The sequence below is a fragment of the Paraburkholderia terricola genome (genome assembly GCF_003330825.1).
Classification (GTDB): domain Bacteria; phylum Pseudomonadota; class Gammaproteobacteria; order Burkholderiales; family Burkholderiaceae; genus Paraburkholderia; species Paraburkholderia terricola.
Map to the genome: position 1 here is coordinate 1545003 of NZ_CP024941.1, position 111043 is coordinate 1656045.

A 111043-nucleotide genomic window follows, 5' to 3' on the forward strand; every position below is an offset into this window, starting at 1 on the left:
TCGGTTTTTACGCCCTTCACAACGTCTTGCAGAACCATGCCGCGCAGATAGCCCCGCAGGCGAGAGGCACGGCCGTTTCGCTGTTTTCGTGCGTGCTCTTTCTGGGGCAGTCGTTCGGAATCGCGTTGGGTGCGCGGTCGCTCGCTCATGCTTCGGTACGCATCCTGTTCGCTGTCTGCGCGGTGGGGCTGCTCGTCCTTGCGCTCGTCTTCGCGCATCTGTCGACGCCCAGGCGTGCGCCGCAAACGTCGCGGGTCCCGGAATAAGCGGGCGGCTGCAATGCGATGGCGGCGCCTTGATGCAGGAAAGAAGTGAGACGCGAGCAGCACAAAAATCGGGCGATGCAGCCGCAACGCCCGACTTCATGCCGCTAGAACTTGACGTACGCGTTGAGCCACAGCGTATTGCCGTAGGCGGCATTGCGCGCGTAGATCTGATGCTGCCAGTGAAGCACGGCGCCCCATTTCTGCGTGCCATAGCCGACCTGCGGTCCCAGCGTCAACTCGTTGGTGCGATGTCCGTCGCCGAACGCGGACTGACCGTTGATCTTGTCGTCGTTGAGCTGGGTATTCACGTATCCGCCGACACCGACGAGCCAGTTTTGATTGATGTGGTAATTGAGGCCGTAGTCAGCGGTAAGCTGAACGCCCGACTGATAGTGCGTCGCCGAATTCACGCTGCTATAGCTCAGATTGATCTTGGAGCTGAGCTCGATCTGCTGGAGCGGCATCCAGGTAAACGCATAGGCGAGATAGAAACTCGTGACGTTGCTTCCCGGATTGAACAGACGGCTCTTGTCGTACGAACCCCACGGGGCGACGACGTCGAGTTCGACGGTCTGCAGATAGTGCGGCGATTGCCAGCCGACGAGCATGCCAAACAGCGGATCGGCGAATCCACGCCCGCCGCCGGAGATTCCAAACGACGGCAGGTGCAAGGTGCCGTCCACATAGGGAAGCGCAGCCTGGACGGCGATGGTGCCGCCCGGAATGGTCGGCGTTTCGAACACATGAACCGCTCGCAGCGAATGGGCCTGCAGCCCGCCATTGGCGCCTTGCGGATTGCTGTTGCCGCCGCCGTCGCGTAGCGACGTTATGTTCTCGAATTTGTTGTAGGTGTAGAGATAGGTTCCGGGGCCGCCAAGCAGTCCGCTCATCACGGTCATGATCCCAGACGGATAGCTGCTCGTGCCGTTTTCGAGCGCGAATGCGGGGCTCTGGGCGAGACCCAGCGCGGCGCACGCGACGCCGTAAAGTTTGTATCGTTTCATTGCCGTGTCTCCTGTATTTATAAGGATTTTGATTTGTGCCGCGAAGTTATTGCGCGACGAACACGCTCTCGTTTGCGTGCAGTCGGCGATACCGGACGACGTTTCGCGAGGGTCGCCGGTGCGTTTGTCAACGCGGCATCGGCAAGAGCGCGCTGACGTACCTGCCTTCTTCAATCCTCAAGGCGACGGCCTGGAGGTGCTGGCCCGCGCAGGGCCCCGATACGCACAGGCCGTCATCAAGCGTGAATTTCGCACCGTGGCCGTGGCAAACGATGTGGTTCGCACCCTGGTCGAGATAGGCGTGCTTTCGCCACGGCAGAGAAGCCCCGGGCCAATGCGGACACGAATTGATGTAGCCGCGCAGGAGCGCGTGCCGGCGCACGACGAAGAGGTCGTCGACGCCGCGTCCTTGCAAGTCGAATCCGCGTGCGCCAGTCGGCGCAAGCGCGTTCAACTCGCACAGGCGGACCCATTGGGCAGTGCCCGAATCCGGCATGGCGACCTGCGTTCAGGATTGCTTTCAGGACTCTGTTCGGGATTGTGTCGGGGGCGGACCTCCGGGCGCCCACGTCTCGCGCAACTGGAAGAGAAATTCCTGCGAGTTCTCCGCGATGGCGGGGGCGACACGCGGAACCCAGGAGTCGTCGAGCTGATCCATGTCGGCGTCGTATTCGATATGGCAACCCAGCGGGCTATTGAAGTACCAGAACCAGTTCGAGCCGAACCGGTGACGGCCCGGTCCCCAGAACGATTCGTAACCCTTGGCCGCGAACGCGTGGCCTGCTCGCAGCACCTCCGACGGACCGCCCATGTGGAACGTGAAATGTTCGCAACCCTGCATGGCCGGCGGCGTCTCGATGAAGAACAACGTGTGGTGATCGAGGGTGCCCCGCGGGCGCAGGAACGGGCCCATTCCGGTGAAGCGGTCGTTGACCCGGAAGCCGAGCCGGTTCACATAAAACGCCTCGGCCTTGTCCGTGTCGGGCACGAAGTAGACGACGTGCGAAAGCGTCCTCGGAAGCGGCGGCGGTTCGTCGCGGTTCGCCGGCGAACCGGTGACGTTCAGTGCGCGGTGCGCATCGCCAGGCGCGTTGATCTGCTCGGCCGCGAGCGTTGGCGTTCGACGCACGGAGAGTTGAAACCCGAGGAGGAATCCCGAGTCGTCGGTCGCTTCGATCGAGCCGTCCGCCAGAAATTTGACTTCGCGGTCCCTGGCCAACTCGTGCGCGATTTCGTCGAGTGCGGCTCGATCCTCCACACCGTAGATCGTTTTGCGTAGCTGATTGCTCGTCGGCAGCGTCCACTTCGGCAGCGCGGGGTCGTCCTTGTGGCGAATCACGACGCCCGTTCCGTCGAGCGCCTCGAACGCGCCATCGCCTTGCGGCGTCAGTCCGTAGTCGGCGAGAAAGCTCGCGCAGCTTGCGACGTCGTCGACGCCGAAAACGAGTGTGTCAGGTCCAAGGATTCTCACTTTAAGCGTCCTGTCGAAAGAGAAAGGTGATGTCGGTTAATACGATACGGTGCGGATCATAATATTCCGCTTGCTTCGAATAACGCAAGAGGCGTTCGGGTTTCCACATGGTTTTTCAGCATGAGGAAAAACCCTCGCTTACGATACGCGGCGTATCGTATATATAATGAAACGGTCACTAACGAGGATGCGTGGGGTTAGGCCGGGAAGGCCGGCATAGCCGCCGTATCCAGAAACTGGAGCCGAACAATGAAGCTGGGTCGCATCGCTGTGAACGGTCCAGATGGGGATGTCGCCCGTCTGGTGCTGGTATTGCCGGAAGAAGGGCGCGTCATCGATCTGAAGCGCGCGTCCGTGCTGGCGCTGGAGAAACAGGGCGCGACGGGAGAATCGGCGCGCCGGCTGTCGGAGGCGCTCTTTCCCGGCAGCATGTCGGCGGCGATCGGCCTCGGCGAGCGGTTTCTCGACGCTGCCCGCCGCGCGGACAAGGAGCGCCCGGACGAAGCGTCGATCCCGATCGCAGAGGCGAAGTGGCTGCCTGCCACCGATCCCTCCGTTGTCCGCGACGGCTTGACGTTCATCGGACACATCAAGGGCTTTCACGAGAAGATCGGGCACAAGCCGCATGAGAGCCTGCTGAAGGTGCCGGGCTATTTCAAGGGGACGCCGCATACCGTCATCGGTCATGATGCGGAGGTGCCGTGGCCGGGCTATATCGGGCATATGGATTACGAGTTGGAGCTCGGATACATCATCGGCCGGCGCGGCGGTAATCTGAGGCCGGAACAGGCGCGCCCCTATCTCTTCGGCATCACGGTGTTCAACGACTTCAGTGCCCGCGATCGCCAGTCGATCGAAATGCCCATTCAAATGGGGCCGACCAAGTGCAAGGACTTCGCCTATGGAGTGGGGCCGTGGATCACGACGATCGACGAATTCGCCGACCTCGACGCCATTCCCATGGAAGTGCGCGTCAACGGCGAGACCTGGGGCAAGGGCACGAGCGCGAACAAGCTCTGGAGCGTCGACGAACTGATCGCGTGGGCGAGCCTGGGCGAAGTGCTGGAGCCCGGCGACGTGATCGGCTCGGGCACGATGGGCGGCGGCTCCGCGCTCGAACTCGATCGCAGGCTTCAGCCCGGCGACGTGGTGGAACTCGAAGTGGGCGGCGTGGGCATTCTGCGCAACCGGATGGGCCAGCCGCAACCGGGATTGTGGTGGCCGCAGGAGCGCGCTCCGTTCATGTGAGTTGACGCGACTAAAACAAATTTCAAGGAGACACAGTCATGGCTTCGCAGCACAAGGTGCTTGTCGTCGGCGGAGGGATCAGTGGCATGACGCTCGCTCACGGACTCGCGCGCGCCGGTATGGACGCGAGGGTCGTGGAGAGCGGCCACCGGATGGATCAGCAGGGAACCGGCATTTCCCTGCTTGGCAACGCGTTGCGCGCACTGGATCGCGTGGGGCTCGCCGACAGCTGCATGGCGGCGGGCTCGGGATGGGACACGGTCAGTGTGCGCAACGACGCGGGCGAGATCGTGAACGAGCGGCGCCCGCCGCGCATTTTCAGGCCGGACGCCCCCGGCGCGATCGGCATCATGCGGCCGAAGCTGGCGGAGGTGCTCGAAGGGCAGGCGCTCGCGAGCGGTGCCCGGATCGACTATCGCACGACCGTCGAGGATATCGAGCAGGACGGCAACGGCGTCTCATATCGACTGTCGACGGGTGAAACGGGGCGCTGCGATCTGCTGGTCGCCGCGGACGGAACGTATTCAAAGACGCGTTGCAAAGTATTCGGCGGCGAGTATCAGCCGGCTTATGCGGGACAAGGCGCGTGGCGCTTCACGGTGGAGCGTCCCGCGGAGTTCGACGGGCTCGTGCTGTACAAGCACCGGGACGGCCGCGCGGTGGGTGGCCTGCCGCTCTCCGACAAGCTTTGCTACTACTTCTTCCTCGAGAACGCCAAGGTCCACGCGCATATGCCGCAAGACAGGCTGAGCGAGATGTTCAGGGAGCGTCTGGAGGGTTTTTCGGCGCCCGATCTCCTCGCGGCGATCGGGCGTTGCGATGGCACGCGCTACATCAGTTACCGTCCGTTCGACATCCTGTTCATGCCGCAGCCGTGGCATCGGGGGCGAGTCGTACTGGTGGGGGATGCCGCGCATTCGGTCACACCGCAGTTGACGTCCGGCGGCGGCATGGCGATCGAGGACGCGGTCGTGCTGATCGAGGAACTGAGCCAGCGCACAAGTATCGACGATGCACTCGTCGCCTATGGGCAGCGTCGTGGCGAGCGGGTGAAGCGGGTGTTCGACATTTCGCTGGCCATCTGTCAGGCGGAGCAGGACCCGCACGCGGACGGACGGCGTGCCGTCGAGCTTCTGTTCGAAGGTTATGGCGTGCTCGCCCAGCCGTTCTAGGCGCGGAGCCTCGATTCCGGAGCGGGCATTGGCTCGGCGCAAGGACGCATCGACGCGTGCGGCCGGCGGGCCCGGTTCTTTCAAATCACTCTTTATTGTTTGCCATGACCGCCACCTCGTTTGCTCCGGTATTCGTCTCCAGCGACACCGCCAAGGCCGTCTTCGACTGGACGGATGCGATACGCGCGCTGCAGTCGGCCTATGCGCGGCCGGTTCCGCCGAAATCCGCCCCGCCGCGCACCGTGGCGGCCGCCGGCAAGACCTGGCTGCGCACGCTGCCGGCCGTGCCGGTGGGCGGCCGCTACTACGGCGCCAAGATCATGGGCATGGCGATGGACGCGGCCGCGCCCGGCGTCGAATACGTGATCGTCCTGTTCGACCGGGAGACCAGCCGCATCGCCGCGTTTGTCGACGGCAATCTGGTTACCGGCTATCGCACGGCCGCCACCTCGGCTGCCGCACTCGACCGGCTGGCGCCTCGCGGCGCCGCGCGCCTCGCCGTGCTCGGCAGCGGCCTCGAAGCGACGATGCATACCCGTGCCATCGCCAGCGTGCGGGATCTGACCGAGGTCGTCGTGTTCAGCCCGACACCCGAGCGGCGCGCCGCGTTTGCGCAAGCCGTGACACGCGATCTCGGCGTGCCCGCGCGCGGTGTGGCGTCGGCGCAAGAAGCGGTAGACGGCGCCGGGATCGTGCTCGCCGCGGCGCGCGCGAGGGGCGAACAGCCGATTCTTTTCGGCGACTGGCTCGAGCCCGGCGCGACCGTCGCATCGATCGGCTCGACCATTCCCGAGCAGCGCGAGATCGATGTCTCGGTCGTCGCTCGCAGCGACATCATCGTGTGCGACACGCTCGAGGAAGTCCTGGAAGAAACCGGCGACATGCTTGCCGCCCACGAAGCCGGCATCGCGTTTCGCGACAAGTCGTTCAGCCTGACAGATCTGATGAGCGGAGCAATCGACGAGCGCCTGAAAGACGCCCGCACCCGGATGTACAAGTCGGTGGGCGGCGGGCTGCAGGACATCGTGGTGGCGGAACTCATCCTCGGCAAGGCAATCGCGGCCGGCCTCGCGACGCCGCTGCCGATCGAATTCGAAACCAAGCGCTAAGCGCACACCAGGACACGCGGCATTCAACAGCAACGCAAAAATGGAGCACAGCATGGCCCGCTACACCCGAAACGAAGCGCGCGAATGGGCGCGTGAGCATCTCGTTGGCGTCGCCAACGTGACCATTCCGACGATGACATCGGACTTCAGGCGCATCAACGAAAAAGCCGTCCGCCACGATGTCGAACTGGCGATCGAGCACGGCTTCGTCGGCTCGCTTTCGTGCTCGGAAGTGGCGATCACGCAGGCGCAGTACGGCGAGTTCTGCGGCATCATGGCCGACCAGGCCGCGGGCCGCCTCGTGATCGTGCATCACGCGGTCTTCAATACGCTGGAAGACAACATCGAGGCGATCAGACTGGCGGAGGCGGGCGGCGCCGACCTGGTGCTGCTCGGCTATCCCCCGTACTTCTATCCGAAGTCCTACGACGAAGTGTTCGAGTACACGAAGGCGATCTGCGCCGCGACGAATCTCGGCGTGATGGTGTTCCCGCTGCCGGCGTGGGGCTTTTCGCGTTTGCATCCCGCCGATATTCCGCTGCCGGTGCTGCGCCGCATGGTGGATGAAATTCCCAACGTGGTCGCGATCAAGGCCGAGGGCGGCCTGCCCTACATCATGTCGGCAATCGAGGTGCACCGCGAATTCCACGAGGAAGTCGTGATTTCGTCTCCGCTGGAATACGAGTACGTACCGCTCGCGCAGGTGATGGACATTCCGTTTTGCGGCACGAATTATTCGGCCTATTACGGGCCGCTGCTGCCACGGATTCACAAGCTGATCCGTGCGGGCGAATACGATCAGGCCACGCAGCTCTGGTACAAGATGGACCCGGCGCGCAAGGCGTTCGCCAGCCTGCCGATCGCGGCCAACGGTCTGCTCAACCGGATGTTGTGGAAATACCAGGCCTGGTTGCAAGGCTACAACGGCGGCCCGATGCCGCATCCGACCCAGCGCGTGTACCAGCGCGACATGACCGTCTTGCGCAAGGGCCTCGAAGCAGCGGGCCTGAATCCGACGAGCGATCCCGACGAGGCTTTCTTCGTCGGCCGCCATCCCGTGTGAGACCGACCGACATGAGTGAATTCATCGCGCCACCCCTGAAGGACCCCGGCCTGCTGAGGCAGGCCATGCTGATCGACGGCGAATGGGTGCCCGCCGACAGTGGCGAGACGCTGGAAGTGCGCAATCCGGCGACCGGCGAACGGGTCGCGCGCGTGCCGAATGGCGGCGCGAACGAGACCCGCCGGGCAATCGCCGCAGCCGAGCGCGCGATGCGGGTGTGGCGCAAGGCGTTGCCCAAGGAGCGCGCCAAGGTATTGCGCACGCTATACGACCTGATGCTGGCGCACATCGACGATCTCGCTGTCATCATGACCGCGGAGCAGGGCAAGCCGCTCGTCGAATCGCGTGGCGAAATCCTGTATGCCGCGGGTTTCATCGAGTGGTTCTCGGAGGAAGCGAAGCGCGTCTATGGCGACATCATTCCGCGCAATGTCGACGGCCGTCGCATCCTCGTGCAGAAGGAGCCGATCGGTGTATTCGCGGCGATCACGCCGTGGAATTTTCCTTCCGCGATGATTACCCGCAAGGCAGGCCCGGCGTGGGCCGTCGGTTGCGCCGGAGTGATCAAGCCGGCGAGTCAGACGCCGCTGTCCGCGCTCGCATTGGCGGTGCTTGCCGAGCGCGCCGGTCTGCCGCCGGGCGTTTGCAATGTCGTCACCGGCTCGGCTCGCGCCATTGGCGGGGAGCTCACTGCCAGCGCGGTGGTCCGCAAGGTTTCGTTCACCGGTTCGACGGAAGTCGGCGCGCAACTGCTCGCGCAGTGCGCGCCGACCATCAAGAAAACCAGCATGGAGCTAGGCGGCAACGCTCCGCTTATCGTGTTCGACGATGCGGACGTGGATGCAGCGGTAAAAGGCGCGCTCGCCGCGAAGTACCGCAACGCGGGGCAGGCTTGCGTCGCGGCCAATCGCATACTGGTGCAGTCGGGCGTCTACGACCGTTTCGCGCGGAAGCTGGCCGAAGCCACCGCGGCCCTCCACGTGGGCAACGGCATGCACGAGGGTGTGGTGCAGGGGCCGCTCATCAACGAGGACGCCGTTCGCAAGGTCGAGGAGCATATTTCGGACGCGCTGCGCAAAGGCGCTCGTGTGCTGACAGGTGGCAAGCGCCACGCGCTCGGCGGCTGCTTCTTCGAACCGACGGTGTTGGCCGACGTGTCTCGCGAGGCCGCGATTTTCAACGAGGAAACCTTCGGACCGGTCGCACCGCTGTTTCGCTTCGACACGGAAGACGAGGCAATCGCGCTAGCCAACGACACGCCGTTCGGTCTCGCCTCCTATGTGTTCGCACGCGACGTGGGGCGCATTTTCCGTGTCGTCGATCGACTCGAGTTCGGCATGGTCGGCGTCAACGAGGGCTTGATCTCGACGGAGGTTGCGCCGTTCGGCGGCGTCAAGAACTCGGGTCTGGGTCGCGAGGGCTCGAAGTATGGCGTCGATGATTACCTTGAAATCAAGTATGTGGCGCTCGGCGGGCTTTGACGGCGGTGGATCGCGTCGGTAGGCATTGCCGTCCAGGCGGGAACGCCGCGGCTGGCGTGCTTCTTCGAGTTGGACAGGCAAATAGGATACGATGTGTCTTATAATTGCGTGTTGCGCGGTCCGCGCTCGCGGCACATCGAGGCGATCTTGCCAACCGACTTTCCGTTACGCCAATGAAGACAAACGCTCAGCCTCCCGTTACCGCATCCTTCACCGCACGAGGCGTCGGCCGACCGCGCAGCGAGGAAACGCGTACGCAGATTCTTGCGGCGACGGTTCGTCTGCTCGAGACGCGCACGATTCAGTCGATCTCCATCGAGGCTATCGCCAAGGAGGCCGGTGTCGGCAAGGCGACGATCTACCGCTGGTGGAATTCGAAGGCGCTCGTCGTGATCGATGCGTTCATCGAGCACCACCTCGTCAAGACGCCGATGCCGCGGAACTTGCCGCCCGGCGAGGCCATTGCGGCGCATCTTGTTTCGCTGATTCACGAATACGCCGGGTGGTCCGGCAGGATCGTCGCGCAAATCATCGCGGAAGGTCAGGCCGATCCGGCTGTGCTGCGCGAATTCCGCGAGCGGTTTCACTATGGGCGTCGGGCGCTCGTTCGCGAAATGCTGGAGCAGTGGCGCGGTTGCGCGCGCATTCCCGTGCCGCCGAACATCGAGACGCTGAGCGAGATTCTGTATGCGCCGGTCTACATGCGCCTGCTGGTCGGAAACGGTCCGCTCGACGACCATTTCGCGCAGGAGCACATCAGTTACGTCTACACGTTGCTGGGCGTCGACGTGCCGGACGTGGCGCAACTGCGTGAGCAGATGAAGCGGAAAGCGCCCACGAAAAAGACGGCGGGTGCCGCACGCTGAGGCGTGGCGTGTGAGCGCCACGCGCTTGTGACCCGCTTCGGTTCGCCGGTCCGCCCATCAAGCAAAAAAAACGCCGCTCCCGGCAGGGAGCGGCGCTTGTCGAACGGTTTCGAACAAGCGACCGTCAGGCGCTTTTTTCCGCAACGGCCGGAAACGGCAAGCTGTGAAGCCGTTTGCCCGTGGCCGCGAAAATCGCGTTCGCGACCGCCGGCCCGACCGGCGCGACACCCGGCTCGCCGACACCCGTGGGCGCCTCGCCCGACGGCACGATATGCACCTCGACCTTGGGCATCTCGGCGATTCGCAGCACCTGGTAGCCGTCGAAATTGTTCTGCTCGACCTTGCCGTCCTTCAGCGTGATCGCGCTATGCAACACCGCGCCGAGACCGAAGCCGATCCCGCCTTCCATCTGGGCGGCGATGACATCGGGATTGATCGGCGTGCCGCAATCCACCGCGCACACGACGCGCTCCACCTTCACGTTACCGTCCTTGTCGACGGAAACTTCCGCGACCTGCGCGACGAACGTCTTGAACGCCTCGGCCACCGCGATGCCGCGCCCGCGGCCTTTCGGCAACGGTTTGGCCGGGTCCCAGCCCGCTTTCCGGGCGGCGAGTTCGAGCACGGCCCGCATGCGCGGTTCGTGCGCGAGCAGATCGCGGCGGAACGCGAACGGGTCCTTGCCCGCGGCGTGCGCGGCTTCGTCGATGAACGCCTCGACCGCGAATGCCGTGTGCGAGCTGCCGACTACCCGCCACCACAGCACCGGCACGCCGGTCTGCGTGGTCGTCAGTTCGACCGAGATGTTCGGAACCGCGTAGGCCATGTTGGCGGCGCCCTCGACGGACGTCGCGTCGATCCCGTTCTTGACCATGAAGCTCGCGAACGGCGTGCCCGCGAGAATCGACTGGCCGACGATCCGGTGCCGCCAGCCGACCAGCTTGCCGTCCGCGCTCAGGCCCGCGTCGAGCTTGTGGAAGTACATCGGGCGGTACAGGCCGCCGTGGATGTCGTCCTCGCGGGTCCACTGCAGCTTGACGGGCGTGCCGTTCGCGCCCAGCGCCTTGGCGATCGAGACGGCCTCGACGATATAGTCCGAGCGCGCGTTCGCACGCCGCCCGAAGCTGCCGCCCGCATACAGCGTGTGGATCTTCACCTGCTGCGGGTCGAGCCCGGCCGTGTGTGCGGCATTGCCCTGGTCGACGGTCTGGAACTGGTCGCCGGCCCAGATCTCGCAACTGTCGGCGGTGAGCTTGACGACGGCGTCGAGCGGTTCCATCGGCGCGTGAGCGAGATAGGGGAACGAATAGGTGGCGGAGACCTTCTTCGCCGCGCCGGCGAGCGCCTGTGCGGCGTCGCCGTCCTTGCGGGCGGATGCGCCGGGTTGCTCCGCGAGTTGCCGGTATTCGGCCATGATCGCGTCCGAGCTGCGCTTCTCGGCCTTCGAATCGTCCCATTCGATCTTCAGCGCGTCGCGGCCCTGCTTGGCCGCCCAGAAGCCCTTGGCGACCACCGCGACGCCGCCCGGCACCTGCACGACCGAGACCACGCCAGGCACCGCTTTCGCAGCCGACGCATCGAACGACTTGACCGTCGCGCCGAACAGCGGCGGACGCTGCAGCAACGCGACCAGCATGCCGGGAAACGTCACGTCGAGCGTGAACTGCGCGGTGCCGTCGGTTTTCGGCGGGACATCGACGCGCGGCACCTGGTGACCGATCAGACGAAAATCCTTCGGCGATTTCAGCGTGACCTTGTCGGGCACTGATAGCCGCGCCGCTGCCGACGCGAGCGAGCCGTAGGTCGCGCTCCGGTTCGTGGCCGCGTGATGAACGCTGCCGTCGCGGGTCGTCAATTCGGACGCGGGCACTCGCCACTGCGCAGCGGCGGCGGAGACCAGCATCGCGCGCGCTTTCGCGCCGGCCTCGCGCAGTTGCATCCACGAGTTGGACATCGCCGAACTGCCGCCCGTGCCCTGCATCGTGCCGAACGCGAGATTCGCGTAGCGCTTGGCGTCGGCGGGCGCGCTTTCGACACGCACGTCCTGCCAGTTCGCATCCAGTTCCTCGGCGACGATCGTCGCGATGCCGGTGTACGCGCCCTGGCCCATCTCGACGTGTTTCGCGATGACCGTCACGCTGTTGTCCGGCGCGACGCGCAGGAAGGCGTTGGGTGCGAACGCCGCCTCGGGCGTCGTGGCGGCGAGCGCGCGGCGGCCCGTGCCCGCCCACTCGAAGCCGATGGTGAGGCCGACCGCCGCGACCGCGCCGGCTGCTTTCAGGAAGGTTCGGCGCGACGGGCGCACGGCGTCCGTGAGATCGAGATCGGTGGTCATGGTCAGGCCTTCAGGGTGGCGGCGGCTTCGTGAATGGCCGCGCGGATGCGGGCGTAGGTCGCGCAGCGGCACAGATTGCCGTTCATCGCGGCGTCGATATCGGCGTCGGTGGGCGTGGCGTTGCGTTCGAGCAAGGCGGTCGCGGACATGATCTGCCCGGACTGACAGTATCCGCACTGCGGCACCTGCAGCTTGACCCATGCGGCCTGGATGGCTTTGGCGGGCCGGCTTTCGATGCCTTCGATGGTGGTGATGCGCTTGCCCGCGACGGCGGCGAGCGGCAGCACGCACGAACGGGTGGCTTCGCCTTCCAGATGAACCGTGCAGGCGCCGCATTGCGCCATGCCGCAGCCGAACTTCGTGCCGTGCAGGCCCGCGTTCTCGCGGATCGCCCAGAGAAGCGGGGTAGTGGGATCGGCATCGAGCGTAACGTTCTTGCCGTTCAGGACAAACGATGTGGACATGGAACCTCTCCGTGGGGAAAGCCCGAACTTGGCGCCGGGTGTACGCGGCAGTGTGACCGAGCACGCGCCGTTGCGCTTACACGATTCTGCAAAAATATTGAACAATGCTGCAAATCGAGCGGCCCAGCCGTGGCTGCGCGGCAGCGCCTGGGTATGCTCGATCCCGTCAATGGAGTTCATGCGTATGAAACAGAATTCTTCCTGGCTCGATCCCGCCGAGGCGCGCGAAACGGCTCGCCGCGAACTCGCCGCGCTCGTCAGCCGCTTCGCGCCAACGGACGGCGCGCATCAGACGGCGATTCCCTCGCTGGCCTTCTACCGATACTCGGCGCCCGTCGATCTCGGCTGCGGCGTGGCGAGCTCGGCGTTCGTGTTCGCGGCGCAAGGCGCCAAGCGGGTCGTGGTCGCGGGGCAGGCTTACGACTACGATCATCTGCATTGCCTCGTGACGTCCGTCGATCTGCCGATGACGTCGCGGGTCACGCGGGCGTCGTCGGACGCGCCTTATCTGTGCGTGAAGCTCGCGCTCGATCCGCAGTGCATCGCCGAACTGGCGACGCAACTGCGTCTGCCGGAACCGGGCGCCGTGTCGGCGGGCGAGGGCATTGCCGTGGGCTCGCTGTCGGCGCCGGTCTTCGATGCGGCGCTGCGGCTCGTGCGCTTGCTCGATACTCCGGATGACATACCGGTTCTCGCGCCGCTCATCGAAAAGGAATTGCTCTACCGGCTGATGACGAGCGAGCAGGGCAAGCGGCTGCGGCACATCGCCGTGAACGGGAGTCAGACGTACCGGATCGTGCGTGCGATCGAATGGATCCAGAATCACTACACCGAGCTTTTGCGGGTGGAGATGCTGGCGCAGGAAGTGAATATGAGCGTGTCGTCGTTCCATCATCACTTCAAGAACGTCACGACGCTGAGTCCGCTGCAGTATCAGAAGCAACTGCGGCTGCACGAGGCCCGGAGATTGTTACTGGGGCAGAACGGGGATGTCGGCTCGGTGGCGATCAAGGTCGGGTATGACAGCCCTTCCCAGTTCAGCCGCGAGTATAGCCGGCTATTCGGGGCGCCGCCGCTTCGCGATGTGGTGCAGTTAAGGCGCCGCAACGGCGTGGGGTACGGAGAGTAAAGCCTCGCTTCGATGAAGCGAGCCCGTTTCCGTCCGCGAGAAACGACAGGCAACAAAAAACCCCGTAAGACTGTGGTCTTACGGGGTTTCTCGATCTACTTCGCAAACTACATCGGCTTACGCCGGAACAACTGTTGGTGCCAGGAGAGGACTCGAATAAACGTTATAACACATTGAATTTGCTATGCATTTATACATTTTTCGGCCACATGTATACGCATATGTATACGTAAACCAAGCGAATTGAGTTGGCTCAGCCTGTTAAGAAGAGTCCGCTTCAATGTGCCAGCGCTGGGTTTCGACGAATACCGCAAGCTGCTGGAGCCGCCGGCAAGCATTGGCGATGGATCGGCTCCTTTTAAAAACGGGTTGGAACTCCGCTGCCGGCAAGTGGTGCGGTTTCCGCCGACTCCTGAAAGCGAAGCACTGTTTGCTCGATGTCGGTCGTAAACTGTCGGCGATTGGCAGGAACGCCGCTGCGACTCCGATTGCTCGCTGGCAGAAGCGGTCTGCCTATAGGGCGTCGCTGGGAAGTGTTTTCGTGCCTTGGGTGGTCGGGCGGACACCGAGCTTCCGGGCATTTCTGCGGTGAAGAGCCTTTTCTTAATGTCGTCAGCAAAGACACCTTGCGGAAGGCACAGTCGTTCCCCCTGCGTGCGCTACTCTTTGACGAGCTGACATCGGTTTCAAGGGTAGCGGCTGACATCAATGTCCGCACTCGAAACGTTGTCCATTCCGATCGCGCGACAACGCCACGCAGTTCACACAGGGAACGATGAACCGCCTGGCGTCTACAGCTCCGGCATGATTGGCCACATCACCTGTCCTGCGGCGGGGGGATGCTCTCCGGACAGCGTGATACGAACGTTGCGCTTTTGTACGGCGACCAACGTAAGACGTATCGTCATCCGGAGCGGATCGCATGTCCGACGGGAGAACGGCATGGGCTCTGGCTAGCGCGTTGTTCACGGCAACGGCGACGATACCGTTGGTTTGGCGACTGACCCACTGCGCGCCAATCCCCGGTTTTCCGTCGATATCAGCGCGCATGAGCGGGAGTGCCGGTCATGACGAGACGTCTGCGTCGTCTGAGCGGACCTTGACAGGCGCCCGATAGCGCGCAGGATTCTTCAGAAACTGATCGATGTCCGCGACGCGCCAACCGACCATCCGTCCACCGAGCGGGATCGCAGACGGAAAGGTGCCATCCCGCATGCGCTTGTAGATCGTCGAGCGCGACAAGCCTGTCTTCGCCTCCACCTGCGAACGGCGCAGAATGGCGAGTGATTCTTTCTCTTCCGCAAACATGATGCACGCTCCAACAAGTCATCCGGCACGAACGTGACCGGTACAGGAGGGCATTCAAGCAGTCATTTGGACCATCTGCCAAACCCGTCTTATCGACGGGAGATCCCGTCGATAGAAGCGCTACGTCCGGCCGGACGGTGCCAGGCAGCCAGTGACCGCGCCGCGTGCAGAGGTGTCGATCACAATGACGCTCATATTGGGCGGACGCAAGACATGCGCTCTCTTCCCAAGTCACGACTTTCCTCTTGCCGCGCTGTAGGCGTCGCTGGTCAGAGGTTCTTGCAGCGAACCGTGCGATGCGTCCGAAGTCAGTTGTTCGTCGGGCAACACTGCCTGGCACTCCACTGTCAGGACGTTATCAGCGACGATTGTCCAGCGGTTAAAACAAACAGCATCGAGCCGTATGGATACCTCGTCGCGCTGTTCAAGGCACTGCCGTGTGTACAGAACGTGGACGATTACGTCGCGCTGTTACCTTCGCGTCCCATCACTTCCACAGACTGACGAACAGCGGGTCGCACAACGCAAGTCAGGTCGGCTATGGCGCGCTTACCATTGTTCGATAAGCCACGGTGCGAGCCGGCATCGGAATGGCCGTTCTAGGCAGCCATGCATGTTGTTTTGGGGGACGAGATCTGACTCCTTCCTGGGAAATCCGCGAAGAACCTTTTTTGACCTGATAGGCGCTCGCACACGGCAGGCTTGTCAGCCAATACGGAGATACAGCCAGACCAGCTCGACTGGGGCGACAAAATCGCGAAGCAACAGCAGAAGAGCACGGAGAAGACCCCGAAAATCGCAAACTCGGGCAAGGGAAAGATGATAACGGTGTCGCGGATGATGTACCCGGTAACGCTGTCACAGACAAAGCGCGCGTAGGGATACAACAGCGTATTGAGGACAAGGACGACCTGCAGGTGGACTGGCAAGGCGAGCAGCATCGCGCGGTGTTTCATGTCGAAAAACAGCGGAAAGAAAAGACTGAAGAGCAACAGGCCGGCATAGTAGCGCGACCAAAGGACCGTACAAGAACGCGATGCATTAGGTACTGCCTGTTGCATCTTGCATCGATCCCGACGCGCGACGTTCACGGAACCGGCCGCAGGGACCTGTGGGCGGATGGGCCGCTATCGCGCTACGTTTCCTTTCGTCATCTCGGATGACTCGTGGTCGAACGTATGGCGTCCCCATGCCCTGATGGCGAGTCTGGCAAGTGCAGTTCAATCCGCGTACTCCGAACATTAGGAGGGCAGGTGTAACAGACGGAACGGTGATGTCCGCATGGATCGCGAACCAATAAGGTTGAACGCACACCCATAAAACTTCGATGGTTTGGGGACTTTCCCAGGCGAAACCGCGATTGTGGCCTACTCGTGGGCATCGATGGCCTCGCATCGGATAACAGGTCTGGGTTGCGGCGGGTTTCCCTCCGGCTGTTCGAGCCGCACCAGGAACTCAAAGTTCGGGTCCGTGAGCTTTTCGAGTGCTTCTTTCGTGGCACCGAGCGTGATGAGACATTGCACGTCCCAGTTGTGGCCGACGAGAAGTCGTCCGGTGATGTCATTGCACTCGGTCAACAGGATCGCGCCCACCGGGCTGTAGCGCTCGGCAAATCGTTCGATACGGCGCTCGATGAAGCCGATGTCTTCGTAGGCGAGGACTCCGCCGATCCGCAGTGAGACAGTCTGCGCGATACTGTCGTGGGCAAGATAGACTTCGGCAATTCCCTTGAGGTGCCGACGCACGGTTTCAATGTCGTCGGGTTCGAACTCATCCGACACGAGCATGGCGCCGGTCAGGGCATAGCGGAACTTTTCAGGCATGGTCAACTCCCGTCTGTGTTGAAGAAAGTAGTGGCTTGTCGTGGGCCGCTTCGTGCAGTTGGTCCTGTATCCGGGAGCGAACGAACCGTGTGCGCTCGTCTTCGGCAGCGTGCCGGATGCGCTCGCTATCCAGTTCGGCGAGCAGCTTGACGTGGGCTGGCAGGCCGAGCGGGAAGAAGGACATTTCGCCCATGCACTGGCGATAGAAGATGGCGCCGGCGGCGGCCCACCTCTGGGCGAAGCGCACAAGTGCGTCTTCGACTTCGGTACTATCGGGATAGGGGCAGCGCACGCTTATGAGGCAGGTCTGGGTGACAGTGTCCGTTGCAAAATACGCGGTGGAGGGATCGGGGAGGTTGCCCACCAACTCATCGCCGTGGGTTCGGCGGAAATCCGCGCGTACTGGGAGGGCTCCGCGGATTTCGTAGCCGAATGCGCTACGTTTGTCGTAATGCAATGACATCATCGCCTCCTGGGAATCGGTCATGGGAACGCAGGCCGGATTTGCCTGCACTGCGATACCATAGGCGCCTGACACAGGCGACGGTCGGGGAGCAAGATGCGCGAAGGCCTGATATCGCAACGATCGCGCATATCCCTGCAATTCACCTTCAGCGCGACGGTCCAGTATTCGTCGTGCCGAGTGCCATGCAAATGGTCGTTTGCCGCGCGGACAGGCACCGCGTTGCGGAACACAGTGAACACGTCGGTCGCATCGCCGGTCTGACCGCCATCGCCAGCCGGTTTTGCCGCAGTCGCAGTGATCCGTCACATGGAAGCGTATTGCTCGCTGTGCACGTCGAGCACCTGCAGCAGGGGAGGTGTCGTCCGCGAGGCGGAAACCAGATGGCCAGTCGTTCATTTCTATCAATTGAACGATAACGACGGTAATTGTAGGTTCAAATGACACATTGTCAAGAGGAAAATCTGTCAAATGGATGTTTTCGGGGAGCGGCTCAAGGAAGAGCGATCGAGACTAGGCCTGAACCAGTCGGAGTTCGCGGCCTTGGGCGGCGTTAAACAACATGCCCAGTTCCAGTATGAAAAAGGCATGCGGCGGCCGAACTCCGATTATTTGAGTGCGCTCGCTGGGGCAGGGGTGGACGTCTGGTACCTGCTCACAGGGGAGAGGGGCGCCCGGCTTGAGAGCAGCGACGAGCAACGGATCGTTGCGGGGTTCCGCGAGTTGGACGGTCGCAAGCGCGATGCGTTGGTTGTGCTCGTCGAGGCGTTTGCCGGACCGATGGAAAAATGATTCTGTGACACGAATTTCGGCGCATGCGACCAGCGGACACGCGAACGTCGGCTAAGAGGCGTTAACAAAATGACGTTCGCAGTTGTCGCCAGCATATGATGCAGCAAGCGATTTTCATGAAGGCTTCGTGGATAAACGCGAGCCGTTCGAAGCGGATGCGCAGTCGGCGGAAGTTGTGAAGCCACGAAATGGTCCGCTCCACGACCCAGCGTGTTTTACCCAATCCGCTGCCATGAGGCTGGCCGCGCCGAGCAATTTCCGTGGCAATGCCCGCTGCGTGCAACGGACGTCGATGTTTGTCGTGGTCGTAGCCTCTGTCGCCTTGAACGACCCGAGGCTTCGATAGTGGTCTGCCAGGCTTGCCGCTGATGGGCGGGATAGCCTCGACCAGTGCTTGAAGTTGAGTGACGTCGTTGCGGTTGGCGCCGGTCAGTATCACCGCGAGCGGAATGCCCTGCGCTTCGGTGATGAGGTGGTGCTTTGAACCGGGTCGCGCGCGGTCTGTGGGATTCGGTCCCGTTTTTGACCCGCGCCCACAGCACGGATTGAAGAGGAGTCGACGATGACTCGAGACCAGTCGATTTGGTCGGCGGCCCGAAGCCGCGCAAGGAGCAACTCGTGCAACTCGTCCCAGACGCCTGCCTCCTGCCAGTCACGCAGGCGACGCCAGCAACTCATGCCACTGCCGCAGCCCATCTCGCGAGGAAGAAGGTCCCAGCGCAGGCCAGTCTGCAAGACGAAGAGGATGCCTGTGAGCACCGCACGATTGTCGAGCGGTTTGCGCCCTGGGTAACGGTGGCGTCGTAGTTTTGGAGGGGGCAGTAACGGTTCGATGAGTGCCCAGAGTTCGTCGTCGAGTATAGGTTTAGCCATGTTCCTTTCATCGCCGAAACAATGAACAGGTTAACAGCATTCATCGAGGGTTAACAGCCCCTTTTCTTCATTTTGTTAAGGGTTCTAAGGCCTGAGAGCCGTCCTATATATCGCGATGGGTCGACAGGCCCCACCCGGTCCGTCTACCGCAGATCGCCACCGAGCGAATTCTAGGAAGTGGAGTCACCGCGATCGTGGATACATCACATTGCGGCGCATGCCTGCGACAAAGCAGCGTTGATGTGCGGCAGATATGCAAGAACTCGACTTGTAGTGGTCCAATGACTCTGGACACCTCTAAAGGGGATAATCTCCAACCGAGGTGAGAAATGAGCAGACGGAACATAACCGACGAATTCAGGGCCGAAGCGGTGCAGCTGGTTGTCGCGCAGGGCTATTCATTTGCCAGGGCCTGCGAGGCGCTGGGCGTTGGCGATACCGCGTTGCGGCGGTGGGTGGCGCAATGGCGGGCCGAGCAGGCTGAGCCTCCGCGCACCGAGGTGCAGTTCAAGGCCGACCAGCGACGTATCCGGGAGCTGGAGGCACGCGTGACCGAGCTCGAAAGGGAGCGCGAGATACTAAAAAAGTCCACGGCCTTCTTCGTCAAGGAACTGGATCGCTCCTCGAGGTGATCCGTTCGCTGAAGAAGGCCTGGCCAGTCAGCGTGATGTGCCGGTTGCTGAAGGTGCCGCGAAGCAGCTACTACACCTTTGCCGCGCGGCGGCCCGCCAGGGCTGCGGCTTCGCCGGCCCTGCTCAGGGCCGTGCGTGAAATTCACAACGAAAGCCGCGGCAGCTATGGCAGCCGCAGGATGGCTCAGGCGTTACAGCACCAGGGCCATGCGATCGGACGCTACCGCGCGCGGTCGTTGATGCGTGAGGCGCAACTGGCCGTGACGCGACGACGAACGCACCGTTACCGCAGGGCTGACGGTGAAGCGCTGGTGGCGCCCAACCTGCTTGAGCGCCGGTTCCAGCCGCCGGCGATCAATCAGGTGTGGGCGGGCGACATTACGTACGTGAGAACGCTTCAGGGCTGGTCCTATCTGGCGATCGTGATGGACCTGTATTCGCGCCGTATCGTCGGCTGGGCGTTCGCGCTGTTGCCGGATACGGTTCTGGTTATCCGGGCCTTGCAAAAGGCGCGCGAGCATCGACGCCCGCCGCCCGGCCTGATGTTCCACTCCGCCCAGTACACCAGCGCGCATTTCGTGAACGAACTGAAGGCAAACGGCATCATTCAGAGTATGAGCAGAAAGGGAAACTGCTGGGATAACGCGCCGGTTGAACGGTTCTTCAGAAGCCTGAAGAACGAGTGGATCGACGAGAAAGGGTACCCGGATCACGCGCAGGCCGAGCGCGACATCGGGGCCTACATCGACAACTTTTATAACTACAGGCGCATCCATTCGGCGGCAGGCGGTCTGCCACCGGCACGGTGCGAAGCTTCACTTTTTTAAAAATTCGCCTTTGGGGTGTCCAGGTTTGCTTGACCACTACAACTACAAGCGCCCGCAACTCAGGCGACCAGTCACTCTGCATGGGGTGCAGGTGGTCGGAGGTTCAAATCCTCTCGCCCCGACCAAAGAAAACAAGGCCTTACAAGCATCGTAAGCGTCATTCCGTGGCCGCATGGACAGAGCTGAAGCCGGTGTCCAAAGTGATGTCCGTTACTTCAAGTGATGGGGACTACTTTGGACACACGGAATGCGCGATCATCGAACCGCAAGGGCCGACCGAATTACACACCAGAGTACCGACGGCAAGTTGCCGTCGCGGCGTGCGAGCCGGGTATTTCGGTGGCCAAGCTCGCGCAGGCGCACGGACTGAATCCCAATATGGTGTTCAAGTGGCGCCGGCAACTGCGGGCGGGCCTGTTTGAAGGAGTGGCGAACAGCACAGCGGTGTTGCTGCCCGTAGCGCTACCTGATGCACCGACCGGCGAGACCGCAGAACCGGCGTCGCTCGCTCTACAGCCTGTCGAGCCACATCGCGAGAGCGTACCAGCAGCGTCGGGCATCGAGATCGAACTGAATGGTGCCCGTGTACGCGTCACGGGCATGGTCGACCCCGTGCAGTTGCGCCTCGTGCTGCGCTGCCTGATGCCAGCATGATTGCGCCGCCAGGCGGTACCCGCGTATGGCTGGCAGCGGGCGTTACCGATATGCGCCGTGGCATGGATGGACTTGCCGCGCTAGTGCAGTCAGCACTCGGACGTGATCCCTTCTCGGGGCACATCTTCCTGTTTCGCGGGCGTCGCGGTGATCTCATCAAGATTTTATGGTGGAGCGGCGACGGCATGAACCTGTACGCGAAACGACTCGAGCGTGGACGCTTCGTGTGGCCGCAGGCGGACTCGGGAACAGTCCATCTGTCAGCCGCCCAACTGTCGATGCTGCTCGAAGGGATTGACTGGCGGCATCCCGAGCGGACGTGGCAGCCGACGCACGCGGCATAAGGCAGGGTGCGGGAGCCCACAAGCGCGTGGCCTTCATTTACACTGGCATGCATGCCAGCCCGCCATCTGCCCGATGACATCGCCGCTCTCAAGCGCATCGTTGCCTCGCGCGACGAGACCATCGCGCAGTTGCTGGCCGAGATCTCGCGACTGAAGCGATGGCAGTATGGCCGCTCATCTGAGCGCATGACAGAACTGATGGACCAGCTGCAGCTCGCCCTCGGTGAGCTGCCTGTTCATGAACCATATATGGCCGCACCGGCGAAGGCGCCTGATGCCGACGCGACTGCGGATACGCCGGCCACTACGAACCTTGTTCCACTGCGCCGCAAGTCACGGCACTTCCCTGCACATCTTCCTCGCGAAACGGTTGTGCATGCGCCGTCAAACTGCGGATGCCCGGAATGCGGCAAACAGATGCGGGCGCTCGGCGAAGACGTCTCGGAGGTGCTCGACTATGTGCCCGGCTACTTCAAGGTACTGCGCCACGTACGTCCGAAGCTGAGCTGCCCGCGCTGTGCCGCAGTAGTACAGAAGCCGGCACCTTCGCGGCCGATAGCACGCTCGATGGCGGGTGCGGGGCTGCTCGCACAGGTCGTCGTCGCGAAGTACGCTGACCATATGCCGCTATACCGGCAGGCCGGCATCTATCGCCGCGCGGGCATCGAACTGGACCGGGCAACACTGGCTTCGTGGGTGCGTGAAGCGGCTGCGCTGCTGCAACCCCTGTCAGACGCACTCGGTGGTTACGTGCGCGCCGCAGACAAGATCCATACCGACGACACGCCCGTGCCGGTGCTGGAGCCGGGGCGTGGCAAGACACGCACGGCGCGCCTGTGGACCTATGTGCGGGATGACCGCCCGGCAGGGAGCCGCGCGCCACCAGCCGTCTGGTACAGGTACTCACCCGACCGCAAAGGTGAACGACCTCGGGAACATCTGGCGGGCTACACGGGAATCCTGCAGGCAGATGCCTTCAGCGGGTATGACGCGCTGTATCGTGACGGCACGGTCATCGAGGCCGGGTGCTGGGCGCATGCGCGGCGCAAGTTCTACGACCTGTACAAGCTGGACAGCTCACCAATTGCCGAGGAAGCACTGCGCCGCATTGGGGCGCTGTATGCCGTTGAACGCGAGGTTCGCGGCCAGACGCCGGACGTGCGCCTGTCTGCGCGTCAGCTGCGCTCGGCCCCATTGCTCGCTGAACTGAAGGCCTGGTTCGAACACACGCTGTCACAGGTATCGGCGAAGTCGGGGCTGGCGAAGGCGATCAGATACTCGCTGGGGCACTGGCATGCACTCATACGCTATTGCGAAGACGGGCGCATCGAGGTGGACAACAATACGGCGGAGCGCGCGATCAGGCCGCTGGTTCTCGGCAGGCGCAATTATCTGTTCGCAGGCTCCGACGGCGGTGGCCAAAGCGCGGCGGTGATCTATAGCCTGATCGGTACGGCGCGCCTGAACGGCATCGAGCCGTTTGCCTACCTGCGCACGGTGTTTGAGCGCATCGCCGATCATCCCATCAACCGCATCGACGAGTTGCTGCCGTGGCGCCTGATGCCGGCTGCACACATCGAGCAGCAAGCCGCCTGACAATCAACCCGATGGTCCAACCCCGCAAACCTGCCGTGCGCCTGGTCAAGGCGCCAGTGCCCGATTACGTACTGCGCGTTGAGCTGAAGTACATCAAGCCGGCGATCTGGCGACGAATCATCGTTCCCGGCTCGATCCGGCTGGGCAAGCTGCATTCGTGCTGCAACTGGCCATGGGCTGGGAGGGCGGGCACCTGCACGAGTTCGTCTTAGGCGAAACCAACTATGGTGAACCTGATGACTTCGGATTCCAGAGCGATCCACCGATGCTCAATGAGGCACGGGTCACGCTGGCGAAGGCGCTGGGCGGGCTGAAGTCATTCACCTACGTCTACGATTACGGTGACAACTGGCAGCATCGGATCAAGGTCGAGAAGGCGCTGACGCCTGATCCAGACATGCGCCGGCCGCTGTGCCTGGACGGGCAGAATGCGTGTCCACCGGAAGACGTCGGTGGAGTTCCAGGATATGCCGACTTCCTCGAAGCGATCACCGATCCGACGCACGAGGAGCACGACCACTTCCTCGAGTGGTGTGGCGGCAGCTTCGATCCCGCCGCCTTCGATCTCGTGCTCACGAATCAGCGGCTCTCAGAGGTCAAGGTCTGATCGTCAAGACGGCCTCAGATTGACGCTTACGAAAAAATCGTTATTGTCCGTGAAAAACCACACGCCCACCGCGCCGTCCACGAACCAGTTGCCGATCGGCTGAGACAATCCGATTTCTGGTTTGAACGACCATCGGTTCGATCCCACGTTGATCAGCCGGGACGGCACATACTGACCCGTCGGCGCAGCCACGCTCAGGCTGACGCCGAGAATAGTGGAGGGTCTGCGCCGCGCGAATTGCTCCGGTGTCAGCGCCGGATCGCCGAGCAGATTCAAGGCCACCCGGAAACGCACGTCGCCCGATCCCGATCGATAGGCATGCTGAGGTCTACCTTGAACGTCACCGGTCACATTCGCGCTCGCGTACGGGATGGACACCGCGATGCTCGCGGTATGGCCGGCGACGCCGAAGCTGTGTGAATAGCCGAATGCATATGTGTTGATTTTGGCCTGCACATTGGCAATTGGCAACGAAGGGTCGACTGAGAAGCCGCCGCTCGATCTTGCGTAGTCGATCACCACGAAATTCGTTCCGACCGGCGTGGCCGAATAAGCGTGTGGTTCCATTTCCTGGGCGCTTGCCAACGCTGACCAGAGCAAAGCAACACCGGCACGTGCCGGCCGGAAGCGCCGGACAGCGCGGGTTGCCGAACGGATCTCAACTGTGCGATTCGAGTCGATCGATGGTTTCGGCATTGTCGTGGCCTTCATCTCCGGTGGATCTATGAGACGGCCGGGTCATCGGCGCTTGCAATAGGACCAAGGTCCAATGTGCGTACGACCGCATGCGACTAGTCTTGAAGAGGCGAAAGTCCGGCCAGACCTGGAGTTGATTATGAAAATTTTCTTTATATTGGCATGCATGATGCTGTCTTCGAGCGTATTCGCGAACTGTGTCACTAACGCGCGCGGCGAGTCCGTTTGCGGAAACGGACAGACGGCCGGCGGCTATAACCGGAATACAGGTAACGCGTGGAAGGCTCAAAAGAATCAGAACGGCGTCACGACGACCCAGACAAGCAAGGGCGGAGAGGCCAAGACAAAGAACGGTAAAGGCGTGTATAAAAGTCCGAGCGGAAAGACATGCTATCGAAGCGCCAACAGTCAGGGATGCAATTAATTGCGCGTGAGAACCCGCCATGCTCAAAGCTCGACGAGTGCCCTGTAGTACCGGCTGACGAAATGAAGAAGGGCGACGGCACCTCGAGTGCTGACCGGCGCCAGGTTTCTGTACCTCGGGGTCCCATTGGAAGCGAGGATGGCAGTTCGCCGGGCAGGCAGTGCAGCGAATCGCGAAGTTGACAGAGCCTGGCGAAAAGCGCGCCACGGCCAAGGCGAAGTGATTCGAAGTCCTGACGTATTTAAGCGTTGCACGTAGTGATCGGATGTCTGCGGCGAACCATGCGTTGGCGTGGCTTCGGTTCTTTCGAACTCAACGATGAGGTCATTCAGCTACATACTCCTGCGAAGCGCGAACAATTGCACACCTGTTCAATGCAACGGCTACCCGATACAGAGAAATTAAGTCGGAATGTAGAAGAATATAGACGCACCTCATTTACTATTTTCCCCCTGCGTACTAGGATTGATTTGCCGTTCGGACGGATCGGTAGCGGAAGTTTTTACTGGTATTTGTATCTGGCTGGCGGTGCTTCCGTCCTGACCCGCCATCTGCGATGCCCGCAAATCGGCGGAAGAACAACGCACAATAAAGGTGACGACTCAAAAGCTTGCCCATGACGCAGGCTTGGAGCGCGTACTGACGAGCGAGTTGCGATTGCGGCTTTGCTGCCGGCTTGGTTATGTCGAGCGGCGGTAACCCACCTCCGGGTCAAGGGGCCGTTGCCTCTTATCGAAATCCAGAGCGAATTCTCGTCAGCCTATCTCGCGGTGCCGACCTTTGAGAGGCAGTTCGGCCATGAGCATCGTCATGCCAGTCATTGTCTTGCTGGAAACAACAGCCATCCTGTGGTTGCTGGCGGTGCTGGCGCGACGCCAGCGGGCGGCTGCAACGATGGCTAGTCATAAATCGCCATCCGTGTCGGCGTTCTACGCCACGCGCGCCATGCTCGGCGCGCGTACGATGCGGGCACGGTCACCGATTTCGACTAGTGGGGCAAGTTCTTTCGAGTCGTTGGCAAAAGCAGGTTCATCAGCAAATACACGCGAGACACGCGCGGATAACCTTCGCGCCGCAGACGCTTCTCACGTGCGCGAAGCGGGTCAACGAGGGTCTCGCGCTGGGCATCCGTTTACCGAGCGACTCCGCATCGGTGTTTCGGCGAGACCTTTTCACCGGGAGCTGCCTGACCGCGACGGACGATCGGCGCGCCTGGCGGGGTCTCACGCGGGCGCGGACGAGCGAGGCACCAGTGAGCGTTATTTTCGCGAGGTGCTGACACGATTGCCGTTGGCGATTCTGATGCTGGGCGAGCGCGGCCTCGTGTTGATGGCCAACTCGCAAACCGCGAAGCTGTTTGGATACGAATGCGATGAAATAATCGGGAAACCTGTCGAATTGCTGGTGCCAGGTCTGCATGTCGACAACAATGCCCGCTTCGGGGCAGAGCCGCGCGCGTTAAAGGAATCCGTTGGCATCGGGCCTTCGCACGAACTGCCTGCGCAGCGCAAGGACGGCACGGCATTTCCCGTGGAAATCGGGTTGAGTGCATTTCGGTTCGACGACGACAATGTCACGCTCGCATTCATCATCGACCGGACGGATCGATACGAGTTACATCGCAACCGCCAGGAGCTCGCGCATTTGACGCGGGTATCTACCATGGGCCAGCTGGCTTCATCGCTAGCACACGAGCTGAATCAGCCGCTTACCGCCATTCTGAGCAATGTGCAGGCCGCGCAGCGGTTCATGGCGACGGATCCGATCGATCTGGGCGAGGTCCGGGAGATCCTGAACGACATCGTTCAGGCCGACTACCGCGCCAGCGAAGTCATTCGACGCATTCGTGCGGTCGTGAAGAAAGGCGATCTGGAGGTCGCACCACTCGAACTCGCGAGCGTGATCCGTGACGTGATCTTGCTCGTGCACAGCGACGCGATTGTGCGCGGAACGCGCGTCACGCTCGATATCGACGGTGTTCTGCCGCTGGTGCGCGGCGACAAGGTGCAGTTTCAGCAGGTCATCCTCAATCTCCTGCTCAACGCATTCGATGCGATGAACGATGTGCCGCCACTCGATCGTGTGGTCTCCATAGCGCTGAGGGCCGAGAACGACGACATGGTGTGCATCGCCGTTCGCGATCGGGGGCATGGACTGACTTCGGACAAGCTCGACGAGATCTTCAAGCCGTTCTTTACGTCAAAACCCCAAGGGCTCGGTCTTGGATTGTCGATTAGCCGCTCCATCGTCGACATGCACCGCGGACGACTCTGGGCCGAAAACAACATCGATCGAGGCGCGACATTCTACGTTACTCTCCCCGCAGACGGTGCGGCTACGAGAGGGCACGACGAGTCGCGATACAGGCCATGACAGATGCCGTTTCGCTGGTGTTCGTCGTCGACGACGACGATTCTGTGCGCCGTGCGCTGGCGCGTTTGATCCAGTCCGCCGGCTATCGGGTGGAGACATTCGGTTCGGCACACGCATTTCTCGACAGGATGCGCGCCGATACCTGTCCTGCTTGCGTGGTACTGGATATTCAATTGCCGGATATCAGCGGTCTGGAACTGCAGCGCGAACTCAATGCCGCTCTGCCGATTGTTTTCATCACCGGGCACGGGGACATCCCCATGACCGTTGAGGCGATGAAGGCGGGCGCAACGGATTTCCTGCCGAAGCCAGTGCGTGATACGGATCTGCTGCGTGCGATTGGACAGGCGTTCGAGCGTCTCGCGCAAACGTACGCCGTCCACTGCGAACTGGATGCAATCCGTCTGCGTCTCGGACGGCTGACACCTCGCGAGCGGCAAGTGATGTCGCTGATCGTGACCGGCCGTCCGAACAAACGGGTCGCCGACGAACTGGGCACGGTCGAAAAAACGATCAAGGCCCATCGCGCGCGCGTGATGGCGAAGATGGAAGTCACGTCGCTGGCAGAGCTTGTGCGCGTCGCAGACAAGCTCGGGCTAGGCGGTGCTGTCGAAACGCGCGCGTCGCGCTGAGCAGCGGAAATCCGGCGCGCACGGCGCTGCGTACCCGCGCTTTTTCACTCCCGGTGTCCATTCGGGACCAAGGTCCAATATCGGCAACCCTGTTTGGCGCGTAGGCTGTTGTATAGGGCGGCACTTGCGTGTGCTTGCCCGGACACTGGACTATCCACAATGGCAAAACTGAAACCATTCGTTGTCGTCGTTGATGACGATGAATCGGTGGGCCGAGCGATCAGGAGACTGTTGCGCTCAATCGGAATCGTCGCCGAAACGTTCGCAAGTGGCGACGCGTTCCTCGAGGTCCTGTCGTCCATGCCGTCATATCGCCCGGACTGCGTCATTCTTGACGTGCAGATGCCTGGGTTGAACGGGTTGGAAGTCCAGCGACGTCTATCCGGCAGCGGCATACCTGTCATTTTCATCACCGCTCACGACGACATCGACGTGCGCGAGCACGCGCTCGCGGCCGGCGCGTTCGCTTATTTGCGCAAGCCGTTTAACGACGAACTGTTTGTCAAGACGGTGCTGGCGGCTGTCCTTGAAGGCGATGAGCCGCCCTAGCGCAAGCGCGCGTTTGCGCATTCACGCGATATAGGACCAAAGGCCAATTGTTTTCGCACGACGCAAACACCACTATTCACGTTGACCGCAAAGAATCTGAAGCGGAAACGAGTTTCATACCGTGGCGTCAATTTCTGAATGGAGCACGCATCATGATCAAGTACCTTCGGCTGATTCTCGCTGTTCCCCTCTTTCTAATTGCCGTGGCGTGCTCGACGAACCCAACTGTTGCCAATGGTGGGGACCCCGAGCTAGACGCGCAAGCCCGTCAGGCGCTGCAGCAACTATTTGACAAGACGCCGAAGGCGAAAGATCTCCAATACCAGGCGAAAGCCGTCGTCGTGTTTCCCAGCATCATTAAGGCCGGCTTGCTGGTAGGTGCGCAAGGTGGAAAGGGTGTGGCGTTTAGTCCCGATGGCAAGATCATTGGATATTACCGGGCGCGCGGACTTTCATACGGGATGCAGGCAGGTGCTCAGACCTTTTCGGAGGCGATGTTTTTTATGACGGACGCTGCACTCATCGAGCTCACGAGCGGCACCGGATTGTCCGTTGGTGTGGGACCGAGCGTCGTGGTGGTGGATGCAGGGATGGCCAAATCGATGACAACTACGACACTGCAATCAGATGTCTATGCATTCATTTTTGGCCAGGAGGGCTTAATGGCCGGCCTAGGCGTGCAGGGGCAGAGAATTGTCAAGTTTGAATAATGCAGTGCGCAGAGGGCCTCGAGTCATGCAGCGAATGCAGCGAGCCGCAATGGGTCTCGTGATAGGGGTGTTGGCGTTCGCAGCCGCCGCGCAACAGCCCATCGTCTATCCGGCCAAGGGGCAGAGTCCCCAAAAGCAGAACACGGATACCGCCGAATGCCAACTGTGGGCGAAGCAGACGACCGGCGTTGATCACGTCGCGATTGCGCAGCAATCCGGTCAACCGGGTGCTCCTCAGCAGCAAGGCGGAGCCATCAAGGGCGCAGCCGGTGGCGCCGCGTTAGGCGCAGCGGTCGGCGCGATCGCAGGCAACGCAGGCAAAGGCGCAGCGATTGGTGCGGTCACTGGGACGGCGGCTGGGGGCGTGCGGCAGCACCGCATGAACCGGGCCGTGGCCGGCGAGCAGCAAGCGGGTCAGCAACAGGCGTCCCAGCAGATGGCAACGTTCAACCGCGCTGTCGCGGCGTGCATGACCGGCCGCGGGTACACGGTTCAATAGACTTCGATAGAGGCGGGAGAGACAGCTGTGAAAAAGAAATGCCTCCTTCTCGCGTTTGCCGCGCTGTGCTGGTCCGGATCGGCCTCGTTGTGGGCGGCCGACTTCGACGGCAGCAAGCCCTTGCTGTGCGCGACGGTAGACGCACATGCGTGCGATGCCGGAGAGGTCTGCATCCGGGGCTTGCCGGCTGAACTCGGCGTGCCGCAATTCCTGCGCATCGACTTCGCAAGGAAGATGGTAGTCGGCAAGGAGCGCACAACGCCGATCCGCCTGATTGACGCCGGCCAGAGGCAGACTCTCTTGCAAGGCGCCGAGTTCGGTTTCGCATGGACGATTGCGCTCGACAGGACGGATGGGACGATGACTGGCTCGCTCGTCAACAGTCAGGACGCCTATGTGCTGTTCGGCGCCTGTACGCCTGATAAGCCGTAACGGGTGATGCCATGAAATGCACGCCGCTGAATGCTTGTCTTCAACGACTGCCACGGGGCGATTTGATACTCGTCCTTGCCTGCGCAACGCTTGCCATTTGCGCTGGCTGCAGGAAGCCGGCGACGTCGCCGCCGGCGCCGGTTCTCGAAGTAACCGTGCTACAGGTCGAGCCACACGATACGCCGGTCGACTTCGAATTTACCGCGCAGACGCAAAGCTCACGCGAAGTCGAGATCCGCGCGCGTATCGACGGTTTTCTCGACAAGCGGGTTTATACCGAAGGGCAACTGGTGCATGCCGGGCAAACCCTCTTTCTGATGGACCCGAAACCATTCGAGGCCGCTCTGCAAACCGCAAAAGGTGAGCTTGCGCAGCAGCAGGCGCGACTCGGCGTGACGAAAGCGAACCTCGCCCGGGTAATCCCGCTCGCCGCGCAGAACGCCGTGAGCAAGAAGGACCTCGACGACGCGACCGGCAATGAAAAACAGGCGCAAGCCGCGGTGATCGCCGCGCAAGGTCAGGTGCAAACCGCCCAGCTGAACCTGAGCTATGCGACGATCAAATCTCCGCTCACCGGCCTGTCGAGCTTCGCCCGCCAGCAGGATGGCAGCTATGTGACAGCCGCCGCGACCGGACTGCTGACCTACGTTTATCAGCTCGATCCGATGTGGGTCAATTTCAGCATTTCCGAGAATGAGCTGCTGAAGTACCGCGACGAGACCGGCAAAGGCCATCTGCGGTTTCCTGCCAATAACAACTTCGAAGTGACGGTAATCCTGGCCGACGGCACCGAGTTTCCGGACCATGGCCATATCGACTTCACCAATCCCGCCTTCAGCTCGCAAACCGGTACGTTCCTCGTTCGTGCGTCGTTCGGCAACCCAAAGGGTACGCTGCGCCCCGGGCAGTTTGTCCGTGCGCGCGTGTCCGGCGCCATGCGCCCGAACGCGATCCTCGTGCCGCAACGCGCGGTCTTGCAGGGCGCCAGGAGTCATTTTGTGTGGGTCGTCGACAGCGAGTCGAAGGCGCATCAACGGGTGGTCGAGGTCGGCGAGTGGCATGGAGACGACTGGTTCATTTCGCAGGGTTTGCAGCCAGGGGAAAGAGTGGTCGTCGACGGTGCCATCCGCGTTGCCGCCGATGCGCCGCTGAAGATCGTCGCGAAGCCGACGACACCCGTGGCGCCCGCCGCGGCGAACGTGCCGGCGAGCGGCTCAGGCAGTACCGGGGAGCGCACGACTGACACTACGGCGGCGAAGTGAGCCGGCGAACAACATGAATATTTCCCACTTCTGCATCGACCGCCCGATTTTCGCGTCAGTGATCTCGATTGTCATCACGCTCGGGGGCGCGGTGGCGATGTTCAATCTGCCGATCGCGCAGTACCCGGACGTCACACCGCCGCAGATCACGATCGCCGCCAACTACCCGGGGGCGAGCGCCGACGTGGTGGCCAACAACGTAGCCGCGCCGATCGAGCAGCAGGTGAACGGCGCGGACAACATGATCTACATGAACTCGTCAAGTTCGTCGACCGGCAACCTGACCGTCAACGCGTACTTTCAGATCGGCACTAATCCGGAACTCGCGCAGGTCGACGTGCAAAATCGCGTGAATCTGGCGCTGCCGCAATTGCCGTCATCGGTGCAATCGCAAGGCATTCAGGTGCAGAAGAAATCGTCGGCGTTCATGATGGTGATCGCGATCTATTCGGCAACCGACCGCTACGACGCCACCTACATCGCCAACTACGCAAACATCTACGTACTCGATGCACTCAAGCGCATTCCGGGCGCCAACCAGTCGAGCATCTTCGGCACGCCCGACTACGCGATGCGGATCTGGCTGAAACCCGATCGTATGGCGCAACTGGGCATCACGGCGGGCGATGTGCAACGAGCGGTCGCCAACCAGAACCAGCAATTCGCCGTCGGCCGCCTTGGCCAGTCGCCGACCGGCGCGCCGGTCGAGCAGTCATTCGCGGTCACGACCACCGGCCGTCTGAGCGAGCCTGCCGAGTTCGACAACATCATCATTCGCGCGGCGAACGGCGACGCGGCGATCGTGAGGCTCAAGGACATCGGCCGCGCGTCGCTCGGCCAGAAGGACTACTCGATTCGCAGCAAGTTTCAGGGCAAGCCGGCTACCGTCATCGCGGTGTATCAGCAGCCTGGCGCCAACGCGCTCGATGTGTCGAAGCAGGTCCATGCGACGCTTGCCGAGATGAAGAAGAGCTTCCCGGAGGGCCTTGATTACAGCATCGCGATGGACACGACCGACTTCACCCGCGCGTCGATCTCGGATGTCGTGCACACGTTCTTCGAAGCCCTCGTGCTGGTCGTGATCGTCGTGTTCGTGTTCCTGCAAAGCCTGCGCGCGACATTGATTCCGGTGCTGGCGGTGCCGGTGTCGATCGTTGGCACCTTCATGGGGATGCTCGCGCTCGGGTTCTCGATCAACATGCTGACGCTGTTCGGGATGGTGCTCGCGATCGGCATTGTGGTGGACGACGCGATCGTCGTCATCGAGAACGTCGAGCGCAACATGAACGTGCACAAGCTGAGTCCGAAAGACGCCGCCAAACGGGCCATGGACGAAGTGGCGGGCCCGGTCGTCGCTATCGTGCTGGTGCTGTGCGCGGTGTTCGTGCCGGTGGCGTTTCTCGGCGGCATCACAGGCCAGTTGTACAAGCAGTTTGCGATCACGATCGCGATTTCGGTGATTCTCTCCGGCGTGGTCGCATTGACGCTCTCGCCGGCGCTGGCCGCGTTGCTGCTCAAGCCCGGTCATCATGAAAAGCGCGGCTTCTTCAAATGGTTCGACAACCGCTTTGAAAGGATGACAAATAGCTATACGAACGTCGTCAAACTGGTCATCAAGCGCTTCCTGGTCGCGCTATTGCTGTTTGCCGGGATGATCGCGCTGGCGGTCGTCATGATGCGGACGATCCCGACGTCGTTCCTGCCGCCCGAAGACCAGGGCTATCTGCTTGGCGCGGTCATCATGCCGGACGCGGCGAGTCTCGATCGCACCGGCGAAGTCTCGCAGCGTGTCACCGATTACTTCATGGCACAGCCGGCGGTAAGCAGCGTGACGATCGTCGACGGTTTCAGTCTGCTCGACAGCCAGAACAAGAACAATGCGAGCGCGTTCTTCATCGGCTTCAAGGGTTTCGACGAGCGCTACAAGTTCGCCAACATCAAGACGCAAAATGCGCGGGCCGTGCTGATCGGCGCGTACGAAAACCTGTCGAAAGTTAAGGAAGGGATCATCCTACCGGTCAATCCGCCGTCGATTCCGGGGCTCGGTACGACTGGCGGAACCGAGATGTGGATTCAGAGCAAGGGCGACGCGAGCATCGCGCAACTCGCGGGCGTGGTGCAGGACTTCTTGGAAAAGGCAAAAAAACGGCCTGAACTGGCGCGCGTGACCTCTACCTTCAATGCGTCCGCGCAGCAGTTGCTGATCGATGTCGATCGCGACAAGTCCGAAACGCTCGGTGTACCGATCGAAGACGTGTATAGCGCGATGCAGACGATGTTCGGGTCGCTGTACGTGTCGCAGTTCAACCGGTCGAGTCGGCTGTGGCAGGTCATCCTGCAAGCCGAGCCGTCATACCGGCTCACGCCGCAGGATTTCAACCAGCTCTATGTGCGCAGCAAGACGAACAGCATGGTGCCGCTCAAGGCCGTGGTCACGTCGAAGTACGTCACTGGACCGGATCTCATCACGCGGTTCAACAATTTTCCGGCCGTCAAGATCACTGCGAACGGCGCGCCGGGCTACAGCTCCGGGCAGGTCATCTCTACGCTTGAGGAAGTGGCTGACGAGGTCATGCCGGCAGGCTATGGCGTCGGCTGGAGCGGGGAGGCCTTCGAAGCGCGGCAGTCGGGCAGCACGTCGGGGCTGGTATTTGTATTCGGCCTTGTGATGGTGTTTCTGATTCTCGCGGCGCAATACGAGAAATGGAGCCTGCCGTTCGGTGTATTGATGGCCGTACCGTTTGCGTTGTTCGGCGCACTGCTTGCGATCCTGCTTCGCGGCCTCGAGAACGACGTGTATTTCCAGATCGGCCTTACGATGCTGGTCGCGCTCGCCGCCAAGAACGCGATCCTGATTTTCGAGTTCGCGGTGCTGAACCGCGAAGCGGGCCAGTCGGTGTACGACGCCGCTGTAACGGCTGCGACCGAACGGTTGCGGCCGATCATCATGACGTCGCTCGCTTTCATCCTCGGTTGCGTGCCGCTTGCCATTGCGTTGGGGGCGTCGGCCAACAGCCGGCATTCGATCGGCACCGGTGTGATCGGCGGCATGCTCGGCGCGACGGTGATCGCGGTGTTTTTCATTCCGATGTTCTTCTATGTGCTCGAATCGATGTCCGAAAGAGGCGGCAAGAAGACGCCGGGGACGAGCGGCGGAGTCGAAGAGCAAGGGCCAGGGACGCCATCTGCTTCGGGTGGCCCGGCGATCACGCCGTCCGCGCGGCGCGAGGACGACTGACATGCGCGGCCGAGCGTCACTACTGCGTCTGATGCCTGTATTGCCGCTGGTGCTGGCACTGGGCGGCTGTCTGCTCGGCCCCGACTATGTGCGGCCGAACGTCGCGACACCCGGTACCTACCGCTTCACGACGAGCGAAGCAGTCGACGTCGCGAATACGCCGTGGTGGGAGCAATTTCAGGATCCCGTGCTGAACGATCTGATTCTGGCCGCTCTTGCGGATAACAAGGATGTGAAGATCGCCGCCGCTCGCGTCGATCAGTTCCTCGGCCAGTTCGTCACGACGCGCTCGGCGTTGTTTCCGCAGATCAACGCCGGCTTCGACGCCTCTCGCCAGCGCGCTTCGCAGACTGGGCCTACACCGTTGCCGCCCGGCGTCAGCCCGGTGTTCAACGAGTTTCAGGCGCCGTTGATGGTCGCGTGGGAAATCGACCTGTTCGGCCGAGTGCGGCGTGAGACAGAATCGGCACGTGCGAGCCTGCTGGCGAGCGAGCAGGGCCGCCGCGCGACGATCCTGTCGCTGGTCGCCTCGGTTGCCACCGCCTACATCAATCTGCGCGACCTCGATGCACAACTTGCGATCGCGAGGGCGACGACAGACAGCCGCGCCGGCTCGGTGAAAGTCTTCCAGGCACGGTTCTCAGGCGGCGACGTCTCGCAGATGGAGCTCGCGCAAAGCGAGTCGGAATACGAGGCATCGCTCGCGACGATTCCGCAGATCGAGACGCAGATTGCCCAGCAGGAAGACGCGCTCTCAGTCCTCCTCGGCCGCAATCCCGGGGCGATCCTGCGTGGCCGCGAACTGACCGAACTGGCAATGCCCGCTGTACCTGCGGGCCTGCCGTCGGATCTGCTCGAGCGCCGCCCCGATCTGCTGCAGGCTGAGCAAAACCTGATCGCCGTCAACGCGTTGATCGGCGCTGCGCGCGCGCTCTACTTTCCGTCGATTTCGCTGACCGGCCTGTTTGGATCGGTCAGCGGGCAGTTCTCGAAGCTGTTCACCAGTCCCGCTCGGGTCTGGTCGTACGCGGGCTCGCTGACGGTGCCGATTTTTACGGCGGGCAGTATCAGCGGTCAGGTCAAGCAGGCGGAAGCCCAGCAGCAACAGGCGCTGTTCCAATACCAGCAGTCCATCCAGGTAGCGTTTCAGGAAGTCGACGATGCACTGATCGCGTTGCAAAAGTCACGCGAGCAACTAGTCGTGCAGGGTCGACAGGTTGACGCATTGCGCACGTATTCACGGCTCGCGCGGCTGCGTTACGAAGGGGGCTACACGAGTTACATCGAAGTGCTGGACGCCGAGCGCAGTCTGTTCAACGCGCAACTCGGTTATACGCAAACCAATGGAGTGGTGTTCAGTTCGCTGATTGGCCTTTACAAGGCAATGGGCGGCGGGTGGGTCGTACAGGCCGAGGGCATGACGGGCCGGGCGATGCGGCAGGCCACTGCTGCTGTGCACGACACGAGTGAAGCCGCGACGGAGCAGCCGCAATGACAGCTTCAGCGACCACTCCAGTCACAAGCGCCACAAGCGTCACAAGCGCGCGGCTCATCGCCTGCCACGAATGCGATCTGCTGCAGCGCGAAGCGCCGTTGACAGGCGAGGCTGTGCTGCGGTGCTGTCGCTGTCGCGCAGAGCTGTACCGCAATCATCCGCACGGCCTCGATCGGGCACTGGCCTTTACGCTCACGTCGATCGTGCTGTTCGTGATCAGCAACGCGTATCCGATCGTCGGCCTGATGGTCAACGGCAACCTCGTGGAGACGACTTTGCTGGGTGCCGTTCAGATCCTTTACGACGACGGGATGTGGCCGATCGCGGGACTCGTGTTCGCGACGACCTTTCTGATGCCGCTCCTGCAAATGGCCACGATGACGTATTTACTGACGCCGCTACGGCTGCATCGCCGGCCGTATCACGCGGACGTCGTAGTTCGCCTCATGCAACTGGCGCGGCCGTGGGGCATGACTGAGGTTCTGATCCTCGGCATGCTGGTGGCACTGGTCAAGCTGGCGCATATCGCCAGTGTCGTGCCAGGTGTGGCGCTTTGGTCATTCGGCGTGCTGATGCTGCTGCTCGCGGCCGCCAATTCCGCGTTCGATCTCCACCAGCTTTGGCAGCACATGGACGAGCGCTACAGCGGAGCACCCGATGCGGACCACCTCGCGGCTCCGCCCGCACGCACGGCGCTGGCCAGCGCTCTGATGACCTGCCACAGTTGCGGGTTGTTGACGAAATCGGACGCGCATCTGCACGACGCCAGTTGTCCGCGCTGCGGCGCGCATCTTCACCCGCGCAAACCGGCGAGCTACTCGCGCACGTGGGCGTTCCTGATCGCTGCGATAGTGCTGTACATCCCGGCAAACGTGTTGCCGGTGATGAACACCAGTTCGCTGTTCGGCTCGGAGAAAGACACGATTCTGAGCGGTGTGGTCTACCTCTGGACTTCCGGTTCCTGGCCGCTCGCCGTTGTGGTGTTTATCGCGAGCATTGCCGTGCCGATGCTCAAGATCCTGGCGATCATATACCTCGTCGTCACAACGCAGCGGCGCTCGGTTGCGCGGTTGCAGCAGAGAACGCGGATTTACCGGCTGGTGGAACTCGTCGGCCGCTGGTCGATGCTCGACATCTACGTCATCACCATTCTCGTTGCGCTCGTGCAGTTCAATGCGCTCGCGACGATCCAGGCAGGGCCGGCCGCTGTTGCGTTTGGCGCGGTGGTCGTGCTGACGATGTTCGCGGCGATGTCGTTCGACCCGCGTCTGATCTGGGACGCGACTGAGGATCATCATGGCTAACCCCCCGGATCGGCCGGAGCCGCCGGATCTTCCCGAAGCGGTGGCCACGCCCCGCTCGCGCTGGCGTCTGCAGATCGTCTGGCTGGTGCCGGTCATTGCAGTGCTGATTGGTGGCTGGCTGGCCGTGAAGGCCGTTCTCGAGCAGGGGCCGACGGTCAACATCAGTTTTGCAACTGGCGAAGGTCTCGAAGCCGGCAAGACCAAGATCAAGTTCAAGAACGTGGACGTTGGCGTGGTCAAGAGCGTGACATTGGCGAGAGATCACCGCAGTGTTGTGGCGACCGCCGAGCTTGTCAAGGATGCGTCAAGCATGCTGGTCGAGGATACGCGGTTCTGGGTCGTGCGCCCGCGAATTTCCGGGGGCACGGTATCAGGGATCGGCACGCTGCTCTCCGGTTCCTTCATCGGCATGGATGTGGGCGCCTCGGCGAAGTCGCGGCGCAACTATGTTGGACTCGAGTCGCCGCCGGTTTTTGCCAGCGGCGTGCCGGGCCGGGAGTTCGTGCTGAAGAGCGAGGATATGGGTTCGCTCGATGTCGGCTCTCCGATCTTCTTCAGACGCCTGCAGGTCGGACAGGTCACCGAATATTCGCTCGACGCAGACGGCAAGGGTGTCACGCTGCGGGTCTTCATCAACGCGCCCTATGACAAGTACGTGCAGGCCGATACGCGCTTCTGGCATGCAAGCGGCGTCGACGTGTCGCTGGGTACCGACGGCGTCAAGGTCAACACGCAATCGGTGGTCGCGATCCTGATCGGCGGCCTTGCGTTCCAGACGCCGGATGATACGACCGGTCAGCCCGAGGCCGCTGTTCGTGCCCAATATGTGCTGTTCCACGATCGTGCGGAGGCGATGAAGCGCCATGACCGCATCGTCGATACCTATGTCTTCAGCTTTCACGACTCGGTGCGCGGGTTGACGGTCGGCGCGCCGGTCGATTTCCGCGGCATCGTGGTGGGCGAGGTGGCAGCGATCTATACGCGCTACGACCCAGTCACGAAGCAGTTCAGCATCCCGGTCGAGGTGCATTTCTATCCGGAGCGTTTCACGTCGCGTTACCAGTCGGGCGAGACCGGAGGCCGACTTGCGCAAAATCCGCGGCAAATGACGGACTGGATGGTCGCGCATGGCCTGCGTGCGCAGCTGCGAACGGGCAACCTGTTGACCGGACAACTATATGTCGCGCTCGACTTTTTCCCCGCTGCGCCCAAAGCCGGGGTGAACTGGAGCGCGACCCCGCCGGAATTGCCAACCGTGCCCGGCGGACTGCAATCGCTGCAGGATTCGGTGACCGGTCTGGTGGCCAAGCTGAACAAGATTCCGTTCGAAGGGCTCGGCAAGGACGTGCAAAAGACGCTCGCGGATGCCGATTCGCTTCTCAAACAGTTGCGCACGGAGGTGGTGCCGCAGGCTCGGGACACGCTCGCCGCCGCGCAAACGGCGCTGGACTCGGCGAACGGGGCGTTGCAGCCGAATTCGCAGTTGCAGCAGGGCACCACCGATGCGATGCGTGAACTCGCGCGTACTGCGGCGGCGTTCCGCACGCTGGCGGATTACCTCGAACGTCATCCTGAGGCACTGATTCGCGGCAAACAGGGGGATAACAAGTGATGCGCCTATCCTTACCCTTCGCAATCGCGGTGACTGTCGCTGCGCTGGCCGGTTGTGCCTCGCCGAAGGCCACCTTTTACACGCTCAGCTCGCAGCCGCCAGCCCAAAGTACAGCGCCTGCCATGCCGGTCACTGTCCTGATCGGTTCCGTCACCGTGCCCGACCTCGTCGACCGGCCGCAAATCGTGGTTCGCACCAGCGCCAATCAGGTGACGATCGACGAATTCGCCCGCTGGGCAGACTCATTGAAGAGCCAGATCCCCCGTGTGATTGCCGCCGATCTCGCACAGGAACTGAACAGCCCGCGCGTGTCGGCGTACCCGATGGCCGGCGATCCGGCCGCGCTCTATCGCGTGCAGATCGACGTGCAGCGCTTTGACGCCACGCTCGGCGACGCGGTCACGGTCGACGTGTTGTGGTCTGTGTCGCCCCCCGGCAAACGTGCACCGCTCCACGGTCGCAGCACCGTGCGCGAGCCCTGTGGTGACGCCGGCTTGGAGGCGATGGTTGCCGCTTACAGCCGGGCCTTTGCCACGGTCAGCGGCGACATTTCCGCTTCGATCCGTGCGGCGGCATCGTCCTGAAATGCGGCGCGGTTATCGACGAAATGGGAATTGCGCCCCATCGATGCCTGTGGAAGGCCGTGCGGTTTTTTCTCAATCACCGTGGGGCCGCAGGTTGACGAGAATATCGACGCGGGCACCCTAACCTGTCGACGGTGCAGGACCCGCCTCCCTGCGCGCACGTTCTTGCGCCGCGCGATCTACGTCCGACTAGCTCGGCATTTTCTGTGATGAGATGGACGTTGCAGGGCATCACGGATACTACTGAACAACCGTCCCAGAAGGCGACTGACGCCACTTTCGACAGAATGTCGTCCGGCTGGTGATGCAACCCGGCCATCACCTTCTGCCACCGACACAATCATTGAGGCGCCGTGAATTTCTTTGACCAGGAGTGAAAACTACGATTCGGACTACTTCGCCCAATCTTGACCACGACGGCCGCCCTGACTTGGGGTCCAGTGCTGACCGTCGCGTCTGCCAAAGCTAGCACGGTCGCCAAAAGATATCGGTATGCAGCAAGGAACGTACGGAATGGTTCGCGGTGGCGGGACGATTTCTCGCGTGACAGGACTTGCTTCAGCCCATCTGTCACTACCCCTTGGCCGTGGGAGAAAAAACTGCGCGCAGACGGCTGGAAGCGCCCAATCCTTTCACGCACGCGCGAATAGTCCGCTATGACTATCTGGATGCACTGTACCAGTGTGCGAAACGGCATATGCGGCTGCCGACAAGCGGAGAGCTGAAAGCGCTTGTCGTCTATGCAAACGAAGGCGATACAGCAATATCGCGAAAGCACACGATCGCTGCCCCAGAAGGCGATGCGCGTTATTCGGCCGGTCGATACGGATGGGGCGGCGGCAGCCCATACTGGTCTCATATCGTCGCGGGTCGCGGCAAGCATGAGGTGATTCATCTGGGCAGCGGCCGCGCCAGTACGTTCCACGATTCGTTCAGACCCTCCGTGTCGTGTGTTCGCAGACGGACGCTGGCGGTTAGCAGTTAGGCGCATCCGAAGTTCCAGCAGACGCGCTGCGGGCGTCCATAGTTGCTAATACAAAAGTCTTCCGCGATGCACTCCAAACGATCTGCGATGCTCGCTAACAAGTCGTCACGCTGGCATTGTCAGGTTGTCGAGCCGGTGACGTGAGATGGCGTGATGAAGAAATCGAACTCGGTCTATCGCGATAACCGTTTCCCGGCTGGTGCCATCAACTGTGCTGTTCGATAGTTTTCCGCTTCGAGTTGACCTTCCGCGACATCGAGGAACTGCTTTTCGAGCGCGGCGTGATCATGACGTATGAGACGATCCAGTGCTGCCCCATATCCTGCTGCATTTCGCGCTAAGCGACATCTGCTGCGCGCGTCACTTTATCGGACGTTGACCATTGTTGTTCAGGTCGTTGACAATCGACGCCGTTAAACAACGCTTGCCGGCTGTCAACGAGACCCTTCACATCAATCCAGCCACGGGTTGGGAGAGCGCCAGGTAGCAAGCATCACGATATTTCTCGTTGACGGGTAGTAGTTTTCCTGGAGCTTCTTCCCCTTGAACACCGCACCATCGGGATTGACGAATGCAGCGGTGTGACGCGCGCTGTCCAATTGCGGGATTTCCTCGAAAGGACCGCGCCTCGCACGATTCTGCCGGCGACGAGTTGGTGGTGATCCAGCCAGTCCCCGCGCGCTTCAACGCGAATCAGGGCAGGGGTCGATGCAGATCGGGTCGGTCCGTGCGGTTCAGGGAACGCAGTCCGGTGCATCCGAGCACCAGCTCACTTGGCCCGACACAGGGTTGGCAGCTGAAAGCCTATTATTTTCTGTCGTGGTGTATCGATAATGCACTTCCTTGGAAGTCTGCGTCAGTCGCGTCTTAGGCGCGCCGCAGGTTGGCCAAATGCTGCAAAAGGACTGATATGTTGCGTCTTTTGTCAGGATCCACAGCCCACCATTCGGCAACATAATCAGTTCGGCGTCGACGGGCACGATCGGCGCCGGCTGTTGAGGTGACGCGCAGGTCGCACCGCTGCAAAGCAGGACGACTCCATTCGTCACGCTCCAGACGAACTGTCCGTTCGAGACTGATCTGGTTAAATATTGACTCTGCGAGCACACCACGCCTGAATACAAGAGGGTTGCAAACAACAGTACACAGTTCGAAAACTTCCAAAACCGTACGCCCTTCATGGTGACTCCGACGATGTCAGATGACGCGAACCGCCCCGGAAATCCCGGAGACCGTTTTGCTTGAGTCATGCCACGACGGTAGACCCGGCATTTTCCATAGTAAGCCGTTCTCGCGGCAACCGGTGACCTGGAAAGCCATAGTAGGGCGGGCGTTTTATCCGTTCAAAACATGCGGCGCTCCTAACTACAACTTTCGCATTGATTTCCCGTGTTCACGTGGCAACGGCGGGTGGCGATGGAGCCTGCAGGGATCGGTCCGTCAACTTCGGCGACCGATGATGGACCTTGCGTTTCGCGATAGTCATCAAGCGGCCAACTAGAGACGCTTGCTAGCCGCGCGTGAATGTCCGCTCTGTCCGGCCACTACCGACGATCACCGCGTGGGCGAGGGGCAGTCCAGTGATAACGGGATCCAGCGTTGAACCGCGACTGGTCTTTGGTCCTGTGTCTGTTTGATAAATCCGGATCTGGAAACGCTGACGGTCCGGCGCTAGACGCCTGTTACCCAAAGCTTCCCTTGCTCGCGGTCAGGTGGCCATGTCAACGACGAAGACCGGATGACAAGGATCACTACCTATGGCTCGTCGGTCGCGACGGGCGGGCCGACTGCGTCGGCAACGCCCGCATCGCGGTACGCTCGCAACATCAGTCGTGCGCATAGGTTTTGCTGATCGGCGCTCTGGCGTGCGCAAAGAAAGCTTTGACCTTTTTGGCAAAGGACTGCTTCGGCGTCTTCTGGCATTCCTCAATCAGAGCGGCAACGGTTTCTTCCTGACCGACCACGACGACATCCTCGGATTGCAGCTTGCCTTTGTTGTTGTAGCCGTCCATCCAGTACACCATCTGTGGCTTGTACACATCATCCATGGCGATGAAGTCCTCGCATTTCATTTTGGCTGGCTTCATTTCCTTGTTGGCATCGGCAAGGCAGGCCGCCGAAAGGATTACGCCAATGAGACAGACTGCTGCTTTGCTCGTGTTCATTCGTCTCTCCTCTAGCACACAGTAAAAATCGATTCCAGTTGCTGCAGGCCGGTGGGTAGACAGGCGCCTTCGATGGCGTACACCGGTAAAGCACACAGTCCTGGACCGGACACCACCTTGTGATACATCCCGTTTGTCTCCGAACATCGCGCTATGCGAGTGCATCGAGTCTGCGCCAAGTGCCCTTCAGGGTGCAGGTACCACGCGGTAGTAAATGCCGTTCGCACCGTAGGCGGGCTGGAACCACGTATTGCCGCACAGGTAGTACGTGCCGCCCTGCACGTGAGGCGAGATGCAGCCGGCGGGCAGCACCGCGTAGATTGAGCCCGTCGCAAACGAGGTACCGACAGGGGCGGTTGCAGGCGGCGCTGTCGTTGCCCCAGCGACATAGCCCGCGTTGTAAGCATTCGATGCCGCTGCGTTCGTGTTGGCCGAGGCTATGGCGGCGCCCGCCGCCACACCGACTGCTACGCCGGCTGCGGCTGCCCCCGCGGTGGACCAGCCGCCGCAGTTGTAGCACCCGGATCCGTAGTTGTTCACCGTTACCGGAGGATGGTACGCGGGGTACCTGGCGCCGTAATAGGGACTGTGGTAGGCGGTCGCACCCGAGGCGCTCGTGTAGCTCGTATAACCTGAGCCGGCGGCATGGTACGCCGAACCGCCGTACGCGTTGGTGGCGGAGGTACCCTGGCCATAGGTGTGAGTCGCGCTGCCGCCATATCGATTGGCAAAGGTCGTCTGCCCCGATCCCTGCTGGTGCGTTGCGGTGTCGCCGTAGCGGCCGGTCGCGGTCGTGCCCTGGCCGTAGGTGTGCGTTTCGCTGCCACCCCACGCGTTGCTGCGGGTTGTCGACCCCGAACCGGCAGAATGTGACGTGCTGCCTCCGTAATAGTTGGCATGTGACCATGCGCCGGCTCCGCCAGCTGCGAGCGCCGGGACAAGAAGACCCACCAGACGGATGACGACGTTCTTCATGATGCGTCTCCTCATTGCGTCCCGGTGTGCTTGCTCTTCGGCGGTGGCTTCATTCCGGGCGCATCGCTCGCGTCCGGACGCGCAAACGCAATGCGGGCCGCGCCGGCTCCTTTTGCCGGAACGAAGGCGTCCTCCGCAATGGCGGAATCCAGTTGCCAGTCGGAGAGTTCTAGTACATGGCGCAGTTGGGCGCGATCGTTGAGGTAAATGGCGTAAATGCGGCGCGGGAGCTTGTCCTGCGCGCCGATCCAGACCTGTATGAACACATCCCCGGTGACATACGCCACCATGTCCGTTGTCGTGCCGCCGACCACGCTCGATTGACCGATGTAAAAAGCGATCTTCAGTCCGTCGGCAATGTCCTTATAGGGATCCGCGACGATCACATCGGTAAACGGGAAATAGATTGCGCCGGAGTCGAAGGCCACCTGTAACGTGGCGTCGATGGTCGGGGGCGCGTCGGCGATGGCGACCAGATTCTCCGACGGCGCGAATGCCGTCATGGTTTTGCCGTCGTAATAGAACTCTGACGGTGGCCCGTCGCCCAGGGTGATGACTTTGAGCTTGTCCGGCCGCCGGACTGCTACCTCAGACCTCGTGGAATAGACAAGCGGTGGACCGAGGCGGCTCGGACTCTCATGGGAGACGACCGACGTGAACGACATCGACCTGGCGGCGGCAAGGCGGGCGCTCGCCGCCTTTAGGATGTCGATCGCGCGCGGCTCGAGTCCGGGCTGGAACGCCGGCGCGGCAACCTTCGCCGCCGGCCTGGCGGCTGCTTTCGGCGTGTGCTGTGTTTGCTGGGCGTTGCCGCTTGCGGCGAGGAACATGCTCAGCACGACGACGGTTACGCCCCACTTCAATTTCTCGCAGGTCATCGCGGCCTCGGTGAGTAACCCGTTTTAACGGCGCCCGACGACATCATGGAATCATGCCGCACTCAAACATCTTGTTGGCAATCGGCGCGGCCACCCTATTGATGAACGCGGCACGCATCTGCGGATCGTCGCGCAGCATCTGCATGGCCTCCTGCTCCCGTTCGGCCTTGGGTCGACCCTGCTTCTGGGCTTTTTCCTGCCACAGTTGCTCACAGGACGATTGCTGGTACTTTTGAACGAGCTTGTCGGCGGCCATGTCCATCATTGGGTATTGAGCGGTGGCGACATTCGCGAACAGCAACGCCGGTACCATCGCAGGCCACAAGAGACGCTTTATCATGAGCTTGCCCTCATTTCGTCAAAAAATGCGGCACTCGGAAAGATTCTAGGATCATCGCTTCCGAAGGGATAGCCGGGTCCTTGATTCTGTTCGCGTGCCTCATCTGGGAACCCTCGATCAACCGCATTCGCACATGAGATAGCGTACGACACTAATAGGGATGCCGATATTGGACCTTGGTCCAACTAGTGGGCGATGGACCCTGACGCGCACATCGGCGGACGCATGCAGATTCAACTGCACGTATTGAGCTCCATGACAAAATTCCTCGCGCCGAGCGACCGGTTTGCCAGGCATTCGATTGGTGAGTGCCCGAAGGTAGATTGCCACTCAGGTGGGCGACAACACCGTGGCAGCGCGTCACATGCGATATCAGATGCCCATCTGCGGCTTTCAGACTTTACGGAAGTAGCGCAACCGACCATAGTGGAAGGCTTGCAGCACTATCTCTGGAAGTACGTTCGGTTTGGTTACGCGGAGCAGCATGCGGACACGTTTGACGACTTGCAGTGGGCTTAGCCGGCTGCTTTATGTCACAAAATGAGCGGCCCGCTGTTTGCACATGTGAAGGTTGGCCATCACCAGTTGTTTTCGCACACCTGCCCGCCCTGCACAAAACGGATTTTTCCCGCGACCGGGTCAATTGGAACGTACGCCTGTTTTACGACTCGGACTCGATCACAAAGCTTGCCGATGAATGCGTGCGCGAGGTGTATGGATTGTTTCGTCGTTCTTGAACGGAAAACGCATCACGGTCGGAGAGGCCTTCGCATGGGAGCCGCTCGAGCTTGCAGCCTTTGGCAATTTCCAAGGAGATTTCGTTTAAATTGTGCCGCCTTCATTTCAGAACCGAAATCTGCAGAATGGCCTCCACCGCTAGAGAGCGGAACGTCGGAAAACGGCCGAGCTTCGGCCGTTCGTGAGCATTAAGCTGAAGGACCGCTATGGCTCGACAAGACCCCGTGATGCTTTCCCGCAGCAGCCATTCGCCAGCCCTACATTTGTTGAAGGCCACTGAATTAGCGCGGCCGGTCCTTTTCCCCGCGCCATCAAGATAACTCTTCATATCTTGATGGTTTCATTGCTGTGTCAAGCGGGCATCTGAGAACGCGCCTGAAACGAGATCCTCGCTCCGGCTTCGGCCAATAGAGTTTTCGGATACCGATGCGCGTCATGCCGTGCGCGCCGTAGCGCACGGCGGCGCCACAGGTCGTTGCAATGAATAGAAGATCGGTCCGGAGCACGGAACCCTGCGTTCCGATCGCGAACGGTCCGACCGCAACGCAAGCGATGCCACAGCGGATTGATGCTCGTCCGCTGCGTTTCTTTGCGGCAATTCATCCGTGGGTCAGGTTTGCATACTACGAGTGCGTCGCATGGCGCCCAAAACCGGCGGTAGCCTATCCTGCCATCCCTTGTTTTCCGTGCATTTTTTTTGGCCCAGAGTAAACACCGCGCGTTGTCTTTGCGATGACGATGCGATGTGGGGTTGTCGACAGAGTGAACGTATTGCGCAGAACTATGCGTTAAAAGATGCGTAACCACAGTGCTATGAACTGCTGACCAGTGGCGAATTCGACGTGCCGAATGTGCGTACTGGGGCGCCTTTGGTGTGCACGAAAAGTGCGGATGGCTCATAGAGTAAATGCGCTAAGCGATGCGTTTCGTGGGCCGTATAAAAAGTCAAATCGAGTGCCCAGGCTGTCACCGTTTTGCGCAGAGCAGACAAAGACTTGCGTGCGTTGAGATTCAGACGATGCACTGTCGTGTGAGCGTCGATCTCGTGGTTCAGTGTGGAGCACTGTGAGCGATTCCGGGGTCGAGGACTGGAATCAGCACGCGTACACCAGCGGCGACCGAAACCAGAATCCTGCGTTAAGGCGATGGCCCCCGGCGCCAAGGGCAAGCGCTAACCCGGCGCGCCTTGATGCATTGGAGAACGCGTGTCGCGTGTGCGCAACATGCGCAAAAAAGTGTGTTGTTCTCCCACTTTCCTTTCACTTCCAGCCTGTTCCTGCGCGGGCAAGTCGTGCGCAGAAACCGTGTTGACGCGTGCGCAGGACGTGCGCACGATAGTGTCACGGCGATGGGCCGGCCCCCGCGAAAACCGGACACGAGGTAACGCTTAAACTTTGAGGTAGTCTTACGCCTATGTTTAAGCCCAGCTCCAACGTGGAACCGATTGAAATTCTGACCCAGCCCGAACAGCGCCGCCGGCGCTCTGTCGAGGAGAAGCTCGCGATAGTGCGCGAGACCTTCGAACCCGGAGCGAGCGTTTCCGGAGTTGCCCGTCGTCATCAGGTGAATGCAAACCAGGTGTTCGCCTGGCGCAAGCTCTATCAGGACGGAAGCCTGTCAGCAGTCAGTGCTGGCGAGCAGGTGGTGCCGGCGTCCGACCTGGCCGAAGCGATGAAGCAGATTCGTGAACTCCAGCGACTGCTGGGCAAGAAGACGATGGAAGTGGAAATCCTCCGCGAAGCAGTGGAGTACGGCCGGGCAAAAAAATTGATTGCGCGCTCACCATTGCTGCCGGGGGACGACCGATGAAGACGGTCTGCGAAGTCCTGGGTGTGTCGCGCTCGAATCTCGCGGTGAAATCAAAGCGCGACGCTGAATGGGTCGACAGGCGTAAGACGCCCGCCCGTGACGACATGCCGCTCGTCGCGGAGCTCCAGGAGTTGGTCGCTGATTTGCCAACTTACGGCTACCGGCGCGCCTGGGCCCTGCTACGGCGAAACCGGGACGCACAGGGACAGCCTCGCGTTAATGCAAAACGGGTTTATCGGGTTATGCATACCCACGGTCTGCTGCTCGAACGCCGCCCGCGCCATACCCAGTCAACGCGCCGACACGACGGCAGGGTCGCGGTGGACCGGAGCAATGCGCGCTGGTGCTCGGACGGCTTCGAATTCCGTTGTGATGACGGCTCGCCGCTGCGCGTCATCTTTGCACTCGACTGCTGCGACCGGGAGGCCATGAGCTGGGCTGCGACCACTGGAGGCTACACCGGAGACATGGTGCGTGATGTGATGCTTCAGGCTGTAGAAAACCGTTTCGATGGTGCGCTGAAAGCCGACAACGAAATCGAATGGCTCAGCGACAACGGTTCCTGCTACATTGCCGAGGACACGCTGACGTTCTCGAAAAAAGTGGGCCTGAAACCCATCACGACGCCGGTCAGAAGTCCGCAGAGCAACGGCATGGCCGAGAGCTTCGTCAAAACGATGAAGAGAGACTACGTCTCGTGGATGCCCAAGCCGGACGCGAGAACCGCGTTGCAGAACCTGGCCATCGCGTTTGACCACTACAACGAGTCGCATCCGCACAGCGCCCTGAAATACTGCTCGCCACGCGAGTTTCGCCAGCGAGCAAATTCACCAACCTAAGCGTGACCGCATGTCCGGTCATGCGGGGGCAAGTCCAGGCGATGCGCAGCGGATGTTCAGGAGGGTAACGATGCCTGTCGCGAAGGTCTATACGAAGTCGCAATGGGAGGCGTTTGCCTGCGCACTCGATGCACTGCCGGAGAAGCCGGATACGGAACGTGGCGTGACGGTGCGCGATGCGATGAAGGACATGCGTGTGCGCGTGCAGACTGCGCAGGCGAAGGGCTATACGCTGGAACAGATCGCGGAGCAGGCTCGACAGCAGGGTCTTGATATCACGGCCGGGACGATTCGCTACGCACTGCGCTCGACCGGAAAAGGCAGTGGTGCACGCAATGTTGTACGACCCACACCGGGCGCACGTGCGACTGGTGCCGAGAAGGTGTCTACCGTGCAAACGCGTGTGCAGGATGCTACGTCTCAGACGAAGCATGTTCGCAAGGATGGGGGGAAGACGGAGGCCAGACCGCAATCCGGGCCGGTGCAGGGCGCACTCGGATTCGCGATCCGGCCCGACACCGACGATCTGTAGAGGAGTCGCGATGGATACGGCAGTCAATCCCATCTATCTTGTGGGCGGTGGCAAGGGCGGCGTTGGCAAGAGCCTTGTCGCGCTCGCGCTGGTCGATCATCTGCAACGGCGTGGCGTCAAACCCGTGCTGGTTGAGAACGACACGTCGAATCCTGACGTGATGAAAGCCGTGCAGGGCGAGATTGATTGCGCCGCGTTCGATCTGGACGAGGCGGACGGCTGGATTAATTTCGTGAACTACTGCGACGAGCATCGCGACGCGGTCGTGGTGGTCAGCACGGCGGCGCGTAACCAGGAAGGTGTCGCGCGCTACGGCGCGACGCTGTCCAGCACGCTGGGCGAGCTAGGCAGGCGGCTCGTCGTGTTCTGGGTAATCAACCGGCAGCGCGATAGTCTGGAACTGTTGCGCCAGTTCGGTGAAACCTTCCCGGATGCGATGACACATGTCGTGCGCAATGGTCACTACGGTACGCCGGACAGGTTTGTGCTGTATCAGGACTCGAAAATCCGCAAGAGTGTCGAGGCGAGAGGCAAGTCACTCGACTTTCCCGAACTTGCGGATCGCGTGGCGGACGATCTGCGCAGTCAGCGTCTGTCGGTGCGCAAGGCGGCGGAGTCGCTGCCCATCGGGCAACGCGCGGAACTGCTGCGCTGGCGGGCGCTCTATGACGCGATGTTCGCCGGGGTGACGGGCAATGCCTGAGCGGCGGGCGCGGCGCGGACGCCCTGTCGATCCGCTCGCCCGGCTCTTTTACGACGTGGCCGGGGAGAAGCCGGACGACGCGAGCCTGCTGCGCATGCGTCGTGTGTCGATGGCCCTGAACCTGCGTGACAACGATGCGCTGTGGTCGGTGCTGGCTGTGCTCGAATACTATGCGCGGCTTTACGAGGCGATGCCGGAGCGCATCCGGCAGGCAGGCAAGGGCAATCTGGACGCGGTGCGGGAGGATGCGCGTGAGGCGACGGACGCTCTGATGGCGCAGCACCGCGACGCTCTTGCGCGCTGTAAGGCGACCATCGAGCTCGCGGAACGCATGGCCGTTGAACACGAGGCGAGGTATCGCGCGACGCTCGCGGCACTGAATGAACAGGCGTTGGTTGCGCAGGCGGGGCGCGCTGCTGACCGGATCGCGCGCGTCGCGGGAAACCGGGTTGTGGGCGCGGTAGCCGTTGCGGCGCGCGAGCACCGGCAGCAGCTCGACGCAGCGGTAGCTCTGTTTGAACGGGAGATGAGCGAGGCGGCGGCGCGCGTCGCGAAGATCGACCAGATGGCAGCGCGACGGACAGCGAAGGCGTTCCGCGCACTGATGGTCGGAGCGCTGATCGTGATTCTGCTCGCGGCGGCAGCGGGTGGTCTGGCGGGGCGTTACGCCGGAAGTCATCTGGTGCGGGCAGACGGTTTGCCGTCTGCCCGCACGGGTCACGCGTCGTCGGTGTCGCCTTTCATGAACTCGAGGGCATCATGAAGCGTGCGCGAGGCCGGCAGCGGTCGGGAAGGGCCACGGCGGCTGCATGCCGGCTGGGGCAGGAGACCCGGCCACATCGCGAGCCGTGTTGTTGATGCCACTGTGATCGCTCCCGGGCTCGGCGGCACCGTCGTCGTCCTCCCGCGCATCGTCGGGATCATTGCCGGTGTCCGGGCCGTGTTCGTCCTCCCCGGCGTTCCCGTCCTCGTCGTCGGCTTCCCATGACGGTGTGACCGGGATTTCCGTATCGGTGAGGATTTCCGGCAGCCATGCGACCTTGGCCAGCCGCAATTCAGCGGCGGCAGCGGCATCGGCCTTCTTCATCTTTCCTAGGTCGGCGGCAACCTTTGGTGACACGGCGGCAGACACGACTTCCCCGATACGCGCCTTGCTGACATGATCGAAATACGTGACGCGCGTTGGCATCCAGTACCGGGTCATATCCAGATTAAGCGCACCCGCGAGCGCGCTGATCGCCTGCGGCATTTCCTCGCCCACGATGCCGTCGATCAGGGTGCCGGTGCAGAAGGCGAGCAGATCGAGCAGCGTCGTTCCCGGATCCTGCTTCGCGAGCCACGGCAGCAGGTCGGCGCGTTTCGCGGGCAACTCGGCGGCCCATCGGGCGCGTTGTGCCTCAATCGTGTTCCATGCGGCGCTGGTGGGCAGGTCGTCCGCCGCGCGCAGCAGGCTGTCGTGATTGTTGTCACCGGATAGCGCCAGATAGTCAGGCATGGACGTGTAGCCGTAGTGCTCGGGCAGCGCCTGTGGAACGAGATGCCGCAACAGGGCGGCGAGCGCGACGGAGGGCTGTGCGACCATTTCGGCGTGGATGGCGACGGTGCGGTGCGCGGTGAGTCGTTGGCAGAGCTTCGCGCTGTGGACCGGCTTTGCCTTGGGTACAAGACCATCTGCACGGTCCTCAGCTTCTGCCTGCGGCGTGCCGGTGACGGTCGCACCCGCCGCGTCCAGCGCCGCACTGTTCTCGCGCCGCACGAGACCGCGCTCGATGAGCAGTTTTCCTTGCGGATCGATGATCACGAACGCACCCGCCTCGGCCATCTGCTGTGTATCCCACACAAGGGCGCGGTTTTCGAGTGCGACGATCGCGGTGTTGACCTGTCCGATTTCGGCATCAAGGCGATCAGCTTCCTCATAGGCATTTTCATCGTCCTCGGAGAGTGCTTCCAGCTTCCCGGCCAGGTCGTCCTGCTGCGCCGTGAGTGCGTCCATCTCGCGCTGCTCGTCGTCTGTAAAGGGGCGCTGGACGGGGCGCAGCTTGCCGTAGCGGTTAAGCTCCAGCACATCACGGTCGACGCGGGTCTCTGTCCAGCCCCAACCCTCGGCGCGTACTTCTTCTGCTGTTACGTCGAGCTTTTGCGCGACGAGACGCTGCAACAGTTCGGCATCGGCAATGTAGCCCGCATTCCCGTCGTCGCTGAAGAGGTCACGGCGTACATACCCACCCGCTGCTTCGTAGGTGTCGAGGCCGATAAAGCGCACAAGGCGGCTGCGGCTCGCGTCGATTTCGGCCCGCGTGATGGCCTGTCGCAGATAGTTTGGCTGGCGCTGCCACTCATTTGCATCGAACCAAATGTGTTCCTGCGTTTCGTGGTTGTCCGCAAGGGCGAGTGCGGCAAGCTGGTCGAGCGTGATCGCGTCCTCCCGCAGCAGGGTCAACAGTTTTGGGGATACGTTGGCGAGCTTCATGCGCCGTTTGACCGTGAGCGGCGAGGCGGAAAAGAGCGCGGCGATGTAATCGACGCTTCGCCCTTCCTCGGCCAGCATCCGGTATGCGCGCAGCACGTCGAACGGATCGAGCCCTTCGCGTTCGGTATTTTCGATCAGGGAGATGGCGAGGGCTTCGCCTTCACTGACGATCCGTACAGGGACCGGGTAGTCGGCGGCGATGTCTTTCTGTTCGAACAGGAGATCGAGGGCGGCCTCGCGGCGCTGACCTGCGCACACGCCATATTTGCGCTGCCTGCGGCGCGATCCCTTTATCTCGTGGACGACGAGGTTTTGCAGCAGACCCTTGGCCCGGATATTGGCGGCGAGGCCGGGAATGCCCGACAGGGGTTTCGTGCGCGCATTGAGTGGCGAAGGCCGCAGGGTGGAATACGGCACGATCACGATGGGCTGCTCGTTGCCGAAGTGGGTTTCGAGCATGGTGGCCGGTTCGACGCTGTCTACCGTCGTGGTTTCGGATTGGGTATGCATGACTGACTCCAGAAAGTTGAAAAGAAAGTTCCGGGCCAGGAACTATCGGATTCCGGCAGGACTCGACCCGGATAGGAATCCTGATGGATTATCGGAAGGAGCCGCTTTCCTGAATCTATCGCGCCTACGCCTTCATCTGGCGCATTGCGTCCGCGAGCATCCAGAGGGCGCGATTGAGCTTCACGTTCTGGTCGATGCCGATGATGGGACGGGTGGACATCGAGCGACCCGTGCGCGAGCGTCCGTGCAGGCCGCCTTTGGTGAGGTTTTCCTGCACCCGGTTAAAGACGGTCCAGAGGTCGTCGCGGCGATCCTCGAAGCGGCGCGGGGCGAGCAGCTGGCTGTCGGTAACCGGGGCCGGTGCCTCTGCGTCGGTCGCGTCGTAGCGCAGCGCGAGTGCGGAGCGGGCGAACGCGTGCTGTTCGTCGCGGTCGAGCGTGACAGCGCGCATGCGTTCCTTCTGCTCGCGTATCAGGTCGAAACCGTCGAGCACGTAGAATGCTCCGTTGATCACGTTCTGGACGATGTTGCCCTTGTGCGGGACGCGGATGTCAGCGACGTTGTCGCCTGCCACCATGCCGTTCTGGCAGACGAAGCGCAGCATGCCCGCGAGCATCTGGTAACTGCTTGTGCCATCGTGCGAGTTCAGCAGCACGATTTCGTTCGCTTCTTCGCCGGTGATCTGGTCGGCGTGACGAAGCCGAAGCATGTGTTTCGTGTACTCGCGACGGTCGTCGTGCCGCACGCGCGTCTGGCAATGAAATGAACGCGTCCCACCCGCGAATGGGGGAGCTGTGGCGTAAGGTGGATCCTCACGGGCTAACGGCATCAATGTGCCCAGGTGGAAAATGCAAGCATTTCCCGGCAACCGGAGGATCCACAAATGAATGTTACGCCTGTGGGTATCGATATTGCGAAGAACGTGTTTCAGGTGCACTACATAGACCCGGATACCGGGGAAATCGTAAACAAGGCGATTAAGCGATCGCAGTTTCTCGAGTATTTTGCGAATAGATCGAGGTGCATGATCGGCATGGAGGCCTGCGGCAGCTCGCATCATTGGGCGAGACAGTTGACGGCCATGGGACACGCAGTCAAATTGATGCCAGCCAAATTTGTTAAAGCCTTCAATATCCGAAACAAAAATGATGCGGCGGATGCTCGGGCGATCTGGTTGGCGGTGCAGCAGCCGAGCAAAGCTGTTGCTGTGAAAACGGAGATGCAACAGGCAGTTTTGATGATGCACCGCCAACGCGAGCAGTTGGTGAAGTTCCGCACGATGCAAATCAATTGCCTGCGCGGAATGCTGGCCGAGTTTGGGGAAGTGATGGGCGCAGGGCGGGTGGCGATGGCCAAGGCGATCCCCGACACAATCGCCCGTATCGAAGAACGTTTGCCAAAAGTGTTGATCGATAGCCTGCGCGATCAATGGTCGCGAATCGAAAAGATGGGCGAAGAAATCTCGACGATCGAAAGGCGATTGCGCGAATGGAAGAAAGAAGATCGAGCGGTGAAAGCGATCTTCGAAATCCCGGGCGTCGGTCTGCTGACGGCAACGGCAGCAGTTGCAATGATGGGCGATCCGAAGGCCTTCAAGTCGGGCCGTGAATTTGCCGCTTGGGCTGGGCTGGTGTAGCGCTCGGAGCGGCTTTCGTGCTTGCCGTCTGCGAAGATGGACGGGGCAACGCGGCGAATCTGATCGTCCGACAAGGGCGAGTTGGCACGCAGCATCGGGGAGCAGTAACGAAAAGAGGAAGCGAGTTGCATGGCAATCTCCACAGTCAAGGTTGAGGACCTGAACCGGGCGAAGGGATGTGATTTGCCATCGCGGCTGCACACCTCCCGGTGGAACTCGGGGTTGGCTTTGCTGCCGCCAGGTTCCCGGGTTCCCGCCCGTGCGACTGGAGGAGCCGATAGCGGGCAGGTGTCAAGGAGAAAGGCGAGGGAGGGGTGCGGGCAACACGGTCCCTCGCCCCTTGACGCCTGCCCGCTATCGGCTACGGTCGCGGGTCAAGGGCGGGAACCTGGGAGCCAGGTGCATGCCGTACCTCGGGTTGGCCGGGTAGGGGCACAACTGGAAGGCTGGAAGATGAGCGGGGTTGAACCGCCCCGGATTTTGTGGAGGCTCCAACTCTTGAGAGTGATTCATCGGGTTTTTGCCCGACCCCGAAGGATGAAGCGCACGACTGCTGCAGGCGGATCTGGGAAGGAATACGATCATGAGGCAGCGGTGGTCGAGGTCGGCCCATTATCTGGTGCACTGAGCCCGTTTGAGAGTTGGACCCGCAACCCTGCGAGCACCCCGAATTGTGACCGAGGGCACATGTTGCCCTGCCGGAGCACGCTTACCAGAATCCGATAACGAGGGTTGTCGCCGCTGCCATTCTCTATCTTGCAGGAGGGCAGCATGCAGGTACTCTATCCGCGCTGTGCAGGACTGGACATCCATAAGGACATCATCGTCGCCTGCGTCCGTTGTGTGTCTGCGCCAGCGCATCATGAAGTGCAGAGCTTCTGCAGTACCACGAAGGGGTTGCTGGCGCTGTCGGACTGGCTGGCCGCCCATGGCTGTTCCCACGTGGCCATGGAAGCCACCGGCGTTTACTGGAAACCAGTGTGGCACGTGCTCGAGGGCTCCTTCGAACTCGTGCTGGGCAACGCTGCGCATATCCGGAACGTGCCGGGCCGTAAAACCGATGTGAATGACGCGACGTGGATCGCGGACCTGCTCGCACATGGGCTGATCCGCTCAAGCTTCGTTCCGCCTGCGGCGATCCAGGAGTTACGTGATCTGACACGCACACGCAAACAACTGACGCGTGAGATCGCCCAGCATTGTCTGCGTATCCAGAAGCTGCTCGAGGATGCCAATCTCAAACTGGGCAGCGTCCTTTCTGACGTACTTGGCGGCAGCGGGCGCGCGATCCTGAAGGCTATCATCTCGGGCGAGAACAATCCGGTGCTGCTCGCGGCACTTGCGCAAGGTCACGCGCGCAAGAAGACGGGTGAACTACGCGAAGCATTGCGCGGACGCATAACGTCCCATCACCGTACGATGCTCGCGCTCCATTTGCAGCTCATCGACGCCCTTGAGCACGCGCTGACTGATCTGGATGCGGCGGTGGGACTCGCGCTGACGCCAATCCGGCAGCACGTTCAACTGCTGAAAACCATTCCCGGCGTCGGTGACCTGACCGCCCGGGTCCTGGTGGCCGAGATTGGCGTCGACATGATGCGCTTTCCCGATTCCGCTCACCTCATATCGTGGGCTGGACTGTGTCCCCGCAATGACGAGAGCGCCGGTAAGCGCCGCAGTACGCGCGTTCGCAAGAGCGGCACATGGCTCAAGACGGCACTCGTGACTGCCGCATGGGCCGCAGTACGTACGAAGAACAGCTACCTGTTCGCCCAGTTTACTCGCATCAAGGCGCGGCGCGGCTCAAAGAAGGCAATCATCGCAGTGGCTGCATCAATGCTCACGGCAGCGTGGCACTTGCTTCGTAATGGAGTGGAATATGCAGATCTCGGTGCAGACTATTTCGCCCGGCATGACATGCAGAACACCGTCAAGCGATTGCTAAAACGCCTCACGGATCTTGGATATCCGGTGCAGCCAGCTTCTCCGTCATAAGGGCTTCTTACCAGAATGGAGCCATGAACAAGAAGGTAACCAAGTTTTCCCCGGAAGTCCGGGAGCGCGCAGTGCGTCTGGTGCGCGAGCAGCGTAGCGAACATCCGTCGATGTGGGCGGCGGTCGAATCGATTGCGCCGATGATCGGCTGCACACCGCAGACACTGCACGAGTGGGTCAAGCGCGACCAGGTCGACCACGGTGAGCGCGATGGCGTGACCTCAGACGAGCGCGAGCGCCTCAAGGCCTTGGAGCGCGAAGTCAAGGAGTTGCGTCGTGCCAACGAGATTCTCAAGGTCGCGAGCGCGTTTTTCGCCCAGGCGGAGCTCGACCGCCGTTTCAAGTCCTGAAGGCCTTTATCGATCAGCATCGCGACACCTTCGGGGTCGAGCCGATCTGCAAGGTCTTGCGGATTGCCCCGTCGGGCTACCGACGCCATGCCGCGCAGCTTCGTGATCCGTCGCGGCGCTCTGTTCGCGCAATCCGCGATGAACGTCTGCGGCCGGAGATCGAGCGTGTGTGGCGGGCCAACATGCAGGTCTACGGCGCCGATAAAGTCTGGAAGCAGATGAACCGGGAGCGTATCGTGGTGGCGCGCTGCACGGTCGAACGGTTGATGAAGCAACTGGGTTTGCGCGGCGTGATGCGAGGCAAGCGTGTTCGCACGACTGTTCCTGATGCCATAGCCCCGCGCCCGCTCGATCGGGTCAATCGCCAGTTCAAGGCGGCACGGCCGAACCAGCTCTGGGTTTCGGATTTCACCTACGTTTCGACGTGGCAGGGCTGGCTGTACGTGGCCTTCGTGATCGACGTGTTCGCTCGCCGTATTGTCGGCTGGCGCGTCAGCACCTCGATGACCACGGACTTCGTTCTGGATGCACTTGAACAGGCGCTTTACGCGCGACGCCCGGGCGACGACGGGGCCTTGATACACCATTCGGACAGAGGGTCCCAATACGTCAGCATTCGCTATAGCGAACGGCTGGCCGAAGCGGGCATCGAACCGTCGGTCGGCAGCCGGGGCGACAGCTATGACAACGCCTTGGCTGAAACGATCAACGGCTTGTACAAGGCTGAACTGATTCATCGCCGCGCCTGGAAAACGCGGGAATCCGTTGAACTGGCAACGCTGGAGTGGGTGGCCTGGTTCAATCATCATCGATTGATGGAACCCCTCGGCTATATCCCGCCCGCCGAAGCTGAGGCAAACTACTATCGGCAACTTGAAACAGCTGCCGCTGAACCCGTATTAACTTAAACCAACCAGCCTCCACGATTCCCGGGGCGGTTCATGTCGCTACACCGGACGTAGTCATTGTCGCCGCCCAGTGATCGTGCCGCATTTTCATCCGCTCGGCTGCAACATGCCATTCAGCTGTCTCGAGGTTCACCTCGGTCCACGGCACCGCTGCAACCACGCCGGGGCGAAGGCCGGTCAGCATGGTGAGCTTGAGGGCGGCGCGGGTAATGGGTGACTTGTAGGCATCGATAGCAAGAACGAGCGGCGCTATGTCCGCAGGCTTGGTGATCGCTGGTATATGGCCTTTCCTGTGGCGAGGCACAACGCCGCGCAGTGTCAAGGCGGCGCCATCTTCCCGCAGTCCGTTCTGGACCGCGTACGTCACGATGCCACCGACATACTGCCGTGCCTTGGTCGCGAGGTTAGGCGCATGAGAGGCAATCGCTTCGAGTACGGGCTTGACCTCTGGCGTGGCAAGCGTCGAAATGGGCTTGTTGCGAAGTGCGGGAGTCAGGTATTCGCGCACGACAAACTCTGCCTTCCGGTAGGTTTCGTCCGCCCATTCCTTACGTTTGAAGTCGAGCCAGCGCTGGGCCACGAGATGGAAGGCGCCTTCGGCCATGCGTTTGTGGGCGATGGACTCGGCCTGGCGATATGCAACCGGATCGATGCCTTCGCGTACGAGATTGCGTGCGGTAGTGGCCGACCGTCGTGCATCAGTGAGCGTGATATCGGGGTAGGGGCCGAGGCTGTGGAAGTTTTCCCTGCCCGTGCTCGGTCGTCGATAGCGGAACAGCCAGGTTTTGGTGCCGTTGGGCTGGACCCTCAGCGCTAGTCCGTTTCCATCCGCGAGTAGGTAGGAACGGGCGCCCGCTTTGGCGGCACGGAACACTAACTCTGACTTCGGTTTGACGCGTTTGGGCATGGGTTTGCCCCCAATCTGGTATACGCAACAGTATACGCAAAAATCGTCGATGTCAGTGGAACGCAAGGGATCTTTGGAGAACAAAAAACCCCGTAAGACGTTGATCTTACGGGGTTTCTCGGACTACTGCGGCTCACGCCGGAACAACTGTTGGTGCCCAGGAGAGGACTCGAACCTCCACGGTGTTGCCACCGCTAGGACCTGAACCTAGTGCGTCTACCAATTCCGCCACCTGGGCACGTTTTCAAGCTAGACAGCTATTTTATCGGGATGATGCAGCGTGTCAATCCCCGCCAACAAACAACTTGCTTCGTCAATCACCCGATCGGATCGGGCAGCGGCTCGTGCCGCGAAGCGATGCTTCAAGCGTCTCACACAAAAAGTAAAGCCGCCTCAAAATGCCAGGCGGCTTTACTTTGAATCTGGTGCCCAAGAGAGGACTCGAACCTCCACAGTGTTGCCACCGCTAGGACCTGAACCTAGTGCGTCTACCAATTTCGCCACCTGGGCAGGTGATGAACAGCAAAGAACGCCATTATAGCGACAGATTCACCTCTGTCAAGCGTTTCTCAAAAGTCGCTTAAACGACGCGACCGTGCGTCCGCATGCGCCCCGCAGCGACTATTGACGGGCCGCAAGGCGCGCGAGACGGGTGTTAGAATGCCTCGCATAGTTCGTTGGCACGGTGCACACGCCCGTCGGACTCAGCCTTGAACGAGCCGGACCCGAGCAGTCTTTCCAGTGCAATTGCAAGTGCAACTTAAGCGCAATTTCAACGCTTCTTAAGCCGAGCCATATCGCCGACCGACGTCCATGCAACGAGAAAAAACCATCGACAAGCCCTTGAGCAAATTTCCGTATCCGATCCCAAGCCGCGAAGAAATCCTGGGCGTCCTGCGCACGAGCGAAGCGCCGCTTGCCGCGAACGAGATCGCCGAAGCATTGTCGATCAAGCGCCAGGAGCGCGAGGGATTTTTCAAGCGCTTAGGCGCGATGGAGCGCGACGGCCAGATCCGGCTCGATCAGCGCAATCTCTATCAACTGACCCATCCGTCGAACTTCGTGGCGGGCCGCGTGCAGGGCCATCGCGACGGTTACGGCTTCCTGATTCGCGACGACGGCCAGGACGATCTGTTCCTGCCCACCGGCGAAATGCAGAAGGTCATGCACAACGACCGCGTGCTTGCGCGCATCGTCGGCTACGACCGGCGCGGGCGTCCGGAAGGGCACATCGTCGAGGTGACAGACCGGGCCAACAAGCGTGTGATCGGCCGTCTGCTGAACGAGAACGGCGCGCTGATCGTCGCGCCCGAAGACAAGCGCATCGGCCACGACATTCTGATCACGCAGAACACCAAGAAGGCCAAGGTCGGCCAGGTGGTGGTGGTCGAGCTGACCGATTTCCCGAGCCGCCATTCGCAGCCGCTCGGCCGCGTGGCGGAAGTGCTCGGCGATATCGACGACCCCGGCATGGAAATCGAAATCGCGGTGCGCAAATACGGCGTGCCGCACGAGTTCAGCCAGGCCGCGCTCGACGAAGCATCGAAGCTGCCCGACGAGGTCCGTCCGGTCGACGCGCGTCATCGCATCGATCTGCGCGACGTGCCGCTCGTCACGATCGACGGCGAGGACGCCCGCGACTTCGACGACGCGGTGTACTGCGAGCCGGTTCAGGTCGGCCGCGGCGAGGGCTTTCGCCTGATCGTCGCGATCGCGGACGTCTCGCACTACGTGCATCCGAAAAGCGGGCTCGACGCCGACGCGATCGAACGCAGCACCTCGGTGTATTTCCCGCGCCGCGTGATCCCGATGCTGCCGGAGAAGCTCTCCAACGGCCTGTGTTCGCTGAATCCGAACGTCGACCGTTGCGTGCTGGTGTGCGACATGATCGTCACCGCGCGCGGCGAAGTGAAGGCGTATCAGTTCTACCCCGGCGTGATGCATTCGGCCGCGCGTCTCACGTACACCGAAGTCGCCGCGGTGCTGAAGAACACCAAGGGTCCCGAGGCCGCGCGCCGCGCCGCTTTGCTGCCGCAACTGCAGAATCTTTACGGCGTGTATAAGTCGCTGTTCGCGGCGCGCCAGAAACGCGGCGCGATCGACTTCGATACGACCGAGACCTACATCGTCTGCAATGCACAGGGCAAGATCGAGCAGATCGTGCCGCGCACCCGCAACGAGGCGCACAAGCTGATCGAGGAATGCATGCTGGCCGCGAACGTCTGCGCGGCCGACTTCCTGAAACGCAACAAGCATCCGGGGCTGTTCCGCGTGCACGCCGGCCCGACCGCCGAGAAGCTCGAGAACCTGCGCACCTTCCTGCGCGGCATGGGCCTCACGCTCGCCGGCGGCGAGACGCCGCACGCCAGCGACTACGCCGCGCTGATGGCGCAAATCCGCGAGCGGCCGGACGCGCCCATGCTGCAAACCATGTTGCTGCGCTCGATGCAGCAGGCCGTCTACAGCCCGGAGAACATCGGTCACTTCGGCCTCGCGTATGAGGCGTATGCGCACTTCACGAGTCCGATTCGCCGTTATCCCGACCTGCTCACGCACCGCGCGATCTACGCGATCCTGCAGGGCCGCAAGTACCAGCCCGAACCGGCGCAAGGCATCGAGTTGAACACGGCGCTCTCGCCGCGTGCGCGTGCCATGCAAAAGGCCGACGACGAAAAGCGCGGCCGCGTGCGCGGCAACAACGTGGCGATCTGGGAAGAGCTCGGCCTGCATTGCTCGGCCAACGAACGCCGCGCCGACGAAGCCTCGCGCGACGTCGAAGCATGGCTGAAGTGCTATTTCATGCGCGACAAGCTCGGCGAGGAGTACGGCGGCATGGTGAACGGCGTGACGTCGTTCGGCATCTTCGTGCAGCTCGATTCGCTCTTTATCGAGGGCCTCGTGCATGTCACCGAACTCGGCTCCGACTACTTCCAGTACGACGAGATCAAGAACGAGTTGCGCGGCGAGCGCACCGGCATTCGTTATCGCCTGTCGGATCGCGTGCGCGTGCAGGTGAGCCGCGTCGATCTCGACGCGCGCAAGATCGACTTCCGTCTCGTGCGCGATACGCCGATCAAGCCGCCTGTGAATCGTACGCCGCTCGCCGACAAGTCGTCCGGTGAGAATGGCGGCGCACGCGTGCGTGTGCTGCCGCCGATCGAAGGCGCCGTGCCGGCGCCGGTCGGGCGGCGCAAGAAGGCGGCGCCCGCGCAGTCCGCGGCGGTGCAGGAAGCGCGCGCCGCGCGCGGCGCGGCGAAGAAGCACGGCGCCACGGCCAAGCCGGCATCGAAACCGCAGACGCGCAAGAAGCGCTGAAGCCGCATCACGGCTGACACCGCGCGCATCGGGTGCGTCAAGACGCACCGGTTGCGCGCGGTCTGCATTTCATCGTGGCCGGGCAGCAAGCGCGGCACGCAACTCGTATTCATCACAGCAGCGCGTATTGAAGGCGCGCTCAATCAAAGGTTGTATCAGTCATGGCACGTCTCAAGGTTCTATACGGTTTTCACGCAGTGACCGCGCGCATCCGGCACGATGCGTCGACAGTCGAGGATGTCTATTTCGACGCGACGCGCAAGGACCGGCGCATGACCGAATTCCTGCATGCGGCGAAAGAAGCCGGCGTGCGTCTGATCGCCGCCGACGAAACGCGTCTGTGGGGGCTCTCGCATACCGAGCGCCACCAGGGCGTGGTCGCGCGCGCGAGCGACATGCCGCTCGCGCAGAACCTGGCCGAACTGCTCGACGGCATCAACGGTTCGCCGTTGCTGCTGGTGCTGGACGGCGTGACCGATCCGCACAATCTCGGCGCGTGCCTGCGGGTCGCCGACGCGGCCGGCGCGCACGCGGTGATCGCGCCGCGCGACCGCGCGGTGGGTTTGAACGCAACGGCCGCCAAGGTGGCGAGCGGAGCGGCCGACACCGTGCCGTACATCACCGTCACGAATCTGGCGCGCGCGCTGCGTGAATTGAAGGACGCGGGCGTGTGGATCGTCGGCACGGCCGGCGAGGCCACCAGGAGCCTCTACGACACCGAGCTCGACGGTCCGGTGGCTCTGGTGATGGGCGCCGAAGGCGAGGGCGTGCGCCGCCTCACGCGCGATACCTGCGATGTGGTGATGCAGATTCCGATGGCGGGCACCGTCGAAAGCCTGAACGTCTCCGTCGCGAGCGGCGTGTGCCTGTTCGAAGCGGTGCGGCAGCGGTCGGTGAAGAAGTGATTGCAGGCGGCGCTCATGTGCCGCTCCGGTAAACTAGCCGTTTTTACTGCTCGCCAGCATTCCCCATGACCCAAGACGAACTCAAGCAACTGGTCGGCCAGGCCGCCGCCGATTATGTGAACGCCAACGTGCCCGAAGGCGCGGTGATCGGCGTCGGCACCGGCTCCACCGCGAACTGTTTCATCGACGCGCTGGCCGCCAGCAAGGCACGCTATCGCGGCGCGGTGTCGAGTTCGCTCGCCACCACCGCGCGCTTGCAATCGCACGGCATCAAGGTGCTCGATCTCAACGAAATCGACTCGCTGCCGGTCTACGTGGACGGCGCCGACGAAATCGACCACAGCGGCGCGATGATCAAGGGTGGCGGCGGCGCGCTGACGCGCGAGAAAATCGTCGCCTCGGTGTCGGACGTGTTCGTCTGCATCGCGGACGCAAGCAAGCTCGTCGAGACGCTCGGCAATTTTCCGCTGCCGATCGAAGTGGTGCCGATGGCGCGGACCTCCATCGGCCGGCGCGTCACGGCGCTCGGCGGCGTGCCGATCGTGCGCGTCACGAAAGAAGGCGTGCCGTTCATCACCGACAACGGCAACGAGATCATCGACGTGAAGGGATTGCGCATCAGCGATCCGCGCACGCTGGAAATGCATGTGAACGCATGGCCCGGCGTGGTGACGGTGGGGCTCTTCGCGGGCCGTGGCGCGAATCTGTGCCTGCTCGGCTCCGATAGCGGCGTCGAGACGATCGAGTTCAGCAGGACCTGAGCGTACGCGCTCGTCTCTTGTCGCCGCATGCGGGCCGGTTTCGGCAAGCCCGCTTCAACGAGCGGCTTTTGAAGCCGCTTCAAGAGCCGCTTTAAGAGTTCTACCCGCAAAAGTTCTACCCGCACCCCGTTGCAACGACTCGCACTAGCTCGCGACCAGTCCGATGCGCTTGCATCATCCGTTGCAAACACCGATCCACCGAAAATTCCGTTTGCGCGTTCGCAAGCGCCTGCGCGGCGCGCAATGCGCCGATCGCGTCGGCCAGCGCGACCCCATCTCCGGTTTCGCCAGCCAGCCATTGCTCCGCCGCCGCGCAATCCCGGTCACGCCTGTGGCGGCCGCGGCGATCACCGGGCGTGCCGCCATTCCTTCGACGATCATTCGCCTGAACTGCTGCAGACACGGCAGCGCATACGCGCGTCGGCGCTGTTGCGCTGGAGATCGGCGAAGGAAAGGCCGCGTTGGATCAATCAGCGCCCGCCGAACCATCAGCGAGGAGCGGGCAAATGACGAGGCATCGATCATCGGCCGCATAGGAACGCGAAGCAGCGGGATGCAGATTCGCAAGAGGCTAAGCGCGGGTCTTCATTATTCGCGTGCTGTCGTGCGTTGAATGTGGGCACGCGCACGCACAGCAAACGGTGTGCCCCATACACTCGTTGCAATGGCCATGGGGCGCTTATCTAAAGGTGGGATGTCATGAGAGTGGCGATCGTGCACGACTGGCTGGTCGCACCAGGCGGCGCGGAGAAGGTCCTCGAACAGATCGTCGAGTGCTTTCCCGACGCGGATATTTTCACTCTCGTCGATTTCCTCGAAGACCGCCGGCCGCTCGGCGGCAAAGCTGTCACGACCTCCTTCATCCAACGCCTGCCGTTTGCGCGGCGCCGTTATCGCGCGTATTTGCCGTTGATGCCGCTCGCCGTCGAACAGTTCGATTTGTCCGGCTACGATCTCATCATCACGAGTTCCCATGCGGTCGCCAAGGGTGTGCGGGTTCGCCCGCATCAGACGCACGTGAGCTACGTGCATTCGCCGATGCGCTACGCGTGGGACCTGCAACATCAGTATCTGCGCGAGGCCAATCTGACGCGCGGACCGAAGTCCTGGGTCGCGCGCATGCTGCTTCATTATCTGCGCGGCTGGGATGCGAATTCGGCGAACAGCGTCGACCGTCTGATCGCGAACTCGCATTTCGTCGCGCGGTGCATGATGAAAACTTACCGGCGCGATGCGGCCGTGATTCCGCCGCCCGTCGACGCAGGCGAATTCGAACTGTGCACGGACAAGGAAGACTTCTATCTGGCCGCCTCGCGGAATATGCCGTATCAGCGCATCGAACTGATCGTCGAGGCCTTCAATGCGACGCCGCACCGTTCGTTGATCGTGATCGGCGAGGGCCCGGAGATGGCGGCGATTCGTGCCAGGGCCGCTCCGAACGTGACGATTCTCGGCCCTCAGCCGTTCGACGTTCTCAAGGATTATCTGCAACGCGCGCGAGCCTTCGTGCTGGCCGCCGAGGAAGACTTCGACCTCCTCGCGCTGCAAGCGCAGGCATGCGGCACGCCGGTCATCGCATTCGGCAAGGGTGGGGCGCTCGAAACGGTGGTGCCGGTGGGCGACGCGCATCCCACGGGCGTCTATTTCGCGCGCCAAACGGTCGTGTCGATGCTCGACGCAATCGGGCGCTTCGAACGGCTGCGCGAGCAGATCACGCCGGCGGCCTGCCGCGCGAATGCCGAGCGCTTTTCGCCGGCGGTGTTTCGCCGCGCCTTCATGGCGGAAGTCACGCGCACGATCGCGGCGCGCGGCCGGCGTCGGCGGATCGGCCTCGTGGAGCGCATTGAACCGGTGGCCATCGCGGATATTGCCTGGCCAGGCGAGCCGGCGCGGGAAAGCAGTTGGGGACGTTGACGCGCTCGTCTGCGGTCTCGCGTGGTTTGGCATCAATAGAAGAAGAGGTAGTTCGTCTCTTTATTCGCGGGTTGCGAACTTCGCAGTTTGCGAATAAAATGGTTTTCGTCATACCGCTGTGGGTCGTATCCGGGTGCCTTGGCTATGCCATCCGGCTAGCTATCGGCACCCCTCCGCTGCGTTTAGCCTTGAGGCAGATCGCGCATGTTCAGTGCGCGAATGCGTGCGAGGAAATACGATGCGGGTCATTTCGAAGAAAGCGTTGCTGGACTTTACAAACAGACATCCGGGGGCGCGCGGTGCGCTATTGACGTGGTACTCACTGGCGCAGGCTTGTCTCGCGTATGGCTATAACGACCTGAAGCAGACGTTCGCCGGCGTGGATTACGTGCCGCCGCAATACACGGTTTTTAACGTAGGCGGCAACCGGTTCCGCATCGTCGCGGCGATTCACTACAACAGGCAGTCGTTATTCGTTCGTCATGTACTGACGCATGCGGAATACGACCTTTGGACGAGGAAGAATCTAAACTCATGAACGCCGATCGCCTCCCGGGAGCTTTTCCCGACATCGCGCAAACCTGGACTGCGCTGCAAACCCAGTTGCCGATCACGCCCATTCGCAACGAAGAGGACTACCAGAAGATGGTGCGGCTCGCCAACTCGCTGGCCGACCATCTGAACGGCAACGAAGAGGATCCGCTTGCCGATCTGTTCGCGATCGTCACCGACCTGATCGAAAGCTGGGAAGCGCACAACGTGATGATCCCGAAAGCGGAGCCGCGCGAGGTGTTGCGGCATCTGCTGGAAACGCACGGCCTCAAGCAGAAGGACCTGATCGGCATCGCGTCGCCCACCGTGGTGAGCGACATTCTCGCAGGCCGGCGCGCCATCAGCAAAAAGGTGGCGAAGGCGTTGGCGCAGCGTTTCCGTACCGACGTCAGCGCGTTTCTGTAAGAGCGGCGCCGTGCGAGCCTTGCGCCGCGTGCGGTGTCGACGGAAAAGAGAGCGGCGCCTGGTTACGGCGCAGCCCCTTTTTTGCGCGGTATTTCGTCGTGATGCGTTGACGCGCTTTATCGCGGCATGGGCGTATCGAACCGGTCGCCGGTGGGATAGGCGTCCACATACGCGCAGCGGCCTTGCCTCTTTTTGTGAGGCCGCGTGTGAGGCCGCGCGTCGGTTCGCTCAGCGCGCCGCCTCCTGCCATGCCCCGCGCATTGCGCGTAGGCCCACTCGCCATTTGCGAAGCGCAAGCGCCACGCCGCCGCGCTCGAATGCCAACGACAATGCGCGCAGGAACCCCGGGTCCGCGCGATCGCCGATCAGCGTCGAGTAAACGACGAAGGCCCATTTGCCGTGCGGCGTCAGGTATTCGCACATGATGAGCCGGAGATTGAATGACGCGTTATAGAAAGCCGCGTCGTTGAATGTGAAGTGTTGATCGTCATCGCTGCGCTGCGCGGGAAAATGCTCGACCAGCAGCGACGGGTCGTAGATCAGCGTCCAGCCGCGCCGCTGCACGTCCAGACTGAAGGCCATCTCGCAGTGAGCCTGCGCGCCGGTGCCGCGCAAGCGCGAGTCGAAGCGCAGCGCGCCGATCGCCTCGCGGCGAAACGCCATGTTCACGCCCTTGAGCACCTGAACCTTGCGCGCCTTGCCGTGGCCGATATGGTGATTGCCGATGGTCCGGCCATACCAGCGCACGAGGCCCACGCAGGGCTTCTGTCCCTGCGGAATGCCGTTGCGTTCATGCACGATGTCGCGTCCGCCGAGGCCGCCCAGCGCCGGATCGTTTTCGAAGGCGCGTGCGATGCGCGCGACCCAGTCGGGATGCGGTGCGGCGTCGTCGTCGGTGAAGCAGAGCACGTCGCTGCTCGCGCTTTCGATGCCGAGGTTGTACGCGGCGACCACGCCCGGGTTGCGCACCAGCACGATCCAGCGGCGCGGGTCGGGGCGCGTCGCGTCACGCGTGCGCAGCCAGTCGAGCGTCGCGTAATCGTCGTGACGCACGACCACGATCACCTCGTCGGCGCGGCGCTCCTGCGCGTCGAGCGCCGCGAGGCAGCGCGCGAGGTCGGCGGTGCGCCGGTACGTCGGCACGATCACGGAGACTTTCACCAGCGGTTCGCGTAGTGGCATGGTCGGAATGCGTTGTGGCCGGCAAAGCCGCCGCACAGGGTGGCGGGCCTCGCAATGCGCATCGTGGGAGCGAACCCGCCTCGCGCGACCACGAAGCGCGCGTCGAGGCATCGCGCGGTATTCCTGAACCTGGTCGACCCAGCGCGGGAGTCGAATGATTCAACGCTTACTCGACGGCCTCGGCCTGGCGCAAGCGCGGCAAAAGGCGGTCGAATTCGCGCTTGACGAGGCCATAGCATTCGCATGCGCGCGCTTCGAGTCCCTTGCGGTCGAGCACCTTGATATGGCCGCGGCTGTGATGGATCAGCCCTTCGTCGTGCAACTTGCCGGCCGCTTCGGTGATGCCCTCGCGGCGTACGCCGAGCATGTCGGCGATCAGTTGCTGCGTGACCGTCAGATCGTTCGACGCCACCCGGTCCACTTCGATCAGCAGCCAGCGGCACAACTGTTTGTTCAGCGCATGGTGGCGATTGCAGGCCGCGGTCTGCGCGACTTGCGTGAGCAGCGCGTGCATGTACAGCAGCATCAGGCGGCGCAGAAAATCGGAGCGGGCAAATTGCTGCTTGAGCGCCTGCGCGTTCATGCGATACGCGAAGCCGGCGCATTGCACCTGCACGCGGTTCGGCATGGTTTCGCCGCCCGTGAGCACCGGTACGCCGGTCATGCCCTCGCGGCCGACTGCGGCGATTTCCACCGAGCTGCCGTCTTCCATCGTCGAGAGCATGGAGATGATCGCGGTGGTGGGGAAGTAGACGTGATGAATGCGTTGACCGGAGTCGCACAGCAGTTGCTCCGTACGCAGATGAACCAGTTCGAGATGCGGAGCCAGCGCTTGCCATTCGTGCGACGGTAATGCACCGAGCAAATGGTTGCCGTGCAGATCTGATTGGAGTGTCAACATGATCGGTCCTCGCGTGGAAGCCGCGTGCCGCGGCTTCCTTGTTTTTTGATCCGACGCCTGCATCCTTTAAAACAGCGCTGCCCCGCGAGCAACGAAGAGGATGAACAGGATCGGCCCCGTCTTGGCCTGATACGCAGCCGCAGTTGTTGTCGTTCGCGGCATGCTGTGTTGCGCTTTGTTCTTAGCGAGGAGCGTGCCAATGATCGGAAAAGTGAGTGCTGGTGCGGCACAACGAACATAGCCTTAGCGATGCGCGAAGCCAAACGTGTCTTTTTGTTTCAATTCTGTACAGCGCCGACCTCGCGCGCCGACGCCTCGCGGGGCGGGGTTCTTCGAGCCAAGTCCTTGATCGGACTGGCTTAGATGCGCTCGGGCGCGGCTTCAAGCGAGCCGTCTCGCGGCGGCAATGGCCTCTGGATGGGCGTGGTGAAGGCGCGTCCGGGATGTGCCGGAATTGATTCAGATGTGTTCAGTACACTGCGTGCGCTGTCGTACGGATCGTCTTTTTGACGGCTCGGAAGTCGTGAAAAAACCAACAGTGACTCCGCAGTCCAGACAGGGGGCTGCGTGTGGCGCCAGGTATTAGGCAGGTCGCGACCGCATACCCGGATGCGTCGGACATTTAACCCTGAAGCGTGGCGGATAACGCATTGACCGCGCGCACTTCGCCGGGGGCGCCGCGCATGTTGCGTCCGCGTTAAACGCGCGGTCGGTTGCGTGCGCAATGAATCGTTCGGGAACGAGAGGAAATGGAGGAAACAAACGGCACGACGCAGGAGCGATTCGGCGCCGGACACTCCACGCCGCCGTCGCGTAGACAGACGGGTTCGAACCGCGCGTGAAACGTTTGCGCGCGCCTGTCGAGCAGACGAATATCGAGGGCGTTGAGGCCATCGACGGCCCGAATGGCCTGGATGGGTTGCCGCGCTCGCGCGAGGCCGTGCCGCGCGCTTCCAAGTCGGCCCTGTGGCATCGCTCAAGCCCCGAGCGCGAGACGGCGCGTCACAACACCAGCGCGGCGAGCGGCGGCAGCGTCTTTTCATACGCGCTTTCTAGTTCGTCGAAGCAGTCCTCGCACAGGTCGCGGCGTGCGCGTGCGATCGCGCGCAGGAGCCGGAACTGCATCGCCATCGACTCCGACGCGATGCTCTGCGCCGCCGCCGGAATCGATGCCGGAATGTCGAAGCCCTGTGCGGTCAGCCACAGCAGATACTTCGAGAGAAACTCGAAGTTCGCGCCGAGTTGTCGCGTCAGATTGAACGAGTACGGATGGAAGAACGCCTCGCCGCGTTCGAGCAACGTCTCGAGATGCGCGGGAAACGCGGCACGCCATTGCGAAATCGGATTGGCGAGCGGCCGGCGGCGCAGATGGGCGCACAACGATTCCGCCGACGCGTCCGCGAGCGCGGTGCCTTCCAGTGCGGGGCGCGCCTCCTTGGCGAACTCCACATAAGGAAGCAGCAGATCGGGCTGCTGCGCGAATTGCGGCAGCTTGCGGAACACGCCGTCGTAGTCGTCGCCGTCCAGCCGGTGATAGCCGGTGTTGTGAAAATAGCCGAGGCGGCGCGCGGCGGGGTCGACGAAATCGATGCCCACGATGGTTTTCGAATGCTCGCGCCGGTACGACGTGGCGCGCGTGTTCGGCAGGTAGTAGCCGTCCACGTCCACGAGCACCGTATGGCCGCGCGAGGTTTGCGCGAGCACGCGCGCCTCGAGCGAATCGTAGATGGCCAGCTCCTGTACCTGGGTGCCGTAGAGCCGGTCGAGATCATCGAGCGGAAATTTGATGAACGTGAACTGGTCGCCTTCGAAATCCTGCGTGACGGTGAAGCCGAACGCCGCGCGCGGCTCGAGTCCGAAGCCGTGCAGCAGTTCGATCCACAAATCGACGTAGCAATGGGTCTCCTGCCATACGCGCTCGCCTTGATGCAATGCGTGCGGCGCGTGCTGGCGCGGCCGGGTTTCAGGCGCGGGCGTGCCGCGTTGAGCGGGCGCCGTCGCGAGCGAGGATAAACCGGCCGGTTCGAAAAGGATGCGTCGCGATGCGTTATTCATGGCGGGTGGCCCGTGTCGTTTTCAACGGCCTCGAATCGGGCAGGCGTCTAACGAACACATCGGATCGTTTCTGACGCCTGGGCGTGCATGGGTGCTTATCGAGGCGGCTGACGCCATTACTGCGCATCGCTCGGACAAGGCGCGCCTCGTCGCCGCGTTTTGCTGTGCGTGGAGTCCGGTGCCGAGGCTGTCGCGAGGCCGCGCACGATGCCTTGTATTAGACGAAGTGTCGAAGCCGAACGTCGGTGCGATGCCGCACGGAAACACGCCTATGGCGGACGTACCGTGTAGCCATGACAACGGACCGACGCGCGAAGGCCCGTGTCGCTGAACTCATTGACCGCAAGGGAACGTGATGAACTGGAAAACGCTGGAATTCGAGCAGCTTTCGGCACGCGAGTTGTATCTCATCCTGCGGGCGCGTAGCGCGGTGTTCGTCGTCGAACAGGCGCACGTTTGTCTCGACGCCGACGCTCGTGACGAACACGCGTTGCATGTGTTCGCGGCGGACGACATGACGCGATCCATGCCGATCCTCGCCTATGCACGCCTGCAACCAGGCGACGCCGAAGATCCGGACATCACCATCGACAAAGTACTGACGAGCCCGCTGCGGCGTGGCGACGGCACCGCCGAACGGCTGATGGAGCGCGTGCTGCAGACGATCGCCGAGCGTTGGCCCGGCCACGCCGCGCGCGTGAAGGCGCCGCTCGGCTTGCGCGACTTCTATGAGCAATTCGGCTTTCGCAAGACCGAGGGGCCGTACCTCGCGCATGGCGTGCCGTTCATCGTTCTGACGCGCCAGTTGCGCGGCAACCCGCTGCGCTTCGGCACGCGGCCGCGCGAGCGCGGCGGCGCGGCGGACATCGACACCGTCGAACTGTTGTGATGGGGCGAAGGCCGATCACACCTTCCACCACACGATCTGAATCATGGGGATCGACAGAACTCAGCGCCGCGCGCTGTCCGATCCGTAAGTCTTTTTCGGCCTGCCCCTAGCCGCCATTCGCTCATGGGTCAGACAATTCATCCGATTGCGTGCGTCTTCGCACGATGCAAGTAGTTCGAAGCAGGCACGCTTGATACGCAAGCTTAAGGTCCGTCAAAAGGTCCGGCGTTACACAGAAGAAACAATTCTTCAGAGGGATAACCCTGTCAGGAAGTCCCCCAACTGGCGCAACCGTTTTGAAGCTAGCAACGTATCGAAAGAGCATAACGATGTCGATATAGAAGAAACATAAGGGCCGTTTTATCAACAGGCTACGCGGGGATCAACACCGCTTCGGGGAGAGTCGTCATGGATCAGGCAAACAAGGATCGATCGTTGGTCAGCAAGGTGATGGATGGACTCGTCACAGGGATCGTCGAGGAGAAATACGGCGCCATTCTGCCGCCGCAGGATGTGCTGTCGAAAGAGTTCGACGTCAGCCGCACCGTCATGCGCGAGGCGCTGTCGATGCTGCTCGCGCGCGACATGCTGGACGTGCGGCCGAAGATCGGCACGCGCATCCGGCCGATGAGCGACTGGCGCATGATCGACGAGGACGTCGTGAGCTGGCGTTTTCGCGCGAAGCCCGATCCGCTGTTCGTGCGCGACGTGATCGAGTTTCGCAGCCTGATCGAACCGCGTGCGTCGGCGCAGGCGGCCGCGCGCGGCAGCGCGGCGGACATCGCGGCGCTGCGCGAGGCGTTCGAGGCGTTCCGCGCGATCCGCCCGAACGAGCCCGGCTATCAGGAAGCCGACGAGCTGTTCCACACCCGCATCGTGATCGCGAGCGGCAATCAGTTCTTCAAGCAGATGGCCGCGATCATTCGCGGCGCGCTGTCGACGGTCAATCCGATCGTCAACCAGAAGGAAGGCGCATGGGAAGGCGCGGTGAGTGCGCGTCAACGCGTGGTCGAGGCGATCGAACGGCGCGATCCCAAAGCAGCGGAAGCCGCGTCGCTCGCCATGATCGACCACACCGCGGAAGAGATGGGCAGCACGCTTTCCGAACCACCGCCGGTGCGTGGCTGAACGCCGCGGCACGCCGGCTTCTTTCCTAAGAGACCTTGCATGACGGACGGTGCGCTCATGGGCGCGCGCGAAAGTGCGCGACGTGGGCGACGTGCGCGACAATAGCGCCTGTTCTGAACTGCACGGATTCGAAGGAACGATGACAAACCCACCGCAGGAAACCCTCGCGAACGACGTGATTCGCTGGGGAATCGTCGGCACGGGCCGCATTGCCCGCCGTTTTGCTCAAAGCCTCGCTCATGTGCCGCAGGCGTCGCTCACCGCGCTGTGGTCGCGCCGCGCCGAACCGGCCGCGGCCTTCGCCGCGGAATTCGGCGGCGAGGCGTGCGCGAGTTTCGACGCGCTGCTCGCGAGCGGTATCGACGCGCTCTATATCGCCACCATCCAGGACAGCCACGCCGACTACGCGGTCGCCGCGCTCGAAGCGGGCCTGCATGTGCTGTGCGAGAAACCCGCCGCCATCAATCAGCCGCAACTCGAGCGCGTGCTCGATGCCGCGCGCGCCGCGCAACGGCTCTTCATGGAAGCCATGAAGCCGCCGTTCTATCCGCTCTACCAAAAGCTGCGCGCGCAGCTCGCCGCCGAACCGATCGGCGAGGTGGGGCTCGTGCGCGCCGGCTGTTCGGTGCCGGGCGTGCCGGACGATCATCCGTCGCTGTCGTTCGAGCATGCGGGCGGCGCGCTGCTCGACATCGGCGTCTACGAAATGTTTCTCGCCGTCGACTGGCTCGGCGCGCCTCATGAGGTGCAGACGCTCGGACGGCTCGGCCCGACCGGCGTCGATACCTTCGCGAGCCTGAACAGCCGGCATGAGCGCGGCATCGCGCAACTGTTCTGCGGCCTCGATCTGCACGGCAAGGGCGATGCGCTGTTGATGGCAAAAGGCGGGCATGTGACGATTCACGAGCCCTGGTGGAATCCGTCGCGCGCGACGATCCGTTACGCCGACGCTCATGTGGTCGAACTCGACGAGCCGTTCGAAGGCGGCGGCCTGAACTATGAGACCGCGCATTTCTGCGAGCTGATTCGTGCCGGGCAACTGGAGAGTCCGGTGATGCCGCATGCCACCTCGCTGCGGATGATCGCCATGGCCGATGCCGCGCGCGCCGCGCTGGGGCTCAGGTTCGCGGGAGAGTGAGGGGCGCGTTAAGGGCAAGTGAAGGGCAAGTGAAGGTTAGCGGTGATACGATTTGCGCGCGCATGCGAGGCGCAAGAATCGTCCGCATGTCCGCAGCTTTCGAACCTCTTCCATGGGAGCCGTCCACGATGCGCATGCTCGGAAAACTTTGGCGCGACAACAAGAGTCTTGTCGCGTTTCTCTTCCTGATGGTGCTGTTTCGCAGCGCCGTGGCCGACTGGAATAGCGTGCCGAGCGGCTCGATGCTGCCGACGATCCGCGAAGGCGACCGGATCTTCGTCGACAAGATGGCCTACGATCTGCGCGTGCCGCTCACGCATATCGCGATCGCGCATCTGCACGAGCCGCAGCGCGGCGATATCGTCACGATCGATTCGTCGGCGGCGCATGACTTGATCGTCAAGCGGCTGATCGGCTTGCCCGGCGACAGCGTCGCGATGCGCGACAACGTGCTGTATGTGAACGGCGTGCGCGCCGATTATCAGCCGCTGAAACTAAAGCCGTTGCCTGGCGACACCGCTTCGCCCGGCGACTATCTGACCGAACGCTTCGAGGGCGTCGCGCATACCGTGCGGCTCGCGCCGAATGCGCCGAGTCCGCGCGACTCGTTCGGGCCGGTGATCGTGCCGCCGGGCGAATATCTGATGCTCGGCGACAATCGCGACAACAGCGCCGATTCGCGTTACTTCGGTTTCTTTCCGCGCAAGGAGTTGATGGGCCGCACGCGCCGCGTGGCGTTCTCGCTCGACCCGGATCGCTACTACGCGCCGCGCTTCGAGCGCTTCGGCGCGCCGCTGGACCCGGTGTCGCCCATGGCGAGCCGTTAGCGAAGCATGAGTGAGCCGCTAGCCGACGCGAGCCTCGCTCAGTGGCGCGAGGGCAGCGCGAGGCGCCGCTCGTACCAGCGCTGCACCCATTCGAGTAGCTGGCACAACACCCAATAAATCGCGGCGGCCGCAAGATACAGCGGCAGCGGCTGATAGGTCGACGCGATGATTTCCTGCGCGCTGCGCAGCAGTTCGGTCACGGTAATCACCGATACCAGCGAGGTGTCCTTGATCAGGCTGATCAAGCTGTTCGACAAACTCGGCACGGCAATGCGCAAGGCTTGCGGCGCGACCACATAGCGCAGCGTCTGACGGCGCGAGAGTCCGAGGCTGTAGGCGGCGAGCCACTGGCCGTTGTGAATGCCGAGGATCGCACCGCGCATGCTCTCCGACAGATACGCCGCCACGTTCGCCGACAATGCGATCACGCCGGCCGGCGTGGGGTCGAGTGAAATGCCGAAACTCGGCAAGCCGTAATAGATCACGAAAATCTGCACGAGCAGCGGCGTGCCGCGCATCACGCTCACGTAGAGGCGCGCGAGCCAGTTGAGCACGCGGTTGTGGCTCACGCCCATCAAGGCGAGCACGGCGCCGGCAAGCAGGCCGAAGAACATCGACAGAACCGCGAACTTGACCGTCAGGACAGCGCCCTGCGCGAGCACGGGAAGCGATTGGACCAGCAGGGAAGTGATGGACATGAGCGGAAGTCGGGTTGGCGCGCAAAGCGCACATCATAAACTTGGGCAGGGGGCGAAGCGCCGTTGATACGCAACGTGGACCGCAAGCAAAACCACACGACACAAAAGCGAAGGGCGGCACCATCGCCGATGCCGCCCTTCGGTTTACCTCGCGCCCGTTACTTGATCGGCTTGCTGACGTCGATGCCGAACCACTTGTCCGAGATCTTCGAGAACGTGCCGTCCGCTTCGAGCTGGATCATTGCTTCGTCGATCGCCTTGGCGAACTTCGGATTGCCCTTTTTGAACGGAATGCCCGACGGGTTGCCCGCGCCGAGGGTTGCGCCCGTGCGCAGCGGCAGTTGCGAGTTCTTCAGCAGATACGCGAGCATCAGGCGGTCGTTGAGCGCCGCGTCCAGCCGGCCGGCGGCCAGATCACGCAGGTATTCGGGCGCGCCCGGGTACGTCTTCACGTCGATGCCCGGCACCGACTTCGCCATGTCCATGTAGTTGGTGCCCAGACCGACGCCGAGCTTCTTGCCCTTCAGTTCGTCGAGCGATTTGAACTGGCGCGAGTCGTCCTTGCGCTGGATCAGTTGCGCGGCCGAGTACGTGTAGGCCGGCGAAAAGTCGAGCGCCTGCTTGCGCGGGTCGGTAATGCCGACCTGGTTGACGATCACGTCGAACTTGCCCGCCTGCAGACCGGCGATGATGCCGCTCCATTCGGTCGTGACGAATTCCGGCTTCACGCCGAGTTTCGCCGCCACCGCCCTGGCGATATCGACGTCGTAGCCGACCAGTTCGCCCGACGGCGCCTTTGAATTGAACGGCGGGAAGGTGCCCTCGAGACCGACGCGCAGCGTGCCGCGTTGCTTGACCTGATCGAACAGATCCTCCGCGTGCGCGGTGACGGAAGTGACGGCGGTGAACGACGCGCCGATCAGACCGGCGACGACAACCTTTTTCAGCAAGCCAAATTTCATCGTGTTCCTTTTTTGTTCGCCTGGCGTTTTAGCAGACGAAAGCTTAACAAAGCAGACTATCGAAACCAAAATACCGTTTGTTCATGCCTATATTACTGACGCAGCGCACGCACGCATTCGCCCACCAGCGCCGGCCCGCGATAGATGAAGCCGGTATAGAGCTGCACCAGCGAGGCTCCCGCCGCGATCTTCGCGCGCGCGTCGTCGCCCGAGAAAATTCCGCCGACGCCGATGATCGGCACGGTCTCGCCGAGTTCGGCGCGCAGCTTGCGGATCACTTCGTTCGACGCGTCGAACACCGGCTTGCCCGACAGGCCGCCGGCCTCGTCGCCGTATTGCATGCCGGCGACCGCCGTGCGCGAGAGCGTGGTGTTGGTCGCGATCACGCCTTCGAAGCGGTGGCGCAAGAGCGTGTCGGCGATCGACTTCACCTGTTCGTCGTCGAGGTCCGGCGCGATCTTCAGCGCGAGCGGCACGAGCTTGCCGTGCATGTCGGCGAGACGCTGCTGCTTGTCCTTGAGCGCCGCGAGCAGCGCGTCGAGTTCGCCCGCGCCTTGCAACTGGCGCAGGTTCTTCGTGTTCGGCGACGAGATGTTGACCGTCACGTAGCTCGCGAACGGGTACACGCGTTCGAGGCAGTACAGATAGTCGTCGGCGGCGCGCTCGATCGGCGTGTCGGCGTTCTTGCCGATGTTCAGCCCGAGAATGCCGCGATAGCGCGCGGCCTGCACGTTCTTCACGAACTGGTCGACGCCCGCGTTGTTGAAACCCATCCGGTTGATCACGGCGTTCGCCTGCGGTAGACGAAACATGCGCGGACGCGGATTGCCCGGCTGCGCGTGCGGCGTCACCGTGCCGACCTCGATGAAGCCGAAGCCGAGCGCGGCCAGGCCGTCGATGCACGCGCCGTCCTTGTCGAGCCCCGCGGCGAGCCCGACCGGATTGCGGAACGTCAGGCCCATCACGGTGCGCGGCGCATCCGGCACGTGCGGCGCGAGGACGCCGGCGAGGCCGGCGCGGCCGGCCGCGCCGAGCATACGCAAGGTGAGGTGATGAGCGTCTTCCGCGTCCATGCGAAAGAGTTGGGCGCGTACGAGCGGGTAGAGGGAACTGAACACGGGACGAAGCCGGGCGGCCGGAAAATGGGAACCCGCTATTTTACCGGCTTTGGGGTTTCAGGGAGACGCGTTGGAAAGCGGGCGCGCGCCGTTTCATTGCCTGGCCGGTGGGTGGCGAAAGTAGTGCGGTAGCCGTCGCTCGCATGGCGCAGGGGCCGGGCGGCTTGCGAACGTATTCGCGAGCCCGGCGTGCCACCAGACGGTCAAGGCCTGAGCGGTCCGCCGCGCCTGCCGTGAATCGCCAGATCGACCGGCGGCAGATCGACGCCGTTCGGGTCGAGCACTCGCCACGCGCCGTCGATCAAGCCTTCGAGCGGCCGGAAATTCGCTTTGTACGCCATCTTCGGACTCTCGCGAATCCAGTAGCCGAGGTACACGTAGGGCAGCTTCAGGCTGCGCGCCTGCTCGATCTGCCAGTAGATGTTGTAGGTGCCGAAGCTGGTGTGCGGCAGTCCCGGCTCGAAGAACGTGTACACGGACGAGAGTCCGTCGCCGAGAATGTCGATCATGCTGATCATGCGCAGGATGCCGGGCGCGTCCGGTTGATTCGGCAGCGGCCCGCGGAATTCGACCAGCCGCGAGTTGATCCGGCTTTGCAGCAGGAACTGCTCGTATTGATCGCGGCTGTCGCGATCCATGCCGCCGCCCGCATGCCGCGCCGACTGATAGCGCATATAGAGCGCGTAATGCTCTTCGTCGTAATGGAGCGGCGCGACGGTGGCGACCATCTCGCCATGCTTTTTCCAGACCCGCCGTTGCGTGCGGTTCGGCTCGAACCGGTCGACCGGCACGCGCACCGGCACGCATGCGCGGCAACCGTCGCAATAGGGGCGGTAGGTGAACACGCCCGAGCGCCGGAAGCCCGCCTTGACGAGGTCGGTGTAGACGTCGGAGTTGATCAGGTGACTGGGCGTGGCGACTTGCGAGCGCGCGATGCGCCCATCCAGATAACTGCAGGGATAAGGCGCCGTTGCATAAAATTGCAGCGCCGAAAGCGGGGAAAGAGGCAGCTCGTTGGGATGAGTCACGTTGGCAGCTCTCGAAGCGTCTCTGTGATGCAAACCCGGCGCCTTGCGGTTGACGACCCGCGGCTCGTGACCCGCGGCTCGATGGGCGGCGAATCCGGATTCGGCCTGATCTTCCTACGCCGCTCGCGCGAGCACATCGAGCAGCGCGGTCTTGTCGAAACGCCATGGAATCGGCGGTGCCTCAACAGCCGCGCGAACATGCGCGATGAACGCCTTGCGCGCTATCTCGCGACCGCCGAGCGACGCCAGATGCGACGTGTTCTGCTGGCAGTCTATCATTTCTATTTCGTGACGGCGCAAGTGCCCGACAAGCGCGGCCAGCGCCATTTTCGACGCATCGGTGACGTCCGCGAACATCGATTCGCCGAAGAACATCTTGCCGAACGACACGCCGTACAAACCACCCACGCGCTTGCCCTCGAACCACGTTTCGATGCTGTGCGCATCACCGATCCGATGCAGCGACGAATACGCCTCGACCACGTCCGCGGTGATCCAGGTGCCGCGCTGTCCGCGTCGCGGCGCCTGCGCGCACGCGCGCATGACGGCGGCGAAATCATGGTCGACGCGAATCTCCCAGGCGTCGTCGCGCAACACCCGCTTGAGCGTCTTGCGCAGCGACGGCGATACCTTGAATTCGGCGGGGACGAGCACCATGCGGGGATCGGGGCTCCACCACAACACGGGTTGACCGTCGGAGTACCAAGGGAAGATGCCGCGCCGGTAGGCGTCGATGAGGCGCGACGGCAGCAGGTCGCCGCTCGCGGCAAGCAGGCCCGGTGCGCCGCTCGACGCGCCGAGCGCGCGCTCGACGGGCGGGAACGGATCGTCAGGTCCGAGCCAGGGAACCATGCGCGCCGCTCAACCTTCGCGCAGCGAGCGGAAGATGTCGCCCGTGTGCAGGCCGAAGCTGCCGGCGGCGCGGTCGGCGAAGAAGAAACGCAGGGTCTGGCCGACGGTGGGAAAGGCGATCTCGTCCCACGGAATTTCGTGTTCCTCGAAGAGTTGCACTTCGAGACTTTCCTCGCCGGCGGCGATGTCGAGGTCGAGCAGCCGCGCCATGTAGAACAGATGCACCTGATGCACGTGCGGCACGTTCAGCAGCGAGAACAGGTTCTGCACCTCGACGCGCGCGCCGGCTTCTTCCAGCGTTTCGCGCGAGGCGGCCTCGGCCGTGGTTTCACCCATTTCCATGAAGCCTGCCGGCAGCGTCCAGTAGCCGTAGCGCGGTTCGATCGCGCGACGGCACAGCAGCACCTTGTCGTCCCACACCGGGACGGTGCCGACCACGTTGCGCGGATTCTGATAGTGCACCGTGCCGCAACTGCCGCAGACGAAGCGCTCGCGGTTGTCGCCCGGCGGAATGCTCAGGCTGACGCCCTGGCCGCAGACAGAACAGAATTTCATAGGAAGGGGACGAGAAAGGGTGATAGGAGTTTATCACCGGGACGGGGGTTTTCTGACCTCGGCGATGGCCGGGTTGGCGATGCGGTGCCGAGCGCGGCACCGTGAAGAAACATCGGGACGAAACGCGACGAAGTGGCGGGGGAAAACAAAAAAGGCCTGCCGGTTGGGCAAGCCTTCAATGTTGTTTTCGACGTTTCGAGACACTTGGTTGCGGGGGTAGGATTTGAACCTACGACCTTCGGGTTATGAGCCCGACGAGCTGCCAGACTGCTCCACCCCGCGTCCGTCGAAGAAAAGATTATAGAACAATGCGGATGGCCGTGCAATAGCTATTTAAGAGCCGGCTTCAATCGTGCGTGCGCGCCGCTGGCGGCCAGTCTGTGGCGCGCTTCGAAGTCGCGGTGCGCACGGGTGGCGTCGCATGCGGGCAGGCCGTCGCAAGGGGCTGCGCTAGAATCGGGTTCTCTTTCGCGCGGCGCCGCCCAGGCCTTCATCGCCGGCGCACGCTCCAACTCTTTCCTTGCTCGAACCTCATGGACATCGCTCACGATCTGCAGGTGATTACCGCTCAGGAACACGCGCTGGTGTTCCCACGATTCGACGCCGACCGGGCATGGCAGGTCGGCGCCTATCTGCACGAAGTCGCCAAGGCGCGCGGCATCGCGGCCGCCATCGACGTGCGCACCTTCGGTCAGCCGCTGTTCTTCAGTCTGCTCGAGGGCGCGACGCCGGACAACGTCGACTGGGCGCGCCGCAAGGGCAATACGGTTGCGCATTTCCGGCGCAGTTCGTACGCGATCGGCCTGAAGATGCAGCTGGCGGGCAGCACGCTCGCCGACAAGCACGGCTTGCCGGCCGCCGAATACGCGTCGCACGGCGGCGCGTTTCCCTTGACGGTGGCGGGCGCCGGCGTGATCGGCTCGATCACGGTGTCCGGCCTGCCGCAGCGCGCCGATCACGAACTGGTCGTGGAAGCGTTGTGCGCGCACCTCGGCGTCGACTACGGCAAGCTCGCGCTTGCAAAGGCCTGAGGCGATGCGCGTGCCTCCTTATGCGTTGCTCGGCATCGCCATCGTTGCCGAAGTGATTGCCACCTCGGCGATGCGGGCGTCGGAGGGTTTCTCGCGGTTCGTGCCGTCGGCGGTGGTCGTGCTCGGCTACGGCGTCGCGTTCTATTGCCTGTCGCTCACGCTCAAGAGCATTCCGGTCGGCATCGTCTACGCGGTGTGGTCGGGCGCCGGCATCGTGCTGATCACGCTGGTCGCGCTGCTGCTGTACCGCCAGGTGCCCGACGTGCCGGCCGTGATCGGACTCGGACTGATCATTTCGGGCGTCGCGGTGCTGAACATGTTTTCAAAGATGCAGGCGCATTGAATCGTCGCCTGCATGAACGCGCCCGGCGTTATTTGCAGCGCACGATCATCGAACGGTTCTTCACGTTGGCCGAGACGACGTTAGTGATGCTGCCGCCCGCCATGCCGCCTTCGTCGTTGTCTTTCGACACGATGTCGTAGCCGGTCGCGCCGCAGGCGTTGCCGGCTTGCACGTAGCACGAGGCCCAACTGGAAGCGGCGTCGGCGCCGCTGCAGTTCACGGCGAATCCTGTCTGGCCGTTCGGCAGGTTGATCAGCGAAGTGGTGTTCGACGATGCGCAGCCGCCAAGCCCCGTTGCCAGCAATACAGCGGCGGGCAGGGCGGCGAACCGGGACGCCCGGCGGACCCGAGCGAGCGCTACGCTGGCTCGCAGTCGCTGCAAGCGGCCGGCGCGGACAACGAGGCCCAAGTGCGTCATGAAATGCATCGTGATGTTTTCCTTTCAAAGAGAGATCGCGGCCCGCCAGGTACACAGAGAGTGCGCCTGCCCGGCTAGGGCATGTCGATCGTAATGCCCGCCGCGCCGACCAGCCGGCGGCTTTACGTGCCGTTTTCGGTGGCGGCGTCTTCGCAGATGCCGATGGCTTTCGACATGTCGATGCCGTGGCTTTCCGCATAAGCAAACCATGCGTTCGCCGCCTCCGGCTCCGGTAATTCGTAGTTCCGCGGAAAATATTTTCCCATATTGCGCTCGCTGGACTCGAAACCGGGTGACTGCTTCAGCATGGACCATGCCGACGGTCCGTTCGACCGGCGCATGCCGAACAAGTGCGAATCGGCGTCTCGCGCCGCCCGCAACGGGTCATCGGCTCGCAGACGCCGTCACCGCATGCAGGCCGCAGAACTTATCGCCTTGAGGCGCGCCTTACTGATTGACCTGCCGCGAGCGCATGCATGCAACGGCCCGTTCAGATTCACGCGGGCTCGATGCGCTACGGCGGCAGCGTCCGCTTATCACACACAAACCGATACACACAACGAGGAGAGCGAATATGGCTGAACGGGTCAGTGGCCCTTATCGCGGCTACTACATCAGCGCCGCCGCGCGTCTCGTGCCCGCGGCCGATGCGCCGGCCACGGGCGCTGGCACCGGCGTCGGCGTTGACGCAAAGGGCACCGCCAGGAGCGGCACCTACGTCGGCACGGTGAGTCTCGCCGAACTCGGTCCGGACGATCCGCATCGCATCGAAACCCTGCTCGAACTCGGCGACGCACAGCGCTTCGGCAGCGAGGAAGAAGCGCTTGCGTTCGTCGAACAGGCCGCGCGCGATTACGTCGACCGTCTGCTCGGAGGCCATTGATGGCGGCGCGTGAGGTCGAGCAGGACGCCCCGCCAGGCTGGACCGAGGTCCGGCCGCGCGAGTACCATATCGGGGTTGTCCGGAGCCGGCCGGTTCTCGCCGGCGCCGGTTTCCTGCCGGATACTTCTGATGAGGCGACCATGGAAATTCGGTTTCCCGCGGACGCACCTGCTTACCGCGACTCCAATCTGACCGTTGTGTTTCCCGCGCTGGTGGACGGCGAAACGGTGCCGTGCGCCATTTCGGTCGAAGCGCTCGAAGATCACTTCGGCGCCTACTCCGAGGATCCCGAAGGCTGGATGCGTGCGTTCGACGCCGGGCGTCGGCGCATCGAGGCAGTGGCGCGCGAGCACTTGCAGATCAGCAACGGCACGCCCGTGCTGCTCAAGAGCGGCCACTTTCCACCGGGTAACGCGGCGGGTTGAGCGGGCCCGATGCGATTTCATGCGTCGCATCGAACGCCTGGTGGGACGTTGTTGGCAGGTCGTTGGCGGCAAGCATGTCGGCCGAGCAAACGGGCGGCGCACGGGCAACAACTCCGCTGACCCAGCCGTCGATCCAAAGTCCGCGTGGAAGGCCGGCAAGAACCGACATCGGGACGGATGCAGCGCGGCATACCTGCATAACCGCGGAGCCGCCGAACCCGCCGCCAAGGTCAAATCATCGAGTGCGTGATAACGTTCAATCCCAATTCACTTCGCGCCAGCCCGCCTAGCATTCCATGTCCATTTCCACCTCGCCCGCCGTCAGCGACGAAATCGCGACTTACGTAGCCAACCGCATCGGCTTCATCGAACTGGAGAGGCCGAAGGCGCTCAACGCGCTCTCCACCGGCATGATTCGCGCGATGCACGCGGCGCTCGACCAATGGCGCGAGGATCCCGACGTGCTCGCCGTGGTGGTGCGCAGCCAGCACCCGCGCGCGTTCTGCGCGGGCGGCGACGTGCGCTTCCTGTACGAGTCGGCGCAGCGCGGCGAGCAGGACCCGCGCGACACGTTTTTCATCGAGGAATACCGCCTGAATCACGCGATTTTCACGTATCCGAAGCCGTATATCGCGTTGATGAACGGCGTCGTGATGGGCGGCGGCATGGGCATTTCGCAAGGCGCGCACCGCACGGGCGGCCTGCGCGTCGTCACCGATTCGACGAAGATGGCGATGCCCGAGACCCGCATCGGGCTCTTTCCCGATGTCGGCGCGAGCTGGTTTCTGGCCCGCACGCCGGGTGCGATCGGCCGTTATCTCGCGGTAACCGGCGAGGCGATCGGCGCGGCCGACGCGCTTTACGCGGGTCTCGCCGACACCTACATCGAGGACGCGGCGTTGCCCGCGCTAGTCGACACCTTGCGCGGCGAACTGTTCGAGCGAGGCGCGGACGTGGTGGCGTGCGTCGAGCGTGAGACGGCCGCGCATCGGGTCGTGCCGGAGCCCGACGCGTCGCCGCTCGCCAACGCGCGCGCGTTGATCGACCGGCATTTCGCGTTGCCCGAACTCGCGCGGATTCTCGCTTCGCTCGAACGGGCGCGCGACGGCGACGCCGATCCCGACGCCGCCGAATGGGCCGAGCAAACGATCGCCGTGTTGCGCGAACGCTCGCCGTTGTCGATGGCGGTATCGCTGGAAGTGGTGACGCGCGCCGAGGGCTCGATGGCCGACGTGCTGCGCGGCGATCTCGATCTGACGCGCTCATGCTTCTTGCATGGCGATACGATCGAAGGGATTCGCGCGCGCATCATCGACAAGGACAACGCGCCGCGTTGGCGTTTCGATCGCATCGAAGACGTGAGCGCCGCCGAGGTGGAGAAAATGTTCGAAAGCCCGTGGCCGGCCAACGAACATCCGCTGCGCGAATTGCGCGGTTAGGTGTCGGCGTTATTTCGGCGTTATTTCGACATTGACGTTCGGTTCGCTCGGCCCGCTCAGTCGTCGTACTCGCTTGCCATGAACGCGCGCATGAACACCAGCGCGCCCCAGCCCCACATCGCATTCGCCGCGAAACCCACCGCGAGGCGCGGCAGCATGTTGCCGCTCGGCCAGATGCCGCGCAGCGGATCGACCACGAACACGCTCGCCGCCGTCAGCGCGACGCCGCCGAACACGAAGGCCGGCACCCACGGCGCGCGCCTCTCCGGCGCGATGCGCAAGAGCCACGCCATCAGCACGGCCCAGAACGCGCTCCAGATCGCGTTGGCGATGAATTCGGGCAAACCGAGCGGCAAAAACGGCGCGGTCGAAAACCCGGTCGGATCGATTAGCCCGGCTGCGTGCAGCAGCGCCAGCGTCGATTCATGAAAGAAGAGGGATGCCAGAAAACCGGCGACGAACGGCAGGATGAGTTTTTGCATGCATTGCACCGCCAGGGTACAAGCGGTGCGGTTCGCATGGCCTGTACCGGATTATTGGAAACGTGCGCCATTATATCTATGGGTACCCGCTTTCCCGCGTGCATCGAGCGCAACATCCGTATGCTTTAGCGTCGGGCTAATCACGGAAGTGGAAAACCTAAGCTAAAAAAAATCGTTCAAAAGCCGCGGCCCGATCCATAGACTGTTTCTCCATGCAGACGGCGTTTGCCGCCGTCGCCCGTTTAATCGCGCGCATGACGCGCACGTCTCTGTCGAGGGAAGCCGTCGCGATGTCCTGTCTGATGCCGATCTTCAGCCGCGCCACGGCGCACGCGCGTTCGCGGTCGCGCCGCCGATACTAAGCCGCAATACCAAGCCGCCAAGCCGCCAAGCCGCCAAGCCGCGCCAGGCGCGGCACTTCCGTCTCCCTTGCGCCTGCTTCACCCGGCCGCGCGCCGGCGGGATGCGCGCGGCCGGCGTGTGCGCGGGCGCTTCACGCACCGTCTCCAATCAACGCAGTTTCGAACAGGCAGGAGCAGCAAATGAATGTGTTCTGGTTCATTCCGACTCACGGCGACAGTCGCTATCTCGGTACGTCCCAAGGCGCACGCGCAGCCGATTACGACTACTTCCGGCAGATCGCGATCGCCGCCGATACGCTCGGCTACGAAGGCGTGCTGCTGCCGACGGGCCGCTCGTGCGAGGACGCATGGGTCGTCGCGTCGAGCCTGATCGCCGCGACCCAACGCCTGAAGTTCCTGGTGGCGATCCGTCCGGGCCTTTCGTCGCCGGGTCTCGCCGCGCGCATGGCGGCGACCTTCGACCGGTTGTCGAACGGGCGTCTGCTGATCAACGTCGTGACCGGCGGCGATGCGGCGGAACTGGAAGGCGACGGCGTGTTCGTCGATCACGACACGCGCTATGAAATCACCGACGAATTCCTGCACATCTGGCGCAAGCTGCTCGCCGCTTCGCATACCAACGACGCGATCGCGTTCGACGGCAAGCATCTGAGTTCGAAGGGCGGCAAGGCGTTGTATCCGCCGGTGCAGAAGCCGCATCCGCCGCTGTGGTTCGGCGGTTCGTCGGCGGCGGCGCACGACATCGCGGGCGACCATATCGACACCTATCTGACGTGGGGCGAACCGCCCGCGGCCGTCGCGAGGAAAATCGCCGACATTCGCGCGCGCGCCGCGGCACGCGGCCGCACGATCCGGTTCGGGATTCGTCTGCACGTGATCGTGCGCGAGACCGAGGAAGAAGCATGGGCCGCCGCGGACCAACTGATCAGCAAGCTCGACGACGACACCATCGCACGCGCGCAGGCCTCGTTCTCGAAGATGGATTCCGAAGGACAGCGCCGCATGGCCGCGTTGCACGGCGGCAAGCGCGGCGGGCGCGCCGAGCTCGAGGTGTATCCGAATCTGTGGGCGGGCGTGGGGCTGGTGCGCGGCGGCGCGGGCACGGCGCTGGTCGGCAATCCCGAGCAGGTGGCCGCGCGCATGAAGGAATACGCGGACCTCGGCATCGAGACGTTCATTCTGTCCGGCTATCCGCATCTGGAAGAGTCGTATCGCTTCGCCGAGCTGGTGTTTCCGCTGCTGCCGAACCGGCAGAGCAAGACTTCGAATGGACCGCTGTCGGGGCCGTTCGGCGAGATCGTCGGCAACAACTATCTGCCGAAGGCGGCGAGTTCCAGTTGAGCGCGCGTGCCGCCGACGGCGGCGATGCTCATCGATAAGCAATGAGGAAAGTGATCATGGCTCAATCCAGTTTGAATGCCGATGCAGGCGGCGGCGTTGGCGCGAATGCGCGTGCCAATGCGGACCCAAGCTCGGCCGCGAATGCCCGCGGGATTCTCGACGTCTTGCGCCGCGCCGGCGCGCATCTCGCGCCCTGGCTCGCGCCGCTCGCGATTCTGCTCGCGTGGGAATTCGCCGCGCGCAGCGGGATTCTGTCGACACGCGTTCTGCCCGAACCGCTCGCGGTCGTGAAGGCCGCGTGGTCGTTGGTTCAGTCAGGTGAAATGTGGGCCGACGTGAAGGTCAGCACGTGGCGCGCGGTATCGGGCTTCGCGGTCGGCGGCGGAATCGGACTCGTGCTCGGCCTCGCAACGGGGCTCTTCAAGCCCGCCGAGATCGCGCTCGATTCGACCGTGCAGATGGTGCGCAACATCCCCGCGCTCGCGATGATTCCGCTCGTGATTCTGTGGTTCGGCATCGAGGAAGAAGCCAAGCTGTTCCTGGTTGCGCTCGGCGTGTTCTTTCCGATCTACGTGAATACCTTTCACGGCATCCGCTCGGTGGACGCCAATCTGATCGAAATGGCGCGCAGTTACGGCGTGAGAGGTTTCGCGCTGTACCGGCACGTGATTCTGCCGGGCGCGTTGCCGTCGATTCTGGTTGGCGTGCGCTTCGCGTTCGGGCTCATGTGGGTCACGCTGATCGTCGCGGAAACCATCTCCGCGCAGTCGGGCATCGGCTACATGACGATGAACGCGCGCGAATTCCTGCAAACCGATGTGGTGGTGGTCGGCATTCTGCTGTACGCGGCGCTCGGCAAGCTCGCCGACGTGCTGGCGAAGAGCCTCGAGCGCGTCTCGCTGCGCTGGCACCCGGCTTATCAACGAGGAGCGAAAGTATGAGCGCAACGACATTGTCGGCGTCGTTCGGCGGCATCGCGGGCAGTGATCTGGAAGCCGAACTGGAACAGCCGCGCACCGTCGATCACGACGCCGGCGAAGCCGCGGGCTTCGAGCGCGCGGATCAGGTGCGCGATCTCAAGCAGGGTCGCGAGCACGCGGGCCGGCTGCCCCCGGCGGGCGCGCTCGCCCGCGACGACGCGCGCCGTCGCGCCGACTATTCAGTGCAATTGCGCGGCGTCGGCAAGCAGTATGGCGAGCGCAAGGTGTTGTCCGATCTGGATCTGTCGATCGAGCGCGGCAGTTTCGTCGCGATCGTCGGCCGCAGCGGCTGCGGAAAATCGACCTTGCTGCGGCTCGTCGCCGGTCTGGAAAAGTCCACCTCGGGCGTGCTGGAAAAGCGCACTGAAGATGGCCGTCCGCTCGACACGCGCATCATGTTTCAGGACGCGCGCCTGTTGCCCTGGAAGACCGTGCTGCAAAACGTGATGCTCGGCCTCGGCCGCGGCGCGCGTGAGGATGCGCGCGCTGTGCTCGCCGAAGTCGGCTTGCTCGAACGCGCCGACGATTGGCCCGCGCGGCTTTCGGGCGGCCAGCGGCAGCGCGTGGCGTTGGCGCGGGCGCTCGTGCATCGGCCGCAATTGCTGCTGCTCGACGAGCCGCTCGGAGCGCTCGACGCGTTGACGCGCATCGAAATGCACGCGCTGATCGAACGCTTGTGGCGTGAGCATCGATTCACCGCGCTGCTGGTGACGCATGACGTGCATGAAGCGGTGGCGCTCGGCGACCGGATTTTGCTGATCGAGGACGGGCGCATCGCGCTCGATCAGCCGGTGCCGCTCGCGCGTCCGCGGGCGAGCGCATCGGCGGGCTTCGCCGCGCTCGAAGACCATGTGTTGCAACGGGTATTGAAGACCGCGCCGAACGACGACGCGCTGTCTTATCGTGCGTACGACGCAGTTAACGAAGGCCGTCTCACGCGGCCGACAGACGTCCGTTGGGCCGTCTGACCTTCCTTGATCGACCGTTTCGATCGCTTTCCTGGAGTCACTCGATATGAGCATTTCCGCTATCAACGTACGCAATCAGTTCAAAGGCAAGGTCAAGGAAATCATCCGCGGACCGGTGGTGTCCGAAGTCGATGTGGATACGCCGTTCGGTATCGTCACCTCGGTCATCACCACCCGCTCGATCGACGAACTCGAACTCAAGGTCGGCTCGGAAGTGGTCGCGCTGGTGAAGTCGACGGAGGTGTCGATCGCACGTTTGTAGAACCGCTGACGAAAGCCGCTCCCGCGCGCCGGCGCTACTTCGCGTTTGCGCCGCTGGCGGGCGGCTCGTGCATCATTTTGTCGTTGGTCGGATGGCGCGGGCGCTTGATCGGCATATTGTCCGGATTGCTCGAACCGCCCGACCCCGAGGCCGATTCAGGCGGCTTCACCATCGAGGCGGTGTCGCTCTGCGTCGGTTGCTTTGGTTGCGTCGGTTGCTTTGATTGTGTCGTTTGCGCGAACGCCGTCGTGCCGCTCGCTACGAACACCGCGAGCGCGACGCCCGCGGTCAGCGCTGTCAATCTGCTTCGCTCCATTTCGTCCTCCATTGCGATGCCGCCTGCTGGATTTGACGCGGCCACGTTCGTGCGACTCGCGCTCGCGAGGAAAATTCGCGCGGGCCGCATCGCGTTGCGGTTTTCATGCGGCCACGACTTCAAACGCGGGGCGTAACGCGGGACACACGCCGTAGAGCGCGTCGCCGGCCAAGCGATAACAGGCACGCAATGCGTATGCCCATCGCGCTGCGTCGACGCATCCGCACCTGCATACGCCCTCGAAACTTGCTAGGATGAATTGAACAAGTCGACGGAGACGGCCATGTCGAAGTCATTGAGTCCTGAAGCGGTCGAAGCGTTGCGGCGCCTGAACGACGTCGGCGTCGGACAGCACGCGCCAAAGTTCGCGCAGTCGGTCAAGGCGGAATTGCTGGCAAGCGGCCTGGTCGCCGAGGCGGGCGACGACGAGGTCGAGATCACCTGCAACGGCCGGCAGTATCTGTCAGGCGATTGCGATTGATCCGTCGGCGATAAGCGGACGCGGGCCGGTGCAAGTCGCGAGCCGTGCGCTCGCCGGCTGGACGGGCTTGGCCGCCGTCACGTCGCCTGCAATCACAAGGAGGCGGGCATGGAGCCGAAAGGCATCGACATGGGCGATTACCAGGAGCGCTATCAGGACTACGACATCGAGGTCGCGGTCGAGCAGGTGCTCACCGGTGTCAAGGCGCATTTCAGGGTGCTGCGGGGCGACGCGGTGGTGGTCGACTGGCGGCTCGTCCATATCGACAGCCTATGGTCCACCGAGCACGCCGCCGCCGAAGCGGGTTTCCAGGCCGCGCGCGAAGTGATCGACGCGGGCCTCGCGACCTGAGCACGGGTGCGTGAAATCGCGGGCGCGTTCGATTAAGCTGGCTGTCTCGTCGTCATTTGCAGGAGAGCGCTGTGCATCTCGCGCGTGCCATCCCGATCATTCGTATCTTCTCCGAGGCAAAAGCGAGAGAGTTCTATGTGGACTTTCTGGGCTTCACCGTCGAATGGGAACATCGGTTCGAAGACAATTTTCCGCTCTATGCCCAGGTGCGCCGCTCCGACCTGGTTCTGCATCTGAGCGAGCATCATGGCGACGCGACGCCGGGTTCGACGATTTTCGTTCCCGTGCAGGACATCGACGCGTTGCACGCGGAACTTCAGGGCAAGAACTACAAGTACGCGAAACCGGGCGTCGAGGCGCTGCCGTGGGGAAGGGTGCTGGAGACGGTCGATCCGTTCGGTAACCGGATCAGGTTCTGCGAGTAGCCAACACAGCCACGAGCGGAATCAGGCTGCGTAGTAACGATGCCGCTCGCCGGTATTGCGGGCGCAATGCCGCGTAAACGGAAGCGGGCGCCGGCATTCATCATGCGCGGCGCCCGCTTCAGTCACTGCCCGTGACGGGCAGTGATCGGCCAGGCGTGCTTAGTGGCCGAAGAAAACCGATTGCGGGCCCGACACCGGTTCACGCGTACCCGATTGCGACGACACGTTTTGCACGCCGCCGTAAGCATTGGATTCAGCGTTAGCGCGTTCAGCCGCAACGGTCTGCGCGTTCTGGCCTTGTTGCGAGGCCGGTGCGCCGACCGACGGACGGTAGAACGGTGCCGGGCCGTAGCCGCTCGCGAAAGCGGGGGCGGCGATCGAGGCGGAAACAGCAACCAACAGGGCGGCGATGAGCTTGGTCTTCATGGTATGACTCCGATAACGTTTCGACTTCAGTTCAGGAAGACGTCGCGACAGAGGCCGGGAGGTGTGTCTGCAACGTCGATGTGAAGCAGTGTATACCCCTACTATCGAAGATTTGTGCCGATAATCTGAAATTACTATTCTCGATACTGGAATAATCTGTCAGACGCAGAGGCGACAAGCCTGCGCGGCGTTTCGACCCCGGTTGGCAAGGCTTTTCGTAACTGAAAAACCAGATTGGGAGCGCGGTTTATCGGAGGACTTCGCGTCAACGTTACTGATGCCCAAGACATATATCGGGCTGTCGTTCCGGATCACCTAACAATAAAAATGGGTCGACGGGTTTTCACAGTGCCGTTCGCGAATTTCCGCTGTTTGCGTTTTTCGGCGCGACGGTGACAAACGATTAAACAGGTGCAACGCTCAATAAAAAACAAAAAATCACAACTCATGTGCCGCACTGCTTTTCGCCATTTTCCTGGTGGATGCCTGGGAAGTCGGAAATCGCTCATCATTTGTCGCGCGCGGTTTCGCGCAGTGAACTAGACTTGCCGCTAGAACAAAATCTAAGGGGATCGGGCATGCAGAGGCGGGAGAAACTGCTTTTTAATCTCGATGTTTCGAAATTGGTGGGCATTGAAATCGGCGCGCTCGACAAACCGTTCATCCAGCGAAATGACGGGAATATCCTCTACGTCGACTATACCGACCGTGAGGGCCTCGTCGAAAAATACAGGCAGGACCCCAACGTTAATGTCGAAAATATCGTCCGCGTTGACGCGATATGGGGCGAAAACACCCTGGCTGACGCCGTCGATCATCGAAAAGTTGATTATGTGATCGCCTCGCACGTCATTGAGCACGTGCCCGACCTCATTACGTGGCTCGCCGAACTTCGCAGCATTCTGAAAGACACCGGCGAAGTCCGTCTGATGATCCCAGACAGACGGTTCACGTTCGATTATTTGCGCGAGGAAACGCGCTTCGCGGATGTCGTGAACAGCTTCCTGTTGCGAGCCCGTGTTCCGCAGCCTCATTCCGTGCTGGACTTCCTGTTGAACGCAGTTCGGCTAGACTGCGCCGCCGCATGGGACGGGAAAATTGAAACTGGCGAACTCGTAAAATTTCAGACGTTCGAGAATGCAGTAAAGATCGCGCGGGACGTCCTCGATAACGGTACATACCATGACGTGCACTGTTGGGTCTTTACGCCAAAATCGTTCGGCGGTTTAATGGCGCAAATGGCGGATGTCGGATTGCTCGATTTTGCGTGCGACCGCTTCCACGACACGGAGAAGTACACGTTCGAGTTCTTTGTATCGCTGCGCCCGTCAAGTGACCGGCGTCTTATTGCCAGGTCATGGCGACGCATGGCTGAGATGGCGAAAGACATGCCGGATTCCGCAACGCACGCGTGCAGAGATGCCACGCCTCAAAAGCGAGATCCCACGAACTGCACTTATACGATGGACGAAATCCGCGCGATGAAAACTACCGTGGAACCATTGGATCTCGACCACGGCATCAGTGCCGAATGGGCATATAGCCGTGATCCGTTAGGGTGGGCGCATGCCACCCGCTCCTCACATATGACGCGAAACGATGTATCCGGCGACACGTGAGGGTAGGCCACTTCGCGAGCCGGGCGAAACCAGAAACACAAAAGCCCCGGAGTAGATTTCCGAAAAGAAAAAGCCGTTCCGAATATTCCGGAACGGCTTTTGAATGCCTAACTTTTGAAGCGTCTGAATTCTTTGGGGTGGCTGATGGGGCTCGAACCCACGACAACAGGAATCACAATCCTGGACTCTACCAACTGAGCTACAGCCACCACTGACATCTGCTTGGCTTGCCTAAAAAACATGGCTCGCCGACGAAGAAACGAGATTATACGAACAAGAATCCGACTTGCCTAGTCCTTTATTCAAAAATTTCGACTGGCTCGCGCAGATGCTGTCTTGCCTCGTCGAAAATCGACAGGTCGCGTGCAGCCAGCCGTTTGCTGTCGGATAACACACGACGCCATCCGCGTGCGCCCGCCTCGCCGCGATAGAGGCCGAGCGCGTGGCGCGTGATTGCACCGAGATACGTGCCGCGCGCCATTTCAGCCGCGCAATAGTCGATCAGCTTCGCTTCGACCTGCTCGCGCGTGAGCGGCGTTTGCGCCGAGCCATAAAAGCGTGCATCGACGTCGGCCAGCACATAGGGATTGTGATAAGCCTCGCGTCCAAGCATCACGCCGTCGACGTGTTGAAGATGCGTTTCTACTTCGTCGAGCGTCTTGATGCCGCCGTTGATGATGATCTCCAGCTGCGGGAAATCGCGCTTCAGTCGATACGCGTAGTCGTATTTGAGCGGCGGGATCTCGCGGTTCTCCTTCGGGCTCAAGCCCTTGAGAATCGCGTTGCGCGCATGCACGACAAAGACGTTGCAGCCGGCGTCCGCGATCGTGCCGACGAAATCGCGCACGAAGCCATACTCCTCGACCGCGTCGACGCCGATCCGGTGCTTGACCGTTACCGGCACCGACACGGCATCGCGCATTGCCTTCACGCAGTCGGCGACGAGTTGCGGCTCGTTCATCAGACACGCGCCGAACGCACCGCGCTGCACGCGCTCGGACGGACAGCCGCAGTTCAGATTGATCTCGTCGTAGCCCCATTGCTCGCCCAGCTTGGCCGAACGGGCGAGGTCGTCAGGCTCGCTGCCGCCGAGTTGCAACGCGACCGGCGCTTCTTCGGGCGCAAACGCTAGATGACGCGGCACGTCGCCGTGGAGCAGCGCACCGGTCGTGACCATCTCCGTGTAAAGCCACGTATGGCGCGAAATCATGCGATGCAGCGAGCGGCAGTGACGATCCGTCCAGTCCATCATGGGTGCGACCGAAACGCGGCGCGGACTGGGAGTTTGAACTGAAGACATGGCGGCCAGGCGGCTTGAATCAAAATGCGATTTTACCGCAAGGCACCCGATGTCCTGGCTCGCTTACCGATCCGTTTATCGCGCTGGCGGAGCGACCCAGATGCGCGACCCGGAATGCGCGACCCAGCCGCGTCAATGCCAACGACCCCCACGCCCGCCGCCGCTCCATGAACTTCCGCCGTGGGAGCCGCCATATCCACCGCCGTGCCAGCCGTTCCCACCGTGCCAGCCGCCACCACCGTGGCCGCCATGCCAGCGCCCACCGTCGCCGCGGTAATAACAGCAGGACGAGCCGCCCCAGATGCCTATCGTGCCGTACACCGGTTGGTACGGCGGCCCGTATGCGTAACCGTAGCCGGGGTAATAGGATTGACCGTAGGCGTAGTCATATCCCGGCGCGACCGCGCATCCCGCGAGACTCGCCAGGCGGCTTGAATCAAAATGCGATTTTACCGCAAGGCACCCGATGTCCTGGCTCGCTTACCGATCCGTTTATCGCGCTGGCGGAGCGACCCAGATGCGCGACCCGGAATGCGCGACCCAGCCGCGTCAATGCCAACGACCCCCACGCCCGCCGCCGCTCCATGAACTTCCGCCGTGGGAGCCGCCATATCCACCGCCGTGCCAGCCGTTCCCACCGTGCCAGCCGCCACCACCGTGGCCGCCATGCCAGCGCCCACCGTCGCCGCGGTAATAACAGCAGGACGAGCCGCCCCAGATGCCTATCGTGCCGTACACCGGTTGGTACGGCGGCCCGTATGCGTAACCGTAGCCGGGGTAATAGGATTGACCGTAGGCGTAGTCATATCCCGGCGCGACCGCGCATCCCGCGAGACTCGCCACTACAGCCAATAGAGCCGTCGATGCAATCAGCTTGCTCACGATCTTCTCCTTCGTGGATAGGGATCAGAAAGATCGCGCGTAAGAGAGTTCAGCGGCGGTTGTGTCCGCAAGTTACCGCCGTCGCGTGCCATTGGGCCTGCGCTATCGCTGCACCCCGGTTCAACGCCATGACAGCAAGGCAAGGCCGCGAACTTTTCGCGCCTCAGCGGTTCTCCGCGTCGTAACAGTTAGTTAAATTTTTCGAGCCGCAACCCTAGGCGCGCTGGCACGTTGCCATCAGACGAAAGCTTCGCCTCAGCGCTTGCGCAAAGGCTCGATGAGGGACGACAAACCGTTGTGATCGATCTCGTGCATCAAGGCGAGCAGCCGGCCGATTTCGCCCGGCGGAAAGCCCTGGCTCGCGAACCAGTTCAGATAGTGGCCGGGCAGGTCCGCGATCAGACGGCCTTTGTACTTCCCGTAAGGCATCACGCGCGTGACCAGCAGTTCGAGGTGTTCGGGATTCATCGTGGAGAGATCGACGCAAAAATTATTGAGCGCGGCTGAGTCGACAGAGCCGGTTGGCGCCGTTCGAACGGCATTTTAGCCGTGCTGCACGCATGACGCCGGCGTGGTAACGTCAGCGCTTTCCGTTCATACAAATCAACAGGACAAGTTCGATGGAATACCGCAGACTCGGCGACTCCGACGTGCAGGTCAGCCTGATCGGCCTCGGCACCATGACATGGGGCGAGCAGAACACCGAGCAGGAAGCGCATGCGCAGATCGACTATGCGCTCGACCACGGCGTCAACCTGATCGACACCGCTGAAATGTACCCGGTGCCGCCGCGCGCCGAAACGCAAGGTTCGACGGAGCGCTTCATCGGCACGTGGCTCGCGCGGCATCGCGGCGCGCGCGAGCAGATCGTGCTCGCCACCAAGATCGCCGGCCCCGCGCGTCAACCGCACAACCCGCGACATATTCGCGGCGAAGGCAATCAGTTCGACCGTAAGAATCTGACGGAAGCGCTGAACGACAGCCTCACGCGCTTGCAAACGGATTACGTCGATCTGTATCAATTGCACTGGCCGGATCGCAGCACGATGACGTTCGGCCGCACGGCGTACCCGTGGGTCGACGACGCGTACACGGTGCCGATCGAAGAGACGTTGTCGGTGCTCGCCGAGTTCGTGAAGGCGGGCAAGGTGCGGCACATCGGCGTGTCGAATGAAACGCCGTGGGGCGTCGCGCAATTTCTGCGCGCGGCCGAAAAGCTCGGCTTGCCGCGCATCGTCAGCATCCAGAATCCGTACAGCCTGCTCAATCGCACCTACGAGGTGGGGCTCTCGGAATACGCGCATCGCGACAACATCGGCTTGCTCGCGTATTCGCCGCTGGCCTTCGGCTGGCTGTCGGGCAAGTATGAAGGCGGCGCGCGGCCGGCGGGCGCCCGCATCTCGCTGTTCGAGCGCTTTCAACGCTACAGCAAGCCGCAATCGATCCAGGCGACCACGCGTTATGTGGAACTGGCGAAACGTCACGGCTTGTCGCCCGCGCAATTCGCGCTCGCGTTCGTCAACAGCCGGCCGTTTTTGACCAGCAATCTGATCGGCGCCACGTCGCTCGATCAGTTGAGGGAAAACATCGCGAGCGCGGACGTGAAGCTTCCGGTTGAGGCGCTCGCGGAAATCGATGCGCTGCATGAGTTGCAGCCGAACCCGGCGCCTTGATGGAGTGGCCTGGGCGCGTTGCCTCGTGATCGATTCGAGCGACGCGCCTGAACGTCGTCGGAACGTCGTCTGAACGTGCCCCCGGCTTCGTTGCCGGGATGGTGACCTGGCGTGGGCGGGGTTGCGCCTTGCTGCAACGCCATCGCGTTCGGCGAATCTTTCGCTTCGCGCGCCACTGCATACAGCTTCGGACAGACGGCGGCAATCAAGCCTCGCCAGCACCGTTTCAAACGATGCGAAGCACGCGGCAAACCGTCGGAATTGCTGCAAGCGCCGCGCTCGACCGGCGCTTCAAAACCAAATCTCCCAAGCCGGAACACGAATCACGACCTAAACTGTGGTGGACGGGGCGGGCTGTCGGACCGGGCCGCGCGGATCGCCATGCCGGGATGCACGCCAATGGTAGGATTCAGCCCGAAAAACGGCGAGCGGCGGCGGATCAATGCAGCGTGCCGCCTACAACAGAGCGATAGGACTCAGGACATCGAATGGCGCAACAAAAAACAAACCCAAAACTCGAGCAGGCGCTGACGCGCGGGGACCTTGCAATTCGTCAGGCGAACTCGGCGCGCGCGACCGCATTGCTGCGTGCATTGGCCAAGATGATTGTGGACGCTTCCGCGACGATCGGCGTGGAGGCGTTCACGCTGATACCCGACGGCGACAAGATTTACGATCCCGCCGACGGACTATGGCCGCAGGAATTGCTGATCTCGCTCGACGGTCCTGTCGAAGAGGCGGATCCCGATGAGCTTCGCACGGTCAGGCTGATCGCCGACGATCCGGGCACGGTGTTTCGCGTTGAATGGCAGCGCGCCGACGGCAAGATCGGCCGCCAGGATGGCGGGCCGTTCGCAACGGTCGCGTTCATCTCCGACGTGGATATTCCGTGGACGGACGACGAGGACTGAGAACAGTCCATTCGCGGCGGGCGACAGGAGCGCGCCGTCCGCCGCCGTGTTGGAAATAACCCCGCGCTACTTCATCATCCGGCGCCGGAACAGCACCGCCGAGACGACGAACCCACCCACCGCATACACCGCCAGCACCGCGACGTGCAAAACCGCGTCCTCGACGGGCCGCCCGAGCATTGCCGGGCGAATCAGATCGACGGCGTGCGCGAGGGGCAACACCTGGGTCGCGGCACGCGCGGCGGCGGGCAGTTGCGAAGCGGGAAAGAACACGCCGGAGAGCAACAGCATCGGCGTCAACACCAGCGTCTGATAAAACATAAAGAAGTCATACGATGGCGCGAGTGCCGTCACCACCATCGCGATACTGGCGAACGCGAGCCCGGTCAGCACGATGACCGGCAACGCCAGCAGCATCGACGGAAAGTTCGCGTAGCCGAGCGCGCCGGCCACCAGCATGATCGCCGTGCCGGACAGCACCGACTTACTGCCCGCCCAGATCACTTCACCGAGCACGATGTCGCCGAGCGTGAGCGGCGTGTGCATGATCGCCTCCCAGGTGCGCTGCACGTGCATGCGCGAGAAGCCCGAGTACATCGACTCGAAACTCGCGGACATCATCACGCTCGACGCGACCGTGCCGGCCGCCAGAAACGCGATATACGACACGCCGTCGACGTGTCCGACCATCAGGCCGAGCCCGAAGCCGAGCCCGAACAGATAGATCATCGGATCGGCGAGATTGCCGAACATCGAGGCGATCGCGAGCTTTCTCCACACCAGATAGTTGCGGCGCCACACCGCAATCCAGTTCACGGCATTCGCCGGCAGCGCGGCGAACGGTTCCTGCCTCGACGGTGCGTCGCCGTTGCCGTGTGTTTCGTAAGTGCGTGCGTCCATTGCGTGTCTCGTGCGGTGTCGTTGTAGCTGTAACGGATTTGCCCGGCCTCAGTCCTGCATCTCGCGGCCGGTGAGTCGCAGGAACACATCTTCCAGATTCGCCGGACGATGCAGATAGCGCAAGTCGGCGCGTTGCTTGAGCCGCGCATGCACCGGCTGCGCGTCGTTCACATAGCAGAAGAGCGTCTCACCGCTGATCTCGGTTCGCTCGACAAGCGGCGCCAGTTCGTCGCGCAACGCAACCGGGTCGGGACCGAAGATCTCGATCACGTCGCAGCCGATCTCCGAGGCGATCAACGTGCTCGGTGCGCCTTCGGCGATCTTGCGTCCTTCCTCGATCACGCACAGCCGGTTGCAGAGCCGTTCGGCTTCTTCCATGAAATGCGTGGTCAGCAGGATCGTCTTGCCGCGCGCGAGCAACGAGCGCAACCGCTCCCAGATCAGATGCCGCGCCTGGGGGTCGAGGCCGGTGGTCGGCTCGTCCATGATCAGCACGTCGGGGTCGTTGACGAGCGCCCGCGCGAGCGTCAGGCGCCGCTTCATGCCGCCCGATAGCTCGCTCACGCGCGCATCTGCCTTGCTTTCGAGGCGCGCGAATTCGAGCAGCGACGGCACCATCGCGCGGCATTGCGCGGCGCTCAGCCCGAAGTAACGGCCGAACACCAGCAGGTTCTCGCGCACCGTGAAGTCGGGATCGAGATTGTCGAACTGCGGCACCACGCCGACGCGCGCCCGCGCCATCCGCGCGCGGCGCGGAATCGGCTCGCCGCACAGGCGGATCACGCCGGCATCGGGTGCGGCGATGCCGAGCAGCATGCGCAGCGTGGTGGTCTTGCCCGCGCCGTTGGGGCCGAGCAAGCCGAAGCATTCGCCGGCATCGACGTGAAACGAGAGCCCGTCGACGACTGTTTTGTCGCCGTAGCTTTTCTTGACCTGCTGGAATTCAATGGGGGCTTCAGGCATGGGATCGATGGAGGTTCCGGGAAAAACTCGCCGATGGTGCTAAGGGCCGGGAAGGCCGTCTATTCTAGGGCATCGGCGAGTTGCCGTCGGCGAGCCCGCAGCCGTTCCGAGCGCGTTTCTTGCACTGCCGCAAACCTCGCAAGACAGCCTCGATCCCGATCAAAACCCCGCACGCTCCGGATCGGTGCGCACTTAGCGTTTTCCATCCCTTGCAAGCTGAATTGCGGCGCACCATGATTCATGAAGACCGCGCTTTTCGCGGGTAGGGAGAAAATCATGGCGAGCTACAAGAAAATCCTGCTGTGCTACGACGGCTCGCGCGAAGGCCGCAAGGCGTTGCGTTGCGGCGCCGACCTGGCGTTGGATCTGAAGGCGGAAACGCATCTGTTGTCCGTGGTCGACATGCGTTCGAGCATTGCGCAAAGCGCGGGCCTGCTGACCGATGTGGCCTGCGGCAGTTTCGAGAAGACCGCCCGCGACATTCTGCAGGAAGGGGTGGACTGGCTCACCGAGCGTGGCGTGACCGCGCAAGGGCACTTTGCGTTCGGCCATCCAATCGACGAGATCGCGAATCTCGCCAACGAGTTGAACGTGGACCTCGTGGTGGTCGGTCACCGTTGCCGCACCGGTTTGTCGCGATGGTGGATGGGCGCGGGCAATACGCCGTTGCTCGACCGCGTATCGTGCAGCATCCTGGTGGCGTGTTCCTCCGCGCAGGAGCAGCAGCAAGCGGCGGCTTGATGCGCGGGAAGTGTGGCAAGTGCGGCGCGTGGCCGAGTGCGGTCCTGACAGGAAAACGGTTGCTCTTCCAGCTCCGTTCATGCGAACAGACAATCACTCATTCAAATTGACAGCGCTCAGCTTCCAGGTGAGCAGGCCTTCACGCTGGAAGATCGCCGAATAACGTGCGTCGCCGGCGCCATGCCGGTAAGTAACGACGAACTGGTTGAGGCCGCGATAGCCCGCCGTGGTTTCCGGCGGCTGCGGCGGCGCGGCGTTCTTGTTTGCCGCGCTGTTGGCCGAGCCTCCCGCGGTGGGCGATGCAGGCACGGGCGCCGGCGCGGGTGTTGCGGGCGGATTGTTGGCCGCGGGCGGAGCAGGCGGCCGCTCGCCAGGATTGCCGCGCGGCGGCATGCCGTTCAGCAATGCCGCCACGCCGTCCGGCGTCGCATAAGCGTTCACCAGCGGACCGATCAATGCCACGCCGATCATCGCGCCGATCGCGGCTAATGGATTGCCGTTGCCCTGCGCGTCGAGCCGGCGTGTCAGCAAGCCTGTGACCTCCTGCTTCAGGCTCTCGCGCAACGCGGGAAAGTCGACGTATTGATTGACGGTTTGCGCGTCGCGCGCGTCCGCCGCGCGCTTGAGATTATTCAGCGCGATATACGGCGACGCGTAGACGAACCCCAGCGCGGCGATCACCACAATCACAACCAGAGTGACGATCAAGGGCCGGTTGGCGCCGCGCTTCGTGCGTGTCGAAACTGCCATCGGGTGGGACTCTCCATCGCGTTTGATCTAGCGTGGACCGTGGCCACGCAAAAACGATCCCACGCGACAACGGTATCTGAAAGCCGATCAGGACTCGAATACGGCGCCGTGCACGTTGGCCTCGTCAGCGATGCAGCGATCGATCATGCGGCATACGGCCTCCATGGTGCCGACCATGATGAGCCGCGACGGCCCGTGATAAACCCGAACCGGTGCGCGCCGCTCCGGCTCCGCCATATTCAACCCGGCATTCAACGACACGCGGGCAAAGGCGGGCAACGACGACGGCAAGCTCGATACCCCGTCGGGCGAGTCGAACAGCGATGGCGTGCTGACCGCGGGCGCTCCGCTCACTGAGCAGGGCACCAGCTTGCGCAGACGGCGCAGACGACCGAACTGGCGAAAGGGCAGCAGGCGGGCAAGGCGTTCCATGAGTCTCTCCAGGCGATTCAACGTTGGGGCGGCTGCGATCCGGCGAACCGGCGAGCGGGCGGGTTAAAACTCTCCGGGGCGGATCAGCCCCACGGCGATACCCTCCAGCGCGAAATCCGCGCTGCCGGTTTCAACGAAGATGTTGTCGTAATCGGGGTTCTCGGCGATCAGCTCGATACCGTTTGGCCGGCGCTTCAGGCGCTTGACCGTGACGTCGTCGCCGAGCCGGGCGATGATGATCTGGCCGTCTTTCGCCTCGCTGCGCTTTTGCACCGCGAGCAGGTCGCCGTCGAAGATGCCGGCGTCGCGCATGGACAGCCCGCGCACTTTCAGCAGGTAATCGGGCTTGCTCGAGAAGAGCGCCGGGTCGCATGCGTAATGCTGCGAGATATGTTCCTGCGCGAGTATCGGGCTACCCGCGGCGACCCGGCCGATCAGCGGCAACGACAGTTGCATGATGCTCGCGTGCGGCAGCGTGAACTGGTGCGGCGAGTCTTCGGGGCTGGTGAGAAGGCGTATGCCGCGCGATGCGCCGGCCGCCAGTTCGATGACACCCTTGCGAGCGAGCGCGCGCAGATGTTCTTCTGCCGAGTTGGCCGAGCTGAAGCCCAGTTCGGCGGCGATCTCCGCGCGGGTGGGCGGAAAACCGGTGCGTTCGATGGCCCGGCGGATCAGATCGAAAACCTGCTGCTGTCGTGCGGTGAGTTTTGTCATGGCGCCACTGTATGTATGAACAGGTGGCTGTATTTTTATACAGTATCCGGCGCAATTCAAGCTTTACTTTAAGTTCGTGCGGGCAGGCGACGAAGTGGAGTCGTGGAAACGTCCGAACCGGACGCTCCAACACCCGTTTTCGTGCCGCAACGCCTTATCTGGCTGTCATTACCACTTTTGCGTATTAAAGAATGAAGAAACATTATTTTTAATGATGAAAGCCCTTCGATAGACTGGCCTCCAGTTGGCGCCACGCACGCGTGGCCGCACGCAGACGACGCAAAACAACATCACACGCCGTTTCAACGGACCACAACGCGGAGAAAGTTGGCATGAACCATCGACACACGGGGCTGGCAGGCAAGACGAAGAAACTGATCGCGGCGCTCGCCTTCGGCGCGGCAGCCGCGCTCGGCGTCGCGGGGCAGGCGCACGCCGCCGACACGACGCTGCTGAACGTGTCCTACGACCCGACGCGCGAGCTCTACCAGGACGTCAACCAGGCGTTCGGCAAGGAGTGGAAGGCAAAAACCGGCGAAACGATCACCTTCAAGCAGTCGCACGGCGGCTCGGGCGCGCAGGCGCGCTCCGTGCTCGACGGCCTGCAGGCGGACGTCGTGACTCTCGCGCTCGCCTACGACATCGACGCCCTCGCTAACAAGGGCCTGCTCGACAAGGGCTGGCAAAAGCGTCTGCCCGACAACGCATCGCCGTACACGTCGACGATCGTGTTTCTGGTGCGCAAGGGCAACCCGAAGCACATCAAGGACTGGGACGATCTGATCAAACCGGGCGTGTCGATCGTCACGCCGAACCCGAAAACCTCGGGCGGCGCGCGCTGGAACTACCTCGCGGCGTGGTCGTATGCCGCGCATCAGCCGGGCGGCAACGACCAGAAGGCGAAGGAGTTCGTCGGCAAGCTCTATAAGAATGCCGGCGTGCTCGATTCGGGCGCGCGCGGCGCGACCACCAGCTTCGTGCAACGCGGCATCGGCGACGTGCTGATCGCGTGGGAAAACGAAGCGTTCCTGTCGCTGAAGGAGTTCGGCACGGACAAGTTCGAAATCGTCGTGCCGTCCGTGAGCATCCTGGCCGAGCCGCCGGTTGCCGTGGTCGACAAAGTCGTCGACAAGCGCGGCACGCGCAAGCTGGCCGAGGCGTATCTGAACTTCCTGTACAGCGAGCAGGGCCAGGAGATCGCCGCGAAGAACTTCTACCGGCCGCGTTCGAACAAGGTGCCGGCGGAGTTGACCTCGAAGTTTCCGAAGCTGAAGCTGTACACGGTGGACGACTCGTTCGGCGGCTGGACGAACGCGCAGAAAACGCACTTCGCGGACGGCGGCGTATTCGATTCGATCTATCAGCCGCAGTAAGACCGCCGGTGCCGGCAACGGCATCGACCGAGCGACGCGGCAACGCGTCCAATCCGGGCGCGCCCCAGTGGCGCGCTTTGGCCAGCCAGGGCCCGGCGGCCAGAACACGCAGGCGTGAACCCTGAAAGAGCATTGAGCATGACGACGTTGACCTTCCGAAAACCGAGCGCCTTGCCCGGTTTTGGCCTGACACTCGGCATCACGGTGGCTTATCTGAGCCTCGTGGTGCTGATTCCGCTTGCCGCAACCTTCCTCAAGACCGCGACGCTCGACTGGGCGCAGTTCGTGCGCGCGGTGAGTTCGCCGCGCGTGCTCGCGTCGTATCGCCTGACGTTCTTCTCGGCGTTGGGCGGCGCGCTGATCAACGCGGTGTTCGGCTTTCTGGTGGCGTGGGTGCTGGTGCGCTACACGTTTCCGTTCAAGCGCATCGTCGATGCGGTGGTCGATCTGCCGTTCGCTTTGCCGACCTCCGTGGCCGGCATTTCGCTCGCGGCCGTGTACGCGGGCAACGGCTGGATCGGGCAGTTTCTCGAACCGCTCGGCATCAAGATCGCATTCACGCCGGCGGGTGTGCTGGTTGCGCTGACGTTCATCGGCTTGCCGTTCGTCGTGCGGACCGTGCAGCCAGTGCTCGAGGAGTTCGAGCGCGAACAGGAGGAGGCGGCCGCGTGCCTCGGTGCGTCGCGCTGGCTGACGTTTCGCCGCGTGGTGTTGCCGTCGGTGTTTCCGGCCCTGCTGACGGGCTTCGCGCTGGCGTTCGCGCGCGCGCTCGGCGAATACGGCTCGGTGATTTTCATCGCCGGCAATGTGCCGATGAAGTCTGAAATCACCTCGCTGCTGATCATCACCAAGCTCGAGCAATACGACTACGCGGGCGCCACGGCATTGGCCGTGGTGATGCTGGTCGTGTCCTTCCTGATGCTGCTGTTCATCAATACCTTGCAGTGGTACTTGCAGCGCCGCACCGGGCGCGGCGGCGCGGGCCCGGCGCCGGCCCCGGCAAGCGTCGCGGCGATCGGCGGAGGTGTGCGATGAGCCGCCATTCCGCCGACGGCGCGCATCGTGTGAATCGCGCGGATGGGACGGATCGGGCCGCCGTCGCCGTCGCGCCGCGCGCGCCGCTCAACGTCGCGCGCCGGCCCGATCCGGTGACCGAACCGCCGGTGGTGCGCTGGATCCTGACCGGGGTCGCGTTGCTGTTTCTCGCGCTGTTTCTCGTCGTGCCGCTCGTCGCCGTGTTCTATCAGGCGTTGAACAAGGGGCTCGGCTTCTATCTGGAATCGCTCGCCGATCCCGATGCGCTGTCGGCGATCAAGCTCACCGTGATCACCGCGGCGATTGCCGTGCCGCTGAACCTCGTGTTCGGTCTCGCGGCTTCCTGGTGCATCGCCAAGTTCGAATTCCGCGGCAAGGCGCTGTTGACCACGCTGATCGATCTGCCGTTCTCGGTTTCGCCGGTGATCTCGGGCTTGATCTACGTGCTGCTGTTCGGCGCGCAAGGCTGGTTCGGCCCGTGGCTGCAAGCCCATGACGTGCAGATCATCTTCGCGGTGCCGGGCATCGTGCTGGCGACGATCTTCGTCACGTTCCCGTTCGTCGCGCGCGAACTGATTCCGCTGATGCAGGCGCAAGGCAACGACGAGGAAGAAGCCGCTCACGTGCTCGGCGCCTCGGGCTGGCAGATTTTCCGCCGCGTCACGCTGCCGAACGTCAAGTGGGGCCTGCTGTACGGCGTGATCCTGTGCAACGCGCGGGCGATGGGCGAGTTCGGCGCGGTGTCGGTGGTGTCGGGCCATATTCGCGGCCAGACCGACACGATGCCGCTGCACGTCGAAATTCTCTACAACGAGTACAACTTCTCGGCGGCGTTCGCGGTGGCGTCGGTGCTCGCGTTGCTCGCGCTCGTCACGCTGGCGCTCAAGCTGCTCGCCGAGCGGCATATGTCGGCGGAACTGTCGGCGGCGCGCGACGTGCCCGCGTATGCCGGGCCCGTCACGCCGGCGCCGGCTTCACAGCCTGGTTCACAGCCTGGTTCACAGCCTGGTTCGCAGCCTGGTTCTGAGCCTGGCTCGCGGACCGCTTCACAGACCACCTCGCAATCCGTCAATGCATCGCAGCCACACCCGCTCAAGCAAGGAGAGCTGTAATGGGTATCACCGTTCGTAACCTGCAGAAGCGCTTCGGCGATTTCGTCGCGCTCGATAACGTCTCGCTCGATTTCCCGCCGGGCGAACTGGTTGCGCTGCTCGGGCCCTCGGGTTGCGGCAAGACGACCTTGTTGCGGGTGATCGCCGGGCTCGAATACGCGGACGGCGGCCAGGTCGTGCTGCAAGGCCAGGACGTCGCGACGGTCGGCGCGCGCGAACGCGAAATCGGCTTCGTATTCCAGCATTACGCGCTGTTCCGTCACATGACGGTGTTCGAGAACGTCGCGTTCGGTCTGCGTGTGAAACCGCGCAAGGAGCGTCCCTCGGAAGCGGTGATTCGCGAGAAGGTGCACGAACTGCTGAAGCTCGTGCAACTCGACTGGCTCGCGCAACGGTATCCGTCGGAGCTGTCGGGCGGCCAGCGGCAGCGGATCGCGCTGGCGCGCGCGTTGGCCGTCGAGCCGAAGGTGCTGCTGCTGGACGAACCGTTCGGCGCGCTCGACGCGAAGGTGCGCAAGGAATTGCGTAGCTGGCTGCGGCGTCTGCATGACGATCTGCATATCTCGACGATCTTCGTCACGCACGATCAGGAAGAGGCGCTCGAAGTGGCCGACCGCATCGTCGTGCTCAATCGCGGGCACGTGGAGCAGGTGGGCAGTCCGCAGGACGTGTACGACCATCCGCAAACCTCGTTCGTCTACGAGTTTCTCGGCGCGGCGAACCGCCTGCACGGCAACGTCGATTCGAGCGGCTTCGTGGTCGACGGCGCGGCGCTGCCGGTCGCGATCACCGCGGGATTCAGCGGGCCGGCCTTCGCTTATGTGCGTCCGCACGATCTGCAGTTGTACCCGCAGGCGGCCGGTCATCGCGAAGGCATCGTCGTCGACGTGCGGCGCGTGGTGACGCTGGGCGGCTCGGTGCGGGTCGAACTCGCGGGCCGCGAAGGCAACCTGCTCGAAGCCGAACTCGATCGCGAAGCGTGGCGCGATCTGCAACTGGCGGTCGGCGATGGCGTGACCGCCGTGCCGCGCGCATTGCGCGTGTTTCCGGCGCAATGAATGACGTCGTGAAGCCCGCAGTGAAGCGGGCAACGACCCCCGGCGTTTCGATCGAACTCAAATAACTCACTCTGGCTGAACCGGAGACATACAGATGAACTTCCAGCAATTGCGCTTCGTGCGCGAGGCCGTGCGCCAGAACATGAATCTGACCGAGGTGGCGAACGTGTTGTACACGTCGCAGTCGGGCGTATCGAAACAGATCAAGGATCTCGAGGACGAACTCGGCGTCGACATTTTCATTCGGCGCGGCAAGCGTCTGACGGGGCTCACGGAGCCGGGCAAGGCTGTGCATCAACTGATCGAGCGGATGTTGCTCGACGCGGAGAATCTGCGCCGCGTCGCGCGCCAGTTCGCCGATCAGGACAGCGGCCACCTGGTGGTGGCGACCACGCACACGCAGGCGCGCTATGCGTTGCCGAAGGTGATCCGTCAATTCACCGAGGTGTTCCCGAAAGTGCACCTGGCGCTGCGCCAGGGCAGCCCGCAGCAGATCGCGCAGATGATCATCAACGGCGAGGCGGATATCGGCATCTCGACCGAGGCGCTCGACCGCTTTCCGGACATCGTCACGTTTCCGTGCTACTCGTGGCATCACGTGGTGGTCGTGCCGAAGGATCATCCGCTCGTGGGCCGTGAAAATCTGACGCTCGACGAAATCGCCGAATTCCCGATCGTCACGTATGACCAGGACTTCACGGGCCGCTCGCACATCGACCAGGCGTTCGCCAAGGCAGGCGCGTTGCCCGACGTCGTGCTGACCGCGATCGACGCGGACGTGATCAAGACCTACGTCGAACTCGGCATGGGCATCGGCGTGGTGGCGGCGATGGCCTACGATCCCAGGCGCGATACCGAACTGGTGGCGCTGGATACGCAGCATCTGTTCGAGGCGAGCACGACGCGGGTCGGTCTGCGCAAGGGCGCGTTCCTGCGCGCGTATGCGTATCGGCTGATCGAGATGTTCGCGCCGCAGTTGAACGAAGCGGAGATCGCCGCGCAATTGCGCGAGGCGGTGTGAGGTTGGCGCCGGATCCTTGAGGTCCGGCGCGAAGTGGCGCTGAATCGTTCGCGGGCGATGCGCGAGCGTTGGCGCCCAGCATCGCTAATCCAAAACGAACGGCCATCCGTTTTTTCACGCATCGCGGCGCGCGGCGCATCGCTTACAATCGCCGCCATGAATACTCCGACTTCCTCTTCCGCGACGCCTTCAAACCAGGGCGTCACACCGACGCTGCCGCGCATCGCCGTGCTCGCCACCGGCGGCACGATCGCCGGGACCGCGGCGGACGCCGCCAACACCTCCGGCTACCAGGCGGGCGTGGTCGGCGTCGATCAATTGCTGGCGGCGGTGCCGGCTTTGTCCACGGTGGCGCGCATCGCGCCCGAGCAGATTGCCAGCATCGACAGCAAGGACATGGCGCTGCCGCTCTGGACCACGCTCGCGCAACGCATCAACGCGCTCCTCGCCGAAGACGACATCGACGGCGTAGTCGTCACGCACGGCACCGACACACTCGAGGAAACCGCCTATCTGCTGCATCTGACCGTCAAGTCGGACAAGCCGGTCGTGCTGAGCGCGGCGATGCGTCCGGCGTCCGCGCTCTCCGCCGATGGTCCGCTGAATCTGCTGAACGCCGTGACGGTCGCGGCGCACGCGGGCTCGCGCGGGCAGGGTGTGCTGGTGGCCTTCAACAACAAGATTCACAGCGCGCGCGACGTGGTGAAGACGAGCACGTATGCCGTCGACGCATTCCACTCGCCGGAGATCGGCGCGCTCGGCTGGGTGCAGGACGGGCGGGTCGAATTCCAGCGCGGCGTGGTGCGTCCGCATACGCTCGCGACCGAGTTCGTGATCGGCGCGAAGTGGCCGCATGTGGAGGTCGTCGCGAGCTATGCCGGCGTCTCACGGATTGCCGTGGATGCGCTCGTTGCCGCCGGCGTGCGCGGCATCGTGGTGGCCGGCACGGGCAACGGCTCGATCCACGCGTCGCTGCAACAGGCGTTGGCCGATGCGGTCTCGCAAGGCGTCGCGGTGGTGCGCTCCTCGCGCGTGGGTTCGGGGCACGTGATGCGCAACGGCGCCGCCGCCGATGACGCGCTTGGTTTCGTCAGCGCGGGCTCGCTGAATCCGTACAAGGCCCGTGTGCTGCTGATGCTGGCATTGGCCGCGGGTGGCACGGGGCCGGTTGCGCTGCAAAAGGTCTTCGATACGTATTGATGCGGTAACGGTCACGGCCACACGCATGATCGCGCAATGAAAACGCGGCGCTCGAGTTGATGACTCGAGCGCCGCGTTTTTCGTTTTTACCGCTGCTTTTACCGCTGTTATTACCGCTTGCTGCAATGCTTACCGCAACCGCGGGTTACTGCGGCGGAATCACCAATACCTGACCCGGATAAATCTTGTCCGGGCTCTTCAGCATCGGCGTGTTGGCCTGGAAGATCACGTCGTTCTTCGCGCCGCTGCCGTAGTACTTCTCCGCGATCTTCCACAGATTGTCGCCGGGCACGACGGTATGAAACTGAGTGGGCGCAGCCGCGGGCGTGGTGACGGTCAGTTGATCGTCCACCTTGTCGACGTTCTGCACGTTGCCGGCCGCGACGAGAATCTTGTCCTTGGTCGGCTGATCGGCCGCCTCGCCGGACACGGTGACGGTGTGGCTCGTGCCGTCGTATGCGACTTGCAGATTGGTGGCGTCCAGACCCTGGGTGCGGATATATGCGGCGATCGCGTCGCCCGCTGTTTTATTCAACGCGGCAAGGTCGGGCGCGGCAGGCGCGGCTTGTGCCGAGGTCGAGGCGGCGCCGAACAGTTTTTCGCCGGCTTCCTTGATGAAACTGAGAATACCCATGGATCACACTCCTAACGTGGCGGCGCAAGAATACTTTGCGCACGGGTTGTGCACTGGTTGCGAATCGGGCGAATGAAGCGAAAGACGCGCGCTGCGAAGAGCGGCACGGGATGCCTGAAACGCAAGCAGGCGGACTCAAGGAGTGTAGGAGAAAAGCGCGAAGCGATGTGTCAAAAAAGGTGCGCCGGGGTGCTTGCAGTTGCAAGCAAATGCAAGCAAGCGTGCAAGCGAATGCCCAAGCGAACGCGCAAGCGGAGGTGCAGCAAGCGGCGTGCATGATGCACCCCGCCGCGAGACATTGGCGGAAAAAGCATGACGATGATCCGACAGCCGGACACCCGACGACGACGTCTGACCGACCAAGGCTTCCCCGGCGCCGCCGGGTGCCGCTGCGGACCCCACTGTGCCGCTCTCAGCCCAGAGCGACACGCTTTGTCCGCTGCGCCGCGCATGTCGCGCGACGCAACGGACGCCCCACCTGCGATTGCCGTGACGACGAAGACCGAGCCGACGAAGCCGCGGTCAAGGCAACCCGCATGACGACTCAAGCAGCCTTCGCCGCGCTATCCGGCGCTTGCGCGACTTCGTAGTTCGCCATGATTTCCAGAGCGCGCACCATCGCCGAGTGATCCCATGCCTTGCCGCCGTTCGCCGCGCACACGCTGAAGAGTTGCTGCGCGCTCGCCGTATGCGGCAAGGCGATGCCGAGCTTGCGCGCGCCGTCGAGCGCGAGGTTCAAGTCCTTCTGATGCAGTTCGATACGAAAGCCGGGATTGAACGTGCGTTTGGTCATGCGCTCGCCATGCACTTCGAGAATGCGCGACGAAGCGAAGCCGCCCATCAACGCCTTGCGCACGCGTTCGGGATCGGCGCCCGAGCGCGATGCGAACAGCAGCGCTTCGGCCACCGCTTCGATGTTCAGCGCGACGATGATCTGATTGGCGACCTTGCAGGTTTGACCCGCGCCGTTCTCGCCGATCAGCGAAATGTTCTTGCCCATCAGTTCGAACAAGGGCTTGGCCTGCGCGAACGCTTGTTCCGGACCGCCGACCATGATCGTCAGCGTTGCTTCGCGCGCGCCGACTTCGCCGCCGGACACCGGCGCGTCGAGGTAATCGACGCCGAGCGCATTGATCTTCTTCGCGAATGCCTGCGTATCGAGCGGGGAGATCGAACTCATGTCGATCACCAGCTTGCCCTTCGTGAGACCGGCGGCGACGCCGTCGTCGGCGAATAGCACGTTGGCGACGTCAGGCGTGTCCGGCACCATGATGATGACGATGTCGGCGGCTTGCGCGACAGCGGTCGAATCGGCGACCACGGTGGTCGTTTTGCCCAGATCTTCCGGCACCGGGTACGCGCCGTTCACGAACAGCGAATGACCGCCCTTGATGAGGTTGCGCGCCATGTGCGCGCCCATGATGCCGAGGCCGATGAAACCGATCTTTGCCATGTGTCTGAATCTCCAGTGTTGTTGGGGCGCCCGAGGGACTTCCTTCCGGGCGCGACGCGCCTGATCGTTCGATCAGACAGCGGCGTGGGCCGCGCCGCGCGCCTGCCCGGCCATGCTGCGCAACCAGCCGAGGCCGGCCGTCGTGGTGGTGCGCGGCTTGTACTCGCAACCGACGTAGCCGTCGTAGCCGAGCGAATCGAGCAGTTCGAACAGGAACGGGTAGTTGATTTCGCCGGTGCCCGGTTCGTTGCGCCCCGGGTTGTCGGCGAGCTGGATGTGCGCGATGCGCGCCAGGTTCTTCGTGATCGTCGCCGCGAGTTCGCCTTCCATCCGTTGCATGTGATAGATGTCGTATTGCAGGAACAGATTGTCCGAAGCCACGGCGTGGATCACATCGAGGCCTTCGGCCGAACGGTTCAACGCGAAGCCGGGGATGTCGTAGGAATTGCACGGCTCGACCAGCAGCCTGATGCCGGCCTTCTTCAATTCACCCGCGGCAAAGCGCAGGTTCTCGACGATGGTCGAGCGCGCCTTGTCCGCGTCCACGCCGGCGCTCGGAATGCCGACGAGGCAGTTCAGTTGCGGCACCTTCAAGGCACGTGCGTATTCGATCGCGCGGCCGACGCCTTCCTGGAACTCGCTCACCCGATCCGGCAGACACGCAATGCCGCGTTCGCCGGCTTCCCAGTTGCCCGCGGGCAGGTTGTGCAAGACGAGTTTCAGGCGGTTCTGCTGCAGACGCTCGCTCAGCTCAGCGATCTGATACGGATAGGGGAACAGGAATTCGACGGCGTCGAAGCCCGCGTCCGCGGCGGCCGCGAAGCGGTCGAGGAACGGTACTTCGTTGAAGAGCATGGTTAGATTCGCTGCGAATTTCGGCATGATGCGGGGGTCTCGCTGGTCGGTCAGTGGAATGACTTCGTGAGGCGCTTTCACAGCGTCGGGTCGCTACGCTGCGAAAGCCCTCATGTGATGCAAAGTCGGGAAACTCAGTCGGCGATGCTGATCGCGGTCGGTGCGTCCTCGCGCGTCGCGGCCAGTTCCTCGAACTCGTTGATCGCGTCGATCTCGGTGCCC

Annotated in this window: 109 protein-coding genes, 4 tRNA genes, 5 pseudogenes and 1 other annotated feature (2 of these 119 only partly in view); of the genes and pseudogenes, 67 read left to right on the forward strand and 51 right to left on the reverse strand. The window is 62.7% G+C overall.

The annotated features are described in order from the left end of the window. Window positions 1-266, forward strand: the final stretch of a protein-coding gene (locus CUJ90_RS06925) for an MFS transporter (RefSeq protein WP_114162271.1). 922 nt of this gene lie to the left of the window's left edge; the window shows 266 of its 1188 coding nt (coding positions 923-1188); its start codon lies off the left edge, out of view; its stop codon occupies window positions 264-266. 104 nt (window positions 267-370) lie between these two features. Here CUJ90_RS06925 and CUJ90_RS06930 read toward each other — a convergent pair whose 3' ends face one another. The 3 genes from CUJ90_RS06930 to CUJ90_RS06940 all read right to left on the reverse strand — a co-directional run bounded on the left by CUJ90_RS06930 (window position 371) and on the right by CUJ90_RS06940 (window position 2741). After that, window positions 371-1270 carry a SphA family protein gene (locus CUJ90_RS06930; protein WP_114162272.1) on the reverse strand — a complete coding sequence of 300 codons (900 nt, stop codon included), beginning with the start codon at window positions 1268-1270 and terminating at the stop codon, window positions 371-373. 127 nt (window positions 1271-1397) lie between these two features. After that, window positions 1398-1766 carry a Rieske (2Fe-2S) protein gene (locus CUJ90_RS06935; protein ID WP_073427675.1) on the reverse strand — a complete coding sequence of 123 codons (369 nt, stop codon included), beginning with the start codon at window positions 1764-1766 and terminating at the stop codon, window positions 1398-1400. 24 nt (window positions 1767-1790) lie between these two features. After that, window positions 1791-2741 (reverse strand): VOC family protein, encoded by a 951-nt coding sequence (locus tag CUJ90_RS06940; RefSeq protein ID WP_114162273.1) that lies wholly within the window; start codon window positions 2739-2741, stop codon window positions 1791-1793. A gap of 249 nt (window positions 2742-2990) precedes the next feature. On the opposite strand from CUJ90_RS06940, the gene CUJ90_RS06945 reads away from it, so the two are divergent. The 6 genes from CUJ90_RS06945 (at window position 2991) to CUJ90_RS06970 (ending at window position 9680) form a co-directional block, all read left to right on the forward strand. Further along, window positions 2991-3989, forward strand: coding sequence for a fumarylacetoacetate hydrolase family protein (locus CUJ90_RS06945; RefSeq protein WP_083083431.1), 999 nt, complete (start codon window positions 2991-2993; stop codon window positions 3987-3989). A 38-nt stretch (window positions 3990-4027) separates the two neighbouring features. Further along, window positions 4028-5161 carry an FAD-dependent monooxygenase gene (locus CUJ90_RS06950; protein ID WP_073427678.1) on the forward strand — a complete coding sequence of 378 codons (1134 nt, stop codon included), beginning with the start codon at window positions 4028-4030 and terminating at the stop codon, window positions 5159-5161. Window positions 5162-5265: 104 nt separating this feature from the next. After that, the gene (locus tag CUJ90_RS06955; RefSeq protein WP_114162274.1) at window positions 5266-6270 is read left to right on the forward strand and encodes an ornithine cyclodeaminase family protein; all 1005 of its coding nucleotides are present in this window, start codon (window positions 5266-5268) and stop codon (window positions 6268-6270) included. A gap of 52 nt (window positions 6271-6322) precedes the next feature. After that, the gene (locus CUJ90_RS06960; protein WP_114162275.1) at window positions 6323-7333 is read left to right on the forward strand and encodes a dihydrodipicolinate synthase family protein; all 1011 of its coding nucleotides are present in this window, start codon (window positions 6323-6325) and stop codon (window positions 7331-7333) included. 11 nt (window positions 7334-7344) lie between these two features. Beyond that, the gene (locus CUJ90_RS06965; RefSeq protein WP_114162276.1) at window positions 7345-8814 is read left to right on the forward strand and encodes an NAD-dependent succinate-semialdehyde dehydrogenase; all 1470 of its coding nucleotides are present in this window, start codon (window positions 7345-7347) and stop codon (window positions 8812-8814) included. Between the two features lie 173 nt (window positions 8815-8987). Then, window positions 8988-9680, forward strand: coding sequence for a TetR/AcrR family transcriptional regulator (locus CUJ90_RS06970; protein ID WP_114162277.1), 693 nt, complete (start codon window positions 8988-8990; stop codon window positions 9678-9680). 124 nt (window positions 9681-9804) lie between these two features. On the opposite strand, the gene CUJ90_RS06975 is transcribed toward CUJ90_RS06970, so the two are convergent. Then, window positions 9805-12015 carry a xanthine dehydrogenase family protein molybdopterin-binding subunit gene (locus tag CUJ90_RS06975; protein WP_114162278.1) on the reverse strand — a complete coding sequence of 737 codons (2211 nt, stop codon included), beginning with the start codon at window positions 12013-12015 and terminating at the stop codon, window positions 9805-9807. 2 nt (window positions 12016-12017) lie between these two features. Further along, window positions 12018-12479, reverse strand: a complete 462-nt coding sequence (locus CUJ90_RS06980; protein WP_006046916.1) for a (2Fe-2S)-binding protein — start codon at window positions 12477-12479, stop codon at window positions 12018-12020. Between the two features lie 184 nt (window positions 12480-12663). Between CUJ90_RS06980 and CUJ90_RS06985 the strand changes: the two genes are divergently transcribed. Beyond that, window positions 12664-13608: an AraC family transcriptional regulator gene (locus tag CUJ90_RS06985; RefSeq protein WP_073427683.1), complete on the forward strand. Its 945-nt coding sequence runs from the start codon at window positions 12664-12666 to the stop codon at window positions 13606-13608. A gap of 1065 nt (window positions 13609-14673) precedes the next feature. Here CUJ90_RS06985 and CUJ90_RS06990 read toward each other — a convergent pair. The 4 genes from CUJ90_RS06990 to CUJ90_RS07010 form a co-directional block, all read right to left on the reverse strand. Then, window positions 14674-14916, reverse strand: coding sequence for a helix-turn-helix transcriptional regulator (locus CUJ90_RS06990; RefSeq protein WP_114162279.1), 243 nt, complete (start codon window positions 14914-14916; stop codon window positions 14674-14676). 599 nt (window positions 14917-15515) lie between these two features. Further along, window positions 15516-15977 carry a hypothetical protein gene (locus CUJ90_RS07000; RefSeq protein WP_114162281.1) on the reverse strand — a complete coding sequence of 154 codons (462 nt, stop codon included), beginning with the start codon at window positions 15975-15977 and terminating at the stop codon, window positions 15516-15518. A gap of 306 nt (window positions 15978-16283) precedes the next feature. Further along, on the reverse strand, window positions 16284-16739 hold the full coding sequence (locus CUJ90_RS07005) for a hypothetical protein (protein ID WP_114162282.1): 456 nt from the start codon (window positions 16737-16739) through the stop codon (window positions 16284-16286). Beyond that, window positions 16732-17226, reverse strand: a complete 495-nt coding sequence (locus tag CUJ90_RS07010; RefSeq protein ID WP_114162283.1) for a hypothetical protein — start codon at window positions 17224-17226, stop codon at window positions 16732-16734. Before CUJ90_RS07010 ends, CUJ90_RS07005 begins: the two co-directional genes overlap by 8 nt. A 447-nt stretch (window positions 17227-17673) precedes the next feature. On the opposite strand from CUJ90_RS07010, the gene CUJ90_RS07015 reads away from it, so the two are divergent. After that, window positions 17674-17994 carry a helix-turn-helix domain-containing protein gene (locus CUJ90_RS07015; RefSeq protein ID WP_114162284.1) on the forward strand — a complete coding sequence of 107 codons (321 nt, stop codon included), beginning with the start codon at window positions 17674-17676 and terminating at the stop codon, window positions 17992-17994. Window positions 17995-18055: 61 nt separating this feature from the next. Here CUJ90_RS07015 and CUJ90_RS07020 read toward each other — a convergent pair. After that, window positions 18056-18867 (reverse strand): IS5 family transposase gene (locus CUJ90_RS07020; protein ID WP_114162285.1). Its coding sequence is split into 2 segments (ribosomal slippage): window positions 18056-18519 and window positions 18519-18867, totalling 813 coding nucleotides; the frame shifts between segments, so codons are not numbered across the junction. A 329-nt stretch (window positions 18868-19196) separates the two neighbouring features. On the opposite strand from CUJ90_RS07020, the gene CUJ90_RS07025 reads away from it, so the two are divergent. The 5 genes and pseudogenes from CUJ90_RS07025 to CUJ90_RS07045 all read left to right on the forward strand — a co-directional run bounded on the left by CUJ90_RS07025 (window position 19197) and on the right by CUJ90_RS07045 (window position 23527). Then, window positions 19197-20326 (forward strand): IS3 family transposase gene (locus tag CUJ90_RS07025; protein ID WP_244219936.1). Its coding sequence is split into 2 segments (ribosomal slippage): window positions 19197-19455 and window positions 19455-20326, totalling 1131 coding nucleotides; the frame shifts between segments, so codons are not numbered across the junction. 234 nt (window positions 20327-20560) lie between these two features. Beyond that, window positions 20561-20980: an IS66-like element accessory protein TnpA gene (gene tnpA, locus CUJ90_RS07030; protein WP_244219940.1), complete on the forward strand. Its 420-nt coding sequence runs from the start codon at window positions 20561-20563 to the stop codon at window positions 20978-20980. After that, window positions 20977-21324, forward strand: coding sequence for an IS66 family insertion sequence element accessory protein TnpB (gene tnpB / locus CUJ90_RS07035; protein ID WP_074295443.1), 348 nt, complete (start codon window positions 20977-20979; stop codon window positions 21322-21324). The genes tnpA and tnpB overlap by 4 nt, the downstream gene beginning before the upstream one ends. Window positions 21325-21375: 51 nt before the next feature. Further along, window positions 21376-22920, forward strand: coding sequence for an IS66 family transposase (tnpC, locus tag CUJ90_RS07040; protein ID WP_114161656.1), 1545 nt, complete (start codon window positions 21376-21378; stop codon window positions 22918-22920). 11 nt (window positions 22921-22931) lie between these two features. After that, window positions 22932-23527 (forward strand): annotated as a pseudogene (locus CUJ90_RS07045) (plasmid pRiA4b ORF-3 family protein). A 3-nt stretch (window positions 23528-23530) separates the two neighbouring features. Here the strand turns inward: CUJ90_RS07045 and CUJ90_RS07050 are convergent. Continuing rightward, window positions 23531-24223 (reverse strand): transporter, encoded by a 693-nt coding sequence (locus CUJ90_RS07050; protein ID WP_114163471.1) that lies wholly within the window; start codon window positions 24221-24223, stop codon window positions 23531-23533. Between the two features lie 1222 nt (window positions 24224-25445). Between CUJ90_RS07050 and CUJ90_RS07060 the strand changes: the two genes are divergently transcribed. The 13 genes and pseudogenes from CUJ90_RS07060 to CUJ90_RS33175 all read left to right on the forward strand — a co-directional run. Further along, window positions 25446-27020 (forward strand): sensor histidine kinase, encoded by a 1575-nt coding sequence (locus CUJ90_RS07060; RefSeq protein WP_114162287.1) that lies wholly within the window; start codon window positions 25446-25448, stop codon window positions 27018-27020. Next, the gene (locus CUJ90_RS07065) at window positions 27017-27652 is read left to right on the forward strand and encodes a response regulator transcription factor (protein ID WP_114162288.1); all 636 of its coding nucleotides are present in this window, start codon (window positions 27017-27019) and stop codon (window positions 27650-27652) included. The genes CUJ90_RS07060 and CUJ90_RS07065 overlap by 4 nt, the downstream gene beginning before the upstream one ends. Window positions 27653-27811: 159 nt before the next feature. Next, the gene (locus CUJ90_RS07070) at window positions 27812-28201 is read left to right on the forward strand and encodes a response regulator transcription factor (protein WP_114162289.1); all 390 of its coding nucleotides are present in this window, start codon (window positions 27812-27814) and stop codon (window positions 28199-28201) included. A gap of 152 nt (window positions 28202-28353) precedes the next feature. Next, entirely contained in the window at window positions 28354-28911 is a 558-nt protein-coding gene (locus tag CUJ90_RS07075; RefSeq protein WP_114162290.1) for a lipid-binding SYLF domain-containing protein, read from the forward strand. Between the two features lie 49 nt (window positions 28912-28960). Beyond that, window positions 28961-29410: a YMGG-like glycine zipper-containing protein gene (locus tag CUJ90_RS07080; RefSeq protein ID WP_244219986.1), complete on the forward strand. Its 450-nt coding sequence runs from the start codon at window positions 28961-28963 to the stop codon at window positions 29408-29410. Window positions 29411-29497: 87 nt separating this feature from the next. Next, window positions 29498-29842, forward strand: coding sequence for a hypothetical protein (locus CUJ90_RS07085; RefSeq protein WP_244219987.1), 345 nt, complete (start codon window positions 29498-29500; stop codon window positions 29840-29842). An 11-nt stretch (window positions 29843-29853) separates the two neighbouring features. After that, a complete protein-coding gene (locus tag CUJ90_RS07090; protein ID WP_114162292.1) occupies window positions 29854-31104 on the forward strand; it encodes an efflux RND transporter periplasmic adaptor subunit in 1251 nt (416 codons plus the stop codon). A 13-nt stretch (window positions 31105-31117) separates the two neighbouring features. Then, window positions 31118-34342, forward strand: coding sequence for an efflux RND transporter permease subunit (locus CUJ90_RS07095; RefSeq protein ID WP_114162293.1), 3225 nt, complete (start codon window positions 31118-31120; stop codon window positions 34340-34342). Window position 34343: 1 nt separating this feature from the next. Continuing rightward, window positions 34344-35837, forward strand: a complete 1494-nt coding sequence (locus tag CUJ90_RS07100) for an efflux transporter outer membrane subunit (protein WP_114162294.1) — start codon at window positions 34344-34346, stop codon at window positions 35835-35837. Continuing rightward, on the forward strand, window positions 35834-37141 hold the full coding sequence (locus CUJ90_RS07105; RefSeq protein ID WP_114162295.1) for a paraquat-inducible protein A: 1308 nt from the start codon (window positions 35834-35836) through the stop codon (window positions 37139-37141). Before CUJ90_RS07100 ends, CUJ90_RS07105 begins: the two co-directional genes overlap by 4 nt. Continuing rightward, window positions 37134-38753 carry a PqiB family protein gene (locus CUJ90_RS07110; RefSeq protein ID WP_114162296.1) on the forward strand — a complete coding sequence of 540 codons (1620 nt, stop codon included), beginning with the start codon at window positions 37134-37136 and terminating at the stop codon, window positions 38751-38753. The genes CUJ90_RS07105 and CUJ90_RS07110 overlap by 8 nt, the downstream gene beginning before the upstream one ends. Then, on the forward strand, window positions 38753-39337 hold the full coding sequence (locus CUJ90_RS07115) for a PqiC family protein (protein WP_277998131.1): 585 nt from the start codon (window positions 38753-38755) through the stop codon (window positions 39335-39337). Before CUJ90_RS07110 ends, CUJ90_RS07115 begins: the two co-directional genes overlap by 1 nt. Before the next feature lie 1138 nt (window positions 39338-40475). Then, window positions 40476-40630: pseudogene (locus CUJ90_RS33175) on the forward strand (IS6 family transposase); the annotation flags it as partial. 1518 nt (window positions 40631-42148) lie between these two features. On the opposite strand, the gene CUJ90_RS07120 reads toward CUJ90_RS33175, so the two are convergent. The 4 genes from CUJ90_RS07120 to CUJ90_RS07135 form a co-directional block, all read right to left on the reverse strand. Next, window positions 42149-42487: an HdeA/HdeB family chaperone gene (locus CUJ90_RS07120; protein WP_161553685.1), complete on the reverse strand. Its 339-nt coding sequence runs from the start codon at window positions 42485-42487 to the stop codon at window positions 42149-42151. A gap of 186 nt (window positions 42488-42673) precedes the next feature. Continuing rightward, window positions 42674-43462 carry a hypothetical protein gene (locus CUJ90_RS07125; protein ID WP_114163473.1) on the reverse strand — a complete coding sequence of 263 codons (789 nt, stop codon included), beginning with the start codon at window positions 43460-43462 and terminating at the stop codon, window positions 42674-42676. An 11-nt stretch (window positions 43463-43473) separates the two neighbouring features. After that, window positions 43474-44340, reverse strand: coding sequence for a DUF2092 domain-containing protein (locus tag CUJ90_RS07130; RefSeq protein WP_208645242.1), 867 nt, complete (start codon window positions 44338-44340; stop codon window positions 43474-43476). 43 nt (window positions 44341-44383) lie between these two features. Further along, window positions 44384-44680: a hypothetical protein gene (locus CUJ90_RS07135; RefSeq protein WP_114162299.1), complete on the reverse strand. Its 297-nt coding sequence runs from the start codon at window positions 44678-44680 to the stop codon at window positions 44384-44386. A 2181-nt stretch (window positions 44681-46861) separates the two neighbouring features. On the opposite strand from CUJ90_RS07135, the gene CUJ90_RS07145 reads away from it, so the two are divergent. The 4 genes from CUJ90_RS07145 (at window position 46862) to CUJ90_RS07160 (ending at window position 50064) form a co-directional block, all read left to right on the forward strand. Then, a protein-coding gene (locus tag CUJ90_RS07145) for an IS3 family transposase (RefSeq protein WP_114163475.1) occupies window positions 46862-48066 on the forward strand; the annotation gives its coding sequence in 2 pieces (ribosomal slippage) (window positions 46862-47186 and window positions 47186-48066; 1206 coding nt in all). Window positions 48067-48136: 70 nt separating this feature from the next. Continuing rightward, on the forward strand, window positions 48137-48598 hold the full coding sequence (locus tag CUJ90_RS07150; protein ID WP_114163476.1) for a hypothetical protein: 462 nt from the start codon (window positions 48137-48139) through the stop codon (window positions 48596-48598). A 10-nt stretch (window positions 48599-48608) separates the two neighbouring features. Next, window positions 48609-49301, forward strand: coding sequence for a nucleotide-binding protein (locus CUJ90_RS07155; RefSeq protein WP_114162301.1), 693 nt, complete (start codon window positions 48609-48611; stop codon window positions 49299-49301). Further along, entirely contained in the window at window positions 49294-50064 is a 771-nt protein-coding gene (locus CUJ90_RS07160; protein WP_114162302.1) for a hypothetical protein, read from the forward strand. Before CUJ90_RS07155 ends, CUJ90_RS07160 begins: the two co-directional genes overlap by 8 nt. On the opposite strand, the gene CUJ90_RS07165 is transcribed toward CUJ90_RS07160, so the two are convergent. After that, complete coding sequence (locus CUJ90_RS07165; RefSeq protein ID WP_114162303.1) at window positions 50059-52281, reverse strand: ParB/RepB/Spo0J family partition protein; 2223 nt, start codon at window positions 52279-52281, stop codon at window positions 50059-50061. The two genes, CUJ90_RS07160 and CUJ90_RS07165, sit on opposite strands and share 6 nt — an antisense overlap. 124 nt (window positions 52282-52405) lie before the next feature. Next, window positions 52406-53035 (reverse strand): annotated as a pseudogene (locus tag CUJ90_RS07170) (DUF932 domain-containing protein); the annotation flags it as partial. Between the two features lie 129 nt (window positions 53036-53164). Between CUJ90_RS07170 and CUJ90_RS07175 the strand changes: the two are divergent. Further along, window positions 53165-53914, forward strand: a pseudogene (locus CUJ90_RS07175) (IS110 family RNA-guided transposase); the annotation flags it as partial. Here the strand turns inward: CUJ90_RS07175 and CUJ90_RS33810 are convergent. Continuing rightward, a pseudogene (locus CUJ90_RS33810) lies at window positions 53911-54048 on the reverse strand (DUF932 domain-containing protein); the annotation flags it as partial. The pseudogenes CUJ90_RS07175 and CUJ90_RS33810 sit on opposite strands and share 4 nt — an antisense overlap. A gap of 640 nt (window positions 54049-54688) precedes the next feature. On the opposite strand from CUJ90_RS33810, the gene CUJ90_RS07180 reads away from it, so the two are divergent. Then, on the forward strand, window positions 54689-55912 hold the full coding sequence (locus CUJ90_RS07180; protein ID WP_073431994.1) for an IS110 family RNA-guided transposase: 1224 nt from the start codon (window positions 54689-54691) through the stop codon (window positions 55910-55912). A gap of 23 nt (window positions 55913-55935) precedes the next feature. Beyond that, a protein-coding gene (locus CUJ90_RS07185; RefSeq protein WP_114162305.1) for an IS3 family transposase occupies window positions 55936-57170 on the forward strand; the annotation gives its coding sequence in 2 pieces (ribosomal slippage) (window positions 55936-56227 and window positions 56227-57170; 1236 coding nt in all). Continuing rightward, window positions 56217-56333: a sequence feature (AL1L pseudoknot), on the forward strand. It overlaps the preceding gene by 117 nt. A 31-nt stretch (window positions 57171-57201) precedes the next feature. On the opposite strand, the gene CUJ90_RS07190 is transcribed toward CUJ90_RS07185, so the two are convergent. The 3 genes from CUJ90_RS07190 to CUJ90_RS07200 form a co-directional block, all read right to left on the reverse strand. Continuing rightward, window positions 57202-58077 (reverse strand): tyrosine-type recombinase/integrase, encoded by an 876-nt coding sequence (locus tag CUJ90_RS07190; protein ID WP_244219989.1) that lies wholly within the window; start codon window positions 58075-58077, stop codon window positions 57202-57204. 151 nt (window positions 58078-58228) lie between these two features. After that, window positions 58229-58315: transfer RNA gene (locus CUJ90_RS07195), tRNA-Leu, on the reverse strand. Window positions 58316-58500: 185 nt separating this feature from the next. Further along, window positions 58501-58587, reverse strand: a tRNA-Leu gene (locus tag CUJ90_RS07200). Window positions 58588-58890: 303 nt separating this feature from the next. Here CUJ90_RS07200 and rnr point away from each other — a divergent pair. From rnr to CUJ90_RS07235, 7 genes are all read left to right on the forward strand, one after another. Beyond that, window positions 58891-61392 (forward strand): ribonuclease R, encoded by a 2502-nt coding sequence (gene rnr / locus CUJ90_RS07205; RefSeq protein ID WP_073426878.1) that lies wholly within the window; start codon window positions 58891-58893, stop codon window positions 61390-61392. Window positions 61393-61553: 161 nt separating this feature from the next. Further along, window positions 61554-62297, forward strand: coding sequence for a 23S rRNA (guanosine(2251)-2'-O)-methyltransferase RlmB (gene rlmB / locus CUJ90_RS07210; protein ID WP_114162306.1), 744 nt, complete (start codon window positions 61554-61556; stop codon window positions 62295-62297). 65 nt (window positions 62298-62362) lie between these two features. Beyond that, on the forward strand, window positions 62363-63058 hold the full coding sequence (rpiA, locus tag CUJ90_RS07215; protein ID WP_073426876.1) for a ribose-5-phosphate isomerase RpiA: 696 nt from the start codon (window positions 62363-62365) through the stop codon (window positions 63056-63058). Between the two features lie 163 nt (window positions 63059-63221). Continuing rightward, window positions 63222-63671 (forward strand): hypothetical protein, encoded by a 450-nt coding sequence (locus CUJ90_RS32325; protein WP_152035335.1) that lies wholly within the window; start codon window positions 63222-63224, stop codon window positions 63669-63671. 86 nt (window positions 63672-63757) lie between these two features. Then, entirely contained in the window at window positions 63758-64972 is a 1215-nt protein-coding gene (locus CUJ90_RS07225; protein WP_114162308.1) for a glycosyltransferase family 4 protein, read from the forward strand. A gap of 238 nt (window positions 64973-65210) precedes the next feature. Further along, window positions 65211-65510 carry a type II toxin-antitoxin system HigB family toxin gene (locus CUJ90_RS07230; protein WP_114162309.1) on the forward strand — a complete coding sequence of 100 codons (300 nt, stop codon included), beginning with the start codon at window positions 65211-65213 and terminating at the stop codon, window positions 65508-65510. Next, a complete protein-coding gene (locus CUJ90_RS07235; protein ID WP_114162310.1) occupies window positions 65507-65929 on the forward strand; it encodes a helix-turn-helix domain-containing protein in 423 nt (140 codons plus the stop codon). Before CUJ90_RS07230 ends, CUJ90_RS07235 begins: the two co-directional genes overlap by 4 nt. 228 nt (window positions 65930-66157) lie before the next feature. Here the strand turns inward: CUJ90_RS07235 and CUJ90_RS07240 are convergent, their stop codons facing one another. The 3 genes from CUJ90_RS07240 to CUJ90_RS07250 all read right to left on the reverse strand — a co-directional run bounded on the left by CUJ90_RS07240 (window position 66158) and on the right by CUJ90_RS07250 (window position 70067). After that, on the reverse strand, window positions 66158-67111 hold the full coding sequence (locus tag CUJ90_RS07240) for a glycosyltransferase family 2 protein (protein ID WP_114162311.1): 954 nt from the start codon (window positions 67109-67111) through the stop codon (window positions 66158-66160). A 166-nt stretch (window positions 67112-67277) separates the two neighbouring features. Continuing rightward, window positions 67278-68012 carry a Crp/Fnr family transcriptional regulator gene (locus CUJ90_RS07245; RefSeq protein WP_073426870.1) on the reverse strand — a complete coding sequence of 245 codons (735 nt, stop codon included), beginning with the start codon at window positions 68010-68012 and terminating at the stop codon, window positions 67278-67280. A gap of 1002 nt (window positions 68013-69014) precedes the next feature. Next, window positions 69015-70067: a DUF1839 family protein gene (locus tag CUJ90_RS07250; protein WP_244219990.1), complete on the reverse strand. Its 1053-nt coding sequence runs from the start codon at window positions 70065-70067 to the stop codon at window positions 69015-69017. A 355-nt stretch (window positions 70068-70422) separates the two neighbouring features. Here CUJ90_RS07250 and CUJ90_RS07255 point away from each other — a divergent pair, with 355 nt between their 5' ends. From CUJ90_RS07255 to lepB, 4 genes are all read left to right on the forward strand, one after another. Further along, complete coding sequence (locus tag CUJ90_RS07255) at window positions 70423-70956, forward strand: GNAT family N-acetyltransferase (RefSeq protein WP_073426868.1); 534 nt, start codon at window positions 70423-70425, stop codon at window positions 70954-70956. A 408-nt stretch (window positions 70957-71364) separates the two neighbouring features. After that, window positions 71365-72084: a FadR/GntR family transcriptional regulator gene (locus CUJ90_RS07260; protein WP_073426867.1), complete on the forward strand. Its 720-nt coding sequence runs from the start codon at window positions 71365-71367 to the stop codon at window positions 72082-72084. 139 nt (window positions 72085-72223) lie between these two features. Next, a complete protein-coding gene (locus tag CUJ90_RS07265) occupies window positions 72224-73222 on the forward strand; it encodes a Gfo/Idh/MocA family protein (protein WP_114163478.1) in 999 nt (332 codons plus the stop codon). Between the two features lie 128 nt (window positions 73223-73350). Beyond that, a complete protein-coding gene (lepB, locus tag CUJ90_RS07270) occupies window positions 73351-74049 on the forward strand; it encodes a signal peptidase I (RefSeq protein WP_083083571.1) in 699 nt (232 codons plus the stop codon). 38 nt (window positions 74050-74087) lie between these two features. On the opposite strand, the gene CUJ90_RS07275 is transcribed toward lepB, so the two are convergent. From CUJ90_RS07275 to CUJ90_RS07305, 7 genes are all read right to left on the reverse strand, one after another. Next, on the reverse strand, window positions 74088-74747 hold the full coding sequence (locus CUJ90_RS07275) for an amino acid ABC transporter permease (RefSeq protein ID WP_073426865.1): 660 nt from the start codon (window positions 74745-74747) through the stop codon (window positions 74088-74090). Between the two features lie 158 nt (window positions 74748-74905). Further along, window positions 74906-75709, reverse strand: a complete 804-nt coding sequence (locus CUJ90_RS07280) for a cystine ABC transporter substrate-binding protein (protein WP_114162312.1) — start codon at window positions 75707-75709, stop codon at window positions 74906-74908. 92 nt (window positions 75710-75801) lie between these two features. Beyond that, entirely contained in the window at window positions 75802-76782 is a 981-nt protein-coding gene (locus CUJ90_RS07285) for a quinone-dependent dihydroorotate dehydrogenase (RefSeq protein WP_244220014.1), read from the reverse strand. A gap of 248 nt (window positions 76783-77030) precedes the next feature. Beyond that, window positions 77031-77855 (reverse strand): arginyltransferase, encoded by an 825-nt coding sequence (locus tag CUJ90_RS07290; RefSeq protein WP_114162314.1) that lies wholly within the window; start codon window positions 77853-77855, stop codon window positions 77031-77033. Window positions 77856-77969: 114 nt separating this feature from the next. Next, window positions 77970-78707 carry a leucyl/phenylalanyl-tRNA--protein transferase gene (aat, locus tag CUJ90_RS07295; protein WP_073426861.1) on the reverse strand — a complete coding sequence of 246 codons (738 nt, stop codon included), beginning with the start codon at window positions 78705-78707 and terminating at the stop codon, window positions 77970-77972. Window positions 78708-78716: 9 nt separating this feature from the next. Next, window positions 78717-79262: an NUDIX hydrolase gene (locus CUJ90_RS07300; RefSeq protein ID WP_073426860.1), complete on the reverse strand. Its 546-nt coding sequence runs from the start codon at window positions 79260-79262 to the stop codon at window positions 78717-78719. Between the two features lie 205 nt (window positions 79263-79467). After that, window positions 79468-79544: transfer RNA gene (locus CUJ90_RS07305), tRNA-Met, on the reverse strand. 251 nt (window positions 79545-79795) lie between these two features. On the opposite strand from CUJ90_RS07305, the gene CUJ90_RS07310 reads away from it, so the two are divergent. After that, entirely contained in the window at window positions 79796-80293 is a 498-nt protein-coding gene (locus tag CUJ90_RS07310) for a heme-degrading domain-containing protein (RefSeq protein WP_073426859.1), read from the forward strand. Between the two features lie 10 nt (window positions 80294-80303). Continuing rightward, window positions 80304-80636, forward strand: a complete 333-nt coding sequence (locus CUJ90_RS07315) for a DMT family transporter (RefSeq protein WP_374709854.1) — start codon at window positions 80304-80306, stop codon at window positions 80634-80636. 28 nt (window positions 80637-80664) lie between these two features. Here the strand turns inward: CUJ90_RS07315 and CUJ90_RS07320 are convergent, their stop codons facing one another. Continuing rightward, a complete protein-coding gene (locus CUJ90_RS07320; RefSeq protein ID WP_073426857.1) occupies window positions 80665-81063 on the reverse strand; it encodes a hypothetical protein in 399 nt (132 codons plus the stop codon). A 113-nt stretch (window positions 81064-81176) separates the two neighbouring features. Then, window positions 81177-81362 (reverse strand): hypothetical protein, encoded by a 186-nt coding sequence (locus CUJ90_RS07325; protein WP_152035336.1) that lies wholly within the window; start codon window positions 81360-81362, stop codon window positions 81177-81179. Window positions 81363-81628: 266 nt separating this feature from the next. On the opposite strand from CUJ90_RS07325, the gene CUJ90_RS07330 reads away from it, so the two are divergent. From CUJ90_RS07330 to CUJ90_RS07340, 3 genes are all read left to right on the forward strand, one after another. Then, complete coding sequence (locus tag CUJ90_RS07330; RefSeq protein WP_114162316.1) at window positions 81629-81937, forward strand: hypothetical protein; 309 nt, start codon at window positions 81629-81631, stop codon at window positions 81935-81937. Next, on the forward strand, window positions 81937-82362 hold the full coding sequence (locus CUJ90_RS07335; RefSeq protein ID WP_235004786.1) for a DUF1488 family protein: 426 nt from the start codon (window positions 81937-81939) through the stop codon (window positions 82360-82362). Before CUJ90_RS07330 ends, CUJ90_RS07335 begins: the two co-directional genes overlap by 1 nt. Window positions 82363-82658: 296 nt before the next feature. Next, a complete protein-coding gene (locus tag CUJ90_RS07340; RefSeq protein WP_114162317.1) occupies window positions 82659-83801 on the forward strand; it encodes an enoyl-CoA hydratase/isomerase family protein in 1143 nt (380 codons plus the stop codon). Between the two features lie 56 nt (window positions 83802-83857). Here the strand turns inward: CUJ90_RS07340 and CUJ90_RS32810 are convergent, their stop codons facing one another. Continuing rightward, window positions 83858-84283 (reverse strand): hypothetical protein, encoded by a 426-nt coding sequence (locus tag CUJ90_RS32810; protein ID WP_073426853.1) that lies wholly within the window; start codon window positions 84281-84283, stop codon window positions 83858-83860. 157 nt (window positions 84284-84440) lie between these two features. Further along, window positions 84441-84608 carry a hypothetical protein gene (locus tag CUJ90_RS32990; RefSeq protein ID WP_159442539.1) on the reverse strand — a complete coding sequence of 56 codons (168 nt, stop codon included), beginning with the start codon at window positions 84606-84608 and terminating at the stop codon, window positions 84441-84443. A gap of 217 nt (window positions 84609-84825) precedes the next feature. Between CUJ90_RS32990 and ssuD the strand changes: the two genes are divergently transcribed. Genes ssuD through CUJ90_RS07375 form a run of 4 tightly spaced genes read left to right on the forward strand, consistent with a single transcriptional unit; the run spans window position 84826 to window position 88196 of the window. Then, the gene (ssuD, locus tag CUJ90_RS07360) at window positions 84826-85986 is read left to right on the forward strand and encodes an FMNH2-dependent alkanesulfonate monooxygenase (RefSeq protein ID WP_073426852.1); all 1161 of its coding nucleotides are present in this window, start codon (window positions 84826-84828) and stop codon (window positions 85984-85986) included. Window positions 85987-86042: 56 nt separating this feature from the next. Beyond that, complete coding sequence (gene ssuC / locus CUJ90_RS07365) at window positions 86043-86927, forward strand: aliphatic sulfonate ABC transporter permease SsuC (protein WP_073426851.1); 885 nt, start codon at window positions 86043-86045, stop codon at window positions 86925-86927. Next, complete coding sequence (locus CUJ90_RS07370; RefSeq protein ID WP_073426850.1) at window positions 86924-87934, forward strand: ATP-binding cassette domain-containing protein; 1011 nt, start codon at window positions 86924-86926, stop codon at window positions 87932-87934. The genes ssuC and CUJ90_RS07370 overlap by 4 nt, the downstream gene beginning before the upstream one ends. Before the next feature lie 46 nt (window positions 87935-87980). Beyond that, on the forward strand, window positions 87981-88196 hold the full coding sequence (locus CUJ90_RS07375; protein ID WP_073426849.1) for a TOBE domain-containing protein: 216 nt from the start codon (window positions 87981-87983) through the stop codon (window positions 88194-88196). 34 nt (window positions 88197-88230) lie between these two features. Here CUJ90_RS07375 and CUJ90_RS07380 read toward each other — a convergent pair whose 3' ends face one another. Next, window positions 88231-88512 carry a hypothetical protein gene (locus CUJ90_RS07380; RefSeq protein ID WP_073426946.1) on the reverse strand — a complete coding sequence of 94 codons (282 nt, stop codon included), beginning with the start codon at window positions 88510-88512 and terminating at the stop codon, window positions 88231-88233. A gap of 283 nt (window positions 88513-88795) precedes the next feature. Here CUJ90_RS07380 and CUJ90_RS07385 point away from each other — a divergent pair, with 283 nt between their 5' ends. The 3 genes from CUJ90_RS07385 (at window position 88796) to CUJ90_RS07395 (ending at window position 89769) form a co-directional block, all read left to right on the forward strand. Continuing rightward, a complete protein-coding gene (locus tag CUJ90_RS07385; protein ID WP_073426848.1) occupies window positions 88796-88993 on the forward strand; it encodes a hypothetical protein in 198 nt (65 codons plus the stop codon). 108 nt (window positions 88994-89101) lie between these two features. Then, entirely contained in the window at window positions 89102-89344 is a 243-nt protein-coding gene (locus CUJ90_RS07390; protein ID WP_073426847.1) for a DUF6566 family protein, read from the forward strand. Window positions 89345-89415: 71 nt separating this feature from the next. Then, window positions 89416-89769: a glyoxalase superfamily protein gene (locus CUJ90_RS07395; RefSeq protein ID WP_073426846.1), complete on the forward strand. Its 354-nt coding sequence runs from the start codon at window positions 89416-89418 to the stop codon at window positions 89767-89769. Between the two features lie 159 nt (window positions 89770-89928). Here the strand turns inward: CUJ90_RS07395 and CUJ90_RS07400 are convergent, their stop codons facing one another. Further along, complete coding sequence (locus CUJ90_RS07400) at window positions 89929-90195, reverse strand: hypothetical protein (protein ID WP_073426845.1); 267 nt, start codon at window positions 90193-90195, stop codon at window positions 89929-89931. Between the two features lie 578 nt (window positions 90196-90773). Between CUJ90_RS07400 and CUJ90_RS07405 the strand changes: the two genes are divergently transcribed. Further along, window positions 90774-91814 (forward strand): methyltransferase domain-containing protein, encoded by a 1041-nt coding sequence (locus CUJ90_RS07405; RefSeq protein WP_161553686.1) that lies wholly within the window; start codon window positions 90774-90776, stop codon window positions 91812-91814. Between the two features lie 133 nt (window positions 91815-91947). Here the strand turns inward: CUJ90_RS07405 and CUJ90_RS07410 are convergent. The 5 genes from CUJ90_RS07410 to CUJ90_RS07430 all read right to left on the reverse strand — a co-directional run bounded on the left by CUJ90_RS07410 (window position 91948) and on the right by CUJ90_RS07430 (window position 94464). Continuing rightward, a tRNA-His gene (locus tag CUJ90_RS07410) sits at window positions 91948-92023 on the reverse strand. 89 nt (window positions 92024-92112) lie between these two features. Next, window positions 92113-93114: a tRNA dihydrouridine(20/20a) synthase DusA gene (dusA, locus tag CUJ90_RS07415; RefSeq protein ID WP_083083579.1), complete on the reverse strand. Its 1002-nt coding sequence runs from the start codon at window positions 93112-93114 to the stop codon at window positions 92113-92115. 132 nt (window positions 93115-93246) lie between these two features. Then, window positions 93247-93582, reverse strand: a complete 336-nt coding sequence (locus CUJ90_RS33180; RefSeq protein WP_244220016.1) for a hypothetical protein — start codon at window positions 93580-93582, stop codon at window positions 93247-93249. A gap of 81 nt (window positions 93583-93663) precedes the next feature. After that, on the reverse strand, window positions 93664-93996 hold the full coding sequence (locus CUJ90_RS07425) for a hypothetical protein (protein WP_073426842.1): 333 nt from the start codon (window positions 93994-93996) through the stop codon (window positions 93664-93666). Between the two features lie 255 nt (window positions 93997-94251). Further along, a complete protein-coding gene (locus CUJ90_RS07430; protein ID WP_006048800.1) occupies window positions 94252-94464 on the reverse strand; it encodes a DUF3820 family protein in 213 nt (70 codons plus the stop codon). A gap of 152 nt (window positions 94465-94616) precedes the next feature. On the opposite strand from CUJ90_RS07430, the gene CUJ90_RS07435 reads away from it, so the two are divergent. Both CUJ90_RS07435 and CUJ90_RS07440 read left to right on the forward strand, forming a co-directional pair. Beyond that, a complete protein-coding gene (locus tag CUJ90_RS07435) occupies window positions 94617-95669 on the forward strand; it encodes an NADP(H)-dependent aldo-keto reductase (protein ID WP_114162323.1) in 1053 nt (350 codons plus the stop codon). Between the two features lie 488 nt (window positions 95670-96157). After that, window positions 96158-96580 carry a hypothetical protein gene (locus tag CUJ90_RS07440; protein WP_073426840.1) on the forward strand — a complete coding sequence of 141 codons (423 nt, stop codon included), beginning with the start codon at window positions 96158-96160 and terminating at the stop codon, window positions 96578-96580. A 66-nt stretch (window positions 96581-96646) separates the two neighbouring features. On the opposite strand, the gene CUJ90_RS07445 is transcribed toward CUJ90_RS07440, so the two are convergent. Together CUJ90_RS07445 and nodI are read right to left on the reverse strand one after the other, a co-directional pair. Next, window positions 96647-97480 carry an ABC transporter permease gene (locus CUJ90_RS07445; protein ID WP_083083581.1) on the reverse strand — a complete coding sequence of 278 codons (834 nt, stop codon included), beginning with the start codon at window positions 97478-97480 and terminating at the stop codon, window positions 96647-96649. Between the two features lie 48 nt (window positions 97481-97528). Continuing rightward, window positions 97529-98443, reverse strand: a complete 915-nt coding sequence (gene nodI, locus CUJ90_RS07450; RefSeq protein ID WP_114162324.1) for a nodulation factor ABC transporter ATP-binding protein NodI — start codon at window positions 98441-98443, stop codon at window positions 97529-97531. 276 nt (window positions 98444-98719) lie between these two features. Here nodI and CUJ90_RS07455 point away from each other — a divergent pair, with 276 nt between their 5' ends. Then, window positions 98720-99184: a universal stress protein gene (locus CUJ90_RS07455; protein ID WP_073426945.1), complete on the forward strand. Its 465-nt coding sequence runs from the start codon at window positions 98720-98722 to the stop codon at window positions 99182-99184. 93 nt (window positions 99185-99277) lie between these two features. Here the strand turns inward: CUJ90_RS07455 and CUJ90_RS07460 are convergent, their stop codons facing one another. From CUJ90_RS07460 to lexA, 3 genes are all read right to left on the reverse strand, one after another. After that, the gene (locus CUJ90_RS07460; protein ID WP_073426837.1) at window positions 99278-99934 is read right to left on the reverse strand and encodes a DUF2939 domain-containing protein; all 657 of its coding nucleotides are present in this window, start codon (window positions 99932-99934) and stop codon (window positions 99278-99280) included. An 87-nt stretch (window positions 99935-100021) separates the two neighbouring features. Further along, window positions 100022-100366 carry a hypothetical protein gene (locus CUJ90_RS07465; protein WP_073426836.1) on the reverse strand — a complete coding sequence of 115 codons (345 nt, stop codon included), beginning with the start codon at window positions 100364-100366 and terminating at the stop codon, window positions 100022-100024. A 63-nt stretch (window positions 100367-100429) separates the two neighbouring features. Beyond that, complete coding sequence (lexA, locus tag CUJ90_RS07470; protein ID WP_073426835.1) at window positions 100430-101080, reverse strand: transcriptional repressor LexA; 651 nt, start codon at window positions 101078-101080, stop codon at window positions 100430-100432. A 332-nt stretch (window positions 101081-101412) separates the two neighbouring features. On the opposite strand from lexA, the gene CUJ90_RS07475 reads away from it, so the two are divergent. The 6 genes from CUJ90_RS07475 to CUJ90_RS07500 all read left to right on the forward strand — a co-directional run bounded on the left by CUJ90_RS07475 (window position 101413) and on the right by CUJ90_RS07500 (window position 107879). Beyond that, complete coding sequence (locus CUJ90_RS07475) at window positions 101413-102453, forward strand: sulfate ABC transporter substrate-binding protein (RefSeq protein ID WP_073426834.1); 1041 nt, start codon at window positions 101413-101415, stop codon at window positions 102451-102453. A 138-nt stretch (window positions 102454-102591) separates the two neighbouring features. Beyond that, complete coding sequence (gene cysT, locus CUJ90_RS07480; protein ID WP_073426833.1) at window positions 102592-103488, forward strand: sulfate ABC transporter permease subunit CysT; 897 nt, start codon at window positions 102592-102594, stop codon at window positions 103486-103488. Next, window positions 103485-104600 carry a sulfate ABC transporter permease subunit CysW gene (cysW, locus tag CUJ90_RS07485; protein WP_114162325.1) on the forward strand — a complete coding sequence of 372 codons (1116 nt, stop codon included), beginning with the start codon at window positions 103485-103487 and terminating at the stop codon, window positions 104598-104600. Before cysT ends, cysW begins: the two co-directional genes overlap by 4 nt. Continuing rightward, entirely contained in the window at window positions 104600-105658 is a 1059-nt protein-coding gene (locus CUJ90_RS07490) for a sulfate/molybdate ABC transporter ATP-binding protein (RefSeq protein WP_114162326.1), read from the forward strand. The genes cysW and CUJ90_RS07490 overlap by 1 nt, the downstream gene beginning before the upstream one ends. 94 nt (window positions 105659-105752) lie before the next feature. Beyond that, window positions 105753-106679, forward strand: a complete 927-nt coding sequence (locus tag CUJ90_RS07495; RefSeq protein ID WP_073426831.1) for a CysB family HTH-type transcriptional regulator — start codon at window positions 105753-105755, stop codon at window positions 106677-106679. 156 nt (window positions 106680-106835) lie between these two features. Next, a complete protein-coding gene (locus CUJ90_RS07500; RefSeq protein ID WP_073426943.1) occupies window positions 106836-107879 on the forward strand; it encodes an asparaginase in 1044 nt (347 codons plus the stop codon). 145 nt (window positions 107880-108024) lie between these two features. Here CUJ90_RS07500 and lysM read toward each other — a convergent pair whose 3' ends face one another. The 4 genes from lysM to gcl all read right to left on the reverse strand — a co-directional run. Further along, on the reverse strand, window positions 108025-108513 hold the full coding sequence (gene lysM / locus CUJ90_RS07505; protein WP_073426830.1) for a peptidoglycan-binding protein LysM: 489 nt from the start codon (window positions 108511-108513) through the stop codon (window positions 108025-108027). A 544-nt stretch (window positions 108514-109057) separates the two neighbouring features. Further along, a complete protein-coding gene (locus CUJ90_RS07510) occupies window positions 109058-109966 on the reverse strand; it encodes a 2-hydroxy-3-oxopropionate reductase (RefSeq protein ID WP_073426829.1) in 909 nt (302 codons plus the stop codon). 72 nt (window positions 109967-110038) lie between these two features. After that, a complete protein-coding gene (hyi, locus tag CUJ90_RS07515) occupies window positions 110039-110848 on the reverse strand; it encodes a hydroxypyruvate isomerase (protein WP_114162327.1) in 810 nt (269 codons plus the stop codon). A 107-nt stretch (window positions 110849-110955) separates the two neighbouring features. Then, window positions 110956-111043 carry the final stretch of a glyoxylate carboligase gene (gene gcl, locus CUJ90_RS07520; protein WP_073426827.1) on the reverse strand. It continues 1688 nt past the right edge of the window, so only the last 88 of its 1776 coding nucleotides appear in the window; the start codon falls outside the window, past its right edge — the gene reads right to left on this strand; its stop codon occupies window positions 110956-110958.

Bases quoted from the DNA above. Each gene is read 5' to 3' on its own strand.
- CUJ90_RS06930 (WP_114162272.1), bottom strand. From the start codon at position 1,270: ATGAAACGATACAAACTTTACGGCGTCGCGTGCGCCGCGCTGGGTCTC.
- CUJ90_RS06935 (WP_073427675.1), bottom strand. From the start codon at position 1,766: ATGCCGGATTCGGGCACTGCCCAATGGGTCCGCCTGTGCGAGTTGAAC.
- CUJ90_RS06945 (WP_083083431.1), top strand. From the start codon at position 2,991: ATGAAGCTGGGTCGCATCGCTGTGAACGGTCCAGATGGGGATGTCGCC.
- CUJ90_RS06950 (WP_073427678.1), top strand. From the start codon at position 4,028: ATGGCTTCGCAGCACAAGGTGCTTGTCGTCGGCGGAGGGATCAGTGGC.
- CUJ90_RS06955 (WP_114162274.1), top strand. From the start codon at position 5,266: ATGACCGCCACCTCGTTTGCTCCGGTATTCGTCTCCAGCGACACCGCC.
- CUJ90_RS06960 (WP_114162275.1), top strand. From the start codon at position 6,323: ATGGCCCGCTACACCCGAAACGAAGCGCGCGAATGGGCGCGTGAGCAT.
- CUJ90_RS06965 (WP_114162276.1), top strand. From the start codon at position 7,345: ATGAGTGAATTCATCGCGCCACCCCTGAAGGACCCCGGCCTGCTGAGG.
- CUJ90_RS06970 (WP_114162277.1), top strand. From the start codon at position 8,988: ATGAAGACAAACGCTCAGCCTCCCGTTACCGCATCCTTCACCGCACGA.
- CUJ90_RS06975 (WP_114162278.1), bottom strand. From the start codon at position 12,015: ATGACCACCGATCTCGATCTCACGGACGCCGTGCGCCCGTCGCGCCGA.
- CUJ90_RS06980 (WP_006046916.1), bottom strand. From the start codon at position 12,479: ATGTCCACATCGTTTGTCCTGAACGGCAAGAACGTTACGCTCGATGCC.
- CUJ90_RS06985 (WP_073427683.1), top strand. From the start codon at position 12,664: ATGAAACAGAATTCTTCCTGGCTCGATCCCGCCGAGGCGCGCGAAACG.
- CUJ90_RS06990 (WP_114162279.1), bottom strand. From the start codon at position 14,916: ATGTTTGCGGAAGAGAAAGAATCACTCGCCATTCTGCGCCGTTCGCAG.
- CUJ90_RS07000 (WP_114162281.1), bottom strand. From the start codon at position 15,977: ATGCAACAGGCAGTACCTAATGCATCGCGTTCTTGTACGGTCCTTTGG.
- CUJ90_RS07005 (WP_114162282.1), bottom strand. From the start codon at position 16,739: ATGCCTGAAAAGTTCCGCTATGCCCTGACCGGCGCCATGCTCGTGTCG.
- CUJ90_RS07010 (WP_114162283.1), bottom strand. From the start codon at position 17,226: ATGACCGATTCCCAGGAGGCGATGATGTCATTGCATTACGACAAACGT.
- CUJ90_RS07015 (WP_114162284.1), top strand. From the start codon at position 17,674: ATGGATGTTTTCGGGGAGCGGCTCAAGGAAGAGCGATCGAGACTAGGC.
- tnpB (WP_074295443.1), top strand. From the start codon at position 20,977: ATGATTGCGCCGCCAGGCGGTACCCGCGTATGGCTGGCAGCGGGCGTT.
- tnpC (WP_114161656.1), top strand. From the start codon at position 21,376: ATGCCAGCCCGCCATCTGCCCGATGACATCGCCGCTCTCAAGCGCATC.
- CUJ90_RS07050 (WP_114163471.1), bottom strand. From the start codon at position 24,223: ATGCCGAAACCATCGATCGACTCGAATCGCACAGTTGAGATCCGTTCG.
- CUJ90_RS07060 (WP_114162287.1), top strand. From the start codon at position 25,446: ATGAGCATCGTCATGCCAGTCATTGTCTTGCTGGAAACAACAGCCATC.
- CUJ90_RS07065 (WP_114162288.1), top strand. From the start codon at position 27,017: ATGACAGATGCCGTTTCGCTGGTGTTCGTCGTCGACGACGACGATTCT.
- CUJ90_RS07070 (WP_114162289.1), top strand. From the start codon at position 27,812: ATGGCAAAACTGAAACCATTCGTTGTCGTCGTTGATGACGATGAATCG.
- CUJ90_RS07075 (WP_114162290.1), top strand. From the start codon at position 28,354: ATGATCAAGTACCTTCGGCTGATTCTCGCTGTTCCCCTCTTTCTAATT.
- CUJ90_RS07080 (WP_244219986.1), top strand. From the start codon at position 28,961: ATGGGTCTCGTGATAGGGGTGTTGGCGTTCGCAGCCGCCGCGCAACAG.
- CUJ90_RS07090 (WP_114162292.1), top strand. From the start codon at position 29,854: ATGAAATGCACGCCGCTGAATGCTTGTCTTCAACGACTGCCACGGGGC.
- CUJ90_RS07095 (WP_114162293.1), top strand. From the start codon at position 31,118: ATGAATATTTCCCACTTCTGCATCGACCGCCCGATTTTCGCGTCAGTG.
- CUJ90_RS07100 (WP_114162294.1), top strand. From the start codon at position 34,344: ATGCGCGGCCGAGCGTCACTACTGCGTCTGATGCCTGTATTGCCGCTG.
- CUJ90_RS07105 (WP_114162295.1), top strand. From the start codon at position 35,834: ATGACAGCTTCAGCGACCACTCCAGTCACAAGCGCCACAAGCGTCACA.
- CUJ90_RS07110 (WP_114162296.1), top strand. From the start codon at position 37,134: ATGGCTAACCCCCCGGATCGGCCGGAGCCGCCGGATCTTCCCGAAGCG.
- CUJ90_RS07115 (WP_277998131.1), top strand. From the start codon at position 38,753: ATGCGCCTATCCTTACCCTTCGCAATCGCGGTGACTGTCGCTGCGCTG.
- CUJ90_RS07120 (WP_161553685.1), bottom strand. From the start codon at position 42,487: ATGAACACGAGCAAAGCAGCAGTCTGTCTCATTGGCGTAATCCTTTCG.
- CUJ90_RS07125 (WP_114163473.1), bottom strand. From the start codon at position 43,462: ATGAAGAACGTCGTCATCCGTCTGGTGGGTCTTCTTGTCCCGGCGCTC.
- CUJ90_RS07130 (WP_208645242.1), bottom strand. From the start codon at position 44,340: ATGACCTGCGAGAAATTGAAGTGGGGCGTAACCGTCGTCGTGCTGAGC.
- CUJ90_RS07135 (WP_114162299.1), bottom strand. From the start codon at position 44,680: ATGATAAAGCGTCTCTTGTGGCCTGCGATGGTACCGGCGTTGCTGTTC.
- CUJ90_RS07150 (WP_114163476.1), top strand. From the start codon at position 48,137: ATGCCTGTCGCGAAGGTCTATACGAAGTCGCAATGGGAGGCGTTTGCC.
- CUJ90_RS07155 (WP_114162301.1), top strand. From the start codon at position 48,609: ATGGATACGGCAGTCAATCCCATCTATCTTGTGGGCGGTGGCAAGGGC.
- CUJ90_RS07160 (WP_114162302.1), top strand. From the start codon at position 49,294: ATGCCTGAGCGGCGGGCGCGGCGCGGACGCCCTGTCGATCCGCTCGCC.
- CUJ90_RS07165 (WP_114162303.1), bottom strand. From the start codon at position 52,281: ATGCATACCCAATCCGAAACCACGACGGTAGACAGCGTCGAACCGGCC.
- CUJ90_RS07180 (WP_073431994.1), top strand. From the start codon at position 54,689: ATGCAGGTACTCTATCCGCGCTGTGCAGGACTGGACATCCATAAGGAC.
- CUJ90_RS07190 (WP_244219989.1), bottom strand. From the start codon at position 58,077: ATGCCCAAACGCGTCAAACCGAAGTCAGAGTTAGTGTTCCGTGCCGCC.
- rnr (WP_073426878.1), top strand. From the start codon at position 58,891: ATGCAACGAGAAAAAACCATCGACAAGCCCTTGAGCAAATTTCCGTAT.
- rlmB (WP_114162306.1), top strand. From the start codon at position 61,554: ATGGCACGTCTCAAGGTTCTATACGGTTTTCACGCAGTGACCGCGCGC.
- rpiA (WP_073426876.1), top strand. From the start codon at position 62,363: ATGACCCAAGACGAACTCAAGCAACTGGTCGGCCAGGCCGCCGCCGAT.
- CUJ90_RS32325 (WP_152035335.1), top strand. From the start codon at position 63,222: ATGCGCTTGCATCATCCGTTGCAAACACCGATCCACCGAAAATTCCGT.
- CUJ90_RS07225 (WP_114162308.1), top strand. From the start codon at position 63,758: ATGAGAGTGGCGATCGTGCACGACTGGCTGGTCGCACCAGGCGGCGCG.
- CUJ90_RS07230 (WP_114162309.1), top strand. From the start codon at position 65,211: ATGCGGGTCATTTCGAAGAAAGCGTTGCTGGACTTTACAAACAGACAT.
- CUJ90_RS07235 (WP_114162310.1), top strand. From the start codon at position 65,507: ATGAACGCCGATCGCCTCCCGGGAGCTTTTCCCGACATCGCGCAAACC.
- CUJ90_RS07240 (WP_114162311.1), bottom strand. From the start codon at position 67,111: ATGCCACTACGCGAACCGCTGGTGAAAGTCTCCGTGATCGTGCCGACG.
- CUJ90_RS07245 (WP_073426870.1), bottom strand. From the start codon at position 68,012: ATGTTGACACTCCAATCAGATCTGCACGGCAACCATTTGCTCGGTGCA.
- CUJ90_RS07250 (WP_244219990.1), bottom strand. From the start codon at position 70,067: ATGAATAACGCATCGCGACGCATCCTTTTCGAACCGGCCGGTTTATCC.
- CUJ90_RS07255 (WP_073426868.1), top strand. From the start codon at position 70,423: ATGAACTGGAAAACGCTGGAATTCGAGCAGCTTTCGGCACGCGAGTTG.
- CUJ90_RS07260 (WP_073426867.1), top strand. From the start codon at position 71,365: ATGGATCAGGCAAACAAGGATCGATCGTTGGTCAGCAAGGTGATGGAT.
- CUJ90_RS07265 (WP_114163478.1), top strand. From the start codon at position 72,224: ATGACAAACCCACCGCAGGAAACCCTCGCGAACGACGTGATTCGCTGG.
- lepB (WP_083083571.1), top strand. From the start codon at position 73,351: ATGCGCATGCTCGGAAAACTTTGGCGCGACAACAAGAGTCTTGTCGCG.
- CUJ90_RS07275 (WP_073426865.1), bottom strand. From the start codon at position 74,747: ATGTCCATCACTTCCCTGCTGGTCCAATCGCTTCCCGTGCTCGCGCAG.
- CUJ90_RS07280 (WP_114162312.1), bottom strand. From the start codon at position 75,709: ATGAAATTTGGCTTGCTGAAAAAGGTTGTCGTCGCCGGTCTGATCGGC.
- CUJ90_RS07285 (WP_244220014.1), bottom strand. From the start codon at position 76,782: ATGGACGCGGAAGACGCTCATCACCTCACCTTGCGTATGCTCGGCGCG.
- aat (WP_073426861.1), bottom strand. From the start codon at position 78,707: ATGGTTCCCTGGCTCGGACCTGACGATCCGTTCCCGCCCGTCGAGCGC.
- CUJ90_RS07300 (WP_073426860.1), bottom strand. From the start codon at position 79,262: ATGAAATTCTGTTCTGTCTGCGGCCAGGGCGTCAGCCTGAGCATTCCG.
- CUJ90_RS07310 (WP_073426859.1), top strand. From the start codon at position 79,796: ATGGACATCGCTCACGATCTGCAGGTGATTACCGCTCAGGAACACGCG.
- CUJ90_RS07320 (WP_073426857.1), bottom strand. From the start codon at position 81,063: ATGCATTTCATGACGCACTTGGGCCTCGTTGTCCGCGCCGGCCGCTTG.
- CUJ90_RS07325 (WP_152035336.1), bottom strand. From the start codon at position 81,362: ATGCTGAAGCAGTCACCCGGTTTCGAGTCCAGCGAGCGCAATATGGGA.
- CUJ90_RS07330 (WP_114162316.1), top strand. From the start codon at position 81,629: ATGGCTGAACGGGTCAGTGGCCCTTATCGCGGCTACTACATCAGCGCC.
- CUJ90_RS07335 (WP_235004786.1), top strand. From the start codon at position 81,937: ATGGCGGCGCGTGAGGTCGAGCAGGACGCCCCGCCAGGCTGGACCGAG.
- CUJ90_RS07340 (WP_114162317.1), top strand. From the start codon at position 82,659: ATGTCCATTTCCACCTCGCCCGCCGTCAGCGACGAAATCGCGACTTAC.
- CUJ90_RS32810 (WP_073426853.1), bottom strand. From the start codon at position 84,283: ATGCAAAAACTCATCCTGCCGTTCGTCGCCGGTTTTCTGGCATCCCTC.
- ssuD (WP_073426852.1), top strand. From the start codon at position 84,826: ATGAATGTGTTCTGGTTCATTCCGACTCACGGCGACAGTCGCTATCTC.
- ssuC (WP_073426851.1), top strand. From the start codon at position 86,043: ATGGCTCAATCCAGTTTGAATGCCGATGCAGGCGGCGGCGTTGGCGCG.
- CUJ90_RS07370 (WP_073426850.1), top strand. From the start codon at position 86,924: ATGAGCGCAACGACATTGTCGGCGTCGTTCGGCGGCATCGCGGGCAGT.
- CUJ90_RS07375 (WP_073426849.1), top strand. From the start codon at position 87,981: ATGAGCATTTCCGCTATCAACGTACGCAATCAGTTCAAAGGCAAGGTC.
- CUJ90_RS07380 (WP_073426946.1), bottom strand. From the start codon at position 88,512: ATGGAGCGAAGCAGATTGACAGCGCTGACCGCGGGCGTCGCGCTCGCG.
- CUJ90_RS07385 (WP_073426848.1), top strand. From the start codon at position 88,796: ATGTCGAAGTCATTGAGTCCTGAAGCGGTCGAAGCGTTGCGGCGCCTG.
- CUJ90_RS07390 (WP_073426847.1), top strand. From the start codon at position 89,102: ATGGAGCCGAAAGGCATCGACATGGGCGATTACCAGGAGCGCTATCAG.
- CUJ90_RS07400 (WP_073426845.1), bottom strand. From the start codon at position 90,195: ATGAAGACCAAGCTCATCGCCGCCCTGTTGGTTGCTGTTTCCGCCTCG.
- CUJ90_RS07405 (WP_161553686.1), top strand. From the start codon at position 90,774: ATGCAGAGGCGGGAGAAACTGCTTTTTAATCTCGATGTTTCGAAATTG.
- dusA (WP_083083579.1), bottom strand. From the start codon at position 93,114: ATGTCTTCAGTTCAAACTCCCAGTCCGCGCCGCGTTTCGGTCGCACCC.
- CUJ90_RS07430 (WP_006048800.1), bottom strand. From the start codon at position 94,464: ATGAATCCCGAACACCTCGAACTGCTGGTCACGCGCGTGATGCCTTAC.
- CUJ90_RS07435 (WP_114162323.1), top strand. From the start codon at position 94,617: ATGGAATACCGCAGACTCGGCGACTCCGACGTGCAGGTCAGCCTGATC.
- CUJ90_RS07440 (WP_073426840.1), top strand. From the start codon at position 96,158: ATGGCGCAACAAAAAACAAACCCAAAACTCGAGCAGGCGCTGACGCGC.
- CUJ90_RS07445 (WP_083083581.1), bottom strand. From the start codon at position 97,480: ATGGACGCACGCACTTACGAAACACACGGCAACGGCGACGCACCGTCG.
- nodI (WP_114162324.1), bottom strand. From the start codon at position 98,443: ATGCCTGAAGCCCCCATTGAATTCCAGCAGGTCAAGAAAAGCTACGGC.
- CUJ90_RS07455 (WP_073426945.1), top strand. From the start codon at position 98,720: ATGGCGAGCTACAAGAAAATCCTGCTGTGCTACGACGGCTCGCGCGAA.
- CUJ90_RS07460 (WP_073426837.1), bottom strand. From the start codon at position 99,934: ATGGCAGTTTCGACACGCACGAAGCGCGGCGCCAACCGGCCCTTGATC.
- CUJ90_RS07465 (WP_073426836.1), bottom strand. From the start codon at position 100,366: ATGGAACGCCTTGCCCGCCTGCTGCCCTTTCGCCAGTTCGGTCGTCTG.
- lexA (WP_073426835.1), bottom strand. From the start codon at position 101,080: ATGACAAAACTCACCGCACGACAGCAGCAGGTTTTCGATCTGATCCGC.
- CUJ90_RS07475 (WP_073426834.1), top strand. From the start codon at position 101,413: ATGAACCATCGACACACGGGGCTGGCAGGCAAGACGAAGAAACTGATC.
- cysT (WP_073426833.1), top strand. From the start codon at position 102,592: ATGACGACGTTGACCTTCCGAAAACCGAGCGCCTTGCCCGGTTTTGGC.
- cysW (WP_114162325.1), top strand. From the start codon at position 103,485: ATGAGCCGCCATTCCGCCGACGGCGCGCATCGTGTGAATCGCGCGGAT.
- CUJ90_RS07490 (WP_114162326.1), top strand. From the start codon at position 104,600: ATGGGTATCACCGTTCGTAACCTGCAGAAGCGCTTCGGCGATTTCGTC.
- CUJ90_RS07495 (WP_073426831.1), top strand. From the start codon at position 105,753: ATGAACTTCCAGCAATTGCGCTTCGTGCGCGAGGCCGTGCGCCAGAAC.
- CUJ90_RS07500 (WP_073426943.1), top strand. From the start codon at position 106,836: ATGAATACTCCGACTTCCTCTTCCGCGACGCCTTCAAACCAGGGCGTC.
- lysM (WP_073426830.1), bottom strand. From the start codon at position 108,513: ATGGGTATTCTCAGTTTCATCAAGGAAGCCGGCGAAAAACTGTTCGGC.
- CUJ90_RS07510 (WP_073426829.1), bottom strand. From the start codon at position 109,966: ATGGCAAAGATCGGTTTCATCGGCCTCGGCATCATGGGCGCGCACATG.
- hyi (WP_114162327.1), bottom strand. From the start codon at position 110,848: ATGCCGAAATTCGCAGCGAATCTAACCATGCTCTTCAACGAAGTACCG.